Source organism: Lentzea sp. NPDC036949 (genome assembly GCF_055608075.1).
This window is the reverse complement of record NZ_JBVJRA010000005.1, coordinates 55084-168726: the sequence shown is the minus strand read 5'-3', so window position 1 is coordinate 168726 and position 113643 is coordinate 55084. Positions and strand designations below refer to the sequence as shown.

General features: G+C 71.6%; 103 protein-coding genes, 1 pseudogene and 1 riboswitch (1 of these 105 only partly in view). Of the genes and pseudogenes, 61 read left to right on the top strand and 43 right to left on the bottom strand.

Annotated elements, in window-relative coordinates; genetic code table 11:
• From carB to ACZ7CD_RS16225, 9 genes are all read left to right on the top strand, one after another.
• A protein-coding gene (gene carB, locus ACZ7CD_RS16265) for a carbamoyl-phosphate synthase large subunit (protein ID WP_470379162.1) crosses the window boundary here: on the top strand, nt 1-2334 show its 3' portion. 969 nt of this gene lie to the left of the window's left edge; the window shows 2334 of its 3303 coding nt (coding positions 970-3303); its start codon lies beyond the left edge, outside the window; the stop codon is at nt 2332-2334.
• The gene (pyrF, locus tag ACZ7CD_RS16260) at nt 2331-3143 is read left to right on the top strand and encodes an orotidine-5'-phosphate decarboxylase (protein ID WP_360387085.1); all 813 of its coding nucleotides are present in this window, start codon (nt 2331-2333) and stop codon (nt 3141-3143) included. The genes carB and pyrF overlap by 4 nt, the downstream gene beginning before the upstream one ends.
• A 295-nt stretch (nt 3144-3438) precedes the next feature.
• Nucleotides 3439-3756 (top strand): integration host factor, actinobacterial type, encoded by a 318-nt coding sequence (gene mihF / locus ACZ7CD_RS16255; RefSeq protein WP_053733390.1) that lies wholly within the window; start codon nt 3439-3441, stop codon nt 3754-3756.
• On the top strand, nt 3753-4349 hold the full coding sequence (gene gmk / locus ACZ7CD_RS16250; RefSeq protein ID WP_360387088.1) for a guanylate kinase: 597 nt from the start codon (nt 3753-3755) through the stop codon (nt 4347-4349). Before mihF ends, gmk begins: the two co-directional genes overlap by 4 nt.
• A gap of 3 nt (nt 4350-4352) precedes the next feature.
• Complete coding sequence (gene rpoZ / locus ACZ7CD_RS16245; RefSeq protein ID WP_045313812.1) at nt 4353-4631, top strand: DNA-directed RNA polymerase subunit omega; 279 nt, start codon at nt 4353-4355, stop codon at nt 4629-4631.
• Nucleotides 4632-4803: 172 nt separating this feature from the next.
• Nucleotides 4804-6057, top strand: coding sequence for a bifunctional phosphopantothenoylcysteine decarboxylase/phosphopantothenate--cysteine ligase CoaBC (gene coaBC / locus ACZ7CD_RS16240; RefSeq protein ID WP_470379161.1), 1254 nt, complete (start codon nt 4804-4806; stop codon nt 6055-6057).
• A gap of 37 nt (nt 6058-6094) precedes the next feature.
• Complete coding sequence (gene metK / locus ACZ7CD_RS16235) at nt 6095-7297, top strand: methionine adenosyltransferase (RefSeq protein ID WP_360387093.1); 1203 nt, start codon at nt 6095-6097, stop codon at nt 7295-7297.
• Between the two features lie 170 nt (nt 7298-7467).
• Entirely contained in the window at nt 7468-9414 is a 1947-nt protein-coding gene (locus tag ACZ7CD_RS16230) for a phosphocholine-specific phospholipase C (protein ID WP_470379160.1), read from the top strand.
• A 75-nt stretch (nt 9415-9489) separates the two neighbouring features.
• On the top strand, nt 9490-11895 hold the full coding sequence (locus ACZ7CD_RS16225) for a primosomal protein N' (protein WP_470379159.1): 2406 nt from the start codon (nt 9490-9492) through the stop codon (nt 11893-11895).
• 34 nt (nt 11896-11929) lie between these two features.
• Here the strand turns inward: ACZ7CD_RS16225 and ACZ7CD_RS16220 are convergent, their stop codons facing one another.
• Nucleotides 11930-12376, bottom strand: coding sequence for a hypothetical protein (locus ACZ7CD_RS16220; protein WP_360387101.1), 447 nt, complete (start codon nt 12374-12376; stop codon nt 11930-11932).
• A gap of 86 nt (nt 12377-12462) precedes the next feature.
• Here ACZ7CD_RS16220 and ggt point away from each other — a divergent pair, with 86 nt between their 5' ends.
• Nucleotides 12463-14241 carry a gamma-glutamyltransferase gene (gene ggt / locus ACZ7CD_RS16215; protein ID WP_360387104.1) on the top strand — a complete coding sequence of 593 codons (1779 nt, stop codon included), beginning with the start codon at nt 12463-12465 and terminating at the stop codon, nt 14239-14241.
• A 33-nt stretch (nt 14242-14274) separates the two neighbouring features.
• Here the strand turns inward: ggt and ACZ7CD_RS16210 are convergent, their stop codons facing one another.
• Nucleotides 14275-14793, bottom strand: coding sequence for a DinB family protein (locus ACZ7CD_RS16210; RefSeq protein WP_470368595.1), 519 nt, complete (start codon nt 14791-14793; stop codon nt 14275-14277).
• Nucleotides 14794-15013: 220 nt separating this feature from the next.
• On the opposite strand from ACZ7CD_RS16210, the gene ACZ7CD_RS16205 reads away from it, so the two are divergent.
• The 12 genes from ACZ7CD_RS16205 (at nt 15014) to ACZ7CD_RS16150 (ending at nt 24489) form a co-directional block, all read left to right on the top strand.
• A complete protein-coding gene (locus ACZ7CD_RS16205) occupies nt 15014-15172 on the top strand; it encodes a hypothetical protein (protein WP_360387109.1) in 159 nt (52 codons plus the stop codon).
• Nucleotides 15173-15219: 47 nt separating this feature from the next.
• On the top strand, nt 15220-15768 hold the full coding sequence (def, locus tag ACZ7CD_RS16200) for a peptide deformylase (RefSeq protein WP_360387111.1): 549 nt from the start codon (nt 15220-15222) through the stop codon (nt 15766-15768).
• Between the two features lie 2 nt (nt 15769-15770).
• Nucleotides 15771-16697 carry a methionyl-tRNA formyltransferase gene (gene fmt, locus ACZ7CD_RS16195; RefSeq protein ID WP_470379158.1) on the top strand — a complete coding sequence of 309 codons (927 nt, stop codon included), beginning with the start codon at nt 15771-15773 and terminating at the stop codon, nt 16695-16697.
• 376 nt (nt 16698-17073) lie between these two features.
• Nucleotides 17074-18510, top strand: a complete 1437-nt coding sequence (locus tag ACZ7CD_RS16190; protein WP_360387116.1) for an RsmB/NOP family class I SAM-dependent RNA methyltransferase — start codon at nt 17074-17076, stop codon at nt 18508-18510.
• Nucleotides 18511-18781: 271 nt separating this feature from the next.
• Nucleotides 18782-19282 (top strand): flavoprotein, encoded by a 501-nt coding sequence (locus tag ACZ7CD_RS16185; RefSeq protein ID WP_360387119.1) that lies wholly within the window; start codon nt 18782-18784, stop codon nt 19280-19282.
• 26 nt (nt 19283-19308) lie between these two features.
• On the top strand, nt 19309-19959 hold the full coding sequence (gene rpe, locus ACZ7CD_RS16180; RefSeq protein WP_470373463.1) for a ribulose-phosphate 3-epimerase: 651 nt from the start codon (nt 19309-19311) through the stop codon (nt 19957-19959).
• Between the two features lie 14 nt (nt 19960-19973).
• A complete protein-coding gene (gene ribD, locus ACZ7CD_RS16175; protein WP_470379285.1) occupies nt 19974-20957 on the top strand; it encodes a bifunctional diaminohydroxyphosphoribosylaminopyrimidine deaminase/5-amino-6-(5-phosphoribosylamino)uracil reductase RibD in 984 nt (327 codons plus the stop codon).
• Nucleotides 20958-20965: 8 nt separating this feature from the next.
• Entirely contained in the window at nt 20966-21586 is a 621-nt protein-coding gene (locus ACZ7CD_RS16170; protein ID WP_458433335.1) for a riboflavin synthase, read from the top strand.
• A complete protein-coding gene (locus ACZ7CD_RS16165) occupies nt 21583-22845 on the top strand; it encodes a bifunctional 3,4-dihydroxy-2-butanone-4-phosphate synthase/GTP cyclohydrolase II (protein WP_360387125.1) in 1263 nt (420 codons plus the stop codon). The genes ACZ7CD_RS16170 and ACZ7CD_RS16165 overlap by 4 nt, the downstream gene beginning before the upstream one ends.
• Nucleotides 22842-23339, top strand: a complete 498-nt coding sequence (ribH, locus tag ACZ7CD_RS16160; protein WP_360387128.1) for a 6,7-dimethyl-8-ribityllumazine synthase — start codon at nt 22842-22844, stop codon at nt 23337-23339. The genes ACZ7CD_RS16165 and ribH overlap by 4 nt, the downstream gene beginning before the upstream one ends.
• Nucleotides 23336-23773: a PH domain-containing protein gene (locus ACZ7CD_RS16155; RefSeq protein WP_458433334.1), complete on the top strand. Its 438-nt coding sequence runs from the start codon at nt 23336-23338 to the stop codon at nt 23771-23773. The genes ribH and ACZ7CD_RS16155 overlap by 4 nt, the downstream gene beginning before the upstream one ends.
• Before the next feature lie 71 nt (nt 23774-23844).
• Nucleotides 23845-24489, top strand: a complete 645-nt coding sequence (locus ACZ7CD_RS16150) for a dihydrofolate reductase family protein (protein WP_360387133.1) — start codon at nt 23845-23847, stop codon at nt 24487-24489.
• On the opposite strand, the gene ACZ7CD_RS16145 is transcribed toward ACZ7CD_RS16150, so the two are convergent.
• A complete protein-coding gene (locus ACZ7CD_RS16145) occupies nt 24486-24911 on the bottom strand; it encodes a DUF1761 domain-containing protein (RefSeq protein ID WP_360387135.1) in 426 nt (141 codons plus the stop codon). The genes ACZ7CD_RS16150 and ACZ7CD_RS16145 overlap by 4 nt on opposite strands.
• A 143-nt stretch (nt 24912-25054) precedes the next feature.
• Nucleotides 25055-27865, bottom strand: a complete 2811-nt coding sequence (acnA, locus tag ACZ7CD_RS16140; protein WP_360387138.1) for an aconitate hydratase AcnA — start codon at nt 27863-27865, stop codon at nt 25055-25057.
• A gap of 192 nt (nt 27866-28057) precedes the next feature.
• Between acnA and ACZ7CD_RS16135 the strand changes: the two genes are divergently transcribed.
• From ACZ7CD_RS16135 to ACZ7CD_RS16125, 3 genes are read left to right on the top strand one after another with little or no spacing between them, the layout of a single operon-like run.
• On the top strand, nt 28058-28768 hold the full coding sequence (locus ACZ7CD_RS16135; protein WP_360387141.1) for an ATP-binding cassette domain-containing protein: 711 nt from the start codon (nt 28058-28060) through the stop codon (nt 28766-28768).
• On the top strand, nt 28765-29397 hold the full coding sequence (locus ACZ7CD_RS16130) for a hypothetical protein (protein ID WP_360387143.1): 633 nt from the start codon (nt 28765-28767) through the stop codon (nt 29395-29397). The genes ACZ7CD_RS16135 and ACZ7CD_RS16130 overlap by 4 nt, the downstream gene beginning before the upstream one ends.
• The gene (locus ACZ7CD_RS16125) at nt 29394-32111 is read left to right on the top strand and encodes a BTAD domain-containing putative transcriptional regulator (RefSeq protein WP_360387146.1); all 2718 of its coding nucleotides are present in this window, start codon (nt 29394-29396) and stop codon (nt 32109-32111) included. Before ACZ7CD_RS16130 ends, ACZ7CD_RS16125 begins: the two co-directional genes overlap by 4 nt.
• Here the strand turns inward: ACZ7CD_RS16125 and ACZ7CD_RS16120 are convergent.
• The 3 genes from ACZ7CD_RS16120 to ACZ7CD_RS16110 form a co-directional block, all read right to left on the bottom strand.
• Nucleotides 32031-33332 carry an FAD-dependent monooxygenase gene (locus tag ACZ7CD_RS16120; protein WP_360387149.1) on the bottom strand — a complete coding sequence of 434 codons (1302 nt, stop codon included), beginning with the start codon at nt 33330-33332 and terminating at the stop codon, nt 32031-32033. The two genes, ACZ7CD_RS16125 and ACZ7CD_RS16120, sit on opposite strands and share 81 nt — an antisense overlap.
• 83 nt (nt 33333-33415) lie before the next feature.
• Nucleotides 33416-34924 (bottom strand): flagellar basal body protein FliL, encoded by a 1509-nt coding sequence (locus tag ACZ7CD_RS16115; protein ID WP_458433329.1) that lies wholly within the window; start codon nt 34922-34924, stop codon nt 33416-33418.
• Nucleotides 34908-35372 (bottom strand): hypothetical protein, encoded by a 465-nt coding sequence (locus ACZ7CD_RS16110; protein ID WP_360387154.1) that lies wholly within the window; start codon nt 35370-35372, stop codon nt 34908-34910. Before ACZ7CD_RS16110 ends, ACZ7CD_RS16115 begins: the two co-directional genes overlap by 17 nt.
• A gap of 17 nt (nt 35373-35389) precedes the next feature.
• Between ACZ7CD_RS16110 and ACZ7CD_RS16105 the strand changes: the two genes are divergently transcribed.
• The 5 genes from ACZ7CD_RS16105 (at nt 35390) to ACZ7CD_RS16085 (ending at nt 40248) form a co-directional block, all read left to right on the top strand.
• The gene (locus ACZ7CD_RS16105; RefSeq protein ID WP_470379157.1) at nt 35390-36199 is read left to right on the top strand and encodes an SIR2 family NAD-dependent protein deacylase; all 810 of its coding nucleotides are present in this window, start codon (nt 35390-35392) and stop codon (nt 36197-36199) included.
• Between the two features lie 10 nt (nt 36200-36209).
• Nucleotides 36210-37724, top strand: coding sequence for a class I adenylate-forming enzyme family protein (locus ACZ7CD_RS16100; RefSeq protein ID WP_470379156.1), 1515 nt, complete (start codon nt 36210-36212; stop codon nt 37722-37724).
• A 135-nt stretch (nt 37725-37859) separates the two neighbouring features.
• Nucleotides 37860-39170 carry an NlpC/P60 family protein gene (locus ACZ7CD_RS16095; RefSeq protein WP_360387161.1) on the top strand — a complete coding sequence of 437 codons (1311 nt, stop codon included), beginning with the start codon at nt 37860-37862 and terminating at the stop codon, nt 39168-39170.
• Nucleotides 39171-39217: 47 nt separating this feature from the next.
• Nucleotides 39218-39862: a Rossmann-fold NAD(P)-binding domain-containing protein gene (locus ACZ7CD_RS16090; protein WP_470379155.1), complete on the top strand. Its 645-nt coding sequence runs from the start codon at nt 39218-39220 to the stop codon at nt 39860-39862.
• On the top strand, nt 39859-40248 hold the full coding sequence (locus tag ACZ7CD_RS16085) for a hypothetical protein (RefSeq protein ID WP_470379154.1): 390 nt from the start codon (nt 39859-39861) through the stop codon (nt 40246-40248). Before ACZ7CD_RS16090 ends, ACZ7CD_RS16085 begins: the two co-directional genes overlap by 4 nt.
• Here the strand turns inward: ACZ7CD_RS16085 and ACZ7CD_RS16080 are convergent.
• The 4 genes from ACZ7CD_RS16080 to ACZ7CD_RS16065 form a co-directional block, all read right to left on the bottom strand.
• Entirely contained in the window at nt 40235-40792 is a 558-nt protein-coding gene (locus ACZ7CD_RS16080) for a cysteine hydrolase family protein (protein WP_470379153.1), read from the bottom strand. The genes ACZ7CD_RS16085 and ACZ7CD_RS16080 overlap by 14 nt on opposite strands.
• A gap of 63 nt (nt 40793-40855) precedes the next feature.
• On the bottom strand, nt 40856-41758 hold the full coding sequence (locus ACZ7CD_RS16075) for a GlxA family transcriptional regulator (protein WP_360387172.1): 903 nt from the start codon (nt 41756-41758) through the stop codon (nt 40856-40858).
• Nucleotides 41755-42303, bottom strand: coding sequence for a cysteine hydrolase family protein (locus ACZ7CD_RS16070; protein ID WP_470379152.1), 549 nt, complete (start codon nt 42301-42303; stop codon nt 41755-41757). Before ACZ7CD_RS16070 ends, ACZ7CD_RS16075 begins: the two co-directional genes overlap by 4 nt.
• Nucleotides 42304-42413: 110 nt before the next feature.
• Complete coding sequence (locus ACZ7CD_RS16065) at nt 42414-42755, bottom strand: DUF2203 domain-containing protein (protein WP_360387176.1); 342 nt, start codon at nt 42753-42755, stop codon at nt 42414-42416.
• Nucleotides 42756-42912: 157 nt separating this feature from the next.
• Here ACZ7CD_RS16065 and ACZ7CD_RS16060 point away from each other — a divergent pair, with 157 nt between their 5' ends.
• The 5 genes from ACZ7CD_RS16060 to ACZ7CD_RS16040 all read left to right on the top strand — a co-directional run bounded on the left by ACZ7CD_RS16060 (nt 42913) and on the right by ACZ7CD_RS16040 (nt 47113).
• On the top strand, nt 42913-43569 hold the full coding sequence (locus tag ACZ7CD_RS16060; RefSeq protein WP_470379151.1) for a TetR/AcrR family transcriptional regulator: 657 nt from the start codon (nt 42913-42915) through the stop codon (nt 43567-43569).
• Entirely contained in the window at nt 43566-44096 is a 531-nt protein-coding gene (gene mobA / locus ACZ7CD_RS16055; protein WP_470379150.1) for a molybdenum cofactor guanylyltransferase, read from the top strand. The genes ACZ7CD_RS16060 and mobA overlap by 4 nt, the downstream gene beginning before the upstream one ends.
• A gap of 46 nt (nt 44097-44142) precedes the next feature.
• Nucleotides 44143-45207: an AAA family ATPase gene (locus ACZ7CD_RS16050; protein WP_458433319.1), complete on the top strand. Its 1065-nt coding sequence runs from the start codon at nt 44143-44145 to the stop codon at nt 45205-45207.
• 62 nt (nt 45208-45269) lie between these two features.
• Entirely contained in the window at nt 45270-46151 is an 882-nt protein-coding gene (locus tag ACZ7CD_RS16045; RefSeq protein ID WP_458434438.1) for a DUF58 domain-containing protein, read from the top strand.
• Nucleotides 46148-47113, top strand: coding sequence for a VWA domain-containing protein (locus ACZ7CD_RS16040; RefSeq protein WP_360387186.1), 966 nt, complete (start codon nt 46148-46150; stop codon nt 47111-47113). Before ACZ7CD_RS16045 ends, ACZ7CD_RS16040 begins: the two co-directional genes overlap by 4 nt.
• Nucleotides 47114-47133: 20 nt before the next feature.
• Here ACZ7CD_RS16040 and ACZ7CD_RS16035 read toward each other — a convergent pair whose 3' ends face one another.
• The 6 genes from ACZ7CD_RS16035 to ACZ7CD_RS16010 all read right to left on the bottom strand — a co-directional run bounded on the left by ACZ7CD_RS16035 (nt 47134) and on the right by ACZ7CD_RS16010 (nt 54088).
• Nucleotides 47134-48027 carry an IS982 family transposase gene (locus ACZ7CD_RS16035; RefSeq protein WP_470379149.1) on the bottom strand — a complete coding sequence of 298 codons (894 nt, stop codon included), beginning with the start codon at nt 48025-48027 and terminating at the stop codon, nt 47134-47136.
• Between the two features lie 62 nt (nt 48028-48089).
• A complete protein-coding gene (locus ACZ7CD_RS16030; RefSeq protein WP_470373334.1) occupies nt 48090-48623 on the bottom strand; it encodes a dihydrofolate reductase family protein in 534 nt (177 codons plus the stop codon).
• Nucleotides 48620-49483, bottom strand: coding sequence for a TAXI family TRAP transporter solute-binding subunit (locus ACZ7CD_RS16025; RefSeq protein ID WP_360387191.1), 864 nt, complete (start codon nt 49481-49483; stop codon nt 48620-48622). Before ACZ7CD_RS16025 ends, ACZ7CD_RS16030 begins: the two co-directional genes overlap by 4 nt.
• Nucleotides 49480-50784: a sensor histidine kinase gene (locus tag ACZ7CD_RS16020; protein WP_360387193.1), complete on the bottom strand. Its 1305-nt coding sequence runs from the start codon at nt 50782-50784 to the stop codon at nt 49480-49482. Before ACZ7CD_RS16020 ends, ACZ7CD_RS16025 begins: the two co-directional genes overlap by 4 nt.
• Nucleotides 50785-51444, bottom strand: coding sequence for a response regulator transcription factor (locus tag ACZ7CD_RS16015; RefSeq protein ID WP_360387195.1), 660 nt, complete (start codon nt 51442-51444; stop codon nt 50785-50787).
• Nucleotides 51445-51493: 49 nt separating this feature from the next.
• A complete protein-coding gene (locus ACZ7CD_RS16010; protein ID WP_470379148.1) occupies nt 51494-54088 on the bottom strand; it encodes an FAD-binding and (Fe-S)-binding domain-containing protein in 2595 nt (864 codons plus the stop codon).
• A gap of 120 nt (nt 54089-54208) precedes the next feature.
• Here ACZ7CD_RS16010 and ACZ7CD_RS16005 point away from each other — a divergent pair, with 120 nt between their 5' ends.
• Genes ACZ7CD_RS16005 through ACZ7CD_RS15995 form a run of 3 tightly spaced genes read left to right on the top strand, consistent with a single transcriptional unit; the run spans nt 54209 to nt 56802 of the window.
• A complete protein-coding gene (locus ACZ7CD_RS16005; protein WP_360387201.1) occupies nt 54209-54913 on the top strand; it encodes a beta-ketoacyl-ACP reductase in 705 nt (234 codons plus the stop codon).
• A 40-nt stretch (nt 54914-54953) separates the two neighbouring features.
• Entirely contained in the window at nt 54954-55721 is a 768-nt protein-coding gene (fabI, locus tag ACZ7CD_RS16000) for an enoyl-ACP reductase FabI (RefSeq protein ID WP_360387204.1), read from the top strand.
• 52 nt (nt 55722-55773) lie between these two features.
• Complete coding sequence (locus ACZ7CD_RS15995) at nt 55774-56802, top strand: ferrochelatase (protein WP_470379147.1); 1029 nt, start codon at nt 55774-55776, stop codon at nt 56800-56802.
• Nucleotides 56803-56847: 45 nt separating this feature from the next.
• Here ACZ7CD_RS15995 and ACZ7CD_RS15990 read toward each other — a convergent pair whose 3' ends face one another.
• The 4 genes from ACZ7CD_RS15990 to ACZ7CD_RS15975 are packed head-to-tail and all read right to left on the bottom strand — an operon-like array spanning nt 56848 to nt 59647.
• On the bottom strand, nt 56848-57210 hold the full coding sequence (locus ACZ7CD_RS15990) for a hypothetical protein (protein WP_360387210.1): 363 nt from the start codon (nt 57208-57210) through the stop codon (nt 56848-56850).
• Between the two features lie 17 nt (nt 57211-57227).
• The gene (locus tag ACZ7CD_RS15985; protein ID WP_360387213.1) at nt 57228-58247 is read right to left on the bottom strand and encodes a GlxA family transcriptional regulator; all 1020 of its coding nucleotides are present in this window, start codon (nt 58245-58247) and stop codon (nt 57228-57230) included.
• Between the two features lie 52 nt (nt 58248-58299).
• A complete protein-coding gene (locus tag ACZ7CD_RS15980; protein WP_360387216.1) occupies nt 58300-59097 on the bottom strand; it encodes a hypothetical protein in 798 nt (265 codons plus the stop codon).
• Nucleotides 59098-59155: 58 nt separating this feature from the next.
• A complete protein-coding gene (locus ACZ7CD_RS15975) occupies nt 59156-59647 on the bottom strand; it encodes a YcxB family protein (protein ID WP_360387219.1) in 492 nt (163 codons plus the stop codon).
• Nucleotides 59648-59966: 319 nt separating this feature from the next.
• Here ACZ7CD_RS15975 and ACZ7CD_RS15970 point away from each other — a divergent pair, with 319 nt between their 5' ends.
• Nucleotides 59967-61358 (top strand): sigma 54-interacting transcriptional regulator, encoded by a 1392-nt coding sequence (locus tag ACZ7CD_RS15970; RefSeq protein WP_458433313.1) that lies wholly within the window; start codon nt 59967-59969, stop codon nt 61356-61358.
• Nucleotides 61355-63280, top strand: coding sequence for a vWA domain-containing protein (locus ACZ7CD_RS15965; protein WP_470379146.1), 1926 nt, complete (start codon nt 61355-61357; stop codon nt 63278-63280). The genes ACZ7CD_RS15970 and ACZ7CD_RS15965 overlap by 4 nt, the downstream gene beginning before the upstream one ends.
• A 377-nt stretch (nt 63281-63657) precedes the next feature.
• Here ACZ7CD_RS15965 and ACZ7CD_RS15960 read toward each other — a convergent pair whose 3' ends face one another.
• Nucleotides 63658-64194 (bottom strand): DUF4240 domain-containing protein, encoded by a 537-nt coding sequence (locus ACZ7CD_RS15960; protein ID WP_470379145.1) that lies wholly within the window; start codon nt 64192-64194, stop codon nt 63658-63660.
• A gap of 370 nt (nt 64195-64564) precedes the next feature.
• Between ACZ7CD_RS15960 and ACZ7CD_RS15955 the strand changes: the two genes are divergently transcribed.
• Nucleotides 64565-65377, top strand: coding sequence for an SCO6745 family protein (locus tag ACZ7CD_RS15955; protein ID WP_470379144.1), 813 nt, complete (start codon nt 64565-64567; stop codon nt 65375-65377).
• On the opposite strand, the gene ctaD is transcribed toward ACZ7CD_RS15955, so the two are convergent.
• From ctaD to ACZ7CD_RS15935, 4 genes are read right to left on the bottom strand one after another with little or no spacing between them, the layout of a single operon-like run.
• Entirely contained in the window at nt 65378-67141 is a 1764-nt protein-coding gene (gene ctaD / locus ACZ7CD_RS15950) for an aa3-type cytochrome oxidase subunit I (RefSeq protein WP_470368576.1), read from the bottom strand.
• A 36-nt stretch (nt 67142-67177) separates the two neighbouring features.
• Nucleotides 67178-68503: an esterase/lipase family protein gene (locus ACZ7CD_RS15945; protein ID WP_470379143.1), complete on the bottom strand. Its 1326-nt coding sequence runs from the start codon at nt 68501-68503 to the stop codon at nt 67178-67180.
• Nucleotides 68500-72414 carry an AAA family ATPase gene (locus tag ACZ7CD_RS15940; RefSeq protein ID WP_470379142.1) on the bottom strand — a complete coding sequence of 1305 codons (3915 nt, stop codon included), beginning with the start codon at nt 72412-72414 and terminating at the stop codon, nt 68500-68502. The genes ACZ7CD_RS15945 and ACZ7CD_RS15940 overlap by 4 nt, the downstream gene beginning before the upstream one ends.
• Nucleotides 72415-72472: 58 nt before the next feature.
• Entirely contained in the window at nt 72473-73255 is a 783-nt protein-coding gene (locus ACZ7CD_RS15935; protein ID WP_360387239.1) for a slipin family protein, read from the bottom strand.
• Nucleotides 73256-73418: 163 nt separating this feature from the next.
• Here ACZ7CD_RS15935 and mshC point away from each other — a divergent pair, with 163 nt between their 5' ends.
• Entirely contained in the window at nt 73419-74657 is a 1239-nt protein-coding gene (mshC, locus tag ACZ7CD_RS15930; protein ID WP_470379141.1) for a cysteine--1-D-myo-inosityl 2-amino-2-deoxy-alpha-D-glucopyranoside ligase, read from the top strand.
• 88 nt (nt 74658-74745) lie between these two features.
• Here mshC and ACZ7CD_RS15925 read toward each other — a convergent pair whose 3' ends face one another.
• From ACZ7CD_RS15925 to ACZ7CD_RS15915, 3 genes are all read right to left on the bottom strand, one after another.
• Nucleotides 74746-76296, bottom strand: a complete 1551-nt coding sequence (locus tag ACZ7CD_RS15925) for a helix-turn-helix domain-containing protein (RefSeq protein ID WP_470368572.1) — start codon at nt 76294-76296, stop codon at nt 74746-74748.
• Nucleotides 76297-76437 (bottom strand): hypothetical protein, encoded by a 141-nt coding sequence (locus ACZ7CD_RS15920; RefSeq protein WP_360387246.1) that lies wholly within the window; start codon nt 76435-76437, stop codon nt 76297-76299. It lies immediately after the preceding gene.
• Between the two features lie 602 nt (nt 76438-77039).
• The gene (locus ACZ7CD_RS15915; protein ID WP_470379140.1) at nt 77040-78836 is read right to left on the bottom strand and encodes a S8 family peptidase; all 1797 of its coding nucleotides are present in this window, start codon (nt 78834-78836) and stop codon (nt 77040-77042) included.
• Nucleotides 78837-79249: 413 nt separating this feature from the next.
• Between ACZ7CD_RS15915 and ACZ7CD_RS15910 the strand changes: the two genes are divergently transcribed.
• Nucleotides 79250-80350: a S1 family peptidase gene (locus ACZ7CD_RS15910; protein WP_470379139.1), complete on the top strand. Its 1101-nt coding sequence runs from the start codon at nt 79250-79252 to the stop codon at nt 80348-80350.
• Between the two features lie 57 nt (nt 80351-80407).
• Here ACZ7CD_RS15910 and ACZ7CD_RS15905 read toward each other — a convergent pair whose 3' ends face one another.
• On the bottom strand, nt 80408-80896 hold the full coding sequence (locus ACZ7CD_RS15905) for a GbsR/MarR family transcriptional regulator (RefSeq protein WP_360387255.1): 489 nt from the start codon (nt 80894-80896) through the stop codon (nt 80408-80410).
• Between the two features lie 92 nt (nt 80897-80988).
• Here ACZ7CD_RS15905 and ACZ7CD_RS15900 point away from each other — a divergent pair, with 92 nt between their 5' ends.
• Nucleotides 80989-81876 (top strand): ABC transporter ATP-binding protein, encoded by an 888-nt coding sequence (locus ACZ7CD_RS15900; RefSeq protein ID WP_470379138.1) that lies wholly within the window; start codon nt 80989-80991, stop codon nt 81874-81876.
• Between the two features lie 1510 nt (nt 81877-83386).
• Here ACZ7CD_RS15900 and ACZ7CD_RS15895 read toward each other — a convergent pair.
• Nucleotides 83387-84547 carry an MFS transporter gene (locus tag ACZ7CD_RS15895; protein ID WP_458433303.1) on the bottom strand — a complete coding sequence of 387 codons (1161 nt, stop codon included), beginning with the start codon at nt 84545-84547 and terminating at the stop codon, nt 83387-83389.
• Between the two features lie 139 nt (nt 84548-84686).
• Nucleotides 84687-85520, bottom strand: a complete 834-nt coding sequence (locus ACZ7CD_RS15890) for a PAC2 family protein (RefSeq protein WP_458434437.1) — start codon at nt 85518-85520, stop codon at nt 84687-84689.
• A 114-nt stretch (nt 85521-85634) separates the two neighbouring features.
• Between ACZ7CD_RS15890 and metH the strand changes: the two genes are divergently transcribed.
• Nucleotides 85635-89174, top strand: coding sequence for a methionine synthase (gene metH / locus ACZ7CD_RS15885; protein ID WP_470373343.1), 3540 nt, complete (start codon nt 85635-85637; stop codon nt 89172-89174).
• Entirely contained in the window at nt 89167-89823 is a 657-nt protein-coding gene (locus tag ACZ7CD_RS15880; protein ID WP_470373344.1) for an HAD family hydrolase, read from the top strand. Before metH ends, ACZ7CD_RS15880 begins: the two co-directional genes overlap by 8 nt.
• On the opposite strand, the gene ACZ7CD_RS15875 is transcribed toward ACZ7CD_RS15880, so the two are convergent.
• The 3 genes from ACZ7CD_RS15875 to ACZ7CD_RS15865 all read right to left on the bottom strand — a co-directional run bounded on the left by ACZ7CD_RS15875 (nt 89820) and on the right by ACZ7CD_RS15865 (nt 91680).
• Nucleotides 89820-90569: a CbtA family protein gene (locus tag ACZ7CD_RS15875; RefSeq protein WP_470379137.1), complete on the bottom strand. Its 750-nt coding sequence runs from the start codon at nt 90567-90569 to the stop codon at nt 89820-89822. The two genes, ACZ7CD_RS15880 and ACZ7CD_RS15875, sit on opposite strands and share 4 nt — an antisense overlap.
• Before the next feature lie 16 nt (nt 90570-90585).
• Entirely contained in the window at nt 90586-90774 is a 189-nt protein-coding gene (locus ACZ7CD_RS15870; protein ID WP_089955709.1) for a CbtB domain-containing protein, read from the bottom strand.
• A gap of 32 nt (nt 90775-90806) precedes the next feature.
• Nucleotides 90807-90981: riboswitch (cobalamin riboswitch) on the bottom strand.
• Between the two features lie 48 nt (nt 90982-91029).
• On the bottom strand, nt 91030-91680 hold the full coding sequence (locus ACZ7CD_RS15865; RefSeq protein WP_360387276.1) for a (2Fe-2S)-binding protein: 651 nt from the start codon (nt 91678-91680) through the stop codon (nt 91030-91032).
• A gap of 106 nt (nt 91681-91786) precedes the next feature.
• Here ACZ7CD_RS15865 and ACZ7CD_RS15860 point away from each other — a divergent pair, with 106 nt between their 5' ends.
• The 3 genes from ACZ7CD_RS15860 to ACZ7CD_RS15850 are packed head-to-tail and all read left to right on the top strand — an operon-like array spanning nt 91787 to nt 93215.
• Entirely contained in the window at nt 91787-92050 is a 264-nt protein-coding gene (locus tag ACZ7CD_RS15860; RefSeq protein WP_065920430.1) for a phosphoribosyl-ATP diphosphatase, read from the top strand.
• Nucleotides 92051-92064: 14 nt separating this feature from the next.
• The gene (gene hisG, locus ACZ7CD_RS15855) at nt 92065-92925 is read left to right on the top strand and encodes an ATP phosphoribosyltransferase (RefSeq protein WP_360387278.1); all 861 of its coding nucleotides are present in this window, start codon (nt 92065-92067) and stop codon (nt 92923-92925) included.
• Nucleotides 92922-93215, top strand: a complete 294-nt coding sequence (locus ACZ7CD_RS15850) for an antibiotic biosynthesis monooxygenase family protein (protein ID WP_360387281.1) — start codon at nt 92922-92924, stop codon at nt 93213-93215. Before hisG ends, ACZ7CD_RS15850 begins: the two co-directional genes overlap by 4 nt.
• Here ACZ7CD_RS15850 and ACZ7CD_RS15845 read toward each other — a convergent pair.
• From ACZ7CD_RS15845 to ACZ7CD_RS15835, 3 genes are all read right to left on the bottom strand, one after another.
• Nucleotides 93171-93800 carry a phosphoribosyltransferase gene (locus ACZ7CD_RS15845; protein ID WP_470379136.1) on the bottom strand — a complete coding sequence of 210 codons (630 nt, stop codon included), beginning with the start codon at nt 93798-93800 and terminating at the stop codon, nt 93171-93173. The two genes, ACZ7CD_RS15850 and ACZ7CD_RS15845, sit on opposite strands and share 45 nt — an antisense overlap.
• Nucleotides 93801-94060: 260 nt before the next feature.
• Complete coding sequence (locus tag ACZ7CD_RS15840) at nt 94061-94822, bottom strand: thioesterase family protein (protein ID WP_470379135.1); 762 nt, start codon at nt 94820-94822, stop codon at nt 94061-94063.
• Nucleotides 94822-95667 (bottom strand): RecB family exonuclease, encoded by an 846-nt coding sequence (locus tag ACZ7CD_RS15835; protein WP_360387286.1) that lies wholly within the window; start codon nt 95665-95667, stop codon nt 94822-94824. Before ACZ7CD_RS15835 ends, ACZ7CD_RS15840 begins: the two co-directional genes overlap by 1 nt.
• A 106-nt stretch (nt 95668-95773) precedes the next feature.
• Here ACZ7CD_RS15835 and ACZ7CD_RS15830 point away from each other — a divergent pair, with 106 nt between their 5' ends.
• Complete coding sequence (locus ACZ7CD_RS15830; protein ID WP_360387289.1) at nt 95774-96892, top strand: site-2 protease family protein; 1119 nt, start codon at nt 95774-95776, stop codon at nt 96890-96892.
• 12 nt (nt 96893-96904) lie between these two features.
• Nucleotides 96905-97732, top strand: a complete 828-nt coding sequence (locus tag ACZ7CD_RS15825; RefSeq protein ID WP_360387292.1) for a tRNA (adenine-N1)-methyltransferase — start codon at nt 96905-96907, stop codon at nt 97730-97732.
• Nucleotides 97733-97786: 54 nt separating this feature from the next.
• Here the strand turns inward: ACZ7CD_RS15825 and ACZ7CD_RS15820 are convergent, their stop codons facing one another.
• Entirely contained in the window at nt 97787-98632 is an 846-nt protein-coding gene (locus ACZ7CD_RS15820; RefSeq protein WP_360387294.1) for an Rv0361 family membrane protein, read from the bottom strand.
• Between the two features lie 58 nt (nt 98633-98690).
• Entirely contained in the window at nt 98691-98963 is a 273-nt protein-coding gene (locus ACZ7CD_RS15815) for a hypothetical protein (protein ID WP_360387296.1), read from the bottom strand.
• A gap of 612 nt (nt 98964-99575) precedes the next feature.
• Between ACZ7CD_RS15815 and arc the strand changes: the two genes are divergently transcribed.
• Entirely contained in the window at nt 99576-101372 is a 1797-nt protein-coding gene (gene arc / locus ACZ7CD_RS15810) for a proteasome ATPase (protein ID WP_360387299.1), read from the top strand.
• 179 nt (nt 101373-101551) lie between these two features.
• Here arc and ACZ7CD_RS15805 read toward each other — a convergent pair whose 3' ends face one another.
• Complete coding sequence (locus ACZ7CD_RS15805) at nt 101552-102181, bottom strand: response regulator transcription factor (protein WP_360387302.1); 630 nt, start codon at nt 102179-102181, stop codon at nt 101552-101554.
• Entirely contained in the window at nt 102178-103245 is a 1068-nt protein-coding gene (locus ACZ7CD_RS15800; RefSeq protein ID WP_360388356.1) for a sensor histidine kinase, read from the bottom strand. Before ACZ7CD_RS15800 ends, ACZ7CD_RS15805 begins: the two co-directional genes overlap by 4 nt.
• A 114-nt stretch (nt 103246-103359) precedes the next feature.
• On the opposite strand from ACZ7CD_RS15800, the pseudogene ACZ7CD_RS15795 reads away from it, so the two are divergent.
• From ACZ7CD_RS15795 to ACZ7CD_RS15780, 4 genes and pseudogenes are all read left to right on the top strand, one after another.
• A pseudogene (locus ACZ7CD_RS15795) lies at nt 103360-104004 on the top strand (ABC transporter ATP-binding protein); the annotation flags it as partial.
• A 53-nt stretch (nt 104005-104057) separates the two neighbouring features.
• Complete coding sequence (locus ACZ7CD_RS15790; RefSeq protein WP_470373351.1) at nt 104058-104813, top strand: ABC transporter permease; 756 nt, start codon at nt 104058-104060, stop codon at nt 104811-104813.
• Between the two features lie 93 nt (nt 104814-104906).
• Complete coding sequence (locus tag ACZ7CD_RS15785) at nt 104907-105950, top strand: glycoside hydrolase family 5 protein (protein ID WP_360387307.1); 1044 nt, start codon at nt 104907-104909, stop codon at nt 105948-105950.
• Nucleotides 105951-106044: 94 nt separating this feature from the next.
• Entirely contained in the window at nt 106045-106923 is an 879-nt protein-coding gene (locus tag ACZ7CD_RS15780; protein ID WP_360387309.1) for an aldo/keto reductase, read from the top strand.
• Here ACZ7CD_RS15780 and ACZ7CD_RS15775 read toward each other — a convergent pair.
• The gene (locus ACZ7CD_RS15775) at nt 106903-107409 is read right to left on the bottom strand and encodes an NUDIX hydrolase (protein ID WP_360387311.1); all 507 of its coding nucleotides are present in this window, start codon (nt 107407-107409) and stop codon (nt 106903-106905) included. The two genes, ACZ7CD_RS15780 and ACZ7CD_RS15775, sit on opposite strands and share 21 nt — an antisense overlap.
• Before the next feature lie 107 nt (nt 107410-107516).
• On the opposite strand from ACZ7CD_RS15775, the gene ACZ7CD_RS15770 reads away from it, so the two are divergent.
• The 5 genes from ACZ7CD_RS15770 (at nt 107517) to prcA (ending at nt 113462) form a co-directional block, all read left to right on the top strand.
• The gene (locus ACZ7CD_RS15770) at nt 107517-109922 is read left to right on the top strand and encodes an FtsX-like permease family protein (protein ID WP_470379134.1); all 2406 of its coding nucleotides are present in this window, start codon (nt 107517-107519) and stop codon (nt 109920-109922) included.
• A 73-nt stretch (nt 109923-109995) separates the two neighbouring features.
• Nucleotides 109996-111489 carry a depupylase/deamidase Dop gene (gene dop, locus ACZ7CD_RS15765; protein WP_470379133.1) on the top strand — a complete coding sequence of 498 codons (1494 nt, stop codon included), beginning with the start codon at nt 109996-109998 and terminating at the stop codon, nt 111487-111489.
• A gap of 79 nt (nt 111490-111568) precedes the next feature.
• On the top strand, nt 111569-111763 hold the full coding sequence (locus ACZ7CD_RS15760; RefSeq protein ID WP_360387319.1) for a ubiquitin-like protein Pup: 195 nt from the start codon (nt 111569-111571) through the stop codon (nt 111761-111763).
• A gap of 48 nt (nt 111764-111811) precedes the next feature.
• The gene (prcB, locus tag ACZ7CD_RS15755) at nt 111812-112660 is read left to right on the top strand and encodes a proteasome subunit beta (protein WP_360387321.1); all 849 of its coding nucleotides are present in this window, start codon (nt 111812-111814) and stop codon (nt 112658-112660) included.
• Nucleotides 112661-112694: 34 nt separating this feature from the next.
• A complete protein-coding gene (gene prcA / locus ACZ7CD_RS15750; RefSeq protein ID WP_360387324.1) occupies nt 112695-113462 on the top strand; it encodes a proteasome subunit alpha in 768 nt (255 codons plus the stop codon).
• The last annotated feature ends 181 nt before the right edge of the window (nt 113463-113643 follow it).

Below are 113643 nucleotides of genomic sequence, written 5' to 3'. Positions count from 1 at the left end.
GCGAAGCTCGCCATCGGCTACACCCTCGACGAGATCACCAACGACATCACCGGCGAGACCCCGGCGTCGTTCGAGCCCACGCTCGACTACGTCGTCGTCAAGGCGCCGCGGTTCGCCTTCGAGAAGTTCCCCGGCGCCGACCCGACGCTGACCACGACGATGAAGTCCGTCGGCGAGGCCATGTCGATCGGCCGGAACTTCGTGGAGGCGCTGGGCAAGGCGCTGCGGTCGCTGGAGACCAAGTCCGTCGGTTTCTGGACCCAGCCCGACCCCGAGGGCGTCACGCTCGACTCCACGCTCAAGCAGCTGGAGCGCGGTCACGACGGCCGGCTCTACACCGTCGAACGCGCGCTGCGGCTCGGTGCGTCCATTGAGGACGTGCACAGGGCGTCGGGCATCGACCCCTGGTTCGTCGAGCAGATCGCGTGGCTCGGCACGCTGCGCCAGGAGCTGCTCGACGCACCGGTGCTCGACGAGTCGTTGCTGCGCAAGGCGAAGCGCGCCGGTCTGTCGGACCGGCAGATCTCCGTGCTGCGGCCGGAGCTGGCCGGTGAGGACGGCGTGCGCGCGCTGCGGCACCGTCTGGGCGTGCGCCCGGTCTACAAGACGGTCGACACGTGCGCGGCCGAGTTCAAGTCGGAGACGCCGTACCACTACAGCGCCTACGAGCTGGACCCGGACGCCGAGTCCGAGGTCGCCGAGCAGCGCGAGAAGCCCAAGGTGCTGATCCTGGGCTCCGGCCCGAACCGCATCGGCCAGGGCATCGAGTTCGACTACTCCTGCGTGCACGCGGCGATGGCGCTGCGGGCGGCCGGGTACGAGACCGTGATGGTCAACTGCAACCCGGAGACGGTGTCGACCGACTACGACACCTCCGACCGCCTCTACTTCGAGCCGCTGACGTTCGAGGACGTGCTGGAGGTCGTGCACTCCGAGCAGCGCTCCGGCGAGGTCGCCGGCGTGATCGTGCAGCTGGGCGGCCAGACGCCGCTGGGCCTCGCGAAGCGCCTGGCCGCCGCCGGTGTGCCGGTCGTGGGCACCACGCCGGAGGCGATCCACCTCGCGGAGGACCGCGGCCAGTTCGGCAAGGTGCTGACCGAGGCCGGCCTGCCCGCGCCGAAGTTCGGCACCGCCACGTCGTTCGCCGAGGCCAAGGAGATCGCGGACGAGATCGGCTACCCGGTCCTCGTGCGGCCCTCCTACGTGCTCGGCGGCCGCGGCATGGAGATCGTCTACGACGAGGAGTCGCTGTCGGGCTACATCGCCCGCGCGACCGAGGTGACGCCCGAGCACCCGGTGCTGGTCGACCGGTTCCTCGACGACGCCATCGAGATCGACGTCGACGCGCTGTGCGACGGCGACGAGGTGTTCATCGGCGGTGTGATGGAGCACATCGAGGAGGCCGGCGTGCACTCCGGTGACTCCTCCTGCGCGCTGCCGCCGATCACCTTGGGCGCCTCCGACATCGAGAACGTCCGCCGCTCCACCGAGGCCATCGCCCGCGGCATCGGCGTGCGCGGCCTGCTGAACGTCCAGTACGCGCTCAAGGACGACGTGCTGTACGTGCTGGAGGCGAACCCGCGCGCGTCGCGCACGGTGCCGTTCGTGTCCAAGGCGACCGCCGTGTCGATGGCCAAGGCCGCGTCACGGGTCATGCTCGGCGCCACGATCGCGGAGCTGCGCGAGGAGGGCATCCTGCCGGCCACCGGTGACGGCGCCCGGCTGCCCGAGCACGCACCGGTCGCGGTGAAGGAGGCGGTCATGCAGTTCCACCGCTTCCGCACCCCCGAGGGCCACGGCGTGGACTCGTTGCTGGGCCCGGAGATGAAGTCCACCGGCGAGGTCATGGGCATCGACTCGTCGTTCGGCAAGGCGTTCGCGAAGTCGCAGACGGCCTCCTACGGCTCGCTGCCCACCGCGGGCAAGGTCTTCGTGTCGTTCGCCAACCGCGACAAGCGCGCGATGATCTTCCCGGTGAAGCGCCTGGCGGACCTGGGCTTCCAGATCCTCGCCACGGCCGGCACCGCGGAGGTGCTGAAGCGCAACGGGATCCCGTGCACCGAGGTGCGCAAGCACTTCGAGGGCGAGGGCAACGTCGTCGACATGATCCTCAACGGCGAGATCGACATGATCTTCAACACGCCGTACGGCAACAGCGGTCCCCGCGTCGACGGCTACGAGATCCGCACCGCCGCCGTGGCCAAGGACATCCCGTGCGTCACCACGATCCAGGGCGCCGCCGCGGCCGTGCACGGCATCGAGGCGCTCATCCGCGGTGACATCGGGGTCCAGCCCCTGCAGGCGCTCCAGGCGTCGCTGCGGGGTGGGAAATGACCTTCGGCGAACGGCTCACGAAGGCCGTCGAGGCGCACGGGCCGCTGTGCGTGGGCATCGACCCGCACCCGGCGCTGCTCGACGCGTGGGGCCTCTCGCGATCGGCGGAGGGCCTCGAACGGTTCGCCCTGACGGCCGTCGAGGCCTTCGGCGGGCGGGTGGCGGTGGTCAAGCCCCAGGCGGCGTTCTTCGAGGCCTGCGGGTCGCGCGGGGTGGCCGTGCTGGAGCGCGTGATCGCCGAGCTGCGCGACTCGGGCACGCTGGTGCTCGTCGACGCCAAGCGCGGCGACATCGGCTCCACCATGGCCGCGTACGCCGAGGCGTACCTGGCCGAGGGCTCGCCGCTGGCCGGGGACGCGGTGACGGTGTCGCCGTTCCTCGGCTTCGGCTCGCTGCAGCCGGCGCTCGACACGGCACGGGCGAACGACCGGGGCGTGTTCGTGCTGGCGCTCACCTCGAACCCGGAGGGTGCACAGGTCCAGCGCGCGGTTGCTCCGGACGGGCGAACGGTGGCGCAGACGATCATCGATTTCGCCACGGCTCGGAATTCCGGCATTTCTCCGTGCGGCGATGTGGGTCTCGTCGTGGGTGCCACGATCGGTGAAACGGACGTGGACCTCTCCGGGTTCAACGGCCCGGTTCTGGCACCCGGTTTCGGTGCTCAGGGCGGCTCGGTCGCTGATCTAAAACGGCTCTTCGGGTCCGACATGCGCGGCGTTCTGCCGACTTCTTCACGAGATGTTCTCAAGCATGGACCCGACGTATCGTCGCTGGTCAGCGCCGTGCGGAGGGTCCAGGACAGCCTCTGAGGAGGGGCGCGCCGCGTCTTTTGGGGTGTGGCGCGCTCACCTGGGGAAACTTGTGTTGGTAGGGTCCAGCCCACCGGCTGCCCCGCTGGTCACCGGCCTCATAGCACACTGTGGGTGTGCGACGAGTTGCCGGTGGCGGTGATCAGGCGGCCGGGGGGTGTTGGTACTACTACCACCCGCCGCATCACAGATGGCCGCTGAAGATTTACCTGACTGGGTCACGTTGTACTCAGGCAATTGCGGTCGGTACGGTCGCGGCACCGATCCGAAAAGAATCCACACCACGGAGGAAATCGTGGCTCTTCCCCAGCTTACCGAGGAGCAGCGGGCCGCAGCGCTGGAGAAGGCTGCTGCCGCTCGTCGCGCTCGGGCTGAGCTCAAGGAGCGCCTCAAGCGCGGCGGCACGACCCTGACGGACGTGCTCAAGGCCGCCGAGAGCGACGAGGTCCTGGGCAAGATGAAGGTGTCCGCCCTGCTGGAGGCCCTCCCGGGCGTCGGCAAGGTGCGTGCGCAGCAGATCATGGAGCGTCTCGAGATCGCTCCGAGCCGTCGTCTGCGTGGCCTGGGCGACCGCCAGCGCAAGGCGCTCCTCACCGAGTTCAGCGGCGAGTGAGTGGCCTCGAGCCGGGGACGGGCGTTGCCCGTCCCCGGCTCACCGTCTTGTCCGGGCCGTCGGGCGTCGGCAAGTCCAGCGTCCTGGCGGAGCTGCGCAGGCAGCAGCCCGACATCTACTTCAGCGTCTCGGCGACCACCAGGAAGCCGAGGCCGGGCGAGACCGACGGGGTGCACTACCACTTCGTCGACCGCGAGAAGTTCCAGCAGATGGTCGACGCGGGTGAGTTCCTCGAACACGCGGAGTTCGCCGGCAACTGCTACGGAACGCTTCGCAAGCCGGTCGAGGAGGCCCTGGCCGCCGGACGACCGGCCCTGCTGGAGATCGAACTGCAGGGCGCGCGGCAGGTCCGCGTGGCCATGCCGGAAGCCCAGCTCGTGATGCTCGCCCCGCCTTCGTGGGAGCACCTGGTGGACCGGCTCACCGGCCGGGGCACCGAGCACCCGGAGGTCGTCGAGCGCAGGCTGGCCATCGCCCGCGAGGAGCTGGCGGCCGAAAAAGAGTTCGACGAGGTCGTCGTGAACGCCGACGTGCAATCGGCCGCGGCCGACTTGCTATCCTTGATGGTCGGACCACGAATCTCAGGAGTTTGACGAGTGATCACCCACACCGAGCTCGGTCACCTGACCGGTTCCCCGGAGGGCATCACCAACCCGCCGATCGACGACCTGCTGGAGCAGGTGAGCTCGAAGTACGCGTTGGTGATCTACGCAGCGAAGCGTGCCCGCCAGATCAACGACTACTACGCGCAGCTCGGCGAGGGCCTGCTCGAGTACGTCGGCCCGCTCGTCGAGCCGGGCCCGCGTGAGAAGCCGCTGTCGATCGCGCTCCGCGAGATCCACGCCGGCTTGCTCGAGCACACCGAAGGCGAGTGAGTTCGAAGACGCTGGGGTGATGCGTGCCCGCGGAAAGCGCAGGCCGTCGCGCTTCGAAGTGTCTTGTGGGGGCCGAGCCCCCACACCCCAGCCGGGGCTGCGCCCCGGACCCCCAGCGGGGTCCCTCCGTCGTGAGGCGTGACCTCCTCGGTCGTTCCTCTCAGGAGAGCTTTTGACTTCCGCTGTGAATGGCTCTGATGCCCCCGCAAAGCCCCGGATCGTTCTCGGGGTTGGCGGGGGCATCGCTGCGTACAAGGCCTGTGAGGTGCTGCGCCGGCTCACCGAGTCGGGGCACTCCGTGCGCGTGGTGCCCACCGAGGGGGCGCTGAAGTTCGTCGGCGCCGCCACGTTCGAGGCGCTGTCCGGGCAGGTCGTGTCCGCGGACCCGTTCGACGACGTGCACGAGGTGCCGCACGTCAAGCTCGGCCAGAACGCCGACCTGGTGGTCGTGGCCCCCGCCACGGCGAACCTGATCGCGAAGGCCGCCCACGGCCTGGCCGACGACCTGCTGACGAACACCCTGCTGACCGCGCGCTGCCCGGTCCTGCTGGTGCCCGCGATGCACACCGAGATGTGGGAGCACCCGGCCACCCAGCACAACGTGGCGCTGCTGCGCAGCCGCGGTGTCGTCGTCGCGGAACCGGCGAGCGGCCGCCTCACCGGCAAGGACACCGGCAAGGGCCGGCTGCCCGACCCCGCGGAGATCGTCGAGCTGGCCCGCCTGCTGCTCACCCGGCGCGACGCCCTGCGGCGGACGCTGGAGGGCGTGCACGTCGCGATCTCGGCCGGTGGCACCCGCGAACCACTCGACCCGGTGCGGTTCATCGGCAACCGCTCGTCGGGCAAGCAGGGCTACGCGCTCGCACGGGTGGCGGCGCAACGCGGTGCGCGAGTGACGTTGGTCGCCGGCAACACCGCGGACCTGACCACCCCGGCCGGTGTCGACCTGGTCCGGGTCGGCTCCGCCGTGGAGCTGCGCGACGCCATGCACAAGATCGCCGGTGACGCGGACGTGGTCGTCATGGCCGCCGCGGTCGCCGACTTCCGGCCGGCCGCGCTGACCGGACACAAGATCAAGAAGACCGACGCGGACCCGGACCCGATCTCGCTGACGAAGAACCCCGACATCCTCGTGGAGCTCGTTTCCGCACGTCGGGACGGCCAGGTGATCGTCGGGTTCGCCGCGGAGACCGGTGACGGGACGACGTCCGTGCTCGACTACGGCCGGGCCAAGCTGCGCCGCAAGGGCTGCGACCTGCTGGTGGTGAACGCGGTCGGCGACGGCAAGGCGTTCGAGCAGGACGACAACGCCGGGTGGCTGCTCTCCGCCGAGGGCGCGGAGACGCCTATCCCGCACGGACCGAAAGCGCAAGTGGCTGCCACGGTGTGGGACGCGGTTAGCGCTCGCTTGACTGAGTCTCAGTAGTATTTCCCGGAGTCGAACCCGCAACGAAGGAGTGTCCGTGAGCCAGCACAGCAGCAGGCTGTTCACGAGTGAGTCGGTGACCGAGGGACACCCCGACAAGATCTGCGACGCGATCAGCGACTCGATCCTGGACGCGTTGCTGGCCAAGGACCCCCGGTCCCGCGTCGCGGTGGAGACGCTGGTGACGACGGGTCAGGTGCACGTCGCGGGTGAGGTCACGACCGAGGCTTACGCGGACATCCCGACGATCGTGCGGGAGAAGATCCTGGAGATCGGCTACGACTCCTCGGCGAAGGGCTTCGACGGCCACTCGTGCGGCGTGAACGTGGCGATCGGCGCGCAGTCCCCGGACATCGCGCAGGGCGTGGACACGGCGTTCGAGGAGCGCGTCGAGGGCGCCGCGGACGAGATCGACAAGCAGGGCGCGGGCGACCAGGGCCTGATGTTCGGCTACGCCTGCACCGACACCCCCGAGCTGATGCCGCTGCCGATCGCGCTGGCGCACCGCCTGTCGCGTCGGCTGACCGCCGTCCGCAAGGACGGCACGGTTCCGTACCTGCGCCCGGACGGCAAGACGCAGGTCACCATCGAGTACGCCGGTGACCAGCCGGTGCGCCTGGACACGGTGGTCATCTCCACGCAGCACGCCGACGGCATCGACCTGGAGAAGCTGCTGGGTGTCGACCTGCGCACTCACGTGGTCGCGCCGGAGGTCGCCGAGCTGGGCATCGACACCGCCGACGTGCGGCTGCTGACGAACCCGACCGGTCGCTTCGTCATCGGCGGCCCGATGGGTGACGCGGGCCTGACCGGCCGCAAGATCATCGTCGACACCTACGGCGGCATGGCGCGGCACGGTGGTGGCGCGTTCTCCGGCAAGGACCCGTCGAAGGTCGACCGCTCCGCCGCCTACGCCATGCGCTGGGTCGCGAAGAACACCGTCGCCGCGGGCCTGGCCACGCGCGTCGAGGTCCAGGTCGCCTACGCGATCGGCAAGGCCGCCCCGGTGGGCCTGTTCGTGGAGACCTTCGGCACCGAGACCGTCGACCCGCAGAAGATCCAGCAGGCCATCACCGAGGTCTTCGACCTGCGCCCGGCCGCGATCATCCGCGACCTCGACCTGCTGCGCCCGATCTACGCCCCGACCGCCGCGTACGGCCACTTCGGCCGCACCGACGTCGACCTCCCCTGGGAGTCGACCGACCGCGCCGAGGCCCTGCGCGCCGCCGCCGGCGCCTGAGCCGTCCCACGGAGCACGGCCCGCTGCCCTCAGGGGAAGCGGGCCGTTCCCGTTCGGGCACACTTCCACCGCCCGGCCGGGCTGCCTCGGCGTGGTGACCGGCGGCCGTGGCGGCGTTGTTCATGTACGGGACGGTTCCGCTTCACGTCGGGAAGCTACAAACTGCGTTCATGTCGCTCTCTCGTCGCGGGTTCATGGCCGCCGCCGTCGCCGCCGCCTCCGGAACGCTGCTGCCGCCGTCGGTGTACGCCGCGCTCGCCCGCGAACCCCGTTCGGGAGGGCTGCGGGCGATCAAGCACGTCGTCCTGCTCATGCAGGAGAACCGCTCGTTCGACCACTACTACGGGTCGCTGCGGGGCGTGCGCGGGTTCTCCGACCGCAACGCGCTGAAGGGCGTGTTCGACCAGAGCGGGGTGCTGCCGTTCCCGGTCCGCGAGGCCGCCTCCGGGCGCGACGTCCAGTACATCGGCGACCTCGACCACAGCTGGAACGGCGGCCACTCGGCGCTGCGCGGCGGCTGGAACGACAACTGGGTGCCCGCCAAGACCAGCGCCACCATGGCGTTCTACACGCGCCAGGACATCCCGTTCCACTACGAGCTCGCCGACACGTTCACGCTGTGCGACGCCTACCACTGCTCGGTGCCGTCCTCGACCTCGCCGAACCGCAACTACTGGATGTCCGGCTACACCGGCTTCGAGCCGAACGGCACGCGCGCCACCGGGAACGCGGCCTACAGCGAGGACACGCACGCCGGCTACACGTGGACGACCTACCCGGAACGCCTGGAGGCGGCGGGGAAGTCGTGGCGGGTGTACCAGGAGCACGACAACTTCCAGGACAACAACCTGGAGTTCTTCGCGCGGTTCAAGGAGATCGCGCGCAAGGTGCTGCCCGCGGGGTTCAAGTCGCTCGACAAGCTCTACGGCACCGGCGACCCCGCGCTGATCGGCGCGATCGACCTGTCGAAGCTGACCCCGGCGGAGAAGTCGTTGTACGACAGGGGACTGCGGCGGGTGCGGCCCGGCGGGCTGGGGGAGGCGTTCCGCGCGGACGTGAGCTCCGGCCGGTTGCCCGCGGTGTCGTACCTGGTGCCGTCCTCAGTGGACTCCGAACACCCCGGCGCGTCCTCGCCCGCCGCGTCGGCCTCGATCACCTACCAGGTCCTGGACGCGCTGGCGTCGAACCAGGACGTGTGGGAGTCGACGGTGCTGTTCATCACCTACGACGAGAACGACGGCTTCTTCGACCACGTGCCGCCGCCGCGCCCGCCGTTGTCGGTCACCGACGAGTACGTGGGCGACAAACCGCTCGGACTGGGCGCCCGTGTGCCGATGACCGTCGTCTCGCCGTGGTCGGTCGGCGGGTACGTGTGCTCGCAGGTGTTCGACCACACCTCGATGACGCAGTTCCTGGAGAAGTGGACCGGGGTGCGCTCGGAGGAGGTCTCCGCCTGGCGCCGGACCGTGACCGGTGACCTGACCTCGGCGTTCGACTTCGACCGGCGGCGGACGTGGCCGGAGGTCGGCGAACCCGCGCCGGTCTCGCCCGCGACACCGCGCTGGCGGCCGGCGCCGCCGTCCGAGCAGAAGATGCCGGAACAGGAGGCAGGACGTCGCCGTGCGCGCGCGTTGCCGTATCAGCCCGATGCATCACTGCGCGGGTCACGGCTGGAGATGTCGAACGCGGGCACGGCGTCGGTGCACTTCGCGCTGTACCCGTACTCCGGCCAGTTCGCGCTGCCGCAGCACTTCGACGTCGCCCGCTCGGAGTCGGTGGAGCTGGCGGGAGACCACGACCTGGTGCTGCTGGGCCCGAACGGGTTCCGCCGCGAGTTCACCGGAGCTGCGTCCGACACCGCGCGCGTGTCGTCGTCGGTGCGCGGGTACAGCCGTGTGCTCACGCTGACGTTCGAGAACACCGGGCGCTCGCGGCTGACGTTCGTGCTGGGCCGACGGCGGGTCGTCGTGCGCCCCGGTCACCGGCACGTGATCCCGTGGCTGACCGCGCTGAACTCCGGCTGGTACGACCTGACCGTCGCGGTGGAGGAGGAGCCGCGGTTCCGCCGGCGGCTGTGCGGTCACATCGAGAACGGCCAGGAGTCGATCTCCGGCTGAGCTCGGCGCAGGTCCTCGCCCGGGCGTTCGCCACCCTGTTCGTGAGTGTCGGACCCGTCTGATACACCAGTGGACATGAGCACGAAGACCGGAGCACGCCGCGGGGAGCGCGTCCCCGCCGACACGCTGCCGGTTGCGCGCATCGTCGTGGACGTGCCGCTGGCGCACCTCGACCGCCCCTTCGACTACGCGGTTCCGTCCGATCTGGACACCACCGCGGTCCCCGGCTGTCGTGTGCGCGTGCGGTTCGCCGGGCAGGTGGTCGACGGGTACCTGCTGGAGCGAGTCGACAGCACCGAGTACGAGAAGAAGCTCGCCTTCATCGAGAAGGTCATCTCGCCGGAACCGGTGCTGGCGCCTGAGATCGCGGCACTGGCCCGCGCCGTCGCCGACCGGTACGCGGGCGGCATGATCGACGTGCTGCGGCTCGCGATCCCGCCCCGGCACGCCCGCGCGGAGGCAGCGCCGTCCGGGGAACCGGCACCGTCGCCGCAGGACCCGGCGTGGGTGGGGACGGTCGCTGAAGGCGATCAGCCCGACGGCCCCGAGGCGGCTGCCGCTGACGCCACCGGCGAGCGTCCCGCCGGCTCCGAGGACGCGGGCTCCGAGGACGCGGGCTCCGAGGACGCGGGCTCCGAGGACGCGGGCTCCGAGGACGCGGGCTCCGTGGCCGCCGGCTCCCAGCCCACCCAGTCCGAGGCCGCCGAAGCCGAGTCCGCTGGTACCGATGCCGCCGAAACCGAGTCCGCTGGTCCCGAGGCCGCCGAAGCCGAGGCCGCCGAAACTGAGCCGACGACTCCTGAGCCGACCGGTGCCCAATCCACCGGTGCCCAATCCGCCGGCGCCCAGCCCACCGAGCCCGACGCCGAGCCGGTCGACCACCCCCGCCCGGCGCCCGTCCGGTCCACGCTGCCACCGGTGCCCGCCGACGCGTGGGCGCGCTACCCGCGCGGGCCGAAGTACCTGGAGGCGTTGCGCAGCGGGTTGCCGGCGCACGCGGTGTGGCAGGCGCTGCCGTCGGAGGACTGGCCGGCCCGGCTGGCCGAGGCGGCGGCGTCGGTGGCGTCGACCGGGCGCGGCGTGGTGATCGTGGTGCCGGACCACCGGGACGTGGCGCGGGTGTTCGAGGCGTGCAGCGCGCTGATCGAGGGCGTGGTGACGCTGTCGGCGGACCTGGGGCCGTCGGAGCGGTACAAGCGGTGGCTGGCGGTGCGGCGGGGGGTCGCGCGGGTCGTGGTGGGCACGCGGGCCACGGCGTTCGCGCCGGTGGCCGACCCCGGGTTGCTGGTGGTGTGGGACGACGGGGACGACCTGCACACCGAGCCGCGCGCGCCGTACCCGAACGTGCGGGACGTGCTGGTGCAGCGCGCGCACATGACCGGCGCGGCGTTGCTGATCGGCGGGTTCGCCCGCACGGCCGAGGCGCAGCTGCTGGTGGAGACCGGGTGGGCGCACGAGATCGTGGCGTCGCGGGAGACGTTGCGGGCCATCGCGCCGCGGGTGGTGTCGGTCGGCGACAACGACTGGCAGGACGTGAAGGACCCGGCGGCGCGCACGGCGCGGTTGCCGTCCATCGCGTTCGAGGCGGCCCGGTTCGCGCTGGCCGACTCGCCGGTGCTCATCCAGGTGCCGCGCCGGGGGTACGTGCCGGCGCTGGCGTGCGGGCAGTGCCGGGGGCCGGCGCGGTGCCGCAAGTGCGCGGGGCCGCTGGCGTTGCCGGGGGGCACGCACGACGGGCAGCCCAGGCCCGCCTACTGCCGGTGGTGCGCGGCGACGGAGGCCGGGTTCCGGTGCCCGACGTGCGGGTCCCGCCGGTTGCGCGGACAGGTGATCGGGGCCAGGCGCACGGCGGAGGAGCTCGGGCGGGCGTTCCCGGGGTACCCGGTGCGCACGAGCGGTGCGGACGAGGTGCTCGCCACGGTGCCGTCACGGCCGTCGCTGGTGGTGTCCACGCCGGGGGCCGAGCCGGTGGCCGAGGGCGGCTACGGGGCGGTGCTGCTGCTCGACGGATGGGCGTTGCTGGGCCGGGCCGACCTGCGGGCGTCGGAGGAGGCGCTGCGGCGCTGGATGACGGCCGCGGGACTGGTGCGGCCGGGCAACGGCCGGGTGGTGGTGATCGCGGACTCGGCGTTGACGCCGGTGCAGGCGCTGGTGCGGTGGGACCCGGTGTGGCACGCGTCGACCGAGCTGGCCGCCCGTGCCGAGCTGGGCTTCCCGCCGGCGGTGCGGATGGCGACGGTCGACGGCACACCGGACGCGGTGAACGCGCTGCTGGACGAGCTCAGGCTGCCGCCCAGCGGCGAGGTGCTCGGACCGGTGCCGCTGGGCGACGACGAGACGAAGGAACGCGCGCTCGTGCGGGTCGCGCGTGCCGAGGGGCGGGAGCTGGCCTCGGTGCTCGCGAAGGCGCAGGCGGTGCGGACGGCCCGCAAGGAGCAGGAGCTGGTGCGGATCAAGCTCGACCCGATCGAGGTGCTCTGACCGGTCTGCCGCGGACCGCGGCGGACCGCGGCGGTCAGCCCTCGTGGTAGGAGCGCAGGCCGGCGAGGTGCTCGCGGACGTCCTCGTCGGTCAGCTTCTCGTACTGCAGGTACTCGGACATGTACGCCATCAGGTCGTGCCGCTCCGGGTGCTCCTCGGACGCGATCACGTGCGCGGTCGTGCCCGCGATGCCCGCCGGGAACAGCAGGAACCCGTCCAGGCCCGCCATGGTGTCGAAGGAGGCGTTCTTGGCCTCCCACAGCGCCCAGACGTCCTCCTCGCGGCCGCACTCGGCGAGCAGCAGCGCGGCCAGGCCCATGGCCTCGCTCACGCCCCAGCCCTCGCGGTGCGCGGCGGTCTCCTGGACGAGCAGGTGGCGCAGCAGGTCGGCGTCCTGGGGCCGGTGGTCGCGCAGCAGGAGGCGCAGCGCCTCCTCGCGGTCGGCCTCGTCCAGGTCGGCGGTCGTGAAATCGGTTCGCAAGCGGTCAAGGTCGATCGACACCACCGCACCCTAGGCCTTTCTCAAAAGGTGTTGCCATCCGGCCGGAACGGAGTAGAAGAGTGCGCATGTTGCGAACGGTTGCCGCACTATCGCTCTCCGTCGTGCTGGTCGCGCCCGCACCGGCACTCGCCGCGGGCCCGGCGGACCCCGCCCCGCGGGTGCCAGAACAGGTGGGGTGGGGTGGCGCGGTGTCCAGCGTCGACCCGGACGCCTCCCAGATCGGCGTCGACGTGCTGCGCCGCGGCGGCAACGCCGTGGACGCCGCCGTCGCCACCGCGGCCGCGCTCGGTGTGACCGACCCGTTCTCCGCGGGCATCGGCGGCGGTGGTTTCTTCGTCCACTACGACGCGCGCACCGGCCGGGTGTCCACCTTGGACGGACGTGAGACCGCGCCGCGTGCCGCCACCGACCAGCTCTTCGTCGAGAACGGCGCACCGCTGCCGTTCGCCGAGGCCATGACCAGCGGCCTGTCCGTCGGCGTGCCGGGGACGCCCAAGACCTGGCAGCAGGCGCTGCGCCGGTGGGGCACGCTGAACCTGCGCGAGGCCATGGCGCCCGCGGAGGCGCTGGCCCGGCGCGGGTTCGTCGTCGACCGCACCTTCAACCAGCAGATCACCTCCAACGCGGCGCGGTTCGCCGACTTCACCTCCACGCGCGACCTCTACCTGCCCGGCGGTCAGCCGCCGGCGGTCGGGTCGACGTTCCGCAACCCGCAGCTCGCCGACACCTACCGGGAGCTCGCCCGCACCGAGCTCGCCTCCCTCTACGGCGGCGCGGTCGGCCGTGACCTGGTCAAGGCCGTGCGCCAGCCGCCGGTCGTGCCCGGCTCGACCCGCACCGTCCGCGCCGGCGCCATGGAGCTCTCCGACCTGACCCGCTACCAGGTCGAACGCCGCGACCCCACGCACACGCGCTACCGCGGCCTCGACGTCTACGGCATGGCCGCGCCGTCGTCCGGTGGCACGACCGTCGGTGAGGCGCTGAACATCCTGGAGTCCACGGACCTCGCGAAGGCCTCGGACGTCGAGTACCTGCACCGGTTCATCGAGTCGACCAAGCTCGCGTTCGCCGACCGGCTGCGCTGGGTCGGCGACCCGAAGTTCTCCCGCGTGCCGACCGAGGGCCTGCTCTCGCAGAGGTTCGCCGACTCGCGCGCGTGCCTGATCAAGCCCGACGCCGTGCTGCCCGCACCGCAGCCCGCCGCCGACCCGCGCAACCCCGCCCCGTGCGAGGCCACGGCGGGCCTCGCGGACCTGCGCGACGACGCCGAGCGCACCACGCACCTCACCGTCGCCGACCGCTGGGGCAACGTCGTCGCCTACACCCTCACCATCGAGGCGGAGGGCGGCAGCGGCATCGTCGTGCCCGGCCGCGGGTTCCTGCTGAACAACGAGCTCACCGACTTCGAGTTCGTCGCGCCGACCCCCGGCGTGCCGCACCCGAACCTGCCCGGCCCCGGCAAGCGCCCGCGGTCGTCGATGGCGCCGACCATCGTGCTCGACCACGGCCGCGTCGTGCTCGCCGTCGGCTCACCCGGTGGTTCGACGATCATCACCACGGTCACGCAGGTCCTGACCGCGCGGCTGGACCGCAAGCTGTCCCTGCTCGACGCCGTCGCCGCCCCGCGCGCCTCGCAGCGCAACGCGGCCGTGACGCCCGCCGAGGCCGCGTTCATCGCGGCCGCACCCGCCCAGGGGCTGCAGGCCATCGGCCACCGGTTCAGCCAGAACGCCGAGATCGGCGCGGCCACGGCGGTCGAACGGGCCGCCGACGGCCGCTGGCGCGCGGTCGCCGAACCGACCCGCCGCGGCGGTGGTGCCGCTCGGGTGGTCAAGGTCGGCTGACCGGCTCCACCCGCGACGGCAGCACCCCGGGACCTACTCCGAGGTGCTGCCGTCGATGCGTTCGCGCAGCAGGTCGGCGTGGCCGTTGTGCTGCGCGTACTCCTCGACGAGGTGCAGGTACAGCCAGCGCAGTGACATCTCGCCCCGGCGCTCGTGGACGAAGACGTGGTCGAGGTCCTTGCCGGCGACCGCCCGGCGGGCCAGCCCCACCTCCTCGACGAGCGCGGCGTGCTCGGCCTCGGCGCGCTCCGGGTCGAGGTCGTCGAACGCGGCGTCCGGGTTGGCCTGCGAGGCGTAGCGGGGGCCCAGGTCCTGGCCGTCGGCCCTGACCCGGCACCAGACGCGTTCGACGTCGGTCAGGTGCCGGATGAGCCCCAGCAGGGTGAGCGTCGAGGGCGGCGCCGACGCCGTGGCCAGCTCGGCCCCGGTGAGGCCCGCGCACTTGGCCAGGAACGTCGCCCGGTGGCGGTCCAGGACCGCCTCCAGCACCGCTCGCTCGGGGCCGAGCACGGGTTCGGCCGGGATCTCGACTTCGGGTGCCGTCCAGGTCATGGAGCCATGATCACCTGAGCGGGTCCGGGTGGAGAACCGAGGTGTCCGCGTCCCGGACCACCGCGGCCGTCCCCTCGCAGCGCTGGTGCATCAGCCTCATGACCTGGAGGTGTCCACCTCCCGGCCGAGTGTCGCCGCCGATCTTCCTACCGCAGGCTGAGGAAGGCTCGATACCGCCAGCCGATGTCCGCTGACCTGCGCGAACGGCACAGTGGACACCATGACGACGACCACCGTGCACCACCGCCCGACCGCCATCGCGGCCCACCTCGACCTCAGGGCGCTGATCCGTCCTGTGCTGACGGCGCTGCGGTTCACCGGCCACCTCCTGGTGGCGCTGGTGGGCGTGATCTTCCTCGGCAGCGCCGCCGAGCACTGACCGCGTTCCTCGTAGACTGACCGCCAGTCCACCACGAGGAGCACCGCGTGACCGTCCAACCCATCCGTCTGTTCGGCGACCCCGTGCTGCGCACCCCCGCCGTCGAGGTCACCGACTTCGACAAGGAACTGCGCACCCTGGTCAAGGACCTGTGGGACTCGATGCAGAACGCGGGCGGAGCAGGGCTCGCCGCGCCGCAGCTCGGTGTGGGACTGCGCGTGTTCACCTACCACTGCGACGGCTTCGCGGGCCACCTCGTCAACCCCACCTGGGAAGTGGTCGGCGAGGAGCTGCAGGAGGGCAACGAGGGCTGCCTGTCCATCCCCGGCATGTCGTGGAACTGCACCCGGCACCTGCACGTCGTGGCCAAGGGCTGGAACATGCACGGTGAGCCGGTCGAGGTCGAGGGCACCGAGACCCTGGCCCGCTGCATCCAGCACGAGACCGACCACCTCGACGGCGTGCTGTTCCTCGACCGCCTCGACGCCGAGACCCGCAAGCAGGCGATGCGGGAGATCCGCCAGGCCGAGTGGTTCGACGGCGCGGTCCCCACCCTGAAGCAGAGCCCGCACCCCTTCTTCGGCAAGGCCAACTGACCATGCGCCTCGTGTTCGCAGGCACGCCCGAGGTGGCACTTCCCTCGCTGCGCGCCTTCATCGACTCCTCCCGCCACGACGTCGTCGCCGTCGTCACCCGCCCGGACGCCCCCGTCGGCCGCGGCCGACGGATGGAACGCTCCCCGGTCGGCGCCCTCGCCGACGAGCACGGCATCGAGGTCCTGAGACCGGCCAAGGCGGGCGACCCCGACTTCCTCGACCGCCTGCGCGCGCTGGAACCCGACCTCTGCCCGGTCGTGGCCTACGGCGCCCTGCTGCCGCAGCGCACCCTCGACGTCCCGCGCCTCGGCTGGGTCAACCTCCACTTCTCCGTGCTGCCCGCCTGGCGCGGTGCCGCCCCGGTGCAGGCCGCCGTGCGCAACGGCGACGACATCACCGGAGCCACCACCTTCCGCATCGTCAAGGAGCTCGACGCGGGCCCCGTCTTCGGCGTGGTGACCGAGAAGGTCAAGCCCCGCGACACCTCCGGCGACCTGCTGGGCCGGCTCTCCGTCTCCGGCGCCCACCTGCTGCTGTCCACAGTGGACGGCATCGAGGACGGCACCCTGCGCGCCGTCGAGCAGCCCGCCGACGGCGTGACGTACGCCCCGAAGATCACCGTCGAGGACGCGCGCCTCGACTTCACCACCCCTGCGGCAGCCCTGGACCGGCTCGCCCGCGCGGTCACACCCGAACCCGGCCCGTGGGCGGAGTTCCGCGGCGAGCGGCTCAAGCTCGGACCCGTCACGCCCGTGGACGACGTCACGCTGCCCGCCGGCGAGATCGTCGTCGAACGCAAGCGGGTGCTCGTTGGCACCGCGACCACCGCCGTGGCACTGGGCGAGGTGCAGGCGCAGGGCAAGAAGCGCATGGCGGCGACCGACTGGGCCCGCGGCGTGCGCATCGAGGCCGGGGAGCGCATCGCATGAGCGCGCGGCGCGGTGTGGTGAGCGGACACGGTGTGGTGAACGGGTGCGGTGCGGGACACCGGACTGCGGAGGCCGCGGGTGGTTCTGCCGCGCGGGTCGAGGCGGCCGGGGCGCGGTCGTCGGCCGTCGTGGGGCTGCGGCGCGTCGGCGTTGCGAGCGAGCGCGGGGCGGATGGTCGCGGAGCGTGGACCGCGCGGGGCGTGGCTGGAGCGGTTCGTCGCGGTGCAGCGGGTCCGTTGACACCCGGAAGTGCCGCGGGGTTTGGGTTTGGTGGTGTGTCCGATCGGTTGTGGGTCGGCACGGAAAGCCGGCGCGGTGGTCGTGCCGGAGCAGGGGAAGTCGAAGTGATGAGGCCCGGACTGATGGAGCGCAGCGCATGACCGGCTACTCGCGAGGAGCGTCCAAGCCGTCGGGGCCGCGCAGGCCGCACCCGCCGCGGCGGCGCACCGGACCGGCGCGGCCGCCGGTGGAGGACCCGGCGCGGCTGGCGGCGCTGGAGACGTTGCGCGCGGTGCGGCAGCGGGACGCGTACGCGAACCTGGTGCTGCCGCAGCTCCTGCGGGAGCGGCGGATCACCGGGCGCGACGCGGCGCTGGCCACCGAGCTCACCTACGGCGCCTCGCGGGCGCGCGGGTTGCTCGACGCCGTCATCGAGGCGTGCTCAGATCGGCCGCTGTCCGAAGTGGACGGGTCGGCGCTCGACGCGTTGCGGCTGGGCGCGTACCAGCTGCTGCGCACGCGCATCCCGTCGCACGCGGCCGTGGCGTCCACCGTCGACCTCGTCCGCGCCGAGCTGGGCTCCGGCATCGCGGGCTTCGTCAACGCCGTGCTGCGCCGGATTGCCGAGCAGGACGAACAGGCGTGGGTCGACGAGCTCGCACCCGACCCGGACACCGACCCGATCGGCAACCTGGCGTTCACGCACGCCCACCCGCGGTGGATCGCGCAGGCCTTCGCCGAGGCGCTGGGCAGCCGCGACGACTCCCTGCGGCGCGCGCTGGAGGCCGATGACGCCCGGCCCGCCGTGCACCTGGTGGCACGCCCCGGCGAGGTGAGCGCCGACGAGCTCGCCGCCATCACCGGCGGCGACGTGGCGCCCTACTCGCCCTACGGCGTGCACCTGGAGCCGGGGGCCGGAGACCCGGCTGACCTCGAACCCGTTCGCGAGCGTCTGGCGAACGTGCAGGACGAGGGCAGCCAGCTCTGCGCACTGGCCCTGACGCGTGCGCCGCTGGAAGGCACCGACGACCGGTGGCTCGACCTGTGTGCCGGCCCGGGAGGGAAGGCAGCGCTGCTCGCGGCACTGGTCGGCCTGGAAGGCGGTGAGCTCATCGCCGTCGAGAAGGCACCCCACCGCGCGGAGCTGGTGCGCAAGATCACCTCAGGCCTGCCGATCACCGTGGAGGTGGCCGACGGCCGCGAGACCGACTTCGTCGAAGGGGCGTTCGACCGCGTGCTCGTCGACGCGCCCTGCACCGGTCTCGGTGCCCTGCGCCGGCGCCCGGAGGCGCGGTGGCGGCGCCAGCCCGCCGACGTCGGCCAGCTCACGAAACTGCAGCGCGAGCTCCTCACCGAGGCGTTGCGGCTGGTGCGTCCTGGCGGAGTCGTGGCTTATGTCGTGTGCTCACCTCATCTCTCGGAGACCGTGGGGGTGGTGGCGGACGTCGCCCGGCGGACCGGAGCGGAACAGCTCGACACCCGGACGCTCTTCCCCGAGATGCCGGATCTCGGGGACGGGCCGCACGTCCAGCTCTGGCCGCACCTGCACGGAACGGACGCGATGTTCTGCGCGGTGCTGCGACGTCCTGTCTGAGCGCTCGGGAACGACGTTAGCGACGGGGTCCGACAGTTCCGGACCCCGTCGACCGGCATGAGGGCGCACCGAGCAGAGGTTCACCGGTTCGAGTGAAAGCCTCCGGCAGGCCTCGACACCGCAGGCCCGCAGGCTCTCAGCACGTGCAACTGCGCCGGCGAGCCGAACCGGTTGCCCACCGCGCACACCCGGCGCCCGCACCTGCAGCGGCGAGGGGACAGGCCCGGCTGGCCCGCCGCCGGCAGACCGGGCCTCGCCTACCATCGCGGTCGTGACGACACGCGGGTTGCTCGGTCTGGTCGCCTCCGCCTGCGGTGGTGTGGAGTCCTGGTTCCGCACCGGGCTCGCCGAACCGGCGGTCGCACGGGGCTGGCGGCTCGCCATCACGTTCACCCCGGCGGTGGTCCCGTGGTTCGAGGAGGCGGGGGAGCTCGGCAAGCTCCAGGAGCTCACCGACCTGGAGGTCAGGTGGCACCCGCGGCTGCCCGGCCAGCCCAAGCCCTACCCCACGCCCGACGCGTTCGTGTTCGCCCCCGCCAGCGCGAACTCGGTGGCGAAGCTGGCCCTCGGCATCGGCGACAACCAGGCGCTGACCGCGGTGAACGAGGCCATGGGCGTCGAGGGCTGCAAGGTCGTCGTCATGCCGCAGGCCAACGCCGACAAGCGCCGTCACCCGATGTGGGAGACGCACGTCACCACCCTCACGCGAGCGGGTGTCGTGGTCGTCTCAGACGAGCCGCCCGGCAGGTTGCTCGACCTGCTGGACACCTAGACTCCACCCTCGTGGTCCACACGCCGATGATCGCCCCCAGCATCCTGTCCGCCGACTTCGCCCGGCTCGCCGACGAGCTCGCCGCGGTGCCCACGTCGGACTGGATCCACGTCGACGTCATGGACAACCACTTCGTGCCGAACCTGACCCTGGGGCTGCCCGTGGTCAAGTCGCTGCTGAAGGTCACCGACATCCCGGTCGACTGCCACCTGATGATCGAGGACCCGGACCGCTGGGCCATCGGGTACGCCGAGGCGGGCGCCCACAACGTGACCGTCCACGTCGAGGCCGCCGCCGACCCGGTCGCGCTCGCCAAGAACCTCAGGGCCGCCGGAGCCAAGGCCGGTCTGAGCATCAAGCCGGGCACCCCGCTGGAGCCCTACGTCGAGGTGCTCAAGCACTACGACACGCTGCTGGTCATGTCGGTCGAGCCCGGCTTCGGCGGCCAGAAGTTCATGGCCGAGGTCCTCGACAAGGTCAGGACCGCGCGCCGGCTCGTCGACACCGGCCACCTCAAGCTGGTGGTGGAGATCGACGGCGGCATCAACGCCGACACCATCGAGCAGGCCGCGCAGGCCGGTGTGGACTGCTTCGTCGCGGGTTCCGCCGTGTACGACGCCGCCGACCCCGGCAAGGCCGTCGAGGCACTGCGCGCCCAGGCAGCCGGCGTCCGGTGACGCCGGAGGACGCGATGGCGCTCGCCGTCGCGGAGAGCGAGCGGGTGCGGGGCACCACCAGCCCCAACCCGCCCGTGGGCTGCGTCGTGCTCGACGAGCACGGCAAGGCGGTCGGGTTCGGCGGCACGCAACCCGCCGGGGGACCGCACGCCGAGGTGATGGCGCTCAAGGACGCGGGAACCAGGGCGCGCGGTGGCACCGCAGTCGTCACACTCGAACCGTGCGCACACCACGGCCGCACCGGTCCGTGCACGGACGCGTTGCTGGAGGCGGGCATCAAGCACGTCGTCCACGCCGTCACCGACCCGAACCCGAGGGCCGCGGGCGGTGCGGAACGGCTGCGCGAGGCCGGCGTCACGGTCGAGAGCGGCCTTCTCGCCGACGAGGTCAGCAAGGGCCCGCTGCGCGCGTGGCTGCACTACGCGCGCACGGGCCGTCCGCACGTCACGTGGAAGTACGCGGCATCGCTGGACGGCCGGATCGCCGCCCAGGACGGCACCAGCCGCTGGATCAGCTCCGAGACCTCCCGCAAGGAGGTCCACGACCTGCGCGCGAAGCTCGACGCGATCGTCGTCGGCACCACCACGGTCCGCACGGACGACCCCGCGCTGACCGCTCGCGACGCCGACGGAATGTTGCTGCCCCACCAGCCGTTGCCGGTGGTCGTGGGCATGAGCGACCTGCCGGCCGGTGCCGCGCTCCGGCACACCGCGCTGCACCTGCGCACGCACGACCCGGACGAGGTGCTGGGCGCGCTGGCGGCGAGGGGTGTGGTGGACGTGCTGCTGGAGGGCGGTCCGACCGTGGCGGGGGCGTTCCTGCGCGCCGGGCGGGTCGACCGCGTGCTCGCCTACGTCGCACCCGCGCTGCTGGGCAGCGGGCCCGCGGCCGTGGTGGACGCGGGCGTGTCGACCATCACGGACGCTGTCCGGTTGACCGTGGAAGACGTCACCATGAGCGGACCAGACTTGCGGATCAGCGCGGTTCCGCAGACTTAGGAGGAGCGGTGTTCACCGGGATCGTCGAGGAACTCGGCCACGTGGTCGCGGTTCAGGACCTGCCAGACGCGGCGCGGATCCGCGTCTCCGGGCCGATCGTCACGAGCGACGCGAAGCACGGCGACTCCATCGCGGTGAACGGCGTGTGCCTCACCGTCGTGGAGGTGGAGAACGGCACGTTCACCGCCGACGTGATGCGCGAGACCCTCGTGCGCAGCAGCCTCGCGAAGGTCGCAGAGGGCGACCGGGTCAACCTGGAGCGCGCGGCCGCCGTCGGCCAGCGCCTCGGTGGCCACATCGTGCAGGGCCACGTCGACGGCACGGGCACGATCCTCGCGCGGGAGAAGGCGGAGCACTGGGAGGTCGTCCACATCGGACTGCCGCCCCAGCTCGCCCGCTACGTCGTGGAGAAGGGCTCGATCACGGTCGACGGCGTGTCGCTGACCGTCGTCACGGTCGCCGAGGACGAGTTCACGGTGAGCCTCATCCCCACCACGCTGGAGCTGACCACGCTCGGGCACCGGTCGCCGGGTTCCACCGTGAACCTGGAGGTCGACGTGCTGGCGAAGTACGTTGAACGACTGGCCGTCCCGCACCTGCGGGCCATCGCGGGCGAGGAGACCCAGTGAACACCGACTTCGCTGACATCGAACGGGCGGTCGCCGACGTCAAGGCGGGCCGCCCCGTGGTCGTCGTGGACGACGAGGACCGCGAGAACGAGGGCGACCTGATCTTCGCCGCCGAGAAGGCGACGCCGGAGCTGCTCGCGTTCATGGTCCGCTACACCTCCGGCTACATCTGCGTGCCGCTGACCGAGGAGGACTGCGAACGCCTCGACCTGCCGCCGATGTTCCACACGAACCAGGATGCGCGCGGCACCGCCTACACGGTCACGGTCGACGCGCGTGAGGGCGTCAGCACCGGCATCTCGGCCGCGGACCGCGCCCGCACGATCCGGCTGCTCGCCGACCCGACCTCGAAGGCCACCGACTTCAACCGGCCCGGCCACGTGGTCCCGTTGCGCGCCAAAGCCGGTGGCGTGCTGCGCCGTCCCGGTCACACCGAGGCCGCCGTCGACCTGGCACGCCTGGCCGGGCTCTCTCCCGCGGGCGTGCTCTGCGAGATCGTGTCGCAGAAGGACGAGGGCGACATGGCCCGCCGCGACGAGCTCGAGGTCTTCGCCGCCGACCACGACCTGGCGATCATCACCATCGCGGACCTGATCGCGTACCGACGCCGGGTCGAGACCCAGGTCGTGCGCGCCGCCGAGGCCCGCATCCCGACCGCGCACGGGGTGTTCACCGCCTTCGGCTACGACAGCCTGCTCGACGGCATCGAGCACGTCGCGCTCGTCTACGGCGAGATCGGTGACGGCGAGGACGTGCTGGTGCGCGTGCACTCCGAGTGCCTCACCGGCGACGTGCTCGGCTCGCTGCGCTGCGACTGCGGCCCGCAGCTCGACGCGGCGATGGAGGCCGTGGCCGCACAGGGCCGCGGTGTCGTGTTGTACATGCGCGGGCACGAGGGCCGCGGCATCGGCCTGATGCACAAGCTGCAGGCCTACCAGCTGCAGGACCAGGGTGCGGACACCGTGGACGCGAACCTCGCGCAGGGCCTGCCCGCCGACGCCCGCGACTACGGCACGGGCGCGCAGATCCTCGTGGACCTCGGCATCAAGTCCATGCGGCTGCTGACGAACAACCCGGCCAAGCGCGTCGGGCTGGAGGCCGGATACGGTCTGCGCGTGCTCGACCGGGTGCCGCTGCCGATCTCCCCGAACCCGGAGAACCTGCGGTACCTGCGCACCAAGCGCGACCGGATGGGCCACGAACTGACCCAGCTGGAGCAGTACGAGGCCGTTGTTTCCGCTACGGAGGACCAGGAATGAGCGGCGAGGGCCGTCCTGAGCAGACGAAGCTCGACGGCAGGGGCCTGAGCGTCGCGATCGCGGCGACGCGCTGGCACACGAAGATCACCGACCAGCTCGTCGAGCGCGCCCTCAGGGCCGCCGAGGACGCGGGCTGCGCCGACACGACCGTCGTGCGCGTGGCGGGGGCGATCGAGCTCCCCGTCGTGGTGCAGGAGCTGGCCCGCCACCACGACGCGGTGGTCGCGCTGGGTGTGGTCATCCGCGGCGGCACCCCGCACTTCGAGTACGTGTGCGACTCGGTGACCGACGGGCTCACCCGCGTCGCGCTCGACGAGTCGACGCCGGTGGGCAACGGCGTGCTGACGACGGACACCGAGGAGCAGGCGCTGGCCCGTGCCGGGCTGCCGGACTCGGTGGAGGACAAGGGGTACGAGGCGACCGTGGCGGCGATCGACACCGCGCTGGTGCTGCGCGGCCTGCGCCAGCCCTGGACCGAGCGGGGTTTCGAATGATGACCGCGACCGACGTGGTGCTGCGCCCGAAGAAGATCCGCAAGGTCGCGTGGGCGTGCGCGGTCGGCCTGGTGGTCGTGTTCACCGTCGTGGGCCTGCTGCTGGGCAACACCCCGACCGGCGTGATCTTCCGGACCTCCGACCAGGTCGCCATGATCGTGCTCGGCTTCCTGCTCGCCGGCGGTGTGCTGCTGCTGACCCGGCCGCGGGTCAGGGCCGACGCCACCGGCATCGAGATCCGCAACGTCGTGACGTCGCACCGCTTCGCGTGGGGTGACGTGCTGGCGATCAGCTTCCCCGACGGTGCCGCGTGGGCCCGGCTGGAGCTGCCGGAGGACGAGTACATCTCGATCATGGCCGTGCAGGCCGTGGACCGCGACTACGCCGTCACGTCCGTGCGCGCGTTGCGCGAGCTGCACAAGGCCGGTCGGTAGCGCCCGAGGCGATGAGTTCTGCCGGCTCGGCGAGTCAACCCGGTCGACGTCGGCACAACTCGGAGGAACACGTGGCACAGCTGCTGCGAGTGCAGAACTTCAACGTCACCAGCGACGGGGTCGCCGCCGGTGAGCACCAGAGCTTCGACAACCCGTTCGGCCTGCCCGACGCGGGGAAGCTGTTCGGCTGGGCCGGCGCCACGGCGAGCTGGCCCAACCGCACCGAGCCCGGTGGCAGCCGCGGCCTGGACGACTACCTCACCCGCGACTTCACGAACAACATCGGCGCGGAGATCATGGGCCGCAACAAGTTCGGGTACCAGCGCGGACCGTGGACCGACCACGAGTGGCAGGGCTGGTGGGGCGACGAGCCGCCGTTCCACACCCCGGTGTTCGTCCTGACCCACCACGAACGGCCGTCCATCACGCTCTCGGACACCACGTTCCACTTCGTCGGCGGTGACCCGGCGGCGGTGCTGGAGCAGGCGCGGGAGGCCGCACAGGGCAAGGACGTCCGGCTCGGCGGCGGCGTCACGACCATCCGCCGGTTCCTCGACGCGGGTCTCGTCGACACGCTGCACGTCGCCGTGTCCCCGGTGAGCCTGGGGGACGGGCTGCGGCTGTGGGACTCGCCCGACGAGCTGCTCGACCGCTACCACCTGGACGTGGTGCCCAGCCCGAGCGGTGTGGTGCACCACCTGTTCTGGCGCCGCTAACGCCACAGGCCCAGGATCGCTCCGACGAGCCCGAGGCCGATGACGTGGAAGCCCGCCCCGATGGCCACCGAGGCCTTCGGGGCGGGCTTCGTCGTGTCGAACACCCCGCCCACGAACATCACCGGGAACGCGACACCGACACCCACGACCAGGCCGAGCAGCAAGCCCTCCAGCACGTCGTCGGTACCGGACGCGGCGGCGACCATCGCGACCGCCAGCGTCGCGGCGAAACAGGTGGCCAGCGGGATCGTGTAGACGCTGGAGCCGATGCGCTCGGGCGGGGTGAGGTCCCAGCCCAGCGACCGCCGCCAGGCCCTGCCGAAGGCGAACTCGGCGTACCAGATCGCGCCCAGCCCGTAGTACGCGACGGTGGCGACGACGACGGCGAACCAGTTGAGGTCGCCGAGCACGCTCAGGCTCATGTGAGGTCTCCCGCGGGTGTCAGGGTGTCTTGGCATCGCACTCCCGGGCGCCACCGTTACCGCTGTGCGGTCCGGGCGGCACACCGAAGGGCCGCCCACACCGGGGTGTGAACGGCCCTTCGGTCTTGGTCCGGCGGCAGAACCTAGCTGCGGACCATCTTGCGCAGCACGTACTGCATGATGCCGCCATTGCGGTAGTAGTCCGCCTCACCGGGCGTGTCGATGCGGACGACCGCGTCGAACTCCACCTTCGCGCCGTCGGCCTTCGTAGCGGTCACGTGCACCGTCGACGGCGTGGTGCCGTTGTTCAGCTCCGTGATGCCGGTGAAGTCGAACGTCTCGGTGCCGTCGAGGCCCAGCGACGCGGCGGTCTCGCCGGCCGGGAACTGCAGCGGCAGGACGCCCATGCCGATCAGGTTCGAGCGGTGGATGCGCTCGTAGGACTCGGCGATGACGGTGCGGACGCCGAGCAGCGAGGTGCCCTTGGCCGCCCAGTCGCGCGACGAACCGGAGCCGTACTCCTTGCCCGCCAGCACGACCAGCGGGACGCCCGCCTCCGCGTAGGCCACCGACGCGTCGTAGATGGTGGTCTGCGGGGCGTCGGCCTCCAGGAAGTTGCGGGTGAAGCCGCCCTGGACGTCGTCGAGCAGGAGGTTGCGCAGACGGATGTTCGCGAACGTGCCGCGGATCATCACCTCGTGGTTGCCGCGGCGGGAGCCGTAGGAGTTGAAGTCCTTGCGCTCCACGCCGTGCTCGGTCAGGTACTTGCCCGCGGGCGAGTCGGCCTTGATCGAACCGGCGGGGGAGATGTGGTCGGTGGTGACCGAGTCGCCCAGCAGCGCGAGGACGCGGGCGCCCGCGACGTCGGTGACCGGCTTCGGCTCCATCTCCATGCCCTCGAAGTACGGGGGCTTGCGCACGTAGGTGGACTCGGCGTCCCACTCGAACGTGTTGCCGGTCGGCGTGGGCAGCGACTGCCAGCGCTCGTCACCGGAGAACACGTTGGTGTAGCCCTTGGTGAAGCCCTCCGCGGAGATCGAGGTCGAGATGACCTCGGCGATCTCGGCCGGCGACGGCCAGATCTCCGACAGGTACACCGGCTTGCCCTCGGTGTCCGTGCCCAGCGGCTCGGTGGTGATGTCCTTGTCCATCGAACCGGCCAGCGCGTACGCCACGACCAGCGGCGGCGACGCGAGGTAGTTCATCTTGATGTCCGGGTTGATCCGGCCCTCGAAGTTGCGGTTGCCCGACAGCACCGAGACGACCGCGAGGTCGCCCTCCTGCACACCCGCCGAGATCTCGTCCTGCAGCGGGCCCGAGTTGCCGATGCAGGTGGTGCAGCCGTAGCCGACCAGGTGGAAGCCGAGCTTCTCCAGGTACGGCATGAGGCCGGCGCGCTCGTAGTAGTCCATGACGACCTTCGAGCCCGGCGCCAGGGTCGTCTTGACCCACGGCTTGCGCTCGAGGCCGCGCTCGACGGCCTTCTTCGCGAGCAGGGCCGCACCGAGCATCACGGACGGGTTCGAGGTGTTGGTGCACGACGTGATCGCGGCGATCGCGACGGCGCCGTGGTCCAGCTCGAACTCGTTGCCGTCGAGGGAGACCTTGACCGGGTTCGACACCCGGCCGGTGGCGCCCTCCGCGGCGGTGTGGACCACCTTCGGCGTGCCGGAGCCGTTCTCGCCCTCGTGGACGGCGATCGGGTCGCTGGCCGGGAACGTGTCGTCGACGGCCTCGTCCACGCCGGACAGCTCCTGGCCGTCGGTGTGCGCGACGTAGGCGCCCAGTGCCTGGCGGAACGCCTCCTTGGCGGAGGTCAGCTCGATGCGGTCCTGCGGGCGCTTCGGGCCGGCGATGGACGGGACGACCGTCGCCAGGTCGAGCTCCAGCGTCTCGGAGAACACCGGCTCGCGGGACGGGTCGTGCCAGAGGCCCTGCTCCTTGGCGTAGGCCTCGACGAGCGCGATCTGCTCCTCGGACCGGCCGGTCAGGCGCAGGTAGTCGATGGTCTCGCCGTCGATCGGGAAGATGCCGACCGTGGAGCCGAACTCCGGCGACATGTTGCCGATGGTGGCGCGGTTCGCGAGCGGCACCGCGCCGACGCCCTCGCCGTAGAACTCGACGAACTTGCCGACGACGCCCTGCTTGCGCAGCATCTCGGTGATCGTGAGCACGAGGTCGGTGGCGGTGGCGCCGGGGGGCAGCTCACCGGAGAGCTTGAAGCCCACGACCCGCGGGATCAGCATGGAGACCGGCTGGCCGAGCATCGCGGCCTCGGCCTCGATGCCGCCGACGCCCCAGCCCAGCACGCCGATGCCGTTGACCATCGTGGTGTGCGAGTCGGTGCCGACCAGCGTGTCCGGGTACGCCTGGCCGCCCCGGACCATGACGACGCGAGCGAGGTGCTCGATGTTGACCTGGTGGACGATGCCGGTGCCGGGCGGGACGACCTTGAACTCGTCGAACGCGGTCTGGCCCCAGCGCAGGAACTGGTAGCGCTCGCGGTTGCGCTCGTACTCCAGGTCGACGTTCAGCTCGAACGCGTCCGGGCGGCCGAAGATGTCGGCGATGACCGAGTGGTCGATCACGAGCTCAGCGGGCGCGAGCGGGTTCACCTTCTCGGCGTCGCCGCCGAGCTGGGTGACGGCCTCGCGCATGGTGGCGAGGTCGACGACGCAGGGGACGCCGGTGAAGTCCTGCATCACGACGCGCGCGGGCGTGAACTGGATCTCGGTGTCGGGCTCCGCGGTGGGGTCCCAGTTGGCGAGAGCGCGCACGTGGTCGGCGGTGATGTTCGCGCCGTCCTCGGTCCGCAGCAGGTTCTCCAGCAGGATCTTCAGGCTGAACGGCAGACGCTCCGCGCCCTCCACGGCGCTCAGCCGGAACACCTCGTACGAGGCGTCGCCGACGTTGAGCGTGCCGCGGGCGCCGAAGCTGTCCAGGCTGTTGGTCACGTGCAACTCCATCTGGTGACAGCGCGGTGGTCAGTTCGGGTACGGGGAGAGTCTTCCTCAACCGGTCGACCACTGCCCCTCGACCCCAAACAGTACGCTTGTCCTGTAAGCCGCTTCAACCCAGGTTGTCCTAACTCACCCGCGCGGCGCGGAGGGCGACGCCGCCGTGCCGGCTGTGGCTATCTTGGCGTGGTGCTCCTCGATCAGGTTTCCCAGCGGTACGGGCGCGGGCCCTGGGTGCTGCGCGACCTCACGCTGGAGGTGTCCGAGCTGGTGGTGCTGACCGGCGCGAACGGCACCGGCAAGTCCACCCTGCTCAAGATCGCGGCGGGGGTGCTGCGGCCGACGTCGGGACGGGTCGTGCGGCCCGCGTCGGTCGGGTACGTGCCGGAGCGGTTCCCGTCCGACGTCCGGATGTCCGCCTCGTCCTACCTCGCGCACATGGGACGGGTCCGGCGTTCCGCGGCCAACGACGTGCTGGAGCGGCTGGGGTTCGTCGGCTCGCTGACCGCGCCGATGTCCGCGCTGTCGAAGGGCAACGCGCAGAAGGTGGCGCTCGCGCAGGCGTTCCTCGCCTCCGACGTGCTGGTGCTCGACGAGCCGTGGAGCGGCCTGGACCCGGCGGCGTCGGCGGAGCTGGTGGAGTTGCTGCGGGGGCGGACGGCGCTGGTGTCCGACCACGAGGGGCACCTCGCGGACGCGACGCGGGTGGACCTCGCGGGCGGCCACGTGACGATCGAGCTGAGCCGGGTCGTGGGGCTCGACGCGCTGGAGGCGCTGGAGGGCGTGCGGTCGGTGCTGTCGCGCGGGACGTCTGCGCGGGTGGTCGTGGCACCGGACCGCAGCGACTCGGTGCTGGCGGAGGCGCTGCGGCTCGGGTGCTCGGTGCGGAGCGTGCGATGACCTCGCTGGTGCGGTACCTCGCGGCGGACGTGCTGCGGGGACAGCGGTTCCTGGCCCCGGTGCTGGTGTTCCTCGGCGTCATGGGGATGCTGTTCTCCTCGGACGCCGGGCAGCCGCTGGAGGCGTACTCGGGGTCGTCGGCGTTGCTGTACCCCGTCTGCGCGTGGATGGCGGTCGTCGTGGCTACGTCGGAGGACGTGGTGCGGCGCGAGATCACCGTGGTGTCGGCCGGCGGCTGGTCGCGGGTGCTCGGCGCGGTCGCGGTGGTGGCCGTGCTGTTCGCGGTGGCGATGGCGGTGCTGGCGGCGGTGTGGCCGGTGGTCACGAACCCGCACCCGTACACGGTCGGCGAGTTCCTGGTGGGGCTCGGCGCGCACACGGCGGTCGCGTTGCTCGGCGTCGGCGTGGGCCTGATGTTCGCGCGGCCGGTGTTCGACGCGATCGGGCGGACGGTGCTCGCGGTGTTCACCGTGGTCGTCCTGACCTACCCGCTGGGCCGCGGCACGCCGCTCGGCTGGGTGCTCGACGCGCTGGGGCACAACCAGGTGTCGCTGTCGGTGCTGTGGGCGGGAGCGGTCGGCGCGGTGCTGGTGGCGGGCGCGGTCGCGCTGGGAGTGCGGCGGGCGTGACGCGCGTCGACGTGCTGGGACCGCTCGTCGTCCGCGGCGACGGGCCGGTGGAGGTGCGCGGCAAGCGGTTGCGGTGGCTGCTGATCCGGCTCGCGATGCAGCCGGGCCGGGTGGTCACCGCCGAGCAGCTGATCGCGGACCTGTGGCCGGACGAGCCACCGGCCGACGGCGCCGCCGCGTTGCAGTCGCTGGTGTCCCGGCTGCGGCGGGCGGTCGGCGCGTCCGTGATCTCCTCGCACGCGGGCGGCTACCGGCTTGAAGCGGACACCGACGTCGAGGAGTTCCTCCGCACGCGCGACGCGGCGCTGTGGCGCGGTGCCCCGTTCGAGGACGCGCCGTTCGCGGTCGACGAGGCGGTGCGGCTCGCGTTGCTGCGCGACGACCTGACCGGGCTGGAGGCGCTGGCGGCGGCTCACCCGCTGCGCGAGGACGTGCAGGCGCGGCTGATGCTGGCCCTGCACGCCGCGGGCCGGCGCTCGGACGCGCTGGCCGTGCACGAACGGGTCCGCGCCGCGCTGGCGGAGGAGCTGGGCGTGGACCCCGGCGAAGCGCTGGCGGCGGCCCACCTCGCGGTGCTGCGGGACCGCGGCGTGCGCGGCAACCTGCCGGCACCGGTGGGGTCGTTCGTGGGCCGGGGCGAGGACCTGGACGCGCTCGGCGGGCTGCTGGCGGCGAACCGGCTGGTGACGCTGACCGGGTTCGGCGGGGTCGGCAAGACGCGGCTGGCCCTGGCACACGCTTCGTCCTGCGCCTCGGCGTGGTTCGTGGAGCTGGACTCGGCGGCCGACCCGCTGGCCGCACTCGACGCGGCGCTGGGCCCGAACCCGCTGGCGATGCCGGTGTTCGACCGGCTGGGCACGTCGCTGGTGGTGCTGGACAACTGCGAGCACGTGGTGGACGCGGCGGCTTCGCTGTGCGCGCGGTTGCTGGCGGAGGCACCGGGGGTGCGGGTGCTGGCGACATCGCGGGAACCGCTGGGCATCCCCGGCGAGGTGGTGCACCCGGTGGCACCGCTGGACCTCGACCATTCCGTGCGGCTGTTCTCGGCACGGGTCGGAGCGGCGCTGGACCAGGCCGTGGTGCGGCGTGTGTGCGTTGCGCTGGAAGGAATCCCGCTGGCGCTGGAACTGGCGGCGGCACGGGCGCGGTCGCTGTCGGCCCGGCAGCTGGAGGCACGCGTCGGGAGCCGGCTGCGGCTGCTGGACCGCGGGACGCGGACCGGTCCGGTGCGGCACCGGACGCTGCGGGCGGTCGTCGACTGGAGCTGGGAGCTGCTGGACCCGGACGAGCGGGAGCTGCTGGCGCGGGTCGCGGTGTTCGTGGGCGGGGCGACGGCCGCGGCGGTGCACGAGGTCTGCTCGGCGGAAGGCGACCTCTGGGCGACCGAGGACCTGCTGTCCGCCCTCGTCGAGAAGTCGCTGGTCGTCCGCTCCGGCGAGCGCTACCGGCTGCTGGAGACCGTCCGCGAGTACGCGCTGGAGCAGGGCCTGGCCGATCAGGCCGCCCACGCGCGCCACTACGTCGAGCTGGCCGAGCGCACCGAGCCGCTGTTCCGCGGCCCGCGCCAGCTGGAGGCACTGGAGGTGTTCGACGCCGAACGGGCCAACCTCGACGCGGCACTGGCGTGGGCGGTCGGGCACGACCAGGGGCTGGCGCGGCGGATGGTGGCCGCCCGCACCTGGCACTGGCTGGTGATGACCAAGCGGTTCGAGGAGATCCGGCGGTGGGCGCCGCTGGTGCCCGGCGACCCGCTGTCGGAGGTGCTCGCGGCACTGGGCACGCCGGAGGCGGCGCTCGCGGCCGAGCGGTTGTGGCAGCAGGACGTGCCGACGGCGCTGTGCGCGTTGATGCTCACCAGCGGACAGGTGTGGGGGCAGGCGGAGCTGGGCGGGCGGATGTCGGCGCTCGCGGACCGGCTGGAGCGGTCCGGTGACGAGTGGATGCGGGCGTTCTCCGCGCTCGTCCGCGGTGTGGTGGCCGGGGAGTTCAGCGAGGGTGCGGCGCCGGAGGCGGAGCGGGCCTACCGGGAGGCGTTGCGGCTGTTCCGCGCCGTGGGGGACCGGTGGGCGGTCGTGTTCGGGTTGTCGTGCCTGGTCATGGTGCTGATCAACCGCGGTGCGCACGCCGAGGGGTTCCGGGCGGTGTCGGAGGCGCGGCGGGTGGCGGCCGAGCTGGGGGACCCGGAGAGCGTGCTGGTGCCGATGTCGGTGCTGGTGCAGACGGCGCGGCTGAAGGTGCGGATCGGTGACCTGGCCGGTGCGCGGGAGGACCTCGCGCAGGTGCACCCGGTGCACGACCTCGACCGGGGACGGGTCGCGCAGGCGCACGGCGAGGTGGCGTTCTTCGGCGGCGACTTCGAGGAGGCGGTGCGGCTCTACCGGAGGGCGCTGGCCGTCACCGGCGACGCGCACGCGGTCCAGTTCCGCGCCACCGTCCACGCCGGGCTCGGGCTGGCGCTCACCCGCCTCGGTCACCTGGACCAGGCGGGTGAGCACTACGCGAGGGCGCTCGACACGGTCAGCGGCAGCGCGGACGGTCCCGCGCGGGCCAGCGTGCTGGAGACGTACGCGGGCTGGCTGCTGGCCCAGGGCGACGCCCGTTCCGCGGCGGACGCCCTGACCGAGGCCGAACGGCTACGCGGCGGCCCGAGCAGCGACCCGGCGGTGGTGCAGCTGCGTGACCGGGTGCGCGCCGAAGTACGCGTCGACCGCTGACCGCCCGACCGCGGCGACGTACCCGTCCGGGCGCACCAGCACCGGGCCGCCGGGGAAGTCCAGCGTCACGAAGTCGGGGCCGCGCAGCAGGTCGAAGATCCGGCCCTGGTCGGTCATCCCGTCGGGCATCCGGTCACCGGCCTGCAGTCCCTCGCCGTCGGTCGTGCGGTACGACAGCGACAGCTGCAGCGTCTCGTCGTCGCGGCGCTCGAACGGGTTGCCCGACGTCATGATCCTGGTCGTCATGCCGAGCAGCCACTCCGCGACCGGCTTGCGCTCGGACTCGTAGGTGTCGAGCAACGTCTCCATCCCGAGCTTCCAGCCCAGGTTGTAGGCGTCCTGGATGCCGGTGTTCATGCCCTGCGCACCGGCGGGGGAGTGCACGTGCGCCGCGTCGCCCGCGAGGAACACCCGGCCGACGCGGAACCGGTCGACCATGCGGATGTTGGTGCGGTACAACGACATCCACGTCGCCTCGTGCAGCACCACGTCGTCCAGGCCGGTGCGCTCGCGGACGATCTGCCGGTACAGCTCCAGCGACGGCTCGCCGTCACCGGTGGCCTGGAACTGGAAGAGGTCGGTGTCGGGCAACGGGCACAGCGCGAGCCACCTGTCCGCGCGCCCGCCCCAGCTGTGCCAGTGGTCGCGGTCCAGGCCGGAGAGCCGGACGTCGCCCACGAGCATCCGCTGGTCCTCGTGCGTCTCGCCGACGAACGACACGCCGAGTTGCTTGCGCACGAACGACTTCCCGCCGTCGCACCCGACGAGGTACCTGGCCCGCACGGTCTCCGATCCGACGACCGCGGTGACACCGGAGTCGTCCTGGGTGAACGACGTCAGCGCCGTGCCGTACTCGACCGGCTGGGGAAGGGCTTCGCGCAGCGCCTGCTCGACCCGGAACTGGGCGATGAGCATGGTGCGCGCGTACGGGCGTTCGGCCGTCGGGTGGCGGCCCTCGTGGACGTCCCACTCGCGCAGCACCTCGCGGCCGTTGTAGGCGCGCATGGTCATGTGCAGCCGGCCGGCGGCGAGGATCGGCTCGATGACGCCCAGGTCGTGGAAGACCTCCATCGACCGCGGCTGCAGGCCCTTGCCGCGGGAGCCCGCGAACGGTGCGGGGGAGGCGTCGACGATGCGGAACCCGACGCCGCGGCGGGCGAGGTCGAGTGCCAGGGTGAGGCCGGTCGGGCCGGCGCCGATGATCAGAACCTGAGTGTCCATGGCGACCACACTCGGCCCGTGAACTGCCACGGCCCTGTCACGTCGCTGTTGCGCGTGACAGGGCCGTGGCGGACCAGCGGGAACTACTTCTTCATGAGCGCGATCAGCGCGTCGACGTCCTTGGGCTCGAAGCCGCGGAACAGCGTCAGCAGCACCTCGTAGTACGAGCGGACCGGGCTGACGTACCACTTGCCGTCGACCTCGGTGGACACCACGCCGACACCGGTCTTCATGACCGACGTGGCGACGCGCCCGATGACCTCGACCGCCTCGGCCGGGATCTTGCTCTTGCCGCCGCCCTGCTGCTCCAGCAGCTCCGTGACCTGGTCGGCGCACAGCTTCTGCTCACCCTGCTTGGGCACGTCAACCGAGTAGCAGTCGCCCTCGCGCGTGATGGTGAGCGTCTCGCCCTCCGCCGTCACCGACAGCTTCTTGACGGTGACCTGCTTGCCGCCGGCCACGTCCTTCACGTCGGTCTCCAGCGCGTTCAGCTTGGCGCCGGTCTTGTCCACGCTGCCGATCTGGTCCAGCAGCACCGGGCCGAGGTCGTGCAGCACACCGGCCTCGTCCGGCGGCAGCGTGGCGATGACCTTCTCCATGTCGCCGTCCAGCGCCGCGGTGACCAGCTGCTTCGCCGCGTCCTCCGGCGAGCCCGCGCCCTGTGCCGCGATGCCCTTGGCCGGCCAGGTGAGCTTCTCCTCCTCCAGGACCGCGTTGGCGATCGTGTAGAAGGCGCTCGGGTACCACTTGTCATCGACCTTGATCGACGCGATGCCGATCGGCTTGCCGCGCTTCTTGACCTCGGCCGAGATGTCGTAGGTCTTGGTCTCCGACTTGGTCATGCTGACCTTGTCGCCGATGGCGTCCATCAGCTTGTCGGTCAGCGGGACCTTGGAGATGTCCGAGGTGATGGTGATCTTGCCCTCGGTCAGTTTGTTGATCGTGAGGTGGTCGTTGACCTTCTCGGCCGCCGCCTCGTCGAACTTGATGTTCTCGCTCTTGAACTCGACGCCCGACATCTTGTTCGGGTCCGCGTCGGGCTTGAGGATCTCGAGACGCTTCATCTCCTTCGTCATCGAGTCCAGGTAGTCCTTCGACAGCGCGGCCTCCGCGGGTGCGAGCGAGGCCATGATGCCGACGACGTCACCGCTGCCGAGCTGCTCGACGAGGTTCTTCGCCGCGACCTCCGGCGTGTCCTTGCCGGCGTTCGCCGCGGGGTTCGACTTCTGCAGCGCGAAGAACGTGACGCCACCGCCGACGAGCAGCAGCACCGCGACCACGGCCGTGATCACCAGGCCGGTGCGCTTCTTCTTCGGCGGCTCGCCACCCATCGGCGCGTAGCCGTAGGGCTGCTGGTCGAAGCCCTGCTGGGGAAAACCCTGCTGGGGAAAGCCCTGCTGCGGGAAGTTCTGCTGCTGCGGGTAGCCCTGCTGCGGGAACCCCTGCGGCCCGGTCTGCGGAAAACCGCCCTGCTGCGGCTGCTGTTGCGGGTAGCCCTGCGGGCCGGTCTGCGGATGACCACCCTGCTGGTGCTGCTGCCCGTACGGATCGTTCTGCGGCTGCCACTGTCCGCCGCTACCCGGGTAGCTCACGGTTCCCTCCTGAGGTCATCACTGCGCTGCGCCTGGTCGAGGTGAGCACCGTGATCGCCCCCACGATCGTCAGCACAGCACCGGCAAGGGTGACGACGGGTCCGGTCGTGCTGATGCCGACCAATGCGCCCTTGCTGTCCCCTTGGACCGTGGCAACCAGGGCCACGGTTCCCCCGATCGTGCCAAAGAGGAGCGCCGCGCATGCGGCGATTCGACGAAATCGGACCACGTGCAGGGCGATCGCCAGTACGGCCAGCGGGGTCAGCCCGACCCACACCCCCGTCACGACGCCGCCCGCCACCCCGTCCAACCCGGCGAGATCACGGAGCGAGAGCACCTGGTAACTGTCCCTCGTGGTCGATCCCGACTTGAGCCAGGGCAAGAACGTTCCGGTGATCTGAGTGACCAAGCCCACTGCCGCGATCGCGGCTCCCACAGCGCTGCGCACGGGACTAGTGTGACCCGATGGCCTCCGACGCGTGCAGTGCGGCACGGGCGCTGGTCGCGTCCGCCCACCGGATCACGGTGCTGACCGGTGCCGGGGTCTCCACGGACTCGGGCATCCCCGACTTCCGCGATCCCGGCGGGGTGTGGGCGCGCGACGCGGACGCCGGTCGGGGCGCCACCCTCTCCTCCTACCTCGCCGACGCCGAGGTGCGCAGGCGGACGTGGCGCTCGCGGCTCGACCATCCCGTGTGGACGGCCACACCGAACGCCGCGCACCGCGCGCTGGTCGAACTGGAACGGTCCGGCCGGTTGCGCACCGTGGTCACGCAGAACGTCGACGGCCTGCACCAGAAAGCCGGCTCCGACCCGCACCGGGTGCTGGAGCTGCACGGCACGCTGCACGCCACGGTGTGCCTCGACTGCGGCGCCACCGGCCCGATGCGCGACGCGTTGAAGCGCGTCGCCGACGGCGAGGCCGAACCGGCGTGCGTGCGCTGCGGCGGAGTCCTCAAGTCCGCCACCGTCTCGTTCGGGCAGGAGCTCGACGGCGAGGTGCTGCGCAGGTCCCGGCTCGCCGCACTGGACTGCGACCTGCTGCTGGTGGCCGGCACCTCCCTGTCCGTGCAGCCCGCCGCGGGACTGGTGGCGCTCGCGGCGAAGGCCGGGGCGCGGGTCGTCATCTGCAACGACGAGCCGACTCCGTACGACTCCCTCGCCGCCGTCGTCGTGCGCGAACCGGTCGGCGAGGTGCTGCCCGACCTCAGCTCCGTTCCTCCATCCGGGGGAGGCCGGTTCTCGTCCTGGGGAGATCCGAGCACCTGGTCGTAGGGTCGGGACCATGCGCGTACCGCTGATCACGACGGACTTCCTGGACCGGGCGTCGTTCGCGTTCGGGGCCACGACGGCGACCGTCGACGAGCCGGACCAGCCGGCCGGACCGGTCGAGACGACGACGTACGCACGGATGGCGGCCCGTGTGCGCGCGTGGCAGGCGGGGCTCGACGAGCTGGGCGTCGGCGAGGGCGAACGCGTCGCCGTCGTCAGCCACAACTCGGCGCGGCTGCTGGAGCTGCTGCACGCGGTGCCCGGCAGCGGCCGCATCTGCGTGCCGGTCAACTTCCGCCTGCACCCCGACGAGGTCAGGTACATCGTCGAGCACAGCGGCGCGTCGGCGTTGTTCGTCGACCCCGAGCTGGAGCTGGACGACGTGGTCGCGCGGCACCGGTTCACGCTCGGCGAGGAGTCGGAGTCGCTGCTGCGGTTCGATGTGGAGCCACGGCCGTGGAGCGCGCCCTCGGAGGACGCGACCGCCACGATCAACTACACCTCCGGCACGACCGCGCGGCCCAAGGGCGTGCAGTTGACCCATCGCAACATCTGGCTGAACGCCGTCACGTTCGCCATGCACACCCGTGCGTGGGAAGGCGACGTGTACATGCACGTGCTGCCGATGTTCCACTGCAACGGCTGGGGCATGCCGTTCGGGCTGGCCGGCCTGGGCGTGCCGCAGGTCGTGCTGCGCAAGGTCGACGGCGCGGAGATCCTGCGCCGGGTCCGCGACCACGGCGTCACGCTGATGTGCGGCGCACCGGCCGTGTGGAACGCCGTGCTGGACGCCGCGGCGTCGTGGGACGGCGAGATCCCCGGCCGTGACCGCGTGCGGATCGTCTGCGCGGGCGCACCGCCGCCGTCGCGCACGATCCAGCGGGTGACCGAGGAGCTCGGCTGGGAGTTCCTGCAGATCTACGGCCTGACCGAGACGGCGCCGCTGCTCACGTTCAACCGCGCCCAGCCGGGTCCGGAGGGCGAGGAGAAGGCGAAGAAGCAGTCACGGGCGGGCGTGCCCGCGCTGGGCGCGCGGCTGCGGATCTCCGGCACCGGCGAGGTGCTCGCACGGTCCAATGTGGTCATGGAGGGCTACTGGGAGAACCCGGACGCGACCGCCGCGGCGATCGAGGACGGCTGGTTCCACACCGGTGACGGCGGCCAGTTCGACGACGAGGGCCACCTGACGATCTCCGACCGCAAGAAGGACGTGATCATCACCGGCGGCGAGAACGTGTCGTCGATCGAGGTCGAGGACTGCCTGTTCTCCCACCCGGCCGTCGCCGAGGTCGCCGTGATCGGCGTGCCCGACGAGAGGTGGGGTGAAACGATCAAGGCGCTCGTCGTGCGGTCCGCGGAGGTGACCGAAGCCGAGCTGATCCGGCACTGCAAGGACCGCCTGGCCGGCTACAAGGCCCCCACCTCGGTCGAGTTCCGCGACTCGATCCCGCGCACGGCCACCGGCAAGATCCAGAAGTTCAAGCTCCGCGAACCGTACTGGACCGGGCGCGCCCGCGGCGTGAACTGACGACACGCCGACAAACCGATCGTCCCCAGTGGACCGCTTGCGTGGTCAACTGTGACACGAGTGGCTGACGGTGCATCGGTTCCAGATGCGCCACCCGGGACTGATTGGTCTAATTCGGTCGGAGGTGATGTCCGGATGCTGACGCGACTCTCCGCCGCCGCGGTGCTGATGACGGCCGTCCTCACGGGGACGGCCGCCGCTGTTCCCCCGCCTCCGCCGAACCCGAGCGACGCGGAGATCTCGGCCTCGCGCGCACAGGCGGATGCGAAGGCGGCACGGGTCGGCGAGCTGACCGGCCGCCTGACCCAGGCGGAAGCCCGCCTGCAGGAGCTGCTCGACCAGGTCTCCTACAAGCGCGAGCTCGCCAACAAGGCCCGCGTCGACCTGGAGACCGCCGTCTCCGAGGCCGAGGCCGCCCGCCGCGAGGCCACCTCCGCCCGCACCCAGGCCGACGCCGCCTCCCGTGCCGTCGAGGACTCGCGCCGCGCCCTCGACGAGTTCGTCGCCGCCTCGTACGCGCAGCGCAGCACGGTCGGCTCGATCTCCGCGTACTTCGGCGCCAAGTCCCCCGAGGACCTCCTCGCCCGTGCGCAGATGCTCGAAGCGGTCTCCTCGTCCTCCCTGAACGCCCTCGACCAGGTCATGCGCGACCAGGGCACCGCGGCGAACCTCGACTCCGCCGCCCGCGCCGCCCTGCGCAAGGCCGAGGAGAAGCAGGCGGCCGCCGACGAGGCCAAGCGCGTGGCCGAGGCCGCCCAGCAGGAAGCCGTGGCCGCGCACGAGGCCCAGGCCACCGCGACCACCGAGCTGCAGTCCGACAAGGACGCCGTCGAACGCGAGTTGCTCGCCGCCCGCGGCGAGGTCACCGGCCTCGAAGCCCAGCGCCGCCAGTACGACCAGTGGATCGACGCCAAGCACCGCGAGGAGGAGGAGAACGCCCGCCGCGCCGCAGCCGCTGCCGCCGCGGCCGTTGCTGCTCCGGCCCCTGCCGCCGCACCACGCCCTGCTGCCGTTGCCGCACCCTCGGTCTCACGCGTGCAAACCGTCATCAACCGCGCATTGGCCCAACGCGGCGTCATCTACGCGTGGGGCGGCGGCAACCACTACGGCCCCACCTACGGCGTCCGTGACGGCGGCGTGGCCGACTCCTTCGGCGACTACCGCAAGATCGGCTTCGACTGCTCCGGCCTGATGATGTACGCCTTCGCCGGCGCGGGCGTGTACCTGCCGCACTACAGCGGTTACCAGTACAACTCCGGCCGCAAGGTGCCGCTGTCGCAGATGGCTCCTGGCGACATGATCTTCTGGGGACCCGGCGGCGGCACGCACGTGGCGTTGTACCTCGGCGGCGGGATGATGGTGGAGGCGCCGCACTCCGGTGCGGTGGTGCGGATCTCGCCGGTGCGGTACGGCGGGATCATGCCGTACGTGACCCGGCTGCTCTGATCTTCGCCGGCTCCTCGGTGAGGGCGGTGCGGGGCTAGGTTGTCGTCGTGAAGATCGTGGTGTTCGGCGGTTCCGGGATGGTGGGGCAGGGAGCGCTGCGGGAGTGCCTCCTCGACCCCGAGGTGCGTGAGGTCGTCACGGTCGGGCGCTCGCCGTTGGACGTGGCGTCACCGAAGCTGCGGCACGTCGTGCACGCGGACTTCGCCGACCTCACGCCGATCGCCGGCGAACTGGCCGACGCCGACGCGTGCTTCTACTGCGTGGGTGTGACGTCGGCCGGGTTGAGCGAAGCGGAGTACACGCCCGTGACGCACGACTACGCGCTTGAGGCGGCCCGTGTTGTTGGTGGCACGTATGTGTACGTGTCGGGTGAAGGCGCGGACGCCGGCAGCAAGACGATGTGGGCACGGGTGAAGGGCCGGACCGAGAACGAGCTGCTGGCGCTGGACCGGACGGCGTTCGTGGTGCGGCCGGGGTTCATCCAGCCGCGCCACGGGATCACCTCGCGCACGCGCATCTACCGGTACGTCTACTCGTGGTCGTCGTGGCTGTTCCCGGTGCTGGCCAGGGTCGCGCCGAAGCACGTGACGTCGACCGAGCAGCTGGGGCGCGCGCTGGTGGCGCTCGCGAAGGGCGTGCGGCCGGCCACGCGGGTGCTGCGCAGCGACGAGATCAACCGGCTCGCGGCATGACTCTCGACGAGTACGTCCGCGACTTCCGTGCGGGCGGGTACGAGGTCACGCACGTGGTCGAGTCGGTGTGCGGCGCGTGCGGCGGCCGGGCGTTCGGCGTGCAGCTGACCGAGGAGTGCGCGGTGCGGCGGACGTGCCTGGGCTGCGGCACGGCGGCGTTCCTGGCCGACTCGGCGGAGCACTGGGAGGACGACGAGGCGCAGGAGTGCGCGTGCCCGTGCGGTGGCGAGGAGTTCGCCGCCGTGCTCGGGGCGGCGTGCCGGGCGGACGGTGAGGTGCGGTGGGTGAGCGTCGGGCTGCGGTGCCTCGCGTGCGGCCAGTGCGGCGTGTACGAGGACTGGAAGATCGACTACAGCCCCAGCTCCCACCTGCTCACGCTGGCGTGAACGCGTCCTCGGTCTTCACCGTGCCCGCGGTGCGGCCCGGCGCGGTGTGGTTGGCCCAGTAGAGGTTCGTGTGCGCGATGACCAGGTCCGGTGTGGGTGCGCCCCACTCGGACAGGTCCTCGGTGGTGTGGGCGTCGCTCACGAGGGTGGCGTCGTAGCCGCGGACCAGGGCGCCGTGCAGGGTGGAGCGGATGCACTCGTCGGTCTGCGCGCCGGACACGAACACGTGGCCGATCCCCTTGGCCGCCAACACCTCTTCGAGGTCGGTCGCCTCGAACGAGTCGGCGTAGGCCTTGTGCACCACCGGTTCGCCGTCGGCGACCTCCAGTTCGGCGACGAACCGCCAGCCGTCGGAGCCCTTCGGCATGTGCTCGGGGTTGCTGTGCTGCACCCAGACCACGTCGACGCCGGCCGCGCGGGCCTTGTCCACGAGGGTGGCCACGTTGCCCACCACCGTGTCGCGGTCGTGGGCGTGGTTCACGACGCCGTTCTGCACGTCGATCACGAGCAACGCGGTGTTGGGGCGGTTCGCGAGAGTGGTCACGGCGGCAGACTATGCCCAGGTGAGGCGGGGTTGTCGACCCTCGGCGGGGCGCACGCGTGCGGCTCAGCGCGAACGCAGGCGGCGCAACATCCGGGCGTCCTCGAAGCCGACCGAACGCGCGGCGACCTCCACGGTGGCGCCCTTGCCGATGAGGTGTTCGGCGCGTTCGACGCGCAACGCCTGTTGATACTTCAACGGGGTCATACCGGTCGCGCGGCCGAACAGGCGCGTGACCGTCCGTTCGCTGCATCCGGCCAGCAATGCCAGTTCTGCCAACGAGAGGCGATCGGCGAGACGCGTCTCGATGACGTCCTGGATGCGGTGCACGGTCTCGTTGACGTGGGATCGGTACCGCAGCAGCACGCTCGCCTGGTGGTCGTCGCCGTTCCTGCGCGCGTAAACCACCATCGTGCGTGCGACGGCGGCGGCCACGGAAGGACCGTTGCGCACGGCGACAAGGTGCAGCGCGAGGTCGATGCCGCTCGCGATGCCGGCCGACGTCACGACCCGACTGTCCTCCACGTACAGAACGTCGCGCACGACCCGTGCGGCGGGGTAGCGGCGTTCGAGCTCGTCCTGCAGTTCGTGGTGGGTGGTGCAACGACGGCCGTCGAGCAGTCCGGCACGGCCGAGCGCATCGGCTCCGGCACACACACTCGCCACCATGCCGCCGCTGTCGTGGTGCGCGCGCACCCACGCCAGAGCGCGCGCACTCAACGCTCCGGTGCCCACCAACGTCGACGACCGCCATCCCGGCACGACCAGGAGGTCGTCCGCCCCCAGCGGGGGCAGCTCGGTCGACGCCCCCAGCGGCACGCCCTGGTGGCTCGGCACCGACACCGAGTCGCCGACGTACGACAGTGCGTAGCCGGCACCGAAGTCGGCCGCGCTGGAGAACACCTGCGCCGGCCCCGCGAGGTCGAGCAGGTGCACTCCCGGTACGAGCAGGAAGACGACTCTGGTCACGATCCGGTCAGCGTAGCGACGTCCGAGATCCGCGCGAACCGGCCCGCCAGGACGTACTCGGTGCGCTCGATGACCTCCTGCACGCCGAGCACCGCCCCGGTGCGCCAGTGCGGCAACGGCGTGGTCGCGGTCGCGTCCGTCACGAACGTCATGTCGAACCCGAGGTCCGAGCCGACCCGCGTGGTCGTCTCGCAGCACTGCTCGGTGCGGATGCCGCTGACCAGCAGCTCCCGCACACCCCGCGCGGTCAGCGTCTGCTGCAGGTTGGTCGTGGTGAACGCGTTGTGCGAGGTCTTGGTCAGCAGCGGCTCGTCGTCGAGCGGTGTCAGCCCGTCCATCAGCCGCACGTGCCCGAGCGCCGGGTCGAACACGTCACCGCTGCCCGGTTCGGAGTGCAGCACCCACACCACCAGGTCGCCGGAGTCGCGGGCGAGGTCGACCAGCCGGTTCACCTGGCCCACGACGCCGGGGTTGGACACCTCGGCCCAGCTGGGACGCCGGCGGAACGACTCCTGGACGTCGATGACGATCAATGCGCGCTTCATGCCACCAGCCTCGTCGGACCGCCACGGCCGAACCAGGCACGACCCGGCCGCACTGCGGACCGATCCGGTCACCACGCAGCCCCCGTGCAGATGCCTTGGTCAGCAGGGGGTCAGAGTCGGCGGCGGCCGGCGAACCCGAGGTCGGCGCGGTGGTACCAGTCGAGCGTCCGGTCGCCCTCCAGCCAGCACAGCAGCACCGGCACGCCGTCGAGCTGCGAGGGGAAGTCGACCAGCAGCGGCGCGAAGCCCTTCAGTTCGGCGCCGGTCTGCTGCACGGACTCCATCAGCTCGTCGAGCCGGGCCTGCGCCGCCTTGAACTCCGGCAGACCGCCCAGGGACGTGGTGCCGGACGCGAGCTCGGCCGCGTCGGCGCGCAGCCGGACGATCTCGTCGAGCACCGGCAGCAGGCGGGTGAGCTCGGCACGGGCCTCGTCGAGCGTGAACAGTTCCACGGGTGCCAAGGCTGGCACAGTGGCGGGGGTGACGTGGCGACCGGGTGACCTCATCGTGAACCGGATCGGCCTCGGCGCGAGCCGTTCGCGACACCGCGGCCGCTGTGCGGCAAAACCTGAATGAGCGTATGGCGTACGCATCTGTTTGACTAGGGGCATGAAGAGGGGGCGGAAGCCGACCATCGACGCCGCCGACATCACACGAGCCGCCATCGCGATCGCGGACGCCGAAGGGCTGGCCGCCGTGTCCATGGCGCGCGTCGCGCAGGAGATGGGCAACGCGACGATGGCGCTCTACCGCCACGTGAAGAGCAAGGACGAGCTGCTCGCGCTGATGTGGGACGCGGCGATGGAGGACCCGCCGCCGCTGCCCGACGGCGAGTGGCGCGACAGGCTCGGCGTCTGGGCACGGGCGCTGCTCCGGGCGATCCGCAGGCGCCCGTGGTTCCTGCGGATCCCGATCAGCGGCCCGCCGGTCGGCCCGGGGAACCTCGCCTGGCTCGACAGCGCGCTCACCGCCCTCGGGGGCACGCCGCTGGAGCCGGGGGAGAAGGTCGGCGTCGTGATGGGCCTGTCGACGTTCGTGCAGGGCGAGGCGCGGCTGACCACCACCCCGTCCCAGGGCTTCCAGAGCAACCCCGACCAGTACGGGCAGGCGCTGCGCGCGGTGGTCGACCCGCGCGCCATGCCCGCACTCGCCGAGGTCATCGACGCCGGCGCGTTCGACGTGGCCCACGGCGACGACATCGGGGCCGACTTCGGCCTGCGGCTGTTCCTGGACGGCGTCGCCGCGCACATCGCGAGGCGCGCGTGACGTACGCGGCGATCATCCTCACCGGCGGCACGGGCGAACGGCTCGGCGGCGTCGACAAGGCCGCGCTGTCCTACCGGGACGCCACACTGCTCGACCACGTGCTGTCCGTTGTGGACGACGCGGCGCGGATCGTCGTTGTGGGCCCGGAGAAAGACCGGCCCGGCGTCGTCTGGGCCCGGGAGGACCCACCCGGCGGAGGGCCGCTGGCCGGGCTCGCCGCCGGTCTCGCGCACGTGACCGAGGAGTGGGTCGCCGTGCTCGCCGTCGACCAGCCCGGCCTCACCGCCGGCACGATCGCCAGGCTGCGCGCGGCGGGCGGCAACGCCGTGCTCGCCGACGACCGCGTGCAGTGGCTGATCGGCTTCTGGAACGCCGCCGAGCTGCGCGAAGTCCTGCCGGAGGACCCGCGCGACCAGCCGCTGCGCCGAACGTTGCGCAAGCTCGCGCCGGTGGAAGTGTCCGCTTTGCCCGGTGAGGCGCGTGACGTCGACACACCCGATGACCTGGACACCCTTCACACCCAATGAACAGCCCGTGAGCAAGACTGCTCACGATCGGAAAACCCTGTTCCACATGGAGGCCCGCACCGTGACCGAGCCCGCCGCCGAGGCAACGCCGAACGCACCGGCGCCCGTCACCCCGGCTCGTGACGCCCAGCTGCTCGAACGCACCGTGTTCGAGGTGAAGCGGGTCATCGTCGGCCAGGACCGGCTCGTCGAGCGGATGCTCGTGGGTCTGCTGGCCAAGGGCCACCTGCTGCTCGAAGGTGTGCCGGGTGTCGCGAAGACGCTCGCCGTCGAGACGTTCGCGCGCGTGGTCGGCGGCTCGTTCAGCCGCGTGCAGTTCACGCCCGACCTGGTGCCCGCCGACATCCTCGGCACCCGCATCTACCGCCAGTCCAGCGAGGCGTTCGACGTCGAGCTCGGCCCCGTGGTCGCCAACTTCGTGCTGGCCGACGAGATCAACCGCGCGCCGGCCAAGGTCCAGTCGGCGATGCTGGAGGTCATGGCCGAGCGGCACGTGTCCATCGGCGGCAAGACCTTCCCGATGCCGAACCCGTTCCTGGTGCTGGCGACGCAGAACCCGATCGAGAACGAGGGCGTGTACCCGCTGCCGGAGGCGCAGCGCGACCGGTTCCTGTTCAAGATCCAGGTCGAGTACCCCACGGCCGAGGAAGAGCGCGAGATCGTCTACCGCATGGGTGTCGAGGCGCCCACGCCGAACCAGGTCCTCTCGCCGGAGGAGCTGGTGCGCCTGCAGGGCGTGGCGTCGCGCGTCTTCGTCCACCACGCACTGGTCGACTACGTGGTGCGCCTGGTGATCGCGACCCGCGCACCGGCCGAGCACGGCCTGACCGACGTCGCCGGCTGGGTCGCCTACGGTGCCTCGCCGCGTGCGTCGCTGGGCATCATCGCCGCCGCCCGTGGCCTCGCGCTCGTGCGCGGCCGTGACTACGTGCTGCCGCAGGACGTCGTGGACGTCGTGCCGGACGTGCTGCGCCACCGCCTCGTGCTGTCCTACGACGCGCTGGCCGACGGCGTGCCGATCGACCACATCATCACCCGCGTGCTGCAGATCGTGCCGCTGCCGCAGGTGTCCGCGCGCCCGCAGCAGCCGGTTCCGGCTGGTAGGCCGTGAGCAAGGACAAGGCCACCGCCGAGCGCCCCTCGTGGGCGCCCCCGGTCCTGCACGGCGGCCGCATGGAGGCCGCGCTGCGCATGCTGGAGCTCGACGTGCGGCGCCGCCTGGACGGCCTGCTGCAGGGCAACCACCTCGGTCTCGTGCCGGGACCGGGCACCGAGCCGGGCGAGGCGCGGACCTACCAGCCCGGTGACGACGTGCGCCGGATGGACTGGGCGGTCACCGCCCGCACCACCGTGCCGCACATCCGCGAGACGGTCGCCGACCGCGAGCTGGAGACGTGGGTGGCGGTCGACCTGTCGCCGTCGCTCGACTTCGGCACCGCGGCCTGCGAGAAGCGCGACCTGGCGATTGCCGCGACAGCCGCCGTGGCGCACCTGACCCGCGGTGGCGGCAACCGGATCGGTGCCGCGATCTCGACGGGTGCGGAGAACGTGCGCATCCCGGCGCGCGGTGGCCTGGCGCACGCCCGCGGCATGATCCGCAAGATCGCCGAGACGCCGCGTGCGAGCGAGGGCACCCGCGGTGACCTGGCGGCGTTGCTGGAGCAGCTGCGCCGCCCGCCGCGCCGGCGCGGGCTGATCGTGGTGATCTCCGACTTCCTCGGCGGCATGGAGTGGCAACGGCCGCTGCGCGCGCTGTCGGCACGGCACGAGCTGGTGGCCATCGAGGTCGTCGACCCGCGCGACGTCGACCTGCCCGAGGTCGGCACCGTCGTGCTGTCCGACCCGGAGACCGGCCGGCAGCGCGAGGTGACCGCGTCGGCGTTGCTGCGCAAGGAGTTCAACGCCGCGGCCGCTGAGCACCGGGCCGAGGTCGCCGCCGGGCTGCGCCGCGCGGGCGCCGGGCACCTGGTGCTGCGGACCGACTCCGACTGGATCGCGGACACGGTCCGCTTCGTGGTGGCGCGCAAGCGCCGTTGGTCTGGGGGTGTCGCATGAGCTTTTCGAACTTCGTCGCCCCGTGGTGGTTCCTGCTGCTCGTCGCCGTCGGTGTGCTCGCGGCCGGGTACGTGCTCGCCCAGCGCATGCGCCGCAAGCGCGTGCTGCGGTTCACGAACCTGGAGCTGCTGGAGAAGGTCGCGCCCAAGCGGGAACGCTGGTCGCGGCACGTCCCGGCGGCGTTCCTGCTCGCGGCGCTCGCGCTGCTGACCGTCGCGCTGGCCGGGCCGACGTCGGAGCAGCGGGTCCCGCGCAACCGGGCGACCGTGATGCTCGTGGTCGACGTGTCGCTGTCGATGAAGGCCACCGACGTGAAGCCGTCCCGGCTGGAGGCCGCGCAGGTGGCGGCCAAGTCGTTCGCCGAAGGCCTCACGCCGGGCATCAACCTGGGCCTGATCTCGTTCGCGGGCTCGGCGACGGTGCTGGTCGCGCCCACCACCGACCGCGCGGCCGTGTCGCAGTCGATCGACGGGCTCAAGCTCGCCCAGTCGACCGCGACCGGTGACGCGCTGGTCGCCGCGATGGCGTCCATCGACTCGTTCGGCAAGGTCGTCGGCGGCGCCGAGGGGCCCCCTCCGGCCCGCATCGTGCTGATGACGGACGGCAAGGAGACGGTCGGCACCCGCAAGGCGTTCGACGCGGCGGACGACGCGAAGAAGGCCGGTATCCCGATCTCCACGATCTCGTTCGGCACCGAGGACGGCGTGGTCGACATCGAGGGCCGCCAGCAGGCCGTGCCGGTCGACGACGACTCGATGAAGGAGATCGCGAAGATCTCCGGCGGCGAGTTCTTCAAGGCCGCCTCCGCCGAGGAGCTGCGCCGGGTGTACGACACGCTCGGCGAGCAGATCGGCTACGAGAAGAAGCAGGCGGACGCGTCCAAGCCGTGGCTGGTGCTCGGCACGCTGACGGCGATGGTCGCGGCCGCCGCGGCGTTGCTGCTGGGCCAGAGACTGCCCTAGACGAGTAATGCGTAAGTCGGTCAGTGGTCGTAGGCGGTCAGGGATCGGGTGACGGGCTGGCCGGTGGCGCGGTTGTGCCAGATAGCGGCTGTGAGGGCCAGGATGCGTTGGGCGATGCGGACCCCGACGCCGTCGATGGTGCGTCCGCCGTGCTGTTCGAGGTCCAGCTGTCCTTTGAGCGTGTCGTTGACGGACTCGATGAGTTGCCTGATGGATTTGAGCAGGCGTTCGCCGGGATGGGGTGTGCGGTTGCGATAGGACGGCCGGATCAGCCGGACTCCGCGTACTGCCAGGAACCGGTCGAGTTCGCGGGACACATAACCTTTGTCGGCGATGATCAGTAAGCCTGGTCGGGCGGTGAGCAGGTCGGGTTCGTGGTCGCAGATGGCCATGAGCACCTGCCGTTCGTCGATCTTCGGGTCGGCCAGTGCCCAGGTGATCGGCAGTCCGGCCGGGGTGCAGACCAGGTGCAGGCGCAGCCCCCAGAACCAGCGGGAGTGTGAGCGGCAGTAGCCGTATTTCGCCCAGCCGGCCAGCTCTGAACGCATGACCGTGGGCCGGGAGCGGCCGCACTCGACCGGGGTGGAGTCGACGATCCAGGTGTCGTCGGTCCACAGGTCGGTGTCGGTTGCCAGCCAGCGCGCCACTTTTTTGATCAGGGGTAGCGCGGCGCGCAGGCGCCGGTTGTAGCCGGACTGGCCGGGCAGGTACCGAAACGCGCCGGGCATCCGGAGAGGCAAGAACCGCAACCACCTGGCTTCGGACGTGAACCCCAGCAGCGCCTGGGCCACGGCCAGGGTGACCAGCTCGGCGTCGGTGAGCTTCGGCGGTCTGCCCGCCCGAGGCCGACCGGCGAGGCGGTCGTCGATCTTGACGTAGAGTGCGGTCAGAAGGGTGTTCAGGTCTGTCGTCACAAACGGATCTTGAACACCCTTCGTCCGTCCCCGGCTGCCACCCTGACTTACGCATTACTCGTCTAGCCCCTGCCGTAGACCAGCTCCACCACACCGTTCCCGAAGGCCCTGGTGCTCTTGAGCGCCAGGGTCTTCGGCCGTGTGAAGAACGGCGTGCCCGCGCCGAGCGCGACCGGGTTGACGTACAGGCGGACCTCGTCGACCAGGTCGTGCTCGAAGAACGTCCCCACGAGCTGCGCGCCGCCGACCACGCTGTCCCCGGGCAGCGCCCTGATCTCGTCCGGGTCGACCTCCCGCCGCACCACGGTGTTCCACGCGGTGGTGTCGAGCGTCCGCGAGTACACGATCTTGGGCATCTCCCGCCAGATCCGACCGAACTCGTGCATCGACGGCGCCCACTCGGGGTGCTCGCCGGTGTGCGGCCACGCCGCGAGCATCGTCTCGTGGTTGCGGCGGCCGTCGATGAACCGGCTCATCCGCGCCAGCTCGGTGTTGAAGTGCCCGTGCAGCTCCTCGTCGACCCGGTGCCAGCTGATGTCGTGGCCGGGTCCCTCCATGAAGCCGTCCAGCGAGACCGACGCCATCGTGATGATCATCCGTGAATCCTCCGGTACTCCGCCGCGGCACCGGCGTGCAGCGGCACCGTGCCCGTGTCGATGAGACTGCGCACATCGAGGTACTGGGTGCCGAGCGCCTGCTGCGGCACCAGCCGCGCCGCGTTCGCGACCAGCAGCCGCACCACCGCTCCCGCGAGGTCGGCGCCGAGGTCGGGCCGGCACACCAGCAGGTTCGGCGTGCCGATCGTCGGGATGTCGACGGGGGAGTCGTAGACGCCGGTGCGCACGTCCACGCGTTCGTAGACCTTGCCGTGGTTCTGCCGCAGCCGGGGCAGGAACCCGTCGAGCGGCAGCAGCCTGATCCCCTCCGCCCGGTCGAGCTCCGGCGTCGGCACGCCGCCCGACCACAGCAGCGCCGCGATCTCGCCCGCCTTCAGCGCGTCCACGGCGTTGCGCAGCGGGTAGTGCTCCTCCCGCACGCCCAGCGCGAGCCGTTCGCCCTGCAGCGCCGCGCCGGACCCGGCGGCGCCCAGCGACACGGGCCGGCCGGCGAGGTCGGCCGCGCTGCGGTACGGCGAGTCGGCGAGCACGACGAGCTGGAGATAGTTCTCGTAGACGCGGCCCACCGCGACCAGGCCGGGCTCCAGGTGGGCGCTGTCGCTCAGGGTCAGCGCGAGGTCGGCGGTGCCCTCGCGCAGGTGCCGCAGGTTGTCGGCGCTGCCGCCGGTCTCGATCGGCGTGATCGTCAGCGAGCCGGTGGCGAGGCGGGACAGCAGGGCGGCGAAGTCGTTGTAGAACCCGCCGGGCTCGCCGCCCGCGACGCGGATGGTGCCGCTGGGTTCGCTCGTCCCGCACGCGGTGAGGGCCAGCGCGCCCAGCAGGAGGGTCCGGCGCTTCACAGCAGCGGCTCCTTCGGCAGCTCCACGGTCGCGACCAGGCCACCGTCGGTGTGCAGCCGCAGCTCCCCGCCGTGGGCGGTCACGATGCGTTCGGCGATGGCCAGGCCGAGGCCGGTGCCGCGCTGCGGGCCGCCACCACGCCAGAACCGCTCGGTCGCGTGCTCGATGTCCTCCTCGGACAGACCGGGACCGTTGTCGCGCACGGTGAGAGTCGCGCGGTCGCACACCACGGCCACCTCGGTGCCGCCGTACCTGATGGCGTTGTCCAGCAGCACGTCCAGCACCTGCGCCAGGTCCGAGACGGCACACCGCACCAGGCCCGGCGCGCGGTCGTCCACGGTGATCGTCACGCCCGCCGCCCCGGCCGCCGCCCGCCACGCGTCGACCCGGTCGTGCGCCACGGCCCGCAGGTCGGCCAGCTCGGGCTCGACCCCGCCCGCCGCCCGTTCGGTGGCGGTGCTCTCGGCCGACGCGAGCGCGAGCAGGCCGTCCAGCAACGACTCCAGCCGCTCGACCTCGGTGAGCAGGGAACCGTTGTCCGGCAGCATGTCCACCCGCAGCCGCAGCGCCGCCATCGGGTTGCGCAGCTGGTGCGAGGCGTCCGCGATGAGCCGGCGCTGCTGGTCGGCGGCCTCGGCCACCGCGTCGGACATCCGGTTGAACGACTCCGACAACGCCCGCAGCTCGGCCGGGCCCGCGGTGTCGGCGACGTGCGCGCGCCGCTGCCCCTCCGCGACCGCCCGCACACCCCGGTCGAGCTCCTTCAACGGCCGCAGCAGCCACCGCGCCACGACCAGCGCCAGCAACACGCACGCGCAGGCCGCCAGCAACGCCCCCGCGAGCACCAGCGCCCACCGCTGCGCGACATCCGCCGCGGCCACCCTGGTGGACGCGCGCACCACCACCGCGCCCGCCACCTTCGTGCCGGTGCCGACCGGTCGCGCGAACAGCACGTCACCGCCGTTCCAGGGCAGCACCGTCCGCACCGGCGCGGCCGGCTGGTTGCGCAACGCGGCGTCGATCTGGCTGGACACGTCGGCCACCGCCATGCCGGACTCGACGAGCGGCCGCCCGGCGGCGTCGACGACCACGACCTCCTCGCCGTAGACCTCGGTGTAGCGCAACGCCTCCGCGACCACCAGGTCGTTCGGCAGGGTCGCGAACCGGTCCAGGTCGGCGGTCCGGCCGATCACGAACCGCTGGGTGCGCTCGCTGGCCGTGCTCATCAGCAGCGGCACGGCGAACGCGGTCACCGCCGACAGCGAGAACAGCAGCAGCACCACCAGCAGCCGTTGCCGCATCTACTCACCGAGCCGGTAGCCGAAACCGCGGATGGTGTGCAGCAGCCCCGGCCGGTCGAGCTTGGCGCGCAGCTGCGTGAGGTGCACGTCCAGCGTCCGCGACACCGCCACGAACGCGTTGCCCCACACCTCGTCCATCAGCTGCTGGCGGCTCACCGCCGTGCCCGGCCGCCGCGCGAGCACCGCCAGCACGTCGAACTCCTTGGTGGTCAACGAGATCTCCCGCCCGCCGACCACGACCTGGCGGCTCTGCAGGTCGATCTCCACATCGGACACCCGCACCAGGTCGCCCTGCTCCTGCGACCGCGCCGCACTGCGCCGCGCCACCGCGTCGATGCGGGCCAGCAGCTCGGCCAGCCGCACCGGCTTGACCAGGTAGTCGTCCGCGCCCAGCCGCAACCCGCGCACCACGGTCCGCTCGTCCCCGCGCGCGGTCAGCACCAGCACCGGCACCGGGTCGATCCTGCGGAGCTTGCGCAGCACCTCCAGGCCGTCCTGGTCGGGCAGGCCGAGGTCGAGCAGCACCACGTCCGCGTCGCGGTGCGCGATCAGCGCGTCGGACCCCCTGCGCACGCGGGCAGGCCGGTGGCCGTTCGCCCGCAGTGCCTCCACCAGGGCGTCGGCGACACCGTCGTCGTCCTCGACCAACAGCACCCGCATGGGAGCAGTATCGCCCGGGATGGCCGTTTCGCGGGCATGTCGATGCTTTTCAGTGACCGTGGAGACGCGCTCGGAGCCCCAGCCGGGTCGCGAGCGCGGTGGCGAGGTGGACCGGCTCGCGGTCGGTCGTGTGCCGGATCTGGGTGCGGCAGCTGAAGCCGTCCGCGAGCACCAGCGCGTCCTCGTTCGCGCGCAGGGCGGGCAGCAGGTCCTGTTCGGCGCAGGCGATCGACACGTCGTAGTGGCCCTGCTCGAAGCCGAAGTTGCCGGCCAGGCCGCAGCAGCCCTCCACGACCCGCGGTCGCAGCCCGGCCTTCTCCATGGCCGTGCGATCCGGTCCGAAACCCAGCTCCGCGTACTGGTGGCAGTGGGTCTGCACGACCGCCTCGCGGTCGCCGGGCAGGTCGGGCAGCGCCGGTGCGACGTGCTCGGCGAACGTGCGGGTGGCGTCGGCGAGCGCGCGCACCTCCTCGGCGTCCGAGAGCTTCGGGGCCTCGGTCTTGAGGAACGCCGTGCAGCTCGGTTCCAGGCCGATCACCGGGACGCCGCGGCTCGTCCACGGGTGCAGCGCGCGTGCCGTGCGTTCGACGACCCTGCGGGCCTTCGGCAGCTGACCGGTCGAGTGCCAGGTCAGTCCACAGCAGACGGTCGAGGGCGGCAGCTCGACCCGGTTCCCCAGGTGCGCCAGCACGTTTGCGGCGTCGATGCCGATGTCCGGCTCGAAGAAGTTCGTGAACGTGTCGGGGAACAGCAGCACCGGCTCGCCCTCGCCGAACGGGCGCAGCCTGCGCAGCAGGGGAGTGGTGGGCGTGGGCAGCTCGCGCTCCGGGGTGAGGCCAGCCAACCGGCCGAACCGCGCCGTGAACCGGTTGACCAGCCCGTACCGCAGCCACGTCGGCAACCAGCCCATCGCGTAGTGCGACCGCGGGCGCGGGCGGCCCCTGTAGTGCTCGTGCAGGAACTCCGCCTTGTAGCTCGCCATGTCCACGTCGACCGGGCAGTCGCGCTTGCAGCCCTTGCAGCCCAGGCAGAGGTCCAGCGCCTCGGCCACCTCCGGCGACCGCCAGCCGCCCTTGACCACGTCACCGTTGAGCATCTCGAACAGCAGGTGCGCGCGGCCGCGCGTGGAGTGCTTCTCCTCCTTGGTGACGCGGTAGCTCGGGCACATCACGCCGCCCTTGGTGTTCAGGCACTTGCCCACGCCGACGCAGCGGCGGGTGTCGCTCGCGAACTCCGCGCGCGTCGGGATGCGCGGGGGAGCGACGAGGACGCGCAGGTCGTCGTCGAGCTTCAGCGGCTCCACGATCCGGCCGGGGTTGAGCAGGTTGCCGGGGTCGAAGGCGTGCTTGAACTCCCGGAACGCCCGGATCGCCGCCGGCGGGTACATGCGGGAGAGCAGCTCGGAGCGGGCCTGGCCGTCGCCGTGCTCGCCGGACAGGCTGCCGCCGTGGCTCACGACCAGGTCCGCGGCGTCCTGGAGGAACTCGCGGTAGCCGCGCGCCAGGTCGAAGTCGATGCGGACGTGGATGCAGCCCTCGCCGTAGTGGCCGTAGGTGGTGCCGCGCCGCCCGTACCCGGTCAGCAACGCGTCGAGGTCGCGCAGGTAGGCGCCGAGGCGTTCCGGCGGGACGGCCGAGTCCTCCCAGCCCGACCAGGCCTCGCTGCCGTCGGCCATGCGGGTGGCGAGACCGGCGCCGTCCTCGCGGATGCGCCACAGCGCCCGCTGGTGCGCCGGGTCGTGGACGACCATCGAGCTCCTCGTGAGCGCGGCGACCCGTTCGGGGTGGTCCTCGAGCTCGACGAACAGCCAGCTGCGGCCTTCCGGCAGGTCGGGGCGGGTGCGGACGCTGTTCACCAGCGCCTCGTTCAGGCCCTCGACCGCGAGCGCGTCCTCGATCTGCGTGACCTGGTCGGCGGCCTCGTAGGTGTCCGCGAAGCCGAGCACGACGAGGACCCGGCGCTCCGGGCGGCGGACCAGCTTGAGTTCCGCACCGAGCAGCACCACGCAGGTGCCCTCCGTGCCGACGAGCTGGCCGGTGAGCGTCGGCGCGTCCAGCGCGTACCCGCTGACCCGGCGGCTGAGCTGCGGGAACCACGCCGGGTCGTGCGACGGCAGCGCGAGCGCGGGCGGGTCCGTGCTGCGGAACCGGCGGCCGTCGACGGTCAGCACGTCGAGGTCCAGGACGTTCTCGCTGGTCTTGCCCCACTTCACCGAATGCGCGCCACAGGCGTTGTTGCCGATCATCCCGCCGATCGTGCAGCGCGAGTGCGTGGACGGGTCGGGGCCGAACAGGTGGTCGCCGGCGCTCGCGTTGATCTTGTCGAGCACCGCGCCCGGCTGCGCGAACGCCCGGTCGCCGGAGATCTCGAAGGCGTTCAGGTAGCGGCTGAAGTCGATCACCAGGCCGGTACCGCAGGCGTTGCCCGCGACCGAGGTCCCCGCGCCGCGGCTGGTGATCGGGACGCGGTGCTCCGCGGCGATCCCGACGGCCGCGACCACGGCGTCCGTCGTCCGCGGACGGACCACCACCCGCGGCACGTGGCGGTAGTTCGACGCGTCGGCCGAGTACAGGGCGCGGCTCGCCGGGTCGTCGAGCACGTCGCCCTCGACGTGGCGGCGCAGTTGGTCGAGGAAGGCCCGCATCACCTGATCATGCCCCCGATCGGCCCCGCCGTGGTGTGAGGTTCAACCGCCGATGCCGGGCTACCTGCGGGTAGCCGATAACCTCAGCCGGTCAACCAGCGGCGATTGCAGGGAGAGCTAGTGAGTCGGTCCGTTCTGGTCACCGGGGGCAATCGCGGCATCGGCCTCGCCATCGCGCAGGCGTTCGCGGCGCAGGGCGACAAGGTCGCCGTCACGCACCGCGGCTCCGGCGCACCCGAGGGTCTGCTCGGCGTGAAGTGCGACGTGACCAACGCCGAGGAGATCGACGCGGCGTTCTCCGAGGTCGAGGCCGCCCACGGTCCGGTCGAGGTGCTCGTCTGCAACGCCGGCATCACCCAGGACACGCTGTTGCTGCGCATGAGCGAGGAGCAGTTCACCAGCGTCGTCGACGCCAACCTCACCGGCGCGTTCCGCTTCGCCCAGCGCGCCTCGCGCGGCATGCTGCGCAAGAAGTTCGGCCGCATCGTCTTCATCTCGTCGGTCGTGGGCCTCACCGGCGGCGCGGGCCAGGTCAACTACGCCGCGTCCAAGGCGGGCATGGTGGGCATGGCGCGCTCGATCGCGCTGGAGCTCGGTTCGCGCAACATCACCGCGAACGTCATCGCCCCCGGCTTCATCACCACCGACATGACCGCCGAGCTGCCCGAGGCGGTGCGCGAGGCGGCGCTCAAGCAGATCCCGGCCGGTCGCTACGGCGCCGTCGACGAGATCGCCCGCGCGGTGACGTTCCTCGCCGCGAACGAGTCCGGCTACATCAACGGTGCCGTGCTGCCGGTCGACGGCGGCCTCGGCATGGGCCACTGACGTTCTTCGTTCTCTTCTTTCTGCGAAAGGGTTGGATCAAGTGACCGGACTGCTCGAAGGCAAGCGACTGCTGATCACCGGTGTGATCACCGACGCGTCGATCGCCTTCCACGTCGCACGCGTCGCCCAGGAGCAGGGCGCCGAGGTCGTGCTGACCGGGTTCGGCCGGATGAGCCTCGTGCAGCGCATCGCCCAGCGCCTGCCCAAGCCCGCGCCCGTCGTGGAGCTGGACGTGCAGAACCAGGAGCACCTCGACACGCTGGCCGAGCGCGTCGGTGAGCACGTCGACGGCCTCGACGGCGTCGTGCACGCCATCGGGTTCGCCCCGCAGAGCTGCCTCGGCGCGCCGTTCATGGACGCGCCGTGGGAGGACGTCTCCGTCGCGATGCACGTCTCGGCGTACTCCTACAAGGCGCTGGTGCAGGCCGTGCGCCCGATGCTGTCGCACGGCTCGTCGGTCGTCGGCCTCGACTTCGACGCCCGCCAGGCGTGGCCCGCCTACAACTGGATGGGCGCGGCGAAGGCGGCGTTCGAGTCGATCAACCGCTACATGGCGCGCGACCTCGGCCCGGACGGCATCCGCGTGAACCTGATCTCCGCCGGCCCGGTCCGCACCATGGCCGCCAAGTCCATCCCGGGCTTCGGCGAGCTGGAGAAGATGTGGGGCGAGAAGGCGCCGCTGTCGTGGGACGTCGACGACCCGACGCCCGTCGCGAAGTCGGTCTGCGGCCTGCTGTCCGACTGGTTCCCGGCCACCACTGGCTCGATGGTGTTCGTCGACGGCGGCGTGCACTTCCTCGGCCTCTGACGTCACAGCTGCTCGTCGTGTGGGGGGTTCGGGCGTCTGATTGGATGGAGCGGTGAGTTTCGATGCGCTGCTCTGGCTTTCCTTCGGCGGACCGGAAGGTCCTGAGGACGTCCGTCCCTTCCTGGAGAACGTGGTGCGCGGACGTGGCGTGCCGCCGGAGCGGCTGGACGAGGTCGAGGCCCACTACCAGCACTTCGGCGGCGTGTCACCGATCAACCGCCTGAACCTCGACGCGATCGACGCCGTGCGCGCCACCGGTTTCGAGCTGCCGATCTACTTCGGCAACCGCAACTGGCACCCGATGGTCGAGGACACCGTCGCGCAGATGAAGGCCGACGGCGTCCAGCGTGCGCTGGTGTTCCCGACGAGCGCGTACGGCGGCTACTCCGCGTGCCGCCAGTACGACGAGGACATCGTGCGGGCACTGGCGGCCGTGCCGGACGGCCCCGAACTGGTGAAGCTGCGCCAGTTCTTCGACCACCCGCTCTTCATCTCCGCCTTCGCCGACGGCGTCCGCGCGGCCGCCGAGTCGCTGACCGGCCCGTACCGGCTCGTCTTCACCGCGCACTCGGTGCCGGTGTCCGCGGACAAGGCCGCCGGTCCGCCGTCCGAGGGCGGTTACCGCTACTCCCGCCAGGTCGTCGAGGCGTCCCGGCTGGTCGCGGCCGAGCTGGACGTCACCGAGTACGACGTGGTGTGGCAGTCGCGGTCCGGCCCGCCGCAGATCCCGTGGCTGGAGCCCGACATCGTCGACCACATCGACGCGTTGCACGCCAAGGGCGTCACCGGCGTCGTGGTGTGCCCGATCGGGTTCGTGTCCGACCACCTCGAAGTCGTGTGGGACCTCGACACCGAGGCCCGTGACCGCGCCGCCGAGCTCGGCGTGGAGTTCGCCCGCGCGGCGACCCCGAACGCCGACCCTCGCTTCGCCGAGCTCGTCGTGGAGCTGGTGGCCGAGCACACCTCCGGTGCTCCCGTGCGCAAGCTGTCGTCGTTCACCTCAGCCGGCTGCACGGTGAACGGTGCCCCGTGCGCGCCGTTGTGCTGCGAGCCGGCGAAGAGGCCCGTCAAGGCCCAGTAGTGCCGGTCTCCGGCCGGCCGTCCTCGGACCGGCCGGAGACCCGGTTCAGTTGCGTGCGGTGCAGACGATCTCCGGGCGGTTGAACGCGCGCCCGCAGGCCCGCCACGGTCCGCCGTACTGCCCGACCGTGCCGGTGTTCACCGACGTGGCGCCGGACGGGATGGTCCGGTAACCCGTCACCGTGTTGCGGGCGCTGTCCAGCCAGACCGGGTCACCCGTGGCCCCACCGGTGATCTGACCGTGCCAGCCGTTGTCGCACACCCACAGGTGGATCGTGCGACCGTGCACCGACACGGAGCTCACCGGTTTGCGGCACGGCGCCGCCGACGCCGGGACGCTCGCCACCGTCGTCCCCAGCAGGCTGATCAGCGCCATCCCGAGCACGGCCGCCGCTTTCCTGTCGAACATGGTGTTCCCCCTCGATCTCACGTGGTTCCGTGCCCAGGAGTCTGGGGAGAACCACGGTCGAGCGGGCCGGGCATGTCCGCGATCCTGCGAATCCTGTCCCCGGTCATCCCGTAGTGGTCGAGGAACGCCTGCCGCAGCACCTCCGCCGACCCGAACCCGCACCGGCGCGCGACCGCGGCCAGCGACAGGTCGCTGCCCCGCACCAGGTGGGCGGCGGCCTCGGTGCGGGCGGCCCGCACCGCGCGGGCGGGGGTGGTGCCGACGTGGGTGGCGAACAGCCTGGTGAGGTGCCGTGTGCTGATCTGGGCCCGTGCCGCGAGCGCGGCCGGACTCAGGTCCTCCCCGGGGTGCGCGGCGATGTGCCCGAGCAGGTCGCGCACCAGCCGGTCGCCCGGCGGGGGCGCGGCGAGGAACATGCTGAGCTGAGCCTGGTCGGCCGGGCGCTGGAGGTAGGTCACCAGTTCGCGGGCGACCCGGCGGGCGACGGTGGGGCCGTTGTCGTCCTCGACCAGCGCGAGCGTCAGGTCCAGCGCGCTGGTGACCCCGGCGGAGGTGTAGACGTTGCCGTCCTGGACGTAGAGCGGTGCCAGGTCCACCGTGACCTGCGGGAAGTGCTCGACCAGGATGTCGCCGTACGCCCAGTGCGTGGTCACCTTCCTGCCGTCCAGCAGCCCGGCCGCGGCCAGCACGAACGCGCCGGTGCACACCGACGCGACCCGCCGGCTGTGCCGTGCGAGGCGCCGCACCTGCGTCAGCATCCCGTCGTCGGCCATCGCGTCGCGGGTCCCGTGCCCGCCGACGACCAGCATCGTGTCGATCCGCCCGGTCACCGAGGCCAGCCGCCGTGCGCCGGTCAGCGCGATCCCCGACGAGCTGCGCACGTCCCGCCCCGTCACCGTGGCCAGCTCGATCCGGTACGGCGGCGCGGCCCCGTGGCCGTTCGCGATCTCGAACGTGCCGCTCGGGCACGCCACGTCGAGGATCTGCGCGTCGTTGTACGCGATGATCACGACTCGTCGTGCTGCGTCCACCCGCATCGCCCCCGTCGCATCCTCGTACCGGTGGCGGGGGCAGGCACGGGGAACGGGGTCAGTGCCGCCCGGCGCCCGAGTCGGCCAGCACGCGCACCGCTTCGTCCACGGCAGCGCACCGCGCGCGCCGCACCGCTTCGGACACCGGCCGCAACGCCTCGGTCCGCGCGGTCATCGCCGACGCCGACACCGCGCCACCGGGTGAGTCCGAGCGGGCCACCGACACGATCGCGTCGACTTCGGCGGCCCGTTGCAGCACCCGCAACGAGCGCGGCGGCATCGCGTCCGGCCACGGCAGCGCGGAGTTCGCGGCGGACAGGTCCGCGATCTCCTCGCGCACGTTCGGCCGGTGCTTCGCGACGTCCAGCGCGGCCAGCGCCGCCGTCGCCTCGCGCAGCGCCGTGCCCAGCCCCTGCTCGGCCTCGCCGATCGGGATGTGCTCCAGGCCCGTGGAGGAGGGCAGGTCGAACACCGTCCAGCGCATCACGCCGTCCGCGACGATCTTCGGCACCAGCCCGACGTGCACGGACGGGATCACGAGCGCCTCACCGGAACGCAGCGCGCACATCGCGAGGGGCCCCTTGCCGCCCAGGCCGCGCACGTCACCGGGCACCGGCAGCACGAGCCGCGCCGAGGTCGCACCCGCGCGCCGCAGGGAGGCCAGCAGCAGGGCGGGGCCCACGGGGGCCTCGTCGGGACCGGGGAGGTCGAGCGCCGTGGCGGTGCCGTCGTCGTCGGCCACCACCTCGTGCTGCTCGGCCCACGTGTGCAGGGCGTCGAGGACGTCGTCGGCGGCGGCCAGACCGTGCAGCCATCCCGACGTCCACACGACCAGCGTGGCACTTGCACAGGACACGCGACGAGATTACGTGGCCCGGCGCCGTCCGCTGCAGCCGGTCTCGGATCGGGTTCGGCTAGTTCGCGGGTCCGATGTGCTGTTCGAGCAGGTCGCGGAACGACTGGGCGTCCTGCGTGGACGCGAACGCCCGGTGCGGCACCGACAGCGACGCCGACCCCTCGTCGAGCGTCTCCAGCACGAACCCCTGCCGCGTCTCGGTCCAGCCGGGCAGCTCCGCCCAGTCGAGCTCCTCGCGCACGGCGGTGCCCACGGCCATCCGGAACGACTGGTCGTCGGCGCTGCCCACCACGGTCCGGCTGATCATCTCGTCCGACGAGAACCGCCACCACACCGCGACCGGCTCCATGAACCCGATCACCAGCGCGCACACCAGGCCGAAGACCGCGGCCGGCACCAGCCCGTCGTAGAAGAACAGCAGGACCAGCGAGAAGCCGCCGAGCGCGACCGCGAACCACGGCGCCCACCGGAACATCGGCACCATCGTGCGCAGGCTCGCCCGCCAGTCGGCGGGGGACGGGGCCCACTTGAAATCGACACAGTTGCTCATAGCGCCCCGCATTCTCCTGCACGACGGCGCCGTGGACCCGGAGGATTCGGAAAACAGCGGAGTCGCGCGCAGGACCGTGCTGCGGGCCGTCGCGTTCGCCCAGGGCTTACCGCACCCCGGTCACGGGGCCGAGCCGGTGGTCCTGCCGAAGCCGGACGAGGGATGGGTGTTCAGCGCGGTTCCTTGTGCTCCAACGGAGCCCTGGCGCACGACCCGGCGCCGGCGCGCATCCCCCGCAACGCCGTGGAGGCGGCGGTGCGGCAGGGCCTGGAGTCGCTCCACGTCGAAATTGTCGGTGGGGCTGCGTAGCGTCATCGGGGTGACCCAGAACCAGGCCCGCACGGCGGGCGAGCTGCGCGCCGCCGGGCACCGGCCGCGCGGCGTCAAGACCGAGATCCGCGAGAACCTGCTCGCCGCCCTGCGCGAGGGGCGCAACCCGTGGCCCGGCATCGTCGGGTTCGACCGCACGGTGCTCCCGCAGCTGGAGCGGGCGCTGCTCGCCGGGCACGACGTCGTCCTGCTCGGCGAGCGCGGCCAGGGCAAGACCCGCCTGCTGCGCACGATCGTGTCGCTGCTGGACGAGTGGACGCCCGTGATCGAGGGCTCCGAGCTGGGCGAGCACCCGCTCGACCCGATCACGCCGGAGTCGCGCCGCCGGGCCGCCGAGCTCGGTGACGACCTGCCGGTGGTGTGGCGGCACCGCGACGAGCGGTACGCGGAGAAGCTCGCCACGCCGGACACCTCGGTCGGCGACCTGGTCGGCGACGTCGACCCGGTGAAGGTGGCCGAGGGCCGGTCGCTCGGCGACCCGGAGACGATCCACTACGGCTTGCTGCCGCGCGCCCACCGCGGCATCATCGCCATCAACGAGCTGCCCGACCTGGCCGAACGCATCCAGGTCGCGCTGCTGAACGTCATGGAGGAGCGCGACATCCAGGTCCGCGGCTACACGCTGCGGCTGCCGCTGGACGTGCTGCTCGTGGCCACCGCGAACCCGGAGGACTACACCAACCGCGGCCGCATCATCACGCCGCTGAAGGACCGCTTCGGCGCCGAGGTGCGCACGCACTACCCGCTGGAGGTCGACGCCGAGGTCGACATGGTCCGCCAGGAGGCCGAGCTGGTCGCCGAGGTGGGAGACCACCTGCTGGAGATCATCGCCCGGTTCGTGCGGCACCTGCGCGAGTCGTCGTCGATCGACCAGCGCTCCGGCGTGTCGGCGCGGTTCGCCATCGCGGCGGCGGAGACCGTCGCGGCCTCCGCGCTGCGCCGGTCCGCGCTGATCGGCGAGACCCCGGCCATCGCCCGGCCGATCGACCTGGAGTCGGTGCCGGACGTGCTGCGCGGCAAGCTGGAGTTCGAGGCGGGGGAGGAGGGCCGGGAGGACGAGGTCCTGGTCCACCTGCTGCGCCGCTCGATCGCCGACACCGCGCGGGCCCGGCTGGCCGGGCTGAACCTGCGGACGCTGGCCGAGGCCGTGTCCGACGGGCACCCGGTGGCCACCGGTGACCGCGTGCACGCCGGCGACCTGCTGGCGGCGCTGCCCGAGCTGCCGGTGCTGCACGAGGTGGCCGCCCGGCTGGGCGCCGGCCCGAAGGACCCGCCCGGCCGCATCGCCTCGGCCGTGGAGCTGGCGCTCGAGTCGCTCTACCTGACGCGGCACCTGTCCAAGGACACGTCCTCCGACGACGACCGTTCGGTGTACGGATGAGGTACCGCTACGGACGCTGGGGCGGCGGCGCGGACCCGCTGGCGCCGCCCGTGGACCTGCGCGCGGCCGTGGACGAGCTCGGCCGCGAGATCATGGAGGGCGCCTCGCCGAACGCCGCCCTGCGCGAGCTGCTGCGGCGCGGCGTCGACGGCACCCGCGGCCTGGACGACATGACGTCGCGGCTGTGGCAGCGGCGGTCGTCGATCCAGCGCCGGCACCGGCTGGACGGCACGCTGCAGGAGGTCCGGCGGCTGCTGGACGAGGCGCTGGAGGCGGAGCGGCGGGCGTTGTTCCCCGACCCGTCCGACGACGCCCGGTTCCGCGAGGCCCAGCTCGACGCGCTGCCGCAGGGCACCGCCGCGGCCGTGCAGGAGCTGTCGAACTACGACTGGCGCTCCCAGGAAGCGCGCGAGGCGTTCGAGCAGATCCGCGACCTGCTCGGCCGCGAGCTGCTGGACCAGCGCTTCCGCGGCATGAAGGAGGCGCTGTCCAACGTCGACTCCGAGGACGTGCGCCGCATCCAGCGCATGTTGCGCGACCTGAACGAGCTGCTGACCGCGCACGCCGCGAGCTCACCGGACACGCCACGGCTGTTCGACGAGTTCATGCGCAAGCACGGCGACTTCTTCCCGGAGAACCCGCGCACCGTCGACGAGCTGGTCGACGCGCTGGCCGCCCGGTCCGCCGCCGCGCAGCGCATGATGAACTCGATGACCGACGAGCAGCGCGCCGAGCTGTCCGCGTTGTCCCAGCAGGCCTTCGGCGGCATCGGCTCGCAGCTGTCCACCCTGGACTCGCTGCTGCAAAGCCTGCGCCCCGGTGAGGACTGGACGTCCTCCGCCCGGTTCCGCGGCCAGGACCCGCTCGGCCTCGGCGAGGGCGCGCAGGCGATGGCGGACCTGGCCGAGCTGGACGCGCTGGCCGAGCAGCTGGCCCAGTCCTACCCCGGCGCCCGCCTGGAGGACATCGACCTGGAGGCGCTGGAACGCCAGCTGGGCCCCGAGGCCTCCGTCGACGCCCGCCGGCTCGCCGAGCTGGAGAAGGCCCTGCGTCAGCAGAACATCCTCGAACGCGCCCCGGACGGCTCCCTGCGGCTCACCCCGAAGGCGCTGCGCCGCCTCGGCGAGACCGCCCTGCGCGGCGTCGTCGACCAGCTGCGCTCCTCCCAGGGCTCCCGCGAGACGGTGTCCGCCGGCGCCGCGGGCGAGCTGATCGGCTCGACCCGCCCGTGGCAGTTCGGCGACACCGAACCGTGGGACGTGCCGCGCACGCTGCGCAACTCCGTGCTGCGCTCCGGCTCCATGAAGCTGGACGTGGTGGACCTGGAGGTGGCGGAGACCGAGCACCGCTCCCGTGCCGCGGTCGCGTTGTGCGTGGACACGTCCTGGTCGATGGTGCAGGACGGCCGCTGGGTGCCGATGAAGCGCACGGCACTGGCCCTGCACCACCTGATCCAGACCCGCTTCCGCACGGACGCCCTGCAGCTCGTCACGTTCGGCCGCTACGCGGAGGCCGTCGACATCGGCCAGCTCACGGCGCTGGAAGGCGTGTGGGAACAGGGCACCAACCTGCACCACGCCCTGCTGCTCGCGGGCCGCCACGTCCGCCGCCACCCCGACGCCCAGCCGGTGGTCCTGGTGGTGACCGACGGGGAACCCACCGCCCACCTCGAACCCGAGGGCGACGCGGAGTTCAACTACCCGCCCCTGCCCCGCACCCTCACGAAAACCCTGAACGAGGTCGACTCCCTGGCCCGCCTGGGCGCCACGATCTCGGTCTTCAAACTGGGCGACGACCCCCGCCTGGCCGCCTTCGTGGACATCGTGGCCCGCCGCGGCGGCGGCCGCGTGGTGTCCGCCGACGAGGACGGCCTGGGCGCTGCGGTGGTCAGCGACTACCTGACCTCCCGCCGCCGCCGCTGACGGTCCGCCGTCGATGCTGCACGTGATCGCGTGCGGCATCGGCGGCAGGACGCAGTCCACCTGAGCCTCGGCGGCGCTGCTGCGTCCACCGAGACCGACGGCGCGCGGCACGCTGCGGCGGGCTGCTCAAAGCCGTGGTACGCGGCGAGTCGCCGAGCCGCCGAGCCGGGGTGGTGCCGTGGTGGGCCGGGTTGGTGCCGTGGCGGGCCGTCGAAGCCGAACCGGTCGCGCTTCGCGGACCGCCCAGCCGGGGTGCTGAGGCCAGCCGACCGGGTTCGAGCCTGTCCGTCCCGGCCAGTCGGCCGCCATGCCCGCGCGGGCCGAGCCCGCGCGCGCCTGATCGTCGGCGCTGCACCCCGCAGCGAGCTCAGCAGTCGTCAGTAGCCGTAGAGGGCCGCCAGGCGGGGCAGGCGGCGGGCGATCTCGGCCTCGTCGTCGAAGTCGAACGACCAGTCCGGGTCGAGCTCCGGGTAGCGGATCGTGAACGCGTCCTGCGGCAGGCGCATGCCGGTGGCGGTGAGGTGGGCGTCCCAGGCGATGCTCAGGGCGCCCTCGCACTCGAACTCGTCGCCCGACCCGGCGGCCGCGACCACGGCGGGCAGGTCGGCCAGGGTCTCCGGGGAGGTGGCGGCGGCGTGGTAGACGTCCTCGCCCTGGGTGAGCAGCCAGCCGCGGAAGTAGTCGAAGCCGTCGTCGGAACAGCCACCGTTGATCACGTAGGCCGCGGCCCACAGGGGGTTCCGGTACGACAAGGCCATCACGTCCCACAGCGCCTGCTGCGCCGACACGATCTCGGCGGGCGGGAGTGCGGCCAGGCGGGTCTTGGCGGCGGCGACCACGGCGCAGCAGTCGGACGGGTCGGGCACGTCGGCGCGGGCGTCGGCGATCAGCTGCCAGAAGGTCTTGAGGTCCACGTCGCTGAGCTTGGCAGAGGGGTCTGACAATTTCGGACGGCCGCAAGGCAGCTGCCGGGTTGCCGCTGCGCTGCCGACTGGGCACCGCTAGGCGGCCGCTGGCCAGCCGACCGGCCCAGCCGAGCGGGCCAGCCGACCGGGCCAGCCGACCGGGCCAGCCGACCGGGCCAGCCGACCGGGCCAGCGGAGCGGCCCCGCCCCGACCGGCCCCGCCCCGACCGGCCCCGCCCCGACCGGCCCCGCCCCGACCGGCCCCGCCCCGACCGGCCCCGCCCCGACCGGCCCAGCCCCCACTGGGCCACGTCCACCCCCGCCCGGTGAGCGCGAACTCACCCGCCGGAATTCCATGTCGTGCGGCTAGGTTGAGAGGATGATCAGGAACCTCTGGCGCTCGCTCGAAGCCGTGCACGCGATGATCTACTTCGCCCCCCAGGCGGCCCGGCGGTACACCGAGGCCGGGCTCGACCGGCCCGGCGGGTACTTCGCGTCGCGGGCCGCGGCGCTCGGGCTCGTGCCGGCCGAGGTCGTGATCGCCACCTTCTACAACTTCAACCCCGAGCTCGTGCGGGCCTGCGTCCCGGCGGTGTGGGAGAAGGTCACGCCGGCGCGGATGATCGAGCTGCGCACGGAGGCCGTGGAGGAGGCGTTGCGGCCGGTGCTGCCGGAGGACCTCACGGAGATCACCGCGCTGGCCCGGCGGGCTGCCGAGCGGTCGGCGGAGATGCCGTTCGGGCGCACGTTGTTCGCGGCGCACGCGAGCCTGCCGTGGCCGGAGGACACGTTGTTGCAGCTGTGGCACGCGCAGACGTTGCTGCGCGAGTTCCGCGGTGACGGGCACCTCGCGGCGCTGCTGCAGGAGGGGCTCACTGGTTTGGAGGCGCTGGTGCTGCACGCGGCGTCGGGGGAGATGTCGGGGGAGGCGTTGCGCAAGACCCGCGGCTGGTCGCAGGAGCAGTGGGCGCAGACCGCGGAGGTCCTGCGGGAACGCGGGCTCGTCACGGCCGAGCAGGCGCTCACCGACGCGGGGCGTGAGCTGCGCCAGCGCGTCGAGGACAACACCGACCGCATGAACGCACCCGCCTACGACGTGCTCGGTGACGCGGAACGGCAGCGGTACGTCGAGCTCGGCGCACCGCTGGGCAAGGCCGTCCTGGAGGCCGGTCTGCTGCCCGGCCGGCGCTGATCAGCCGGTCTCGTCCTCGCGGTGGGTGGAGGCGAGCGTCTTCTCGGTCACCTCGTCCTGGCCCACCCGGTGCTTTCCCGGGTGGGTCAGCGAGAAGTGCGCCTCCTCCCGCATCCGCTCGACCATGTGCGGGTAGTGCAGCTCGAACGCGGGCCGCTCCGAACGGATGCGCGGCAGCTCCGTGAAGTTGTGCCGCGGCGGCGGTGAGGTCGTGGCCCACTCCAGCGAGTTGCCGTAGCCCCACGGGTCGTCCTGCGGGGCCGGGTCGCCGTAGCGGTAGGAGCGGAAGACGTTCCACACGAACGGCAGCACGGACGCGCCGAGCACGAACGAGCTGATGGTCGAGAACGTGTTGAGGAACGTGAAGCCGTCGGACGGCAGGTAGTCGGCGTACCGGCGCGGCATGCCCTCGTTGCCCAGCCAGTGCTGCACCAGGAACGTGCCGTGGAAGCCGAGGAACGTCGTCCAGAAGTGCAGCTTGCCCAGCGACTCGTTGAGCATCCGCCCGGTCATCTTCGGGAACCAGAAGTAGATGCCCGCGTAGGTGGCGAACACGATGGTGCCGAACAGCACGTAGTGGAAGTGCGCCACCACGAAGTACGTGTCGGACACGTGGAAGTCGATCGGCGGTGAGGCCAGCAGCACCCCGGTCAGCCCGCCGAACAGGAACGTGATGAGGAACCCGATGCCGAACAGCATCGGCGACTCGAACGTCAGCTGCCCCTTCCACATCGTGCCCGCCCAGTTGAAGAACTTGATGCCGGTCGGCACCGCGATGAGGAACGTCATCAGCGCGAAGAACGGCAGCAGCACCGCACCGGTGGCGTACATGTGGTGCGCCCACACGGCCACGGACAGCATCGCGATGGCCAGCGTCGCGAACACCAGGCCCTTGTAGCCGAACAGCGGTTTGCGGCTGAACACCGGGAAGATCTCGGTCACGATCCCGAAGAACGGCAGCGCGACGATGTAGACCTCGGGGTGGCCGAAGAACCAGAACAGGTGCTGCCACAGGATGACGCCGCCGTTGGCCGGGTCGAACACGTGCGCGCCGAGGTGGCGGTCGGCGGCCAGGCCCATCAGCGCCGCGGTGAGGATCGGGAACGCCAGCAGGATCAGCACGGACGTCACCAGGATGTTCCAGGTGAAGATCGGCATCCGGAACATCGTCATGCCCGGCGCCCGCAGGCACACCACGGTCGTGGTCATGTTGACCGCGCCCAGGATCGTGCCCAGGCCGGACACCGCCAGACCCATGATCCACATGTCAGCGCCGACGCCCGGCGAGTGCACGGCCGAGGACAGCGGCGTGTAGGCGAACCAGCCGAAGTCCGCCGCGCCACCGGGCGTGACGAACCCGAGCACCACGATGATGCCGCCGAACAGGTACAGCCAGTACGAGAAGGCGTTCAGGCGCGGGAACGCGACGTCCGGCGAGCCGATCTGCAGCGGCAGGATGAAGTTCGCGAACCCGAACAGGATCGGCGTCGCGTACAGCAGCAGCATGATCGTGCCGTGCATGGTGAACAGCTGGTTGTACTGCTCGTTCGACAGGAACTGCAGTCCCGGCCGGCCCAGCTCGGCGCGCATCAGCAGCGCCATCAGGCCGCCGATCAGGAAGAACACGAACGACGTGGTCAGGTACATGATCCCGATCTGCTTGGGATCGGTGGTCCGGAAGAGCGACAGGAAGTAGGACCCCTTCGGCCGGGCGCGCGCGGCACCCGGATGGGGCACTACCGGTGTTGGCTTGATCGTGGTCATCGCGCCTCCTCCGTGACCGGACAATCGTCCTCCCGGTCAGACGTCCCGGCAATCCGCGACGAGCACCGCCGAGGTCACCGGCACCACCGGAGCACCCACCGCGGTGCCGCTGACCTGCACGTAGTAGGCGCCGGGGGCCAATACACCGAATTTCGCGGTCATGGTCTCGGAGATCGCCGGAACGCGTGCTTCGACCTGTTTGCCGTTCTCGTCCAGCAGCGCCACCTTCACCGCCCTGGCCGGCGTGTCGCGCAGCTCGACGGTGACCTCCAGCTCCTCGCCGACCAATGCCAGGTCTGGCACGCTGACCTGCGGTTCGGTGGCGACGACGGTCCTGGGGACGATCGTCTTCGAGGTCAGGAACGACTCCACCATGTCCAGCACGGCCGCGTTGTCCTGCAACGACGTGTGCTGCTCGGTCACCCGGTGCAGCGTGTTCGACGACAACGCCAGCCCCTTGCGCGCGGCCCCGACCATCGGCACGGTCGCGTCGCCGTAGAGCTCCTCGCCCTCATAGGTCCGAAGGCAGGTCACCTTGCCGTCGGCGATCTTCACCGTCGTGGCCGTGGGCTGTTTGCCACCGAGGATCGCGTACGTCTTGTCGGCGAACGAGTCGGTCAACGCGCCGTGGAACGCCATCGCGTCCGCGACCATCTTGGTGTCGACCTCGGGCAACGTGAGTTCGGTGGTCTTGAGCAGGCCGTCCGGCGACTCGATGCACGCGTACTCGGGCAGCAGCTGGTGCAGCGACGGCAACGACCGCGCGAACCCGGTCAGGTCGGCCGCCAGCGGCCCGAGACCCTTGCGCACGCCGTTGACCAGCTGTTCCAGTGCCATCGCCGCGCCGCGGTAGGGCGTGCCGATGGTGATCAGCTTCGCGGTCCGCTCGGCCATGCCGCACTGCTCGACGCACCACCGCGCGACGAGCCCGCCCATCGAGTGGCACACGAAGGTGACCTTCGCGTCCGGTCCGAGCCGGTCCAGCGCCTCGTCCACGCGCCGGGCGAGCAGCGCGCCGTTGTACCGGTTCGACAGCCGCCAGTCGTAGGCGAAGAGCAGCAGGGTGCCCTTCTCGACCGTGTAGCCGAGCGAGCCGAGGCGCCGCGTGAGCCGGTCGTAGCCCTTCAACGGCGTCCAGATGCCGGGGACGACGTGCAGGTCGGCCATCAGCGCGACCGGCTCCACGCCGTCGCCGGGGTGCTCGTCACCGATCCCCTCCGGCAGCGTCAGCCGCCGCAGGCTGCGGCCGAGCGACAGCACGGCGCGCAACGCGGCCCTGCCGGAGACCTCCCAGACCATGCCGTCCTCGTCCCGCAGGGTGCTGCCGAGGATGCCGGGCAGGACGACGACGAGATCGCTCATGATGACTCCTCGGCGAGCTTGCGGATGAGGGTGAGCAGGGCCGGGTCGGCGGGCACCAGGTAGGTCAGCTCGTGGATCCACGCCAGGCGCCGGTCCGGGGACGGCAGCGCGAGCCGGTCGTCACCGGCCCTGGCCCGCGCGACCACCCGGTAGAGCGCGGCCAGCGGGTGCGGCCCCAGCGCGACGACGGCCTGGGTGAGCGCCTGCGGGGACGCACTCGCGGCCAGCCCGCGCAGGACCTCCGCCACCCGCGCCGGGTCCTCCAGCGCGGTCAGCACGGGGTCGAGCACCTCGGTGTCCTCACTCGCCAGCAGCAGCAACGCGTGCGCCGGCCGGTTGTCCCGCACGGTGCGCAGGACCTCCTTGTCGAGCAGTTCGTCGCGCCGGGTCGCGAGCAGCTCGCGGCGGCGGGCAGGGCCGGCGTCGGTGAACTCGTCGGCGAGGCTCGCGAGCAGCCACGGCCGGTACGCCGGTGCCACGCCCTGCGCCTGCGCGGTCCTCCGCCGCGACTGGATGACCTGCGCCTCGATCAGGCTGGTGCCGTACAGCGCCTCGGTGACGGCGACGTCCGCGCCGGGCGACAGCAGCTCGGGGTGCGCCAGCAGGACCGCGCGCTCCTCGGCGTACGACCGCGCGAACACCCACCGGCGGGCGGTCGCGAGCAGCTCGCGGTCCACCGTCAGCCAGTCCGGTGCCGTGTCCCACGGCCACGGCTGCCCGCAGGCGCGGGCGGAGTCGTGGTGGCGGCGGGCGATGTCGTGCACGTCGTGCAGCGCCTGCCGGGACTGGCCGACGTGCGTGAGCGCCTGGCACAGCCACGTCGCCGCAGCCGGGTCGCCCGCCGTGGTGGCTGCCGCGCGCAGCACCAGCAACGTCGCCAGGTGCGGTCCGGTGAACCGCGCCACGACCCGTTCCCAGGCCTCCTCGACGATCTCCGGCCGGCCCAGCCGCGCGCAGACCACGTCGAGCGTGAACAGCGCCGCCGCGAGCGTCGACAGCCGGTGCTCGTGCTCGGGCAGCAGGCACACCTCGACCGTCCGCAGCCCGGTCACCAGCGCCTCGCGCGGCTTCTCGGCGTCGCGCTGGCGGCGCATCAGGTTGTGCAGGGCCTGGCCGTGCACGCGCAGCCCGTCGGCGAGGTCCGCGGCCTTGCGGGCCGAGCTCAGCGCCTCCTCGGTGCGGCCGACCATGCTGTAGGCGACGCTCAACGCGAGCGCGGCGTCGGCGAGCTGCGGTTCGAACGCCGCGTGCCGGCCGAGCGTGCCGTTGATGTCCGCCGCCTGCTGGGTGGTGCGGTCGGCGTCGGACAGCCGGCCCAGCGACAGGTAGTCGCGGCTCAGCTCCACCAGCGCGGTCACCAGGTCCGCCAGGTGCAGCGGGTTCGTCTGCGCCAGCGCGCAGTACAGCTCGACGGCCTGCCGGGAGCGCTGCATCGCCTCGTAGCGCCGCCCGGTGTCGCTGCACCGCGCCGCGAGGCACACCATCGCGCGCGCCAGCGGGGCGTCCGCGTCCACCGCCGCCACGGCGTCGCGCGCGGTCGACAGCGCCTCGTGGCGGCGCCCGAGCATCGCGTAGACCTCGCTCAGGTCGACCAGCGCACCGCTGAGGTGCGCCGCGTACGTCTGGTTCTCGCCGGGATGGGGTGTCGTCTTCGCGATGCGCTGCGCGAGGCGTTTGTGCGTCAGGGTCTCCGCGGTGGTCGGGGTCGCCGCGACCAGCTCCCGGTAGCGCACCACGGCCTCCTCGGCGGGCGCCACGGCCTGTTGCAGCCGGCCGGCCTCGCGGAACCGGGTGCCGAGCCGGTTCAGCACGAACGCCAGGTCCGCCAGGTACATCCGCGCCGCCGGCACGAGCGCGCGGAAGTGCGCCGCGGCCTCCTCCAGCGGTTCGACCGCCTCGTCGCCGCGGCCCCAGTGCGCCAGCTCGTTCGCCGCCGCCGTCACCGCGAGTGCGATGTCCGGCAACAGCATCCGGTTCGCAGTCGCCAGCTCGCGCAGTGCGCTCAACGCCTCGTTGCCGGCGTGCCCGCAGTGCCGCCACGCGTACTTCCACAGGTAGCCGGGCACGTCCGGCGGCACGCCCGCCTCCAGCCGCTGCCGGTACAACCGGATCAGCGCGCACGCCACCTTCTCCGCCCCCGGCGCGAACACCCGGTCGTGGCCGGGGGTGAACTGCGGCCGCAGGTGGTCGGCGAACGTCTGGTGCGTGAGCTTGAAGACGGCCGTGCCCTCCTCGCCGTCCTGCACGATGTGGCGGCCCAGCTCGGTGAGCACCGCGGTGATGTCGTCGCGGCCGAACCGCTCGCCCGACAACGCCTCCGCGACCGCGCGCCACTCCTCCTCGGGGAACCCGGCACCGTAGCTCCACGTCAGCGCCGTCAGCAGCGGCCGTGCGGCGGGGACCTTCGCGAGCTCGCGGTCGAACGCGGCGACCAGCGACAGCCTGAGGTCAGCGCCGCCGTCGGACAGCAGCTGGTCGGTGATCATCCACGCGGTCAGGAACGGGAGCCGCGCCAGCTCGTCCACGGTGGACTGCGGAGCGGTGGGACCGAGCCGGGCCAGCACGTACTCGCGGACGTCCGCGGCGCTGCCGGCGTCGTCGAGGTCCAGCACCTCCACCGGTGACAGCTCGGTCAGCAGCGGCGCGCCGCCCACGACCCGGTGCGCCTGCCGCGTCGACACCACCACGACGGCGTGCTGCGCGAGCTTGGTCAGCAGCGAGGTAGCGATCGAGAACGACTCGCCGCGCGCCTCGTCCAGGCCGTCGACGACGAGCACCGGCGGCTCCGGGAGCGCGCTGACCACGCCCACCAGCTCGGCGGCACCGCGCCGCGGTCCCTCGGGCGCCGGGACCAGGCCCGCGGCGACCAGTTGGCGGCTGAGCAGGTCGGCGACCCGGTCCGCGTCCATCGCGCGGGCGTGCACGGCGGCGTCGATCGAGTCCTGACCGGGGTCGGCGTGCCGGAACGGCGGTCCGCCGGAGAGCAGCAGGTCGCGTTCGGCGGCGTTGGACAGGCTCACGACCCGGCCCACGACCGCCGACTTGCCGCTGCCGGGCGACCCGGTGACCACCCGCAGCCCCGGCACGCCCGACCGGACCCAGCCGACGACCCGGTCGACCTCGGCGGTGCGGCCGGCGAACCACGACCGGTGGTCGGCCGAGTCACCGCCGCGCGCGGCCAGCAGCAGGTGCTTGACCACGGTGTTCGGCGCGTAGAGGGGGTTGGGCAGCATCGGCTGCGCCGAGCCGTACTGCACGAACCGCGGCCGTTGCACGTCGCTGTCCCACGCGTTCAGCAGCGCCGTGCCCACCGTGCCACCGTCCACGAGCGACGTGCGGTCGCTCCACCGCCACACGTCGGAGTCCGCGCTCGGGCCCCCGCGCAGCAGCCTGCGCAGCCGGCCGCCGAACAGCCCGTCGCGGGCCGTCTCCACGCCGGAGCACGACACCAGCACGCCCGCCCAGTGCATCTGCCCGGTGAGCAGCTGCTCCTGCATGTCCGCGATCGTGCCGAGCGCCTCGTCCAGCTGGGTGCCCGAGTAGCAGGCGTCGACGACCACCAGCACCTGGTGCGCGCCCGACGCCGCACACCACAGCACGAAGTCCTCGACCGCGATGCCGTCGGCGCCGCCGTCGTTGTCGCGGGCCAGCAGCCTGAGCTTGCCCGCGACCGGCACCGCGTGGCCGCTGAACAACGCCACCAGGGCGCCACCGTCCTGCGGGGTGCGCCGCACCGCCTGCATGTGCGCGCGGACCTCGGCCTCGGTCGGGTCCGCCAGCGGCTCGCCCTCGTAGCCCTTCAGGAGCGCGCGCAGCTCCAGCACGTCGCTCACGGCGTGCTGCAACGGCTGCAACAGCTCGTAGGAGCTGACACCGATGCCGACGAACCTGCCCCTGGCCTTCTCCCGCATGTCGGTCGTACCCCCTGCCCGGACGTCGTTCGCGGGACAGCGGCGTTACGCCGTTAACTCACTCGGGCGAACGGCGGGGGAGCGGTTCGCCGGTGTTCTTCTCCAGGAACCGCAGCAGCTCCACGGGGAACGGCAGCACGAGCGTGGAGTTCTTCTCCGCGGCCACCTCGACGATGGTCTGCAGCAGGCGCAGCTGGAGCGCCGCCGGTGTCTCCTGCATGCGGCCGGCGGCCTCGGACAGCTTCTTCGACGCCTGCAGCTCGCCGTCCGCGGTGATGACGCGGGCCCGCCGCTCGCGTTCGGCCTCCGCCTGCCGCGACATCGAGCGCTTCATGCTCTCCGGCAGCGCCACGTCCTTGATCTCGACCCGGTCGATGTCGATGCCCCACGACAGCGCGGGCGTGTCGATCATCAGCTCCAGGCCCTGGTTGAGGTTCTCCCGGTTGGACAGCAGGTCGTCGAGCTCGCTCTTGCCGATGATCGACCGCAGCGACGTCTGCGCGACCTGCAGCATCGCGAACCGGTAGTCCTCGACGTTGATGACGGCCTTGGCCGGGTCCTGCACCTTGAAGTAGACGACGGCGTCCACGCGCACGGTCACGTTGTCGCGGGTGATGCCGTCCTGAGCGGGCACGGGCAGCGTGACGATCTGCATGTTGACCTTGCGCAGCTGGTCCACGCCCGGCACCAGCATCGTCAGCCCCGGCCCGCGCACGCCCTCCCGGAGCCGGCCGAACCGGAACACGAGCCCCTGCTCGAACTGCTTGATCACGCGCGCGCTCATGGCGAGGCCGATGGCGCCGAGCGTGACGAGTCCGCCGAGGACTTCGAAGATGACCATGAGACCCCGCCTCCACTCATCGGCGAATTCCCCGATCTCCCACGGTACGCCCCTAGGCGCAGGTCACGGTCGCGGCGGACCGGCCGTGCTGGTCCGTTCGGGGTGCTCGTCCCAACACCCGGAAAGTGCACTCCACCCGTCGGCACGCGTTAGTGTCGGAAGCATGCAAACCTGGTCATCCATTCCTGTGCCGCGGGTTCCGGGGGACCCCCGCCCGCTGCGGCTGTACGACACGGCTACGGGCGAAGTGCGCCCGACGGCGCCAGGAGACACCGCCAGGTTGTACGTCTGCGGCATCACGCCGTACGACGCGACGCACCTCGGCCACGCCGCCACCTACCTGGCGTTCGACCTCGTGCACCGGATCTGGCTCGACAACGGCCACAACGTGCACTACGTCCAGAACGTCACCGACGTCGACGACCCGTTGCTGGAGCGCGCGCTGCGCGACAAGGACGACTGGGTCGTCCTTGCCATGCGCGAGACGGCCCTGTTCCGCGAGGACATGGAGGCCCTGCGCGTCCTGCCGCCGCAGGACTACGTCGGCATCGTCGAAGCCATCCCGGAGATCGTCGAGGTCGTCGCGAAGCTGGTGGCCGACGGCCACGCCTACCGCGTGGACGACGACGAGTACCCGGACATCTACTTCGAGCACAACGCCACCGGCCGGTTCGGCTACGAGTCGAACTACTCCGAGGACACGATGCGGGCGCTGTTCGCCGAACGCGGCGGCGACCCGGACCGCCCCGGCAAGAAGCACCCCCTCGACGCCCTGCTGTGGCGGATGAAGCGCGAGGGCGAGCCCTCTTGGCCGTCCGAGCTGGGCGAGGGCCGCCCCGGCTGGCACATCGAGTGCAGCGCCATCGCCCACAACCGCCTCGGCATGGGCATCGACGTGCAGGGCGGCGGTTCCGACCTGATCTACCCGCACCACGAGTACTCGGCCGCGCACGCGGAGGCCCAGACCGGCGAGCACCCGTTCGCCCGCCACTACGTGCACGCGGGCATGATCGGCCTCGACGGCGAGAAGATGTCGAAGTCCCGCGGCAACCTGGTCTTCGTCTCCAAGCTGCGCGCGGAGAAGGTCGACCCGAACGCGATCCGGCTGGCCCTGCTCGCCGGCCACTACCGCGCCGACCGCCCGTGGACCTCCGCACTGCTCGACGAGGCCCTGGCCCGTGTCGACAAGTGGCGCAGCGCGGTGTCGCTGTCCTCCGGTCCGTCCGCTGTGGACACCGTGACCCGGTTGCGCGACCACCTGGGCAACGACCTCGACACCCCGCGCGCGTTGGCCGCCATCGACGCGTGGGCCGACGAGACGCTGTCCGTTGGCGGGTCGGACTCACACGGACCGTCGCAGATCCGCACCGCCGTGGATGCGTTGCTGGGCGTGGAGCTCTAGCCGGACGAGCCGGTCATCGGCCCTGGGCTCCAGGGTCGATGACCGGCTCGTTCCGCACGGCCGTGGTCCGGTGCGGTCTTCCCTCACCTCACCAGGCCCACCTGATGCCGTAACCGTGGCCCGCCTGCAGCTCGGCGAAAGCGGCCCGCACCTCGCCGCCGTCGTCCACGGAGACGTAGTCCCGCCCGGTCTCGATCTCGTCGGCGTCCCGGTGGAACACGTGGTCGACCCGCCACACGGCCGCGGGCTTCCGGCTGCCGAACCGCGATACGAGCCGGAAGCGCTCGCACCTCCGCTCCGGCCAGAACACGTACCTGGGGCTCAGCCGGCCGTTCGGCACGCTGACCTGCAACACGAAGTCGTGCACCTCGCCGGACCGCAGCCGGCGGGGCAGACCGAGCCCCAGCACGAACCGCCGCGGCGACGGCCGCTCCTTCGACAACAGCTGTGCCCCGTGCAGCACCGTCACGTCCAGCTCCCCGGGGCTGTCGTCACCGTTGCGCGGCAGCGTGAGCGACCAGGTGATCCGGTCCAGCCCGTCGCGGTCGGCCACGATCGTCCTGCTCTCGGTGCAGCGCGGAGTGGTGCCGTCCAGGCTGAGCACGGCCTCGAACGCGCGCACGTGCCAGGCGTGCTCGCGGGAGGTCATCAGCGCCGGCCGGGGCGCCGCGACCGCGGCCTCGGCCATCCGGGTCAGCGCCTCGTCGATCCTGCGCCGGGACGTCCCGGGGCTGCGGTCCTGCTGCGCCGCGAGCCACTCGACCCGTTCCCGGAACACCCGGTGCGGGGCGTCCGGGTTGAGACCGAGGGCGGTGAGGACGGTGACGCGGACGTCGGCCGGTAGCCCACCCGCCACTGAGTGGACCCACTCGCCGACCTTGCGGCGCACCACTTCCGCACCGTCGAAGTCGGTGAGGTCGCAGAGCTCGCGCAGCACCGGGCCGACCGCGTCCTTCAAGTCGGGTGCGTGCACACCGGCCCCGCGCCGCATCCTCCGCAACTCCTCGGCCAGCGCCTCGTGGCTGAGCGAGCCGGCCGGAAGACAGGCCGTCCCCTGGAAGGACGCCCGGACCGCACCCGCGTTGTCCGCGGCACGGTCGTGCGCACGCACCCACGGTTCCCGCTGCCGCATCGGCACCTTGCAGGCGTTGAGGATCGTGTCCAGGCTGTCCAGCCTGAGTGGACGTGCCGTCGTCAGCCAGCGATGAGCGGACGTGTGCGTCATCGGGTGCCCGGCCGCCGCTGCCGCGTCGCACAGCGCCTTGGCCCTGAACACGCCGGACTCGTGCGCCAGCAGCACCACCTCGTCGTGCAGGCTCTCCCACGAGTCGGCGCGTTCCGGGCGCGGCGGCCGGGTCGATCCCTGGCTGCGCGCCTTCTCCCGGCGCCACACGTGCCCCGCCTCGACCACGGCGTCGTCCCGCCCGCACCCCTCGACGAAGGCGATGACCAGATCGAGCGAGGGCATGACCTTCCCGCTGAGGGCTTCGGACAACGACGCCTGCGAGTAGCCGGTGTCCGCCGCGAGCCGGGTCAGCGTCAGGTCGGCGTTGCCGGTGTAGAGGCCGCGCAGGAACCCGGCCACCACGCCGGCCGGGCTGTGCTCGTCGCGGATCGGCTTCAGCCGCTTCTGGCCCACTCACCTCACCCGGCCCTTCGACGACCTCTCGATGAAGATCGCGGTCGTGGCCGTGATGGCGACGAGGAGGGCCAGGGAGAGCACGAGGCGCGTTTCCGCCTCGGCGTCCCGCACCTCCGGGGGACGGACGCGGAGCAGCACTGACTGCAATGGCGGGGGTACCGCGCAGATGATGGGAATCACCGAATCAACTCTCTCGGGTTGCGGTCCGGACGAATCGGCGTAACTGGCGTCCGGGAGCTGCCGTCTCCCGGATGCCGCTCGATTGGTACCGCTGGCCCGAAGCGCGCGGCAAGGCATTCGGGCTGTTCACCGAAGATGCGCGGCGATGTTCGGTGCGGAGCCCACGGGGACCCGGTGTTCTTCGGCTCTGGACCCACCGGCCGGGCCCACCGCTCAGATCGTCGCCATGTGCACTGATCAGCCCGCTGGTCGAGCTGTGGGCGGACTGACCAGGATTTGACGCGGATTTGGCCACGATCTCGACTGCGCTTCGCGCGTCGCGCGGTGTCAAGATGGGGTCACCTTCGCGGGCGAAGGCACCGAGTCTCGCTGCGGTCCAGACGAGTTCGGTCGACAGCCCCCTTGCTGCCGCTTGTGGGAGCCGTCAACGCGATGTGGGGTGCCCGGAGAACGGGCACCCCACATCTTTCACGGAAGTGTCCGACTTCGCGCAAGGCACAGCAACGAGGAACCGCCCCCGGCACGGATGCCGGAGGCGGTCCTCAACGCACAGCCGAGGCTCAGACGTCGAGCGTCCAGCTGGTCAACGTGCCCGTGTCCAGGAACGCCGCGTCACGCACGCGCAGCGTCCAGGTGCCGTTGGCGGCCTCACCGGACAGGTCCTTGGTGTAGGTCTCGTTGATGTTGTCGGCCGAGCCGCCGCTGCGGTTGTGCAGGTTCACGACGGTGCCGTCCGGCGCCACCAGGTCGACGACCAGGTCGCCCTTGTAGGTGTGGGTGATGGCGACCTTGACGGTCGAGCCGGCCGAGGCGTTGCCCGCGCAGCCGGAGACCACGATGGTGCTGGTCACCGTGCCGAGGTCCGGGATCGCGGCCGGGGTGGAGTTGGTGCGGGCGTCACAGCTGCCGCCCACGGCGTTGACGGTCCAGGAGAAGGTGGCCGAGCCGGTCTTGCCGGTCGAGTCGGTCACGGTCGCGGTGACCGAGGAGGTGCCCGCGGTGGTCGGCGTGCCGGAGATGGCGCCGGAGGAGGACGCCGACAGGCCGGCCGGGAGACCGGTCACGGACCAGGTGTACGGCGGGGTGCCGCCGGAGGCCGAGAGCTGCAGCGACACCGGGGTGCCGACCGTGGAGGTCTGCGCACCGGGGTTGGTCACCGCCGGGTTGCCGGGCTGGCCGCCGCCCCACAGCGTGTACAGCAGCTTGTTCGGGGTGTTGGCGCCGACGTTGGTGATCTTGTTGGGGGTCGAGGTCGCGTCCAGGCCCGCCCAGACGGCGGCGGGGGAGTCGGTCGGGTGCGTGGCGAGCCACAGGGCCGCCGCGCCCGCGACGTGCGGGGTGGCCATCGAGGTGCCGGAGATGTTGTTCGTGGCGGTGTCGTTGGTGTTCCACGACGACACGATGTTCTGGCCCGGCGCGTAGATGTCCGTGCAGGAGCCGTAGTTCGAGAACGAGGCGCGCGCGTCGGTGTTGGTCGACGCGTTGACCGTGATCGCCTCGGTGACGCGGGCGGGCGAGGTGCTGCAGGCGTCGGTGTTCGAGTTGCCGGACGCGATCGCGTAGGTCACGCCGGAAGCGATGGAACGGCGCACGGCCGCGTCCAGGGTGGAGTCGGCGCCGCCGCCGAGCGACATGTTCGCGACCGCGGGCTTCACCGCGTTCGCCGTCACCCAGTCGATGCCGCTGACGACACCGGCGGTGGTGCCGGAGCCCTGGCAGTTGAGCACCTTCACGGCGACGACCTTGGCGGCCTTCGCGAGGCCGTACTGCGAGCCCGCGATGGTGCCGGCGACGTGCGTGCCGTGGCCGTTGCAGTCGCTGTTGTTGCCGTCACCGGAGGTGTTGGTGCCCCAGGTGGCACGGCCGCCGAACGTGGCGTGGGTGGTGCGGACACCGGTGTCGATGACGTACGCCGTCACGTTCGACGCGGTGGTGTCGTACTGGTAGCTGTTGCTCAGCGGCAGGTCGCGCTGGTCGACGCGGTCCAGACCCCATGACGGCGGGTTCTGCTGGACGTCGAGCATGTGCACCTGGGCGTCCTGCTGGACGTAGGCGACGCGCGGGTCGGCTGCCAGGCGTGCCGCCTGCTTCGCGGTCATGTTCACCGAGAAGCCGTTGAGCGCGTGCTGCCAGACGTCGCGCACCTTGCCGCCGTAGCGACCGGCCAGGTCCGGAGCGGCGGCCCTCGACGCCGTGCCGGCCTTCAGCGAGACGATGTAGCTGTCCTGGACGACGTCGGCGCGGTCGGCGCCGAGAATCGTGCCGGTGATTTCCTGAGCTGAAGCGGTGGGAACCACGGCGGCGGCCAGACATGCGGCAGCGGCGGCGGCGAGTCCCGCACCCAAGACTCTTCGCATTGCAGGGTTCTCCCTCGTGCAGGGAACAGGGTGTCCTGCACGCTAGACCAAACCCGCAGGTCAGAGGGATAGACCGGTACGACGCAACTGTTGACGTTTTTGCGTGTGCATGTCAACGGACGAATCGCTCACCCGCAGTCACGGAAATAGACCGAGAGAGCGCATTTGAATTCCCTATACCAACTCGACCGCCGAAGTCCAACCCGTCGATCGGCCCTACCGACCGGTAGGCAGCACGACATAGCGTCACCCGGACGGAGGAACGAACTGATCGGGCAGTTCGCCGCCTGGGGACGCCATGCATCCGGTGTCGTGCGAGCTGTGTTGCAGCACAGCCATCCCCCTCATCGCCGCTGCCCGGTCCGGTGTTACTCCCGGCCCTGCACGAGATCGAAAGATGAGGAGAAGTGCCTATGAAGCGCATTGCCTTCGCGGCGGTCGCCGTCCTGGCGGGTGCCTTCGCGGCGACGGCATCCCCTGCCGCTGTCGCCGCGCCGGAACCGTCGGCGGACCTCTTGGCCGCGATGCAGCGCGACCTCGGCCTCACCGCTGGGCAGGCGGCGGATCGGCTGCGCCAGGAGAGCGCGGCCGCGGTCCTGCAGCACGTCGCACGGGGTCTCGCCGGTGACGACTTCGGTGGCGCGTGGTTCGACGCGGCCACCGGCAAGCTCGTCGTGGGCGTGACCGACGAGGCCAAGTCGCAGCGGCTGCGCCAGCTCGGTGCCGAACCGAGGACGGTGGCCAACTCGGCCGGCGACCTCGACTCGGCCAAGGCGAAGCTGGACGCGGAGAAGGCCCCGGCCGAGGTCACCGGCTGGTTCGTCGACACGAGGGCCAACGTCGTCACGGTCACCGCGAAGCGCGGCCAGGCGCAGGCCGCACAGGCGTTCGCGGCCAAGGCGGGCGCGCTCGCGAAGGTCGTCGAGACCGACGAGGCACCGCGGTTGCTCAAGGACATCCGCGGCGGTGACGCGTACTACATCAACAACGCCGGTCGCTGCTCGGTGGGCTTCGCGGTGCAGGGCGGGTTCGTCACCGCCGGTCACTGCGGCTCGTCCGGTGACTCCGTGGCCGGTGCCGACCGCACCGCGCTCGGCGCGTTCGAAGGCTCGTCCTTCCCGGGCAACGACTACGGGTGGGTCAAGGCCAACTCGTCCTGGACGCCCACGGCCAAGGTGAACCACTACGGCGGCGCCGACGTCGTCGTCTCCGGCAGCACCGAGGCCGCGGTCGGCGCGTCGATCTGCCGTTCCGGCTCCACCACGGGCTGGCACTGCGGCACGGTCTCGGCCAAGAACCAGACGGTGAACTACCAGGAGGGCTCGGTCAGCGGCCTCACGCGCACCGACGTGTGCGCGGAGCCCGGTGACTCGGGTGGCTCGTGGGTCAGCGGCACGCAGGCGCAGGGCGTCACCTCGGGTGGCTCCGGCAACTGCACCAGTGGCGGCACGACCTACTTCCAGCCGGTCAACGAGATCCTCTCGGCGTACAACCTGACGCTGGTCACGGGCTGACGTCCGGCGCATGGCTGAGAACGCCCGCGGGTCCCTGTCCCCGCGGGCGTTCCGCGTTCACGACTCGCGGTCGGCGATCCACTTCTCGCGGTGCGCCTTCCAGCGCTCGATCATCGACCCGAGCTCGCCGTGGCAGAACCGGAAGAACTCGCGCGTCTCGTCCAGCCGCGCCCCGGCGTCGGTGTGCGTGCCCAGCGCCGTGACGCCCTCCGACAGCACCTCGTCGATCATCCCGAGCATCTGGTCCTTGCGGAACGTCGCCTCGTACCAGACGTCGTCGCGCATCCGGTACACGTCCCGGCGCGAGCCGGGCTCCCGTTCGCGGCTCACGATCCGGACCTGGGTCAGGTAGCGCACCGCGCCCGACACCGCCGCCGGGCTGATCTGCAGCAGGTCGGCGATCTCGGCCGAGGTGAGCTTGCCGGAGTCGGTCGTGAGCAACGCCGCGAGTATCCGTGCGGGCATGCGGGCCATGCCCGTGTCCGACAGGATCGCGCCGAACCGTTCGACGAACTGGCTCACCGCCTGCTGGTCACGCTGGGTCACCCTGGTCACCGCGGCATCATCCCCTTCCGTCAGCCGATCGGGCAAAATTTACGGACTTCACGAAGTTGTGAAACAAGCGTAGCTTACCGGCCATGACATCTGCGATATCCGTGTCGGGCCTGGTGAAGACCTTCGGCCCGACGCGTGCACTGGACGATCTGAACCTGGACGTCCGGACCGGTGAGGTGCACGGCTTCCTGGGACCCAACGGTTCCGGCAAGTCGACGACGATCCGGATCCTCCTCGGCCTGCTGCGGGCCGACTCCGGCACCGCGCGGCTGCTCGGCGGCGACCCGTGGAAGGACACCGCGTCCCTGCACCGCCGCCTCGCCTACGTCCCCGGCGACGTGAACCTCTGGCCCAACCTGACCGGCGGCGAGGTCATCGACCTGCTCGGACGCCTGCGCGGCGGGCTGAACCCCGCCCGCCGCGCCGAGCTGCTGGAGCGCTTCGAGCTGGACCCGCGCAAGAAGGGCCGCACCTATTCCAAGGGCAACCGGCAGAAGGTCGCGCTGGTCGCCGCGCTGTCGAGCGACGTGGAGCTGCTGATCCTGGACGAGCCGACCTCGGGCCTCGACCCGCTGATGGAGGCCGTCTTCCAGGACTGCATCAACGACGAACGCGCGCGCGGCCGCACCATGCTGCTGTCGAGCCACATCCTCGCCGAGGTCGAGGCGCTGTGCGACCGGGTGAGCATCATCCGCAACGGGCACGTCGTCGAGACCGGCACGCTCGCCGACCTGCGGCACCTGACCCGCACCTCGATCTCCGCGGAGCTCGCCGGCCCGCCCGACGGCCTGGCGCACCTCGACGGCGTGCACGACCTGGTCGCCGAGGGCAACCGGGTGAGGTTCGAGGTCGACTCGGACAAGCTCGACCTCGCCCTCAAGCAGCTGGTGTCCACCGGCGTGCGCACCCTGACCTCGCAGCCGCCCACGCTGGAGGAGCTGTTCCTGCGCCACTACGAGGACGCCAAATGATCGGCACCTGGCAGCTCGTGCGGCTGGCGTTGCGCCGCGACCGGGTGCTGCTGCCGGTCTGGGTGCTGTTCCTGGTCGGCGTCACCTACTCGACGACCACCGCGCTGGAGGAGCTGTACTCCTCGCAGGAGTCGCGGGCGCTGCTCGGCGCCACCGCGAACGCCAACTCCGCGTTCCTCGCGATGCTCGGCCCGTTGCACGACTGGTCGTCGCTGGGCGGCCTGGTGGTGTGGCGCTGGGGCGTGTTCTCCGGCCTGTTCGTCGCGATCATGGCCATGCTGGTCGTCACCCGCCACACGCGCGCAGAAGAAGAGGCAGGCCGCACGGAGCTCATCGCCGCCACGGTCGTCGGCCGGCACGCGCCCCTGGCCGCCGCGGTGGTCGCCGCGGGCGGCACGAGCCTGCTGATCGGGCTCCTGCAAGCGCTCGCGCTGATCGGCAAGGACCTCGACGCGGCCGGCTCGTTCGCGTTCGGCCTGTCGACGGCTTCGGTGGGCCTCGTGTTCACCGGCGTCAGCGCCCTGACCGCCCAGCTGTCGGAGAACTCGCGCGTGTCGAACGCGGTCGCGGGCGGCTTCCTCGGCGTCACCTACCTGTTCCGCGCGGCCGGCGACGCCGCGGGGGAGTCGGGCCCGCAGTGGCTGACCTGGCTCTCGCCGATCGGCTGGACCGAGCACGTGCGGTCGTTCGGCGACGACCGGTTCTGGGTGCTGCTGCTCCCGCTGGCGGCGTTCGTCCTGCTCGTGGGCCTGTCGAGCTACGTCGTGACCCGCCGCGACGTCGGGCTCGGCCTGCTGGCCGCGCGGCCCGGCCCGGCGCACGGCACGATCGGCAGCCCGTTCGGCCTGGCCTGGCGGCTGCAGAGGGGCTCGCTGATCGGCTGGTCGATCGCGTTGTCCGGCGTGGGCGTGATCTACGGCAGCGTCGCGCAGGCGGTCGGGCAGATGGTGCAGGACAACCCCGCGCTCGGGCAGGTCGTGCAGCAGATCGGCGGTGCCGACGCGATGGTGGACGCGTTCTTCGCGACCGTCACGCAGCTGCTGGGCCTGATCACGTCGATCTACCTGGTCCAGGCGGTGCTGCGGCTGCGGTCGGAGGAGACCTCGCTCCGGGCGGAGCCACTGCTCGCCACCCCGGTGTCGCGCTCGGGCTGGGTCGCCTCGCACGCGGTGTTCGCCCTGGTGGGCGGCGCGGTCGTGCTGGTGGCGGCGGGCCTGGGGCTTGGCCTGGTCTACGGAGTGCAGACCGACGACCTGGGCGGTGTGCTGCCGCGCATGGTCGGCACCGCGCTGGTCCAGCTCCCCGGCGGCCTGGGTGGTCGCGGGCGTGGCGCTGGCGCTGTTCGGGGTGTTCCCGCAGCTCACCGGCGTGAGCTGGGCGGTGGTGTCGGTGTCGCTGGTGCTCACGCTGCTCGGCCCGGCCCTGCGGCTCGACCAGTGGGTGATCGACCTCGCGCCGTTCACCCACGTCCCGAAGTACCCGGACATCACCTTCGAGCCGCTCGGGTGGCTCACCGCGGTCGCGGTGGTGCTCCTGGCCGCGGGCTTCGCCGGCTTCCGGCGCCGCGACCTGACCACGTGACGACCGCGGGCACGACGACCAGCAGCGCGGCGGGCACGAGGAAGCCCGCGAGCGGGTGGGCCTGGTAGAGCGGGACGAACGCCAGCGGGGCCGCGGCGGCACCCATGAAGCGCAGCGACTGCACGACGCTGACGCTGCCGCCCCTGTTGGCGTTGTCGCTCTGCAGCACCAGCGCGTTGATGCTGACCAGCACGCCCTGCGCCGCCGCACCGGTCAGCGCCCACGCGACCACCACGAGCGCCGCCAGCGGGGCCGTGCCGACCGCGGCGACGAGACCACCGCCGAGCGTCGCGCCGACGACGACGGTGGTGGTCGCGCCGAACCGGTCGATCGCCCTGCCGATGTGCCGGGCGGTCAGGAACCCGACGACGCCGAACCCGGTGAGCAACAACCCGCGTTCACCGGCGCCGAGCCCGAACACGTCGTCCAGCCGGAACGCCACGAGGAACGACAACCCGCCCAGACAGCCCCAGCCGATGAACGCGATCAGCGCCGGCCGCAGCGTGCTCGGCACGAACGCGCTGCGCAGGCTCGCGTCCCGCTCCGGTTCGGCGTCGGTCTGCGGCACTCCCAGCACCGCGAGCCCGGCCGCCACGACCGCGATCACCACGAACGCCAGCCGCCAGTCGACCTCCGCGCTGAGCCCGCCCACCAGCGGCGCCGACGTCTGCCCGGCCGCCTGCATCGACCCGAACAGCCCCAGTGCGCGCCCGAGCTTCTCCTTGGGGGTCGAGGCGGCGATCACGGCCAGCAGCACCGGCGTGGTGAACGAGTTCGCCGCACCCTGCAACGCCCGCGAGGCCAGCAGCACCTCGAACGTCCACGCGCTCGCGGCCAGCAGGGACGTGACGGCGTAGGCGACGTACGCGATCCGGACCGTGCGCTGCGGTCCCCAGCGCTGCGCGAGCGTGCCGGACACCAGCATCAGCACCGCGAACGGCACGAGGTAGTAGGTGAGCGTCGAGGCCGCCGCACCCGGCGAGCGGCCGAAGCTGCCGCCGATCTCGGGCAGGACCGACGTGGTGACGGCGCCGCCGAACGGCCCGATCAGTGCGCCCGCGTACAACCCGGCGCGTGCCAACCGTCCCACGGACACCTCCGCCGTTCACCCTAATCGGGCCGGCGGCACAGATGCTTGCCGGGTGCTAACTTTCCCCGCCGTCCCGGCTGAGGGCATCTGCAAGTACCACCAACCACCCTGCTGGTGGTACTTGCAGACGCCCGGAAGGTCAGCGCGGACCGGTCGACGGCCAGCCGGGGCCGCGGCCACGACGGCGCAGGTAGCGCTCGAACTCGGCCGCGATGTCGTCACCGGAGGCCTCGGTGATCTGCATGGCCGCGTCGCCGCGCTCCTCCAGCGCACGCACGTAGTTGCGCACGTCCTCGTCCTCGTCGGCCATCTCGGAGACGGTCCGCTCCCACTCCTCCGCCTGTTCGGGCAGCGCGCCGAGCGGGACCTCGATGTCGAGGACCTCCTCCACCCGGTGCAGCAGCGCGAGCGTGGCCTTGGGGGAGGGCGGCTGCGACACGTAGTGCGGCACGGCGGCCCAGAACGAGATGGCCGGGATGCCGGCCCGCACGCACGCGTCCTGGAACACGCCGACGATGCCGGTCGGGCCCTCGTACTTCGAGTGCTCCAGGCCGAACTTCTCGGCGGCGTCCGCGTCGTAGGCGGTTCCGGTGACCGGGACGGGGCGGGTGTGCGGCGTGTCCATGAGCAGGGCGCCGAGCGTCACCACGGTCGTCACCCCGAGCACCTCGATGTGGCCGAGGAGCTCGTCCGCGAACTTGCGCCACCTCATGTTCGGCTCGATGCCGTGCACGAGGACCACGTCGACGGAGGAGCCGGGCGGCCGGCACACCGAGAGCCGCGTCGTCGGCCAGTCGACCCTTCGGGTGACACCGTCCACCATGCGGACCGTGGGCCGCGTCACCTGGAAGTCGTAGTAGTCGTCCGGGTCGATCTCGGCGAGCGGGGTGGCGTCCCAGGTGAGTTGCAGGTGCTCGACGGCGGTGCTCGCGGCATCGCCGGCGTCGTTCCACCCCTCGAAAGCGCAGACCATGATCGGGCTCGTGAGCGGTTCGCGCGGGTTCGCGGGGGTCGGGGAGTCCTGGGACGGATCGTTCACGGCGCCAGACTACGGCCTCCCCCAGCCAAGTCATCGTAGGCTTGGCCCATGCCTGATCGTGGATCCTCACCGTTCCTCGAAGCGCTGGTGAACCGGGTTGTGGTCGCCGACGGCGCCATGGGCACGATGCTCCAGGCCGCCGACCTCTCGCTCGACGACTTCTCCGGTCTCGAGGGCTGCAACGAGATCTTGAACGTCACCCGGCCGGACGTCGTGAAGGCCGTCCACCGCGGTTATCTCGAGGTCGGCGTGGACGCCGTCGAGACCAACACGTTCGGGGCGAACCTCGCGAACCTGGCCGAGTACGACATCGCCGATCAAATCCACCACCTGTCCGAACGCGGCGCGGCACTGGCCCGCGAGGTGGCCGACGAGTTCAGCACCCCCGACCGGCCGCGGTTCGTGCTCGGCTCGGTCGGCCCCGGCACCAAGCTGCCGACGCTGGGCCACGCCCCGTACGCCACGCTGCGCGACGCCTACGTGGAGCAGTGCCGCGGCCTGCTCGCCGGCGGCGTGGACGCGATCATCGTCGAGACCTCGCAGGACCTGCTGCAGACGAAGGCGTCGGTCGTCGGCGCCAAGCGCGCGATGACCGCGGAGGGCCGCACGGTCCCGATCATCGCCCAGGTCACCGTCGAGACGACCGGCACGATGCTGCTGGGCTCGGAGATCGGTGCCGCGCTGACCGCGCTGGAACCGCTCGGCATCGACCTGATCGGCCTCAACTGCGCGACCGGCCCCGCCGAGATGAGCGAGCACCTGCGCACGCTGGCCAAGCACGCCCGCATCCCGTTGTCGGTGATGCCGAACGCCGGCCTGCCCGAGCTCGGCCCGAACGGCGCCGTCTACCCGCTCTCCCCGGAGGAGCTGGCCCGTGCGCTGGCCGGGTTCGTCACCGAGTTCGGCACCCGGCTCGTGGGCGGCTGCTGCGGCACGACCGCGGAGCACCTGCGCCAGGTCGCCGCCGCCGTGCGCGACCTCGGCCCGCCCGCGCGCCGGCCGCGTCCCGAGCCCGGGGTGTCCTCCCTGTACCAGTCCGTCCCGTTCAAGCAGGACGCCTCGGTGCTGATGATCGGCGAGCGCACGAACGCCAACGGCTCCAAGGCGTTCCGGGAGGCGATGCTCGCCCAGAAGTGGGACGACTGCATCGAGATCGCGCGGGATCAGACCCGCGAGGGCGCGCACCTCATCGACCTGTGCGTCGACTACGTCGGCCGCGACGGCGAGGCGGACATGCGGGCGCTCGCGTCCCGGCTGGCCACCGCGTCGACGTTGCCGGTCGTGCTCGACTCCACCGAGCCGGACGTGCTGCGAGCGGGCCTGGAGTGCCTGGGCGGCCGGTGCGCGGTGAACTCGGTGAACTACGAGGACGGCGACGGGCCCGACTCGCGCTTCCAGAAGATCATGCGGCTGGTGTCCGAGCACGGTGCCGCGGTCGTGGCGCTGTGCATCGACGAGGAGGGCCAGGCGCGCACCAGGGACTGGAAGGTCCGCGTCGCCACCCGGTTGATCGAGGACCTGACGACGAACTGGGGCCTGCGCCGCTCCGACATCATCGTCGACTGCCTGACGTTCCCGATCTCCACCGGCCAGGAGGAGGTCCGCCGCGACGCGGTCGAGACGATCGAGGCGATCCGCGAGCTCAAGCGCCGCTACCCGGACGTGCAGACGACGCTGGGCCTGTCGAACGTCTCCTTCGGACTCAACCCGGCCGCGCGCCAGGTGCTGAACTCGGTGTTCCTGCACGAGTGCGTGCAGGCGGGCCTCGACACGGCGATCGTGCACGCGTCGAAGATCGTGCCGATGGCGCGCATCCCCGACGAGCAGCGCGCGGTGGCGCTGGACCTGGTCCACGACCGCCGCCGCGAGGGCTACGACCCGCTGCAGAAGCTGATGGAGCTGTTCGAGGGCGTCACCACCAAGTCGAACTCCGCGTCGCGCGCCGAGGAACTGGCCGCGCTGCCGTTGTTCGAACGGCTGGAGCGCCGGATCGTCGACGGCGAGCGCAACGGCCTGGAAGCGGACCTGGACCTCGCACTGGACGAGCGCCCGGCGTTGCAGATCATCAACGACACGCTGCTTGCGGGCATGAAGACCGTCGGCGAGCTGTTCGGCTCCGGCCAGATGCAGCTGCCGTTCGTGCTGCAGTCCGCCGAGGTCATGAAGACCGCCGTCGCGCACCTCGAACCGCACATGGAACGGTCCGACGACGGCGGCAAGGGCCGCATCGTGCTCGCCACGGTCAAGGGCGACGTGCACGACATCGGCAAGAACCTCGTCGACATCATCCTGTCCAACAACGGCTACGAGGTCGTGAACATCGGCATCAAGCAGCCGATCAACGCCATCCTGGAGGCCGCGCAGCAGCACCGCGCGGACGCGATCGGCATGTCCGGCCTGCTGGTCAAGTCGACCGTGGTCATGAAGGAGAACCTGGAGGAGATGAACTCCAGGGGCGTCGCGGCCCGCTGGCCGGTGCTGCTCGGCGGCGCCGCCCTGACCCGCGCCTACGTCGAGAACGACCTGACCGAGATGTACCTGGGCGACGTCCGCTACGCCCGCGACGCGTTCGAGGGCCTGCGCCTGATGGACGCGATCATGGCGGCGAAACGCGGAGAGACCCCTCTGGTCGACCCGGAGGCCCAGGCGAAGGCCGCCGAGCGCAAGGCCCGCCGCGAACGTGCGCTGCGCATCGCCGCGGCCCGCAAAGCCGCGCCAGGAGAGGAAGAAGCGGGAACCGGTCGTTCCGACGTGGCCACCGACAACCCGGTGCCGGTGCCGCCGTTCTGGGGCAGCCGCGTGGTGAAGGGCATTCCCGTCGCGGACTACAGCGCGCTGCTGGACGAGCGCGCGACGTTCATGGGCCAGTGGGGCCTCAAGGGCACGCGCGGCGGCGGCCCGACCTACGAGGAGCTCGTCGAGACCGAGGGCAGGCCACGGCTGCGGTACTGGATGGAACGCCTTGCGACAGAAGGTGTTCTTGCTCACGCCGCGGTCGTCTACGGCTACTTCCCGTGCGTGTCCGAGGGCAACGACCTGGTCATCCTGACCGAGCCCTCCCCGGACGCGCCGGAGCGCTTCCGGTTCCGCTTTCCGCGCCAGAAGAGGGATCGGCGCCTCTGCCTGGCCGACTTCTGGCGCGCCCGCTCGTCGGGTGAGGTCGACGTCATCGCGTTCCACCTCGTGACGATGGGCCAGCCGATCGCCGACTACGCCAACGAGCTGTTCGGCAAGAACGCGTATCGTGAGTACCTGGAGGTCCACGGACTGGGGGTCCAGCTCACCGAAGCGCTGGCCGAGTACTGGCACAAGCGCGTGCGCGAGGAGCTCGTGTGGCCGGCGGGCGGGTCAGTGGCCCAGGAAGACCCCGCCGCCGTCGAGGAGTACTTCAAGCTCGGCTACCGCGGCGCGCGGTACTCGTTCGGCTACGGCGCCTGCCCCGAGATGGAAGACCGCCGGCGCGTCGTCGACCTGCTCGACCCGGCCCGCATCGGCGTCACGCTGTCCGAGGAACTCCAGCTCCACCCGGAACAGTCCACCGACGCCTTCGTGGCGCACCACCCGGAGGCGAAGTACTTCAATGTCTGACCCGCAAGCTGTCCTGTGGGACATGGACGGCACGCTGCTGGACTCCGAGAAGCTGTGGGACATCCCGCTCTACGAGTACGCCGAGAAGCTCGGCGGGATCCTGTCGCTGGAGACCCGCGAACGCATGGTCGGCAGCAACGTCCCCACGACGATGCGCCTGCTGTTCGCCGACGTCGGCATCGAACCGACCGACGCCGACATGGCCGACGGCGCCGCGTGGATCTCCCGCCGCACCGAGGAGGTCTTCCGCACCGGTCTGCCGTGGCGTCCGGGCGCTGCCGAGGCGCTGCGCGCGGTGCGGTCGTCCGGCGTGCCGATGGCGCTGGTGACCTCCACCGAACGGTCGCTGACCGAGGTCGCGCTCGACACCATCGGCCGCGACCTGTTCGACGTGACGGTGTGCGGCGACGAGGTGGACGGTCTGAACAAGCCGCTGCCGGAGCCGTACCTGAAGGCGGCGCGGTTGCTCGGCGTGGACGCGGCCGGGTGCGTGGCGGTCGAGGACTCGCCGACCGGTGTCGCCTCTGCGGTGGCGGCCGGGTGCACCGTGCTGGTCGTGCCGTGTGACGTCGAGGTGCCGGCGGGGGAGCGGCGGGTGTTCCGCGACTCCCTCGTCGGCGTCGACCTCGAAGTGCTGCGCGCTCTTTAGAGAGCCGCGACGGGTGCCTTCGCCCGGCGTGTCGCCGGATCGACCAGCAGGCCGAACACCACGCCGAGACCGATGTGGAGCGTGGCCAGCTGGGCGAGCGAGCTGAGGCGGAACTGCCACAGCACGGCCACCGGCATGTCCGCCGGGATCGTGTCCGGCGGCGCGGGGAACGCCACCAGCACCACCGCCACCGCCGCCACGACCGCGAGCAGCACCGCGGTCACGCGGACCGGGTGCGGCTGCGCGGCCAGTGCCGAGGCGAGCCAGCTCGCTCCCCAGACGATCGCCAGACCGGCCACCACCACGCCCAGGTACAGCGCGGTGCGGTAGTTCACCGTGTCCGGGTCGCCCACCGCGGGCGGGTTCGCCGGGTACTTCAGCCACGGCAGCAGCGCCACCGCACCGAACACGGCGACTCCGAACGCGGTGCTGCGGGTGAACGGCGTGCGGTCGGCGAACCAGCGCTTCGACAGCGCGTAGGCCGTGGCGAACACCAGGCCGACGGCGATGCCGACGATCACCACGCCGAGCATGCCGCCCGCGATCTGGACGCCGCGGCTGACCAGCCCCTCCTCGCCGTGCGAGTGGGAGTGGCCGTCACCGGCGGGGGCGCGGGCCTCCTCGACGGCCAGTGCGGCGCGGATGGGGATCTCGGTGACCAGGAGCTGCACGAGCGCGGAGGCGGTACCGGCGATGGCGCCGGCCGCGAGTCCGCGCAGTGCGATCGACCTGTACGTGGTCGTCATCTGCGTGATCAGCGGATCAGTGGCAGGGAACGCCGAGGGCGTGGCGGCCGTCGTGGAAGAACTCGTGCAGCAGCTCCGAGCTCGCACCGAGAGCGAGGCCGTTCTCCTGCAGGACCAGGTAGGTGACGATCAGGCCGAGCAGTGAGACGGCGAAGGCCCACTTGGGCACGCGGACGGCGGACAGGCTTGCTGCAGGGCTCGTCATGACGGGCTCCTCCATACCTCGTGGAAGGTGAAACTCCTTACGGCGCCGCAGCCGGTCTCCTGACTCCCGGATCAACGCTGCCCCCGCGTCTTCCCAGCCCCTCGCGGGACCAGTGACGTGCTCGGCGGGGATCGCTTCCCGGTCACAGTGGCGAGGACCGCGCCGGATTTCCACCGGCTTCCCGTCACTGCGGCGCGTGCACCGTAAGGTGAACGGCGGTTCACGCACAACCGGCCATAAGAGTTGTCGTCTTCATCACTTCACAAGAGGGCAGTCCCCGCACTTCCCACCTGCGGCAACGCGGTAGTAAAGGCAGCACGACCGGCGCAGGAACGCGACCTCGCCGGGCAGGGTGACGAATTCCCCGGCACCTTCGAACGGTGGCGCTGCCATGAGCCGGTTGCCGCGTTCCTCCGCTTCCTCCGCACTCAGCGCACCCGCTCGCACCACCATTTTCAGCGCGCCCGCGATGTTCGACATCGCGTTGCCCCACAGCAGACCGCGTGCCACGGGCACGACCGCGTGGACCGCCTCCACGACCGGTGCGAGCGCCTCCGCCGGGCGCGGGCCGAGCCGCGGGGTGTCGATGCGGACGCTCAGGCCGTTGCGGCGGTGGTGCTGCCACCACAGGTTCTCCGGGCGCACGTCGATCGGCAGGTCCGTCGCGGTGAGCGGGCTGAGCAGCCGCGCGGTGTAGCTGAGGAAGAACAGGCTGGCGGCGACGCGGGGCTCGGCGGCGTTGTAGCGGGCCGCGATCGCGTCGATGGTCTCCCTGAGGGCGGGGCCTTCGAGCAGTGCCGTCCCCGGCAGCCACGAGTCGTCCGGACGGCCCACGTCCAGCGCGAAGAACGGGTTGATGCCGCGCACCTGGCGCAGCGCTGCGAGGACTTCGGCGAACTCCGACACAGATTCACGCTACTGGGTGTCCATGCAGGACAGATCACGTCCACGGGCTGGAACAGAGGTGACCGCGGTGTGGACCACCCGTCCGGAGGTGGGAGGATGTGCCCCCGTGAAGACCTTCGACTCGCTGTTCGCCGAACTGACCGAACGAGCCCGCACCAAGCCGGAGGGTTCCGGCACCGTGGCTGCGCTTGAGGCCGGCGTCCATGCGCAGGGCAAGAAGGTCCTGGAGGAAGCGGGCGAGGTCTGGATCGCCGCCGAGTACGAGTCCGACGAGAAGCTCGCGGAAGAGATCTCGCAGCTGCTGTACCGCCTCCAGGTGATCATGCTGGGCCGCGGCCTGACCCTCGACGACGTCTACAAGTACCTCTGACGGAGAGCTGACCGATGCTGCGCGTAGCAGTCCCGAACAAGGGCGCGCTCGCCGAACGCGCCTCCGCGATGCTGACCGAGGCCGGTTACCGGCAGCGGCACGAGCCGCGCGACCTGACCGTGCTCGACCCGAACAACGAGGTCGAGTTCTTCTTCTTGCGCCCCAAGGACATCGCGATCTACGTGGCGTCCGGTGACCTCGACCTGGGCATCACCGGCCGCGACCTGGCCGCCGACTCGGGTGCCGACGACAACGGTTCCTCCGTCGAGGAGCTGCTGGCGCTGGGCTTCGGCGGGTCCACCTTCCGCTACGCGGGCCCGCGGGGCACCGACTGGACGGTCGAGGACCTGGAGGGCAAGCGGCTCGCCACCGCCTACCCGAAGCTGGTCGGCCGCGACCTCAAACGCCGCGGCATCAACGCCACGGTGATCCGCCTCGACGGCGCGGTCGAGATCTCCATCCAGCTCGGCGTGGCCGACCTGATCGCCGACGTCGTGGGCTCCGGCCGCACGCTGCGTCAGCACGACCTGGTGGCGTTCGGCGAGCCGATCTGCGAGTCGGAGGCGGTCCTCGTGCACCGCGCGGGCTCGGAGCTGTCGCCGGCCAAGAAGCAGCTGCAGGCCCGCCTGCAGGGCGTCGTGTTCGCCCAGCAGTACCTGATGCTGGACTACGACTGCCCGCGCACGCTGCTGGACGAGGCGATCAGCCTCACGCCGGGCCTGGAGTCGCCGACGGTCGCGCCGCTGGCCGACGAGAACTGGGTCGCGGTGCGGGCGATGGTCCGCCGCCGCGACGCGAACCGGGTCATGGACGAGCTGGCCGCGATCGGCGCCAAGGCGATCCTGGCCTCGGACATCCGGTTCTGCCGCCTGTGATCCTGGAGCACGCCGTGCTGGACGTCCTGCCCGGACGTGCGGCGGAGTTCGAGGAGGTCTTCGGCGAGGCGCGGGAGCTGATCTCCGCCTCGCCGGGCTTCCTCGGCCTGCGGCTGTCGCGGTGCCTGGAGGACCCGAACCGGTACCTGCTGCTGGTGCAGTGGGAGTCGGTCGAGGCGCACACGGTCGGGTTCCGCCAGGGCCCGTCCTACGCCCGGTGGTCGGAGCTGCTGCACCGGTTCTACTCACCGTTCCCGGTGGTCCAGCACTTCGAGGACCTCGGCGTCTGAGGTCTGCTCGAAGCGGTCGTACCACCGGCTCACCGCACCGAGGTGCCGCGGCAGGAGCACCGCCACCACGGGCGTGCTGAACGTGCGCACCGACTGCCTCGCGGCGACCGGCACGGCCAGCACCAGGCGGTTCGGCCCTCGTCGCTCCAGCCAGCGCAGGGCGGCCCGCGCGGTGACACCGGTGGCCAGCCCGTCGTCGACCACGACCACGTCCCGCCCCTCGACCACGAGCGGCGGCCGGTCCCGCCGGTACAGCGCGGTCCTGCGCGCGGCCTCGGCCCGTTCGCGGTCGCAGCCCGCGGCCAGCTGCTCCTCGGTGAGCCCGAGCGCTCTGAGCACCGCGGCGTCGTAGATCGGCGCGCTGTCCACCGCGACCGCGCCGACCCCGTACTCGGGGTGCCCCGGCGCGCCGATCTTGCGCGCCACCACCACGTCCAGCTCGGCCCCGAGGACGTCCGCGACCTCCGCCGCCACCGGCACACCGCCGCGCGGCAGCCCCAGCACGAGCGGGTCGTGCCAGGTGTGCTCCGCAAGCTGCGCGGCCAGGGCGCGGCCCGCCTCCCGCCGGTTCGCGAACCTCTTCACAGTCCCGCCGACGCTACGCCTCGTCCCCGTTCCCGCGGCACGCACGAACGGCGTAAAGCCGCTGGCAGCTACTTCACCCGGTGCAACGGCGCGGTGTGTTGGGACGACTTCTGAGCGCCTTCTGGTCTGCGCCACCTGGGAAAGGCGGCCGCACTCGTCCTGGTCGCGCTCGTGCCGGCCCTCACCAGTGAGACGCAGACCCGCGCACTGGGCATCGAGAGCAACGTCCTCGGGATGTCCACTACGGACTGCACACCGGATCAGCGTTCGCGCACGAACAGGGCCTGCGCTGTCGCCCCCACCGGCCCTTCAACGTCGTGCACGGTGCTCGTCGCCACCCCGACGCCGTCCGGCCCGATCGTGGTGCGCGCGTCCAGGCCGACCCACTCGCCGACGGGGCGGCGGTGCAGGTGCACGGTCAGGTCGGTGTTGATGGCGTACCACTTGCGGATGTTCACGCGGGACGAGACACCGCTGGAGGAGTCGACGACGGCGAACAGCCGTTCCAGCGGGGTGATGGGGGAGCCCTCGACCACGTCGACCAGGGGGCGGGCCCACACCAGGGCGTCGCCGGGGGTGAAGATGCCGCCGGACAGGGAGAGCCACTCGACGGCGGAGAGGTAGCCGCCGCCCCAGTGCTCGGGGACCTCCATCGGCACCGCTGCCGACGGCGGGGGCAGGGGGACGCCGGAACCGCCGGCCACCGGGGTGGTGTCGGAGGTCGAGATGCGCCAGGCGCGGGCGACGAGGGCCGCGCGGCCGTTGTGGGACAGGGTGGCGGAGGCCAGCTCCACGGAGCGGCCGGGCCGCTCGACCGCCGTGGTGACGGTGAGGTCGGCCACCGGGACCGGGCCGAGGACCTCGAACGTCACGCGGGCCAGCAGCCGGTCGGTGTCCGACAGGGACCGCACGAGCAGTGCGGAGGGCGGGCCGAGGTGCTGGCTGTCCGGGTCCCACGGGCCGACCGTGTGCGGGGTCGAGCGGTAGGTGTGCTCGTCCAGCGGGAGGTAGAAGGCGGGCATCAGTCGCGGTCCTGGAGGGGTTCGGTGTCGTCGGGCTCCGGCCAGCCGGGGTAGGGCGGCGGGGTGCCGTCGAACGCGGGGCAGAACGCCTTGTGGTCGCAGTAGTCGCACAGGCGGCTCGGCGACGGGCGGAAGTCGCCGGTCGGCGCGGCGCGCATGATGGCCTGCCAGATGGCTTCCAGCGTGCGTTCGAAGCGGGCCAGCTCCGACTCGTCCGGCGTGTAGGCCAGGGCCTGGCGGTCGGCGAGGTACATCAGGCGCAGCTGGCGGGGGACCACACCGCGCAACCGCCACAGCACCAGGGCGTAGAACTTCATCTGGAACAACGCCTTGGCCTCGCCGATCTCGCGCGGCGCTGCGCCGGTCTTGTAGTCCACCACCCGGATCTCGCCCGTCGGCGCCACGTCCACCCGGTCGATGTACCCGCGCAGCAGCACGCCGGAGGGCAGCTCGGACTCGACCAGCAGCTCGCGCGACTCCGGCTCCAGGCGGCGCGGGTCCTCCAGGCCGAAGTAGCCGTCCAGCAGCTTCGTGGCCGACGCCAGCCACTCCACCTCCTCCTCACCACCGGGGACCTCGAAGAGCGTGGCGAACTCGGGCCGCTCGGCCTTCACCCGGTCCCACGCCGGCGCGATCATCGACCGCGCGCGGTCGGGCACCCGCTCGGCGGCGGGCAGTGCGAACAGGTCCTCCAGCACCGCGTGCACGACCGTGCCGCGCACCTGCGCCTTGGTCGGCCGCTCCGGCAGGCGGTCGACCGCGCGGAAGCGGTAGAGCAGCGGGCACTGCTTGAAGTCCCCTGCCCGCGACGGCGACAACGCGGGCCTGCGCAACGTGGTGCTCATGGTCCTGACCCTAGGACAGGGGTCTGACAATTCCGGGCACCCCCTGGTCAGCCGCCCCCCGGCGCGGTACACCGCGAGATCACACCGCTGCCTCTACAGTGCACCCGTGGCCGCGCGGATCAGCGAGAAGGAGGGCGGCCTGCTGCTGTTCCGGGTGGCGGGCATCCCGGTGCTGCTCGCGCCGTCGTGGTGGGTCGGCTCGGCGATCGTGGTGGCGTTCTACGCGCCGCTCGTGGACGACCTCGCCCCCGGCACGCCCCCGGCGGTCGGGCTGCTGCTCGCCACGCTCTTCGCGATCTTCCTCGGCCTCAGCGTGCTCGCACACGAGCTGGGCCACTGCGTCGCGGCACTGCGACTGGGCCTGCCCGTCAGGAGGCTGCGGCTGTACCTGCTGGGCGGGTTGTCGGAGATCATGCGCAGCCCCGGCAAACCCGGTCACGAGGGCATTGTCGCGGGGGCGGGCCCGGCCGTGTCGGTCGTGCTGGCCGTGCTCTTCGGCATCGGCGCGTTCGTCATGGAGCCCAGCAACGTCATCTGGCTGCTGGTGGCCCAGATCGCCGCCGCCAACGTCGCGGTGGCCGTGTTCAACCTCCTGCCGGGGCTCCCGCTCGACGGCGGCCGGATCGTGCGGGCGGGCGTGTGGGCCGTGACCGGTCAGCGCGCGACGGGCACGCGGGTCGCCGTCGTCGGCGGTTTCGTCGTGGCGTTCGCGCTCGTCCTGTGGGCGGTCTACGGCATCGCGGAAGGCGCGGAGGACCGGTGGCTGCGCTTCGGAGTGTGCGCGCTCACGGCGTGGGTCGTCGTCGCCGGCGCACGCAGCGAGCTCGCCGGCGAACGGCGCCGCACCTGGCCAGCCGGCGTCACCCTCGACGACCTGATCCTGCCGGTGCTGCAGCTGCCGGCCGAGAGCCCGGTGGCGGACGCGCTGAGCACCAGCGCAGGGCGGGGCGTGGTGCTGGTGCGGGCCGACGGCGTCGCGGCCGGCCTGCTCGACGCGGAAGCCGCGCGCAAGCTGGCCGCCGCGAGCCCGTTCGCCCCCGCGGAGCAGGCGGCGGAGCCGATCCTGCCGGAGACGGTGCTGCTGGCCGACGAGCCCGGCGAGGAGATCGTGGAACGCGTCCAGGGCACCGCAGCGTGGCAGTTCCTCGTCGTCGACCTGGAGGGCCGCCCGGCCGGTGTGCTGCGCAGGGAGGACCTGCGTGCGGCCATTGAGAAGGGCGTTTGACACCATTGCGCGGTGATTAGCGCAAGTGGACCGTTCCAGCCGGGTGACCGGGTTCAGCTGACCGACCCCAAGGGGCGGCACTACACGGTCGTCCTCGAACCCGGCAAGGAGTACCACACCCACCGCGGCGCCATCCCGCACGACCTGCTCATCGGGCAGCCGGAGGGGTCGGTCGTGCAGTCCGTGGGCGGCACGAACTTCCTGGCGCTGCGCCCGCTGCTGCCGGACTACGTGCTGTCGATGCCGCGCGGGGCGCAGGTCATCTACCCGAAGGACGCCGCGCAGATCTGCATGTACGGCGACATCTTCCCGGGCGCGCGCGTGCTGGAGGCGGGCGCGGGTTCCGGCGCGCTGTCGTGCTCGCTGCTGCGCGCGGTGGGGGAGAAGGGCAGCGTCCAGTCCTACGAGGTGCGCGACGACCACGCGGTCCACGCCATCCGCAACGTGGAGACGTTCTTCGGCGAACGGCCCGGCAACTGGTCGATCACCGTTGACGACGTGAAGAACCACGAGGGTGAGGTCGACCGGGTCATCCTCGACATGCTGTCGCCGTGGGAGGTCCTGCCCACGATCGCGAAGAACCTCATCCCGGGCGGTGTCCTGGTCGTCTACGTGGCGACGACGACGCAGCTGTCCGTGATCACCGAGGCGCTGCGCGAGATGACGTGCTGGACCGAGCCGCACGCGTGGGAGACGCTCGTGCGGCCGTGGCACGTCGTGGGCCTTGCCGTGCGCCCCGAGCACCGGATGATCGCGCACACCGCGTTCCTGCTGACCACCCGCCGGCTCGCGGAGGGCGTGACCGCGCCGAAGCCGCAGCGCCGCCCCAGCAAGGGCTGAGAACAGCGGAAAGGGGGTCCCTCCGGCCGGAGGGACCCCCTTTCGCTCACGACGTCACTTGGTCGGCGCCGTGGGGAGCTTCAGGTCCTTGACGAGCTGGCAGTACTTCCACTTGCCAGACTCCTTCTTGAACGTGTAGTCGATGTCCAGGTCCTGCGTCTGGCCGCTGTACGACGAGACGCTGTTGATCTTCACCTTCGCGGTGTCGCCGGACACGTCGGCGCCCTTGTAGGTGAGCTTGGGCACCGGCAGCTTCTTGAGCTCCTCCGCGAGCTTCTTCTGCTCCTCGGTGAGGTTCTTCTCCAGCGCCGCCGCCTCGTCGAGCACCGCCTTGCAGGTCAAGGACTTGGCCTTGCTCTCGTTGCGGGTGCTGGCCGCGGCGATGTACTCCTCGGCGACCTTCTTGACGTCGGCGTCGTCGTCACCGGACTTGCCGTCGCTGCTGCCGGGTTCGGACGTGCTGCTGGCGTTGTTGTCCGAGTCGTTGCCGGAGAGCAGGACGGCGGCCGTGATGCCACCGCCGAGCACGACGACGACCGCGGCGACCACGCCGATGATCAGGCCGGTCTTGCTCTTCTTGGGCGGCGGGCCGCCGTAGCCGGGGCCACCGAAACCGGGCTGGGGCTGCTGCCCGTACGGGCCGGGCTGCTGGCCGTAGGGGCTCTGCTGGAAACCGCCGCTGGGCGGGCCGAACGGGTCCTGCTGCGGCTGGCCGTAACCGGGCTGCGGCGCGCCGTAGCCCGGCTGAGGGGGCTGCTGGCCGTAGCCGGGCTGGGGCTGGCCGTATCCGGGCTGCGGCTGCTGGCCGTAACCCGGCTGCTGCGGCGGCTGCTGCCCGTACGGACCACCGGGCTGCGGCTGCTGCCCGTGCGGACCGGGCTGCTGCGGCGGGTAGGTCATCGGAAACTCCCCCGAACTGGATGATGTGGTGCTGAGGTGGAAATCTGGGTTCGACGCGTCAGCCGGTGGAGCGGCTTTCCTCCACCGCGGACCCGCCGCACACGAGCCAGCCGGAGTCCTTCTTCTGCAGCGTCATGCCGTACAGGATGAAGCCCTTCTCACCCTCGGCGTTCACCAGGTCGTCCATGCGCAGGTCGAAGGTACCCGTCTCACCCGACACGGCCACCTCGCCGACGGTCACCCCGGGCGCGGTCTGAGCGGGTTGCCTCGCGCCCTCGCCCTCCTTGAGGAAGCCGGGACAGGCCACGTCGGCGAACCGGTCCGTCGTCATGGAGCCCTGCCACCCGCTGTTGCGACGGGGTGACGCGGAGGTCCTGGCTGATAACGATTGCGGCACTCCGGCGGGAATCGAGTGCGATGCACTGCGCTGTCGGGTGGTGCGCCGGTTGCGCCGGCAAGACCACCCGGTTGGCCGCAGGCCCGCTGAACGCACCGGAGCCCTGCTCGAGCGGGGTCCTCCGACGAACGGGAACGAGGTGGGTAGCGGTGCGTGACCGCCGAACGGGGCACGTCGTGGTCCACCTGGTGGGATCGCGACACGTTCGTGCTCGTCGCCGAACTGTGAACCGTACCAAGCGTGCCTGCGAATGTCTGAGGGTGGTCGCGCATCGTGGGGATGGGGCAGCCGAGTCGGTGTCCCGATCATCCCCCCGTCGGACTTCTCGCAGGTCGGCGGGCGTGTCGCGACACGAAAGGCCGGTGCTGGTTTTCGGGACGCACGGTAGCGGGAAGCCGGGCGAACCGGGCACCGGGATGGAGCAGTTGACCTCTGTTGGAGGCGGGACCGTTGCGTCACACGAGCGAAGATGATGTTGTGAGTACCCCATTTTGTCGGTGATCGCCGGTACCGTAATCGGTACGTACACGGGAGGAGGGTGCCGACATGCAGCACGGTCATCCCGGCAGCCAACCCGATGAGGGTGGCGAGCTGAACCATGGCAACAACTCTGCTGAGCTGAACGCGCAGATCAGGTTCCTCGAGGACGAGATCGCGTCGTTGCGCCGCAAGCTGACCGAGTCCCCCCGCCACGCGCGGCTGCTGGAGCAGCGGCTGGCGGAGGCGACCGAACGCGTCAGCCAACTGACCGAGCGAAACACGAAGCTCATAGACACCCTCCGCGAAGCACGAAGCCAACTGCTCGCGCTGCGTGAGGAGGTCGACCGGCTGGCGCAACCGCCCAGCGGGTACGGCGTCTTCATGGCGCGGTTCGACGACGGGACGGTGGACGTCTTCACGTCCGGCCGCCGGATGCGGGTCGCCGTGTCCCCGGCGGTCGAGCCGGAGAAGCTCTCCTTCGGCCAGTCGGTGCGCCTCAACGAGGCGCTCACGGTCGTCGAGGCCGGCGGGTTCGAGCGGTCGGGTGAGGTCTGCGCGCTGCGGGAGGTGCTCTCCGAGGACGGGGAGGACCAGATCGCACGGGCGCTGGTCGTGGGGCACGCGGACGAGGAGAGGGTGGTCTGGCTCGCCCAGCCGCTGCTCGACGCGCCGCTCAAGCCCGGCGACTCGCTGCTCGTCGACTCGAAGGCGGGCTTCGCCTACGAGCGGGTGCCCAAGGCCGAGGTCGAGGACCTCGTGCTCGAAGAGGTCCCGGACATCGACTACAGCGACATCGGCGGTCTGTCGCGGCAGATCGAGCAGATCCGCGACGCGGTGGAGCTGCCGTTCCTGCACGCCGACCTGTTCCGCGAGTACGAGCTGCGCCCGCCCAAGGGCGTGCTGCTCTACGGCCCTCCCGGCTGCGGCAAGACGCTCATCGCCAAGGCCGTCGCGAACTCGCTCGCCAAGAAGGTGCGCGAGATCCGCGGGGAGACCGACAAGCAGGCGAAGTCGTACTTCCTCAACATCAAGGGCCCGGAGCTCCTCAACAAGTTCGTCGGTGAGACCGAGCGGCACATCCGCCTGATCTTCCAGCGGGCTCGGGAGAAGGCCTCCGACGGCACCCCGGTGATCGTGTTCTTCGACGAGATGGACTCGATCTTCCGCACCCGCGGTTCCGGTGTGTCGTCCGACGTCGAGACGACGATCGTGCCCCAGCTCCTCGCCGAGATCGACGGCGTCGAGGGCCTGGAGAACGTCATCGTCATCGGCGCCTCCAACCGCGAGGACATGATCGACCCGGCGATCCTCCGCCCCGGCCGCCTCGACGTGAAGATCAAGATCGAGCGACCGGACGCCGAGGGCGCGAAGGACATCTTCAACAAGTACCTGACGCCGAACCTCCCGCTGCACGCCGACGACCTCGCCGAGTTCGGCGGGGACCCGAAGGCCTGCATCGAGGGCATGGTGCAGCACACCGTGGAGCGCATGTACGAGGAGTCAGAGGACAACCGGTTCCTGGAGGTCACCTACGCCAACGGTGACAAGGAGGTCCTGTACTTCCGGGACTTCAACTCCGGCGCCATGATCCAGAACATCGTCGACAGGGCGAAGAAGGCGGCGATCAAGTCGCTGCTGGACACCAAGCAGCCCGGGCTCTCCGTCCGGCACCTGCAGGCCGCCATCCTCGACGAGTTCGCCGAGAACGAGGACCTGCCGAACACGACGAACCCGGACGACTGGGCGCGCATCTCGGGCAAGAAGGGCGAGCGGATCGTCTACATCCGCACGCTCGTCACCGGGAAGAACCAGGACGCCGGCCGCGCGATCGACACGGCCACGAACACCGGCACGTACCTGTAACACCGCTTCGAACCGAACCGCCCCGGTCGCTCCTCGCGACCGGGGCGTTTCCACGTGCCGGTACCCCCTCCCCGCTTGTCTGCTCAGGCATCTGCAAGTACCACCAACACATGATCGAATCGCCGTTGACCACCACCAACCTGTTCGCCGCCAGTCGAACCAGGCAGGGATCGCAGAGGTCAGCGGGCCAGGCCGGACTCGTAGGCCGCGATCACCAGCTGCGCGCGGTCCCGCGCGTGCAGCTTCGCCAGCAGGTTTCCGATGTGCGTCTTCACCGTGCCGGTGCTGACGTGCAGCTCGGCCATGATCTCCGCGTTCGACAGCCCGCGCGCGATCAGCCGCAGCACCTCCTTCTCGCGTTCGGTCAGCACCTCCAGCCCGCGCACCGGTGGCGCCGAGGGCCGCCGCACGAACTCGGAGATCAGCTGCCGGGTGACAGACGGCGACAGCAGCGCCTCGCCGGAGGCAACCACGCGGATCGCCGCCAGCAGTTCGGCCGGTGGTGTGTCCTTCAGCAGGAAACCCGAGGCACCGGCGCGCAGGGCGCCGAACACGTACTCGTCGAGGTCGAACGTGGTCAGCACCAGCACGCGCGGGCCGTCCAGCAGCCGCGTGGCCTCGATGCCGTCCATCTCCGGCATGCGGATGTCCATCAGCACCACGTCCGGTCGCAGGGACGCGGCCAGCGCCACGGCCTCGGCTCCGGTGCCGGCCTCGCCCACCGCGGTCAGGCCGGGTTCGTTGTCGACGAGCAGCCGGAAGCTCGCGCGCAGCAACGCTTGGTCGTCGACGATCAGCACGCTGGTCATCGGATCGGCAGCTCCGCGTGGACCCGGAACCCGCCACCCTCGCGTTGTCCCGCGCTGAACGTCCCGCCGTACACCGCCACGCGTTCCCTCATCCCGACCAACCCGTGCCCCGTCCCCAGCTCCCGCACCCCGGGACCGTCGTCGGTGACGTCGACCACCACGGCCTCCGCCGTGATCCGCACCAGCACCGTGCACGCCGCGGGTGCCGCGTGCTTCACCACGTTGGTCAGCGCCTCCTGCACGATCCGGTACGCCGACAGCGCGATCCCCTCCGGCACGACCGTCCCGCCCGTCACCTCCAGCGCGACGCGCACCCCGGCGAGCGACGCACGGTCGGCGAGGTCGGCCAGCCCGTCGAGGCCGGGGGAGGGCGCCAGGTCGGCGTCGGAGCGCAGCACGCCCAGCAGCCCCCGCATCTCGGTCAGGGCCGCACGGCTCGTCTCGGAGATGACCTGCAACGCGCTGTACGCGTGCTCGGGTGAACGCACGTGTGCGGCGTTGCCGGCCTGCACGGCGATCAGCGAGAGGTTGTGCGCCACCACGTCGTGCAGCTCGCGGGCGATGCGCAGGCGTTCGTCGGCGAGTGCCTGCTCGGCCTGCCGGGACGCCTCCCGCTCGATCATCGAACGCCGCAGGCGGGTGGTGTAGCCAATTGCCCACACCGCGCCCAGGGCGGCGAACGCGACCAGGACGTTCTCGGGTTCACCGCCGGAGACGACGGCGGTGGCGGTGATCGCCACCAGGAACGCGCCCAGCGACCAGACCCGGTCACGGTCGACCGCCATCGTGTAGAGGCAGAAGCAGACAGCGCCCAGCGGCGCGCCGAGCGCCGGGATCGGCAGCACCTGGCTGATGACCGAGAACACCATCGCCGCGGTGCTCACCGCCAGTGACAGCTCCGGCCACCACCGGCGCACGGCCACCGGAGCGGCGACCAGCCCGGCCACCGGTACCGCGACCCACGGCGACGGGTGCTGGTGCGGTTCGAGGATCGCGTAGGCGACGAGGACCCAGATCACCAGCGCGGCCGCCGCGTCGACCAGGTAGAGGTGCAGCTTCGCCATCACGGGACCGAAGGTAACGACCCGCGGGACCGCACGCCTCGGACCACGGTCCGATTCGGGAGATCGGAGCACGGTCCGATCCGGTGGAGCGCGCGACCGCCGACTCTTCTCCGCATGATCGAGGTGCGGAACCTGACGAAGAGATACGGCGGCACCACGGCGGTCGACGACCTGTCGTTCACCGTCCGGCCGGGACTGGTGACGGGCTTCCTCGGCCCGAACGGCGCCGGCAAGTCCACGGCCATGCGCATGGTCGTCGGCCTGGACCGGCCCACGAGGGGCGAGGCGCTGGTCTGCGGCAGGAGGTACGCGGAGCTGGACCGGCCGCTGCGGCACGTCGGCGTGCTGCTCGACCCGGCCGCGGTCCACCACGGCCGCAGGGCGCTCGACCACCTGCGCTGGATCGCCGCGAGCAACGGCATTCCCCACCGCCGCGCCGAGGAGCTGGTCGAGCAGGTCGGCCTGGGCGGCGTGCGGCACAGGCGGATCCGGGCGCTGTCGCTCGGCATGAAGCAACGGCTCGGCGTCGCGGCGGCGTTGCTGGGCGACCCGCAGGTCCTGATGTTCGACGAGCCGGTCAACGGCCTCGACCCCGAGGGCGTGCGGTGGATCCGCGAGCTCATGCGGTCGCTCGCGGAGCAGGGCCGCACGGTCTTCGTCTCCAGCCACCTGATGAGTGAGATGGCGCTGACCGCCGACCACGTCGTGATCGTCGCACGAGGACGGCTGGTGGCGGAGACACCGATGGAGGCGTTGACCCGCAACGGTTCGCTGGAGGACGCCTACCTCGACCTCACCTCCGGGAGGGGCCTGTGAGGAACGCGTTCGCCGCCGAGTGGATCAAGCTCCGGACGGTCAGGTCGTCGCACGGGCTGGTCATCGCGCTCGGTCTGGTGCTGGCCGCGGGGGCGGTGCTGTCGTGGCTGATCGTGCAGGACTACGACGCCTCGCCGGCCGCGGAACAGGCGAAGTTCGCCTCCGCCGACAGCAGCGTGGTGATCACGCCGGTCGCGCAGTTCCTGGTCGCCGCGCTCGGCGCCCTGGTCGCGACGTCCGACCCGCGGCTCACCGCGCTGACCGCCGTGCCGGACCGGAAGCGCCTGCTGGCCGCCAAGACCGCCCTCGTCGCCACCGCGGCCGTGGTCCTCGGCACCGCGGCGCTCGCGCTGAGCATCGGCAGCAGCCGGTTGTTCATGGGGGACCGGCCGCCGCCGATCGCGCCGTGGGAGGACCTCGGCGACGTGCTGCCGTGGGCGGGCGCGGCGGTGCTGTCGATCCTGGTCACGGGGCTGGTCGGCCTCGGTCTGGGACTCGCCGTGCGGTCCACGGCCGTCGCGGTCGTGGTCGTCGGCGTGCTGCTCTGGGGCATTCCCGCGATCACGCCGATGCTGCCGCCGCCGTGGAACGTCGACGCCTCGGCGGTGATGGTGCCGTACCTGGTGTGGGAGGTGGCGGGTGTCGTCGAGGACGCGCCGCTGAGTGCGCCGGCCGCCGTCGCAGTTTTGGTGCTTTACGCACTGGTGACTCTCGGTACCGGAACTGTGACTCTTCTGCGACAAGATGCTTGACGCACTCTTGGGGCGGCTTTAAGGTCATCTATACCTTTAATCGGTAAGGAAACTTACCTAACTAATCGCCGCCCGTCCGAGAGGAGACGCTGAATGGCTTGGCAGAAGTCTGTGGTGGCGCTCGCCGCGGCAGTCGTGCTCCCCCTGACCGGTGTGACGGCGGGCAGTTCGGCCGCCGCCGACGTTTCCGCCGCCGCGCTGCCCGCGGGCTCGCCCGCGGCGGTCAACGGCCAGCTGAAGGTGTGCGGCGTCAAGCTGTGCAACAAGAACGGCAAGCAGATCCAGTTGCGCGGCATGAGCACGCACGGCATCCAGTGGTACTCCCAGTGCGTCAAGACCGCGTCGCTGGACGCGCTCGCCAACGACTGGAAGGCCGACGTCCTCCGCATCTCGATGTACGTCCAGGAGGGCGGCTACGAGTCGAACCCCCGGAAGTTCACCGACCTGGTGCACGGCTACATCGAGGAGGCCACCAAGCGCGGCCTCTACGCGCTGGTCGACTGGCACCAGCTCTCGCCGGGCGACCCGAACCACAACACCGCGCGCGCCAAGACGTTCTTCAAGGAGATCGCCCAGCGCCACAAGGACAAGACGAACATCATCTACGACATCGCGAACGAGCCGAACGGCGTCACGTGGTCGCGGGTGAAGTCCTACGCGGAGGCCGTCATCCCGACGATCCGCGCGGAGGACCCGGACAGCCTCGTGCTCGTGGGCACGCACGGCTGGTCGACGTTCGGCCTGTCCGACGGCCGCGACGTCAACGAGGTCAGCCGCAACAAGGTCAACGCCTCGAACCTGATGTACACCTTCCACTTCTACGCGAAGGACCACCGCGACTCGTACCTTAACGCGTTGCGCACGGTCTCGAGCCAGGTGCCGGTCTTCGTCACCGAGTTCGGTTCGCAGGAGGCCTCCGGTGACGGTCCCAACGACTTCACCATGGCGAACAAGTTCATCGCGTTCATGAAGGAGGCCAAGATCTCCTGGACGAACTGGAACTTCTCCGACGACCACCGCACGGGCGCGGTGTTCAAGAGCGGCACGTGCTCGGGCAGCGGCTTCTCCGGCGAGGGGCCGCTGAAGGACTCCGGCAAGTGGGTGCGCAACCACCTCCGCACGGCCGACGACTTCTGATCGGCGGAGCTCGACCGACCCCGGCGGGTCAGGTGAACGGCGGTCCCCAGGGGCCGCCGTTCGCCGTGACAGGGGTCGTTTTACGGTAGTCGGCATGGCACAGCTGGCACTCGGTCTCGCGTCCCTCGGTCGTCCCGCCTACATCAACATCGGTCGTGAGGACGCTCTGCCGCGGGTGCGGGACGTGGACGCCATGCGAGCGCAGTGCCACCTCGTGCTCGACGCGGCGTACGAGATCGGCATCAGGTGGGTCGACGCGGCCCGCTCCTACGGCCTGTCCGAGCAGTTCCTGAGCGAGTGGCTGCCCGGCCACGACGACGTGACCGTCTCCAGCAAGTGGGGCTACGCCTACACCGCGGACTGGCGGGCCGACGCCGAGGTGCACGAGGTCAAGGAGCACTCGCTCGCCCGCTTCTCCCAGCAGTGGCAGGAGACCCGCGCGCTGCTGTCGCGTGTGGACCTCTACCAGGTGCACTCGCTGACCGCCGACAGCCCGTTGTTCGACGACCGGGCGTTGCAGGAGGCGATGGTCGCGACCGGTGTCCCGCTCGGGTTCTCCACGTCGGGACCGAACCAGGCCGAGGCCATCCGCAAAGCGCTCGACCTCGGCATCTTCACGTCCGTCCAGTCCACCTGGAACGTGCTGGAGACCTCGGCGGCGGCCGCTCTGGGCGAAGCGCACGCCGCCGGGCTCAAAGTCGTCATCAAGGAGGGCATGGCCAACGGCCGGCTCGCCGTGCAGGCACCCGGACCCGTTGTCGCGCAGGCGAAGGAGCTCGGCATCGGCACGGACGCCGTGGCGCTGGCCGCCGTCGCCCAGCAGCCGTGGGTGGACGTGGTGCTGTCCGGTGCGGCGAGCCCGGAGCAGCTGCGCTCCAACGCCAGGGCCATGTCCGTGGAGGTCGTGCTGCCCGACCTGTCCGAACCGGCCGAGCAGTACTGGGCGACCCGCTCAGCCCTCCCCTGGCACTAGCGTCCGCAGCCACTCCCGGCTGATCGCCCGCGCGTCGGGCACCAGCGGCCAGTCCGGGTCGTCGATCCTGCGGCGCAGCTCGCCGAGGTCCATCCACCCGCCCGACGCCACCTCCTCCGGCTGGTGGGTGAACGGCCCGTCGGTGCTCACCTCGTACACCCACGCGTGGTAGCGCGTCCGGTCGTCGACGTACCGGGTGCGGAAGAGCTCCTTCAGCGGCACGCCGGAGACGCCGAGCTCCTCGGCGAGCTCGCGTTCCGCGGCCGGGCCGGGCGCCTCGCCCGCGTCGATCACGCCGCCGGCCGAGCAGTCGTACAGGCCGGGGAAGATGTCCTTGGTGTCGGTGCGGCGGTGCACGTACACGCGGGAGCCGTCGAGCGAGCGGACGAAGATCAGGACGCAGCCGTGCCAGAGGTTCTCCGCCCGCATCCGCGCGCGGGAGACCTCCCCGACCGGGTTGGCGTCCTCGTCGTAGAGGGTGATCATCCCCGTGTCCTCCTGTGGTCGTACGCCAGCTTGCTACCGCAGTCCGACGCCCGCTGATCGGCCCCCTTCCTACCTTCGTGACCGTCAGACGTCACCGAGGAGGATCCGTGTCCACTTCCCTGCGGCTCGGCGTCGCCGAGTTCCGCGCCCGGCCGGGCCGCGCGCTGCTGCCCGGAGTCGCGCTCGTCGTCGGCGTGGCCTGCCTGCTGGCCGCCCTGGTGCTGAGCGACGCGCTCACCAGGTCGGTCGACGAGGGGGCACCCGGCACACCGTCCTCGGTCGGGCACGTGGTCGAGGTCAGGCAGCAGCCCTACGACGCCACCCCGGTCGCCGAGGCGGACCGCCCGAAGCTCGACGACGCCCTGCTGACCAAGCTCTCCGCCGTCGGCAGGGCGGTCCCCGTGCAGGTGGCGCAGGCCGACCTGCTGGACGCGAACGGCCGCGCCGGGCAGCACCGCGCCGAGGTGCACGTCCAGCAACCGGACCTGGTGCGCTGGCCGCTGGCGGAGGGGAGGCAGCCCGCCGCCGGCGGCGAGGTCGCCGTCGACAAGATCACCGCCTACGAGCGCGGTCTGAAGCCCGGTGACGAGGTCTCGCTGGCCGCCGCCGACGGCACACCGCTGCAGGTCACCGTCAGCGGTGTCCTGAAGAAGGGCGGGATCGACGCGCGGCCCGTCCTGGTTGCTGGTCCCGACCTCGCGCGCGAGCTCGACCCGCAGCCGTTGACCAAGCAGGTGTGGGTCATCGGCGGGGCGCGCGACGCGGTCAAGACCGCCGCCGGAGCCTCCTACGCCGTGTGGGACCCGGAACCCGACGCCGACAAGATCGGCAACGACCTGACGTTCATCCTGCTGCCGTTCAGCGTCCTGGCCCTCGCGACGGCCGTGTTCGTCGCCGCCGCCACGTTCCGCGCGGTCTACGCGCAACGCCAGCGGCAGACGGCGTTGCTGCGGTGCATCGGCGCCCAGCGCGGGCCACTGGTGCGCAGGAGCCTGGTCGAGGCGCTGCTGACGGGTGCGGTGGCCGGCATCGGCGGTGCGCTGCTGGGCGGGCCGATGGCGTGGGTGCTCGCGCGGACGTTCGACGTCACCGGCATCTCCGTGCTGTTCGGCGCGGTCGAGCTCAGCCCGGAGCTGCTGCCGTCGCTCGGGTACGTGGTCCTCGGGGTCGTCGTCGCCGCCGTGCTCTCGGTCGCCGCCGCCGTCCGCCCCGCGATCAACGCCGCCCGCGTGTCGCCCCTCGCCGCGTTGCGCGACGCCGACAACGAGATGCCGACACGGTCCGTGCGCCGGCTTCGGCTCGTGTTCGGTCTTCTGTTCACCGGTGGTGCCGCGTTCCTCGCGCTGGCGGCCATCGCGGCCAAGGGCACGGCCGCGGCGCCCCTCGCTGTCACGTTCTCCGCGATCGCCGCGGTGACGGGCCTGTTCTGGATCCTCGGGCCGGTCACGGTGCCGTTCATCGCGCGACTGTTCGGCAAGGCTGGCGGTGCGCGGTGGACGCAGTGGAAGCTCGCCGGGGCCGAGGTGCGCAGGATGCCGCAGCGGTCGGCGTCGGTGGCGCTGCCGTTGCTGCTGGCCAGTTCGATGGTGACGTTCTTCCTGGTCCTGCTGGGCACCGCGCAGGAGATGACCTACTCGTTCGCCAACGAGGAACGGCCGGACGCCACCGTGGTCGACGCGGGGGAGCGGCCGCTGCCGGCGATCCCCGCGCAGGACGGCGTGGCCGCCGACGTCGTGCTGCACAAGGCCGAGAACGGGTCCGGCGCCGACCCGGAGGAGTTCAAGGCGTGGCTGAAGGCGCAGAACGTGCCCGGTGCCGAGCGGTTCACCGCGGGCACCGCGATCGTGCCGCCGCACTGGGAGGACCGGCCGTTCGTCGAGTCCGGCGGCAAGCGCTACGAGGTGGTCGGGACCGTTCCCGGCACGCTCACCGGGTACACGCCCGTCCTCGGCGGCCTGACCTCGGGACCGGCGGAGAAGGTGCTGGTCGCGCTGCGGCCGGGCACCGACCCCGCGCAGTTCCGGGCGGGTCTGCAGGCCGCGCTGCCGGACCACCCGACCGTCATCGTGCAGACCGACGCCGACGAGCGCGCGGAGGCCGACCGGTACATGCACCTCGGCACGGTGCTGATGATGGTGCTGCTCGGGCTGTCCGTGGCGGTCGCCGTGACGGGCATCGGCACCGCGCTCACGATCTCCGTCCAGGAGCGCCGCAAGGAGCTCGCACTGCGGCGCGCCTTGGGCGTCACTCGCGGCGGACTGCAGGGCGGGGTGATCGCCGAAGCGGTCATGCTGGCCCTCGTCGGGGTCGTCGGAGGGGGCGTGCTCGGGTTCGGGTACGCGGTGATCGCGATCCTGGCCATCGGGATTCCCCTCGTCCTGCCGACCGCGTCCGTGGTGTTGCCGCTGGTCATCGGCGCGCTGGCGGTAGTCGTGCTCGCCGTCGTGGCCGCGTTCGGACCGTCCAGGGGCGCTTCGCGGATCCGACCTGCCGCCGGATTGGCGTCCGGGTGAATAGGCTGGGGGGAGCTTCAACGCGAAGCTCCCCTCACGCTGTTGTCGGGGATCAGGTCATAAGGTGTTGCGCATGCGGCGGATCATGGGAACCGAGGTCGAGTACGGCATCGCGGTGCCGGGAGACGCGACCGCGAACCCGGTGCTCACTTCGACACAGGTGGTGCTCGCGTACGCGGCGGCGGCGGACATACCGCGGTCCAGGCGCGCGCGCTGGGACTACGAGGTGGAGTCGCCGCTGCGCGACGCCCGCGGGTTCGACCTGGGCTCGCCGGGCGGCCACCCGGCCGACTCCGACGTCGAGGACCTGGGCGCGGCGAACGTCATCCTCACCAACGGTGCGCGGCTCTACGTGGACCACGCGCACCCCGAGTACTCCGCGCCCGAGGTCACCAACGCGCGCGACGCGGTGATCTGGGACAAGGCGGGAGAGCGGGTGATGGAGGAGGCCGCGATCAAGGCCGCCTCCGTGCCCGGTCAGCCCCGCCTGCAGCTGTACAAGAACAACGTCGACGGCAAGGGCGCGTCGTACGGCACGCACGAGAACTACCTGATGCAGCGCTCGACGCCGTTCACGGCCGTCATCGCGGGCCTCACGCCGTTCTTCGTGTCGCGCCAGGTCGTGACCGGGTCCGGGCGCGTCGGCATCGGTGCCGCCGGCGAGGAGGCCGGCTACCAGCTCTCCCAGCGCGCCGACTACATCGAGGTCGAGGTCGGCCTGGAGACCACGCTCAAGCGCGGCATCATCAACACCCGCGACGAGCCGCACGCCGACGCGGACAAGTACCGGCGCCTGCACGTCATCATCGGCGACGCGAACCTCGCCGAGTACTCCACGTACCTCAAGTGCGGCACCACCTCGCTGGTGCTCGACATGATCGAGGTCGGGCAGCGGTTCGACGACCTGCGCCTGGTCGACCCGGTGCGCGCGGTGCACCAGATCAGCCACGACCCGACGCTCAAGACGAAGGTCGAGCTGACCGGCGGCCGCAAGGTCACCGGCCTGGACCTGCAGTTCGCCTACCTCGAGCGCGCGACGGCGTTCGTCGAGAAGGAGGGCACCGGCGACCGCGACGTCCTGCGGATCTGGGGCGAGGTCCTCAACGACCTGGCCAAGGACCCGTCGCTGTGCGCGGACCGGCTCGACTGGGTGGCCAAGCTGCGGCTGCTCGAGGGCTACCGGCAGCGCGACGGCCTCGCCTGGGGCTCCGCGCGGCTGAACCTCGTCGACCTGCAGTACTCGGACGTGCGCCTGGACAAGGGCCTCTACAACCGCCTGGTCGCGCGCGGCTCGATGAAGCGCCTGGTCAGCGAGGAGGAGGTGCGCGCGGCCATCACGACGCCGCCGGAGGACACGCGTGCGTACTTCCGCGGCCGGTGCCTGGAGCGCTACCCGACCTCGGTCGCGGCCGCGTCGTGGGACTCGGTGATCTTCGACCTCGGTCGCGAATCACTCGTGCGGATTCCGACGCTCGAACCGCTGCGCGGGACGAAAGCGCACGTCGGAGCCCTCCTGGAGGCCTCGGACACCGCCGAGCAGCTGGTCGATGCACTGACCCGCGGGTGATCGTCTACCCGAGTGGCTGAGAGTTTTTGTCGGTGCCGCTGGGTAGTGTTCTTGTCAGGCGAGTCAGTGGGAGGCCGAGATGTCCCAGGAACAGAAGCAGCGCCAGGGCGGTGGCGACGGCGACGACGGCGCCGGTGACGCCGCAGGAGCCGGCCAGGAGCGTCGCGAGAAGCTCGGCGAGGACGTGGACGCGATCCTCGACGAGATCGACGACGTGCTGGAGGAGAACGCGGAGGACTTCGTCCGCGCATACGTGCAGAAGGGCGGTCAGTAGGCCGTCGCGGCCTGTTGACCACCTCGGGGACGGGAGAACAACCAACACATGGACCACAGCTCGACCGGGCGTTACCCGGCCGCGGCGCTGCCTTCGGCGTACCTGACGCCGGGCTCGTCGTCGTTCACGGACTTCCTGCGGGCGCAGGCACCGGACATGCTGCCTTCCGCCAGGAAGCTCCCGGAGGGGACCGTCCAGGCCCCGCACGGGACGACGATCGTCGCCGTCACCTACAAGGGTGGCGTCGTGATCGCCGGTGACCGGCGCGCGACGATGGGCAACGTGATCGCCCAGCGCGACATGAAGAAGGTCTTCGTCACCGACGACCACTCCGCCGTCGGCATCGCCGGCACGGCGGGCATCGCGATCGAGATCGTGCGGCTGTACACGGTCGAGCTGCGGCACTACGAGAAGATCGAAGGCGTTCCGCTGTCGCTCGACGGCAAGGCGAACCGCCTCTCGGCGATGATCAGGGGCAACCTCGACGCGGCCATGGCCGGCCTCGCCGTGGTGCCCCTGTTCGCCGGGTACGACACCTCGTCGACCGACCTTGACCGCGCGGGCCGGATCGTGTCCTACGACGTCACCGGCGGCCGCTACGAGGAGTCGCAGGGCTACCAGGCGGTCGGTTCCGGCTCGCTGTTCGCGAAGTCGTCGCTGAAGAAGCTCTACGACCCGGATGCGGACGTCGACGGCGCTGTCCGCGTGGTCATCGAGGCGCTCTACGACGCGGCCGACGACGACTCGGCCACCGGCGGCCCCGACCCGGTCCGCCGCCTCTACCCGGTCGTGGTCACGATCAACGGTGTCGACGGTGCCGTCGAGGTACCGGAGTCGCAGGTCCAGACGATCGCCGACGCGGTCGTCGAAGGCCGCCGGTCCCGCCCAGCAGGCTGAGTCCCCATCAGGTTCGACGTCAGGAGCACCACCCATGACGATGCCGCTGTACGCATCGGCAGAGCAGGTGATGCGCGACCGCTCCGAGTACGCCCGCAAGGGCATCGCCAGGGGTCGCAGCGTCATCGTGCTGAAGTACGCGGACGGCATTCTGTTCGTCGCGGAGAACCCCTCCAGCACGCTGCACAAGGTCTCGGAGATCTACGACCGCATCGGTTTCGCGGCCGTCGGGCGGTACAGCGAGTTCGAGAACCTCCGCCAGGCGGGCATCCGGTTCGCTGACGTGCGCGGGTACCAGAACGACCCGCGGGACGTGACGTCCCGGTCCCTCGCGAACGTCTACGCGACGACCCTCGGCACCTACTTCACCGAGCAGATCAAGCCCTTCGAGGTGGAGATCTGCGTGGCGGAGGTGGGCGACTCCGCCGACTCCGACACGCTGTACCGGTTGACCTACGACGGTTCGATCGTGGACGAGCCGCAGTACATCGTGATGGGCGGCACGGTCGACGCCGCCAACACGGCGCTGAAGGAGTCGTTCGCCGACGGCCTGACCCTGGCCGAAGCCGTTCCCGTGGCGGTGAAGGCCCTGTCGGCGGGCTCCTCGTCCACCGGCAACGGCGCCGCCGAGGTCCTCCCCGCGGCCAAGCTGGAGGTGGCGGTGCTGGAACGCGCCCGCCCCCGCCGCGCGTTCCGCCGCATCGCGGGCCCGGCCCTGGACCAGCTGATGCCGGCGCCGACCAAGGACGGCAAGGACGTGACGGACGTGGAGCTGCCCTCGTCGGACGACGAGCCGAAGTAGCCCCGCGGTTCGCTTGGTGTGGAAGGCCTCCGGCGGTAACGCCGGGGGCCTTCTCGCTGTGTGGCGGGGTGTGCGGGCGCGGTTGACGGTGGCGCCTGCTGGCGGTGCAGTGGCGACGGCGCCCAGATCGGGGTGCGTGCGTTGCTCGTCGCGGTGCTACCGGGGGTTGGAGCCGAGCGTT

Excerpts from the sequence above, each read along its gene's own strand:
- hisG (WP_360387278.1), top strand. The coding sequence starts at position 92,065 with ATGCTGCGCGTAGCAGTCCCGAACAAGGGCGCGCTCGCCGAACGCGCC.
- ACZ7CD_RS15780 (WP_360387309.1), top strand. The coding sequence starts at position 106,045 with ATGGCACAGCTGGCACTCGGTCTCGCGTCCCTCGGTCGTCCCGCCTAC.
- ACZ7CD_RS15800 (WP_360388356.1), bottom strand. The coding sequence starts at position 103,245 with ATGGCGAAGCTGCACCTCTACCTGGTCGACGCGGCGGCCGCGCTGGTG.
- ACZ7CD_RS15890 (WP_458434437.1), bottom strand. The coding sequence starts at position 85,520 with ATGGTCTGCGCTTTCGAGGGGTGGAACGACGCCGGCGATGCCGCGAGC.
- prcB (WP_360387321.1), top strand. The coding sequence starts at position 111,812 with ATGGACCACAGCTCGACCGGGCGTTACCCGGCCGCGGCGCTGCCTTCG.
- ACZ7CD_RS15945 (WP_470379143.1), bottom strand. The coding sequence starts at position 68,503 with ATGAGCGATCTCGTCGTCGTCCTGCCCGGCATCCTCGGCAGCACCCTG.
- ACZ7CD_RS15985 (WP_360387213.1), bottom strand. The coding sequence starts at position 58,247 with ATGCGGGTGGACGCAGCACGACGAGTCGTGATCATCGCGTACAACGAC.
- ACZ7CD_RS15935 (WP_360387239.1), bottom strand. The coding sequence starts at position 73,255 with ATGGTCATCTTCGAAGTCCTCGGCGGACTCGTCACGCTCGGCGCCATC.
- ribD (WP_470379285.1), top strand. The coding sequence starts at position 19,974 with ATGGCGCTCGCCGTCGCGGAGAGCGAGCGGGTGCGGGGCACCACCAGC.
- ACZ7CD_RS15840 (WP_470379135.1), bottom strand. The coding sequence starts at position 94,822 with ATGCCCGCCTTCTACCTCCCGCTGGACGAGCACACCTACCGCTCGACC.
- ACZ7CD_RS16230 (WP_470379160.1), top strand. The coding sequence starts at position 7,468 with ATGTCGCTCTCTCGTCGCGGGTTCATGGCCGCCGCCGTCGCCGCCGCC.
- ACZ7CD_RS16130 (WP_360387143.1), top strand. The coding sequence starts at position 28,765 with ATGACCTCGCTGGTGCGGTACCTCGCGGCGGACGTGCTGCGGGGACAG.
- ACZ7CD_RS16205 (WP_360387109.1), top strand. The coding sequence starts at position 15,014 with ATGACGACGACCACCGTGCACCACCGCCCGACCGCCATCGCGGCCCAC.
- arc (WP_360387299.1), top strand. The coding sequence starts at position 99,576 with ATGCAGCACGGTCATCCCGGCAGCCAACCCGATGAGGGTGGCGAGCTG.
- metH (WP_470373343.1), top strand. The coding sequence starts at position 85,635 with ATGCCTGATCGTGGATCCTCACCGTTCCTCGAAGCGCTGGTGAACCGG.
- ACZ7CD_RS16060 (WP_470379151.1), top strand. The coding sequence starts at position 42,913 with ATGAAGAGGGGGCGGAAGCCGACCATCGACGCCGCCGACATCACACGA.
- ACZ7CD_RS15815 (WP_360387296.1), bottom strand. The coding sequence starts at position 98,963 with ATGACGACGGACCGGTTCGCCGACGTGGCCTGTCCCGGCTTCCTCAAG.
- ACZ7CD_RS16040 (WP_360387186.1), top strand. The coding sequence starts at position 46,148 with ATGAGCTTTTCGAACTTCGTCGCCCCGTGGTGGTTCCTGCTGCTCGTC.
- ACZ7CD_RS15785 (WP_360387307.1), top strand. The coding sequence starts at position 104,907 with ATGGCTTGGCAGAAGTCTGTGGTGGCGCTCGCCGCGGCAGTCGTGCTC.
- ACZ7CD_RS15875 (WP_470379137.1), bottom strand. The coding sequence starts at position 90,569 with ATGACGACCACGTACAGGTCGATCGCACTGCGCGGACTCGCGGCCGGC.
- ACZ7CD_RS15975 (WP_360387219.1), bottom strand. The coding sequence starts at position 59,647 with ATGAGCAACTGTGTCGATTTCAAGTGGGCCCCGTCCCCCGCCGACTGG.
- ACZ7CD_RS16020 (WP_360387193.1), bottom strand. The coding sequence starts at position 50,784 with ATGCGGCAACGGCTGCTGGTGGTGCTGCTGCTGTTCTCGCTGTCGGCG.
- ACZ7CD_RS15835 (WP_360387286.1), bottom strand. The coding sequence starts at position 95,667 with ATGAGCACCACGTTGCGCAGGCCCGCGTTGTCGCCGTCGCGGGCAGGG.
- ctaD (WP_470368576.1), bottom strand. The coding sequence starts at position 67,141 with ATGACCACGATCAAGCCAACACCGGTAGTGCCCCATCCGGGTGCCGCG.
- ACZ7CD_RS16145 (WP_360387135.1), bottom strand. The coding sequence starts at position 24,911 with ATGAGCCTGAGCGTGCTCGGCGACCTCAACTGGTTCGCCGTCGTCGTC.
- prcA (WP_360387324.1), top strand. The coding sequence starts at position 112,695 with ATGACGATGCCGCTGTACGCATCGGCAGAGCAGGTGATGCGCGACCGC.
- ACZ7CD_RS15880 (WP_470373344.1), top strand. The coding sequence starts at position 89,167 with ATGTCTGACCCGCAAGCTGTCCTGTGGGACATGGACGGCACGCTGCTG.
- ACZ7CD_RS16015 (WP_360387195.1), bottom strand. The coding sequence starts at position 51,444 with ATGCGGGTGCTGTTGGTCGAGGACGACGACGGTGTCGCCGACGCCCTG.
- ACZ7CD_RS16045 (WP_458434438.1), top strand. The coding sequence starts at position 45,270 with ATGGAGGCCGCGCTGCGCATGCTGGAGCTCGACGTGCGGCGCCGCCTG.
- ACZ7CD_RS16100 (WP_470379156.1), top strand. The coding sequence starts at position 36,210 with ATGCGCGTACCGCTGATCACGACGGACTTCCTGGACCGGGCGTCGTTC.
- ACZ7CD_RS16190 (WP_360387116.1), top strand. The coding sequence starts at position 17,074 with ATGACCGGCTACTCGCGAGGAGCGTCCAAGCCGTCGGGGCCGCGCAGG.
- pyrF (WP_360387085.1), top strand. The coding sequence starts at position 2,331 with ATGACCTTCGGCGAACGGCTCACGAAGGCCGTCGAGGCGCACGGGCCG.
- mshC (WP_470379141.1), top strand. The coding sequence starts at position 73,419 with ATGCAAACCTGGTCATCCATTCCTGTGCCGCGGGTTCCGGGGGACCCC.
- ACZ7CD_RS16085 (WP_470379154.1), top strand. The coding sequence starts at position 39,859 with ATGACTCTCGACGAGTACGTCCGCGACTTCCGTGCGGGCGGGTACGAG.
- ACZ7CD_RS16155 (WP_458433334.1), top strand. The coding sequence starts at position 23,336 with ATGATGACCGCGACCGACGTGGTGCTGCGCCCGAAGAAGATCCGCAAG.
- ACZ7CD_RS16105 (WP_470379157.1), top strand. The coding sequence starts at position 35,390 with ATGGCCTCCGACGCGTGCAGTGCGGCACGGGCGCTGGTCGCGTCCGCC.
- ACZ7CD_RS15990 (WP_360387210.1), bottom strand. The coding sequence starts at position 57,210 with ATGTTCGACAGGAAAGCGGCGGCCGTGCTCGGGATGGCGCTGATCAGC.
- ACZ7CD_RS15775 (WP_360387311.1), bottom strand. The coding sequence starts at position 107,409 with ATGATCACCCTCTACGACGAGGACGCCAACCCGGTCGGGGAGGTCTCC.
- ACZ7CD_RS15910 (WP_470379139.1), top strand. The coding sequence starts at position 79,250 with ATGAAGCGCATTGCCTTCGCGGCGGTCGCCGTCCTGGCGGGTGCCTTC.
- ACZ7CD_RS16070 (WP_470379152.1), bottom strand. The coding sequence starts at position 42,303 with ATGAAGCGCGCATTGATCGTCATCGACGTCCAGGAGTCGTTCCGCCGG.
- ACZ7CD_RS16210 (WP_470368595.1), bottom strand. The coding sequence starts at position 14,793 with ATGACCTGGACGGCACCCGAAGTCGAGATCCCGGCCGAACCCGTGCTC.
- ACZ7CD_RS15805 (WP_360387302.1), bottom strand. The coding sequence starts at position 102,181 with ATGACCAGCGTGCTGATCGTCGACGACCAAGCGTTGCTGCGCGCGAGC.
- ACZ7CD_RS15760 (WP_360387319.1), top strand. The coding sequence starts at position 111,569 with ATGTCCCAGGAACAGAAGCAGCGCCAGGGCGGTGGCGACGGCGACGAC.
- ACZ7CD_RS15955 (WP_470379144.1), top strand. The coding sequence starts at position 64,565 with ATGATCAGGAACCTCTGGCGCTCGCTCGAAGCCGTGCACGCGATGATC.
- ACZ7CD_RS15820 (WP_360387294.1), bottom strand. The coding sequence starts at position 98,632 with ATGACCTACCCGCCGCAGCAGCCCGGTCCGCACGGGCAGCAGCCGCAG.
- ACZ7CD_RS15900 (WP_470379138.1), top strand. The coding sequence starts at position 80,989 with ATGACATCTGCGATATCCGTGTCGGGCCTGGTGAAGACCTTCGGCCCG.
- ACZ7CD_RS16120 (WP_360387149.1), bottom strand. The coding sequence starts at position 33,332 with ATGGACACTCAGGTTCTGATCATCGGCGCCGGCCCGACCGGCCTCACC.
- ACZ7CD_RS16030 (WP_470373334.1), bottom strand. The coding sequence starts at position 48,623 with ATGATCATCACGATGGCGTCGGTCTCGCTGGACGGCTTCATGGAGGGA.
- ACZ7CD_RS15915 (WP_470379140.1), bottom strand. The coding sequence starts at position 78,836 with ATGCGAAGAGTCTTGGGTGCGGGACTCGCCGCCGCCGCTGCCGCATGT.
- ACZ7CD_RS16225 (WP_470379159.1), top strand. The coding sequence starts at position 9,490 with ATGAGCACGAAGACCGGAGCACGCCGCGGGGAGCGCGTCCCCGCCGAC.
- ACZ7CD_RS16095 (WP_360387161.1), top strand. The coding sequence starts at position 37,860 with ATGCTGACGCGACTCTCCGCCGCCGCGGTGCTGATGACGGCCGTCCTC.
- ACZ7CD_RS15870 (WP_089955709.1), bottom strand. The coding sequence starts at position 90,774 with ATGACGAGCCCTGCAGCAAGCCTGTCCGCCGTCCGCGTGCCCAAGTGG.
- ACZ7CD_RS16050 (WP_458433319.1), top strand. The coding sequence starts at position 44,143 with ATGGAGGCCCGCACCGTGACCGAGCCCGCCGCCGAGGCAACGCCGAAC.
- fmt (WP_470379158.1), top strand. The coding sequence starts at position 15,771 with ATGCGCCTCGTGTTCGCAGGCACGCCCGAGGTGGCACTTCCCTCGCTG.
- ribH (WP_360387128.1), top strand. The coding sequence starts at position 22,842 with ATGAGCGGCGAGGGCCGTCCTGAGCAGACGAAGCTCGACGGCAGGGGC.
- ACZ7CD_RS15965 (WP_470379146.1), top strand. The coding sequence starts at position 61,355 with ATGAGGTACCGCTACGGACGCTGGGGCGGCGGCGCGGACCCGCTGGCG.
- ACZ7CD_RS15940 (WP_470379142.1), bottom strand. The coding sequence starts at position 72,414 with ATGCGGGAGAAGGCCAGGGGCAGGTTCGTCGGCATCGGTGTCAGCTCC.
- ggt (WP_360387104.1), top strand. The coding sequence starts at position 12,463 with ATGTTGCGAACGGTTGCCGCACTATCGCTCTCCGTCGTGCTGGTCGCG.
- dop (WP_470379133.1), top strand. The coding sequence starts at position 109,996 with ATGCGGCGGATCATGGGAACCGAGGTCGAGTACGGCATCGCGGTGCCG.
- ACZ7CD_RS16010 (WP_470379148.1), bottom strand. The coding sequence starts at position 54,088 with ATGCGGGCCTTCCTCGACCAACTGCGCCGCCACGTCGAGGGCGACGTG.
- rpe (WP_470373463.1), top strand. The coding sequence starts at position 19,309 with ATGATCGCCCCCAGCATCCTGTCCGCCGACTTCGCCCGGCTCGCCGAC.